This is a genomic window from Micromonospora sp. WMMD1219 (assembly GCF_049315215.1).
GTDB classification, from domain to species: domain Bacteria; phylum Actinomycetota; class Actinomycetes; order Mycobacteriales; family Micromonosporaceae; genus Micromonospora; species Micromonospora tulbaghiae.
Genome location: NZ_CP186057.1, coordinates 2,035,172 through 2,148,472, shown reverse-complemented (window position 1 = coordinate 2,148,472; position 113,301 = coordinate 2,035,172). Strand labels below are relative to the sequence as shown.

103 protein-coding genes and 1 tRNA gene (2 of these 104 only partly in view) are annotated in these 113,301 nt (G+C 73.7%); 48 read left to right on the top strand and 56 right to left on the bottom strand.

The window, feature by feature from the left end:
- Both ACN27C_RS10280 and ACN27C_RS10275 read right to left on the bottom strand, forming a co-directional pair.
- Positions 1-740: the 5' portion of an acyl-CoA dehydrogenase family protein gene (locus ACN27C_RS10280; protein WP_422751024.1), read on the bottom strand. The gene continues 427 nt to the left of window position 1, outside the view; only the first 740 of its 1,167 coding nucleotides appear in the window; the start codon lies at positions 738-740; its stop codon lies beyond the left edge, outside the window.
- Between the two features lie 40 nt (positions 741-780).
- Positions 781-1,539 (bottom strand): methyltransferase domain-containing protein, encoded by a 759-nt coding sequence (locus ACN27C_RS10275; RefSeq protein WP_421499105.1) that lies wholly within the window; start codon positions 1,537-1,539, stop codon positions 781-783.
- A gap of 45 nt (positions 1,540-1,584) precedes the next feature.
- Between ACN27C_RS10275 and ACN27C_RS10270 the strand changes: the two genes are divergently transcribed.
- The 4 genes from ACN27C_RS10270 to disA all read left to right on the top strand — a co-directional run bounded on the left by ACN27C_RS10270 (position 1,585) and on the right by disA (position 6,170).
- Complete coding sequence (locus ACN27C_RS10270; protein ID WP_422751023.1) at positions 1,585-2,415, top strand: UbiA family prenyltransferase; 831 nt, start codon at positions 1,585-1,587, stop codon at positions 2,413-2,415.
- Between the two features lie 141 nt (positions 2,416-2,556).
- Complete coding sequence (locus tag ACN27C_RS10265) at positions 2,557-3,297, top strand: hypothetical protein (RefSeq protein WP_422751022.1); 741 nt, start codon at positions 2,557-2,559, stop codon at positions 3,295-3,297.
- A 104-nt stretch (positions 3,298-3,401) separates the two neighbouring features.
- The gene (radA, locus tag ACN27C_RS10260) at positions 3,402-4,850 is read left to right on the top strand and encodes a DNA repair protein RadA (RefSeq protein ID WP_422751021.1); all 1,449 of its coding nucleotides are present in this window, start codon (positions 3,402-3,404) and stop codon (positions 4,848-4,850) included.
- Between the two features lie 129 nt (positions 4,851-4,979).
- Positions 4,980-6,170 (top strand): DNA integrity scanning diadenylate cyclase DisA, encoded by a 1,191-nt coding sequence (gene disA / locus ACN27C_RS10255; protein ID WP_013288946.1) that lies wholly within the window; start codon positions 4,980-4,982, stop codon positions 6,168-6,170.
- An 8-nt stretch (positions 6,171-6,178) separates the two neighbouring features.
- Here the strand turns inward: disA and ACN27C_RS10250 are convergent, their stop codons facing one another.
- The 3 genes from ACN27C_RS10250 to ACN27C_RS10240 form a co-directional block, all read right to left on the bottom strand.
- Positions 6,179-6,946 carry a hypothetical protein gene (locus ACN27C_RS10250; RefSeq protein ID WP_121686693.1) on the bottom strand — a complete coding sequence of 256 codons (768 nt, stop codon included), beginning with the start codon at positions 6,944-6,946 and terminating at the stop codon, positions 6,179-6,181.
- 105 nt (positions 6,947-7,051) lie between these two features.
- Positions 7,052-7,615 (bottom strand): peptide deformylase, encoded by a 564-nt coding sequence (locus tag ACN27C_RS10245; protein WP_091047297.1) that lies wholly within the window; start codon positions 7,613-7,615, stop codon positions 7,052-7,054.
- A complete protein-coding gene (locus ACN27C_RS10240) occupies positions 7,612-8,124 on the bottom strand; it encodes a glycine cleavage system protein R (protein ID WP_073829205.1) in 513 nt (170 codons plus the stop codon). The genes ACN27C_RS10245 and ACN27C_RS10240 overlap by 4 nt, the downstream gene beginning before the upstream one ends.
- Before the next feature lie 96 nt (positions 8,125-8,220).
- Here ACN27C_RS10240 and ACN27C_RS10235 point away from each other — a divergent pair, with 96 nt between their 5' ends.
- Positions 8,221-9,120, top strand: coding sequence for an A/G-specific adenine glycosylase (locus ACN27C_RS10235; RefSeq protein WP_422751020.1), 900 nt, complete (start codon positions 8,221-8,223; stop codon positions 9,118-9,120).
- Between the two features lie 222 nt (positions 9,121-9,342).
- Here ACN27C_RS10235 and ACN27C_RS10230 read toward each other — a convergent pair whose 3' ends face one another.
- The 3 genes from ACN27C_RS10230 to lysS form a co-directional block, all read right to left on the bottom strand.
- The gene (locus ACN27C_RS10230; RefSeq protein WP_120572812.1) at positions 9,343-11,880 is read right to left on the bottom strand and encodes an ATP-dependent Clp protease ATP-binding subunit; all 2,538 of its coding nucleotides are present in this window, start codon (positions 11,878-11,880) and stop codon (positions 9,343-9,345) included.
- 504 nt (positions 11,881-12,384) lie between these two features.
- The gene (locus tag ACN27C_RS10225; protein ID WP_013288952.1) at positions 12,385-12,735 is read right to left on the bottom strand and encodes a histone-like nucleoid-structuring protein Lsr2; all 351 of its coding nucleotides are present in this window, start codon (positions 12,733-12,735) and stop codon (positions 12,385-12,387) included.
- Positions 12,736-12,855: 120 nt separating this feature from the next.
- The gene (gene lysS, locus ACN27C_RS10220) at positions 12,856-14,364 is read right to left on the bottom strand and encodes a lysine--tRNA ligase (protein ID WP_422751019.1); all 1,509 of its coding nucleotides are present in this window, start codon (positions 14,362-14,364) and stop codon (positions 12,856-12,858) included.
- Positions 14,365-14,457: 93 nt separating this feature from the next.
- On the opposite strand from lysS, the gene ACN27C_RS10215 reads away from it, so the two are divergent.
- A complete protein-coding gene (locus ACN27C_RS10215; protein WP_422751018.1) occupies positions 14,458-15,204 on the top strand; it encodes a class I SAM-dependent methyltransferase in 747 nt (248 codons plus the stop codon).
- Positions 15,205-15,206: 2 nt separating this feature from the next.
- On the opposite strand, the gene ACN27C_RS10210 is transcribed toward ACN27C_RS10215, so the two are convergent.
- The 7 genes from ACN27C_RS10210 to ACN27C_RS10180 form a co-directional block, all read right to left on the bottom strand.
- Positions 15,207-15,965: a type III pantothenate kinase gene (locus tag ACN27C_RS10210; RefSeq protein WP_013288955.1), complete on the bottom strand. Its 759-nt coding sequence runs from the start codon at positions 15,963-15,965 to the stop codon at positions 15,207-15,209.
- Between the two features lie 9 nt (positions 15,966-15,974).
- Positions 15,975-16,871 (bottom strand): carboxylating nicotinate-nucleotide diphosphorylase, encoded by an 897-nt coding sequence (nadC, locus tag ACN27C_RS10205; RefSeq protein ID WP_422751017.1) that lies wholly within the window; start codon positions 16,869-16,871, stop codon positions 15,975-15,977.
- Positions 16,868-18,559: an L-aspartate oxidase gene (locus ACN27C_RS10200; protein WP_357794437.1), complete on the bottom strand. Its 1,692-nt coding sequence runs from the start codon at positions 18,557-18,559 to the stop codon at positions 16,868-16,870. The genes nadC and ACN27C_RS10200 overlap by 4 nt, the downstream gene beginning before the upstream one ends.
- Before the next feature lie 61 nt (positions 18,560-18,620).
- Complete coding sequence (locus tag ACN27C_RS10195; RefSeq protein ID WP_422751016.1) at positions 18,621-19,514, bottom strand: septum formation family protein; 894 nt, start codon at positions 19,512-19,514, stop codon at positions 18,621-18,623.
- Positions 19,515-19,711: 197 nt separating this feature from the next.
- On the bottom strand, positions 19,712-20,140 hold the full coding sequence (gene panD / locus ACN27C_RS10190) for an aspartate 1-decarboxylase (RefSeq protein WP_422751015.1): 429 nt from the start codon (positions 20,138-20,140) through the stop codon (positions 19,712-19,714).
- Positions 20,141-20,170: 30 nt separating this feature from the next.
- Positions 20,171-21,013, bottom strand: a complete 843-nt coding sequence (gene panC, locus ACN27C_RS10185; protein ID WP_422751014.1) for a pantoate--beta-alanine ligase — start codon at positions 21,011-21,013, stop codon at positions 20,171-20,173.
- Complete coding sequence (locus ACN27C_RS10180) at positions 21,013-21,942, bottom strand: Rossmann-like and DUF2520 domain-containing protein (RefSeq protein ID WP_422751013.1); 930 nt, start codon at positions 21,940-21,942, stop codon at positions 21,013-21,015. Before ACN27C_RS10180 ends, panC begins: the two co-directional genes overlap by 1 nt.
- Before the next feature lie 192 nt (positions 21,943-22,134).
- On the opposite strand from ACN27C_RS10180, the gene ACN27C_RS10175 reads away from it, so the two are divergent.
- Positions 22,135-23,214: an SAM-dependent methyltransferase gene (locus tag ACN27C_RS10175; RefSeq protein ID WP_422751609.1), complete on the top strand. Its 1,080-nt coding sequence runs from the start codon at positions 22,135-22,137 to the stop codon at positions 23,212-23,214.
- A complete protein-coding gene (locus tag ACN27C_RS10170) occupies positions 23,211-24,380 on the top strand; it encodes an NADH-quinone oxidoreductase subunit D (RefSeq protein ID WP_205775963.1) in 1,170 nt (389 codons plus the stop codon). The genes ACN27C_RS10175 and ACN27C_RS10170 overlap by 4 nt, the downstream gene beginning before the upstream one ends.
- Positions 24,381-24,390: 10 nt before the next feature.
- Here the strand turns inward: ACN27C_RS10170 and ACN27C_RS10165 are convergent, their stop codons facing one another.
- The 4 genes from ACN27C_RS10165 to ACN27C_RS10150 form a co-directional block, all read right to left on the bottom strand.
- Positions 24,391-26,358, bottom strand: coding sequence for a hypothetical protein (locus ACN27C_RS10165; RefSeq protein WP_422751012.1), 1,968 nt, complete (start codon positions 26,356-26,358; stop codon positions 24,391-24,393).
- Positions 26,359-26,482: 124 nt separating this feature from the next.
- Positions 26,483-27,487: a glycine betaine ABC transporter substrate-binding protein gene (locus ACN27C_RS10160; RefSeq protein ID WP_422751011.1), complete on the bottom strand. Its 1,005-nt coding sequence runs from the start codon at positions 27,485-27,487 to the stop codon at positions 26,483-26,485.
- A gap of 153 nt (positions 27,488-27,640) precedes the next feature.
- Positions 27,641-28,363, bottom strand: a complete 723-nt coding sequence (locus ACN27C_RS10155; RefSeq protein ID WP_120572799.1) for an ABC transporter permease — start codon at positions 28,361-28,363, stop codon at positions 27,641-27,643.
- Complete coding sequence (locus ACN27C_RS10150) at positions 28,360-29,049, bottom strand: ABC transporter permease (protein WP_120572798.1); 690 nt, start codon at positions 29,047-29,049, stop codon at positions 28,360-28,362. Before ACN27C_RS10150 ends, ACN27C_RS10155 begins: the two co-directional genes overlap by 4 nt.
- 2 nt (positions 29,050-29,051) lie before the next feature.
- Between ACN27C_RS10150 and ACN27C_RS10145 the strand changes: the two genes are divergently transcribed.
- Positions 29,052-30,044, top strand: a complete 993-nt coding sequence (locus tag ACN27C_RS10145) for an ABC transporter ATP-binding protein (protein ID WP_422751010.1) — start codon at positions 29,052-29,054, stop codon at positions 30,042-30,044.
- Between the two features lie 2 nt (positions 30,045-30,046).
- Here ACN27C_RS10145 and ACN27C_RS10140 read toward each other — a convergent pair whose 3' ends face one another.
- From ACN27C_RS10140 to folP, 7 genes are all read right to left on the bottom strand, one after another.
- Positions 30,047-30,538, bottom strand: coding sequence for a hypothetical protein (locus tag ACN27C_RS10140; protein WP_091425714.1), 492 nt, complete (start codon positions 30,536-30,538; stop codon positions 30,047-30,049).
- Between the two features lie 83 nt (positions 30,539-30,621).
- Entirely contained in the window at positions 30,622-30,924 is a 303-nt protein-coding gene (locus ACN27C_RS10135; RefSeq protein ID WP_120572796.1) for a hypothetical protein, read from the bottom strand.
- 59 nt (positions 30,925-30,983) lie between these two features.
- Entirely contained in the window at positions 30,984-32,210 is a 1,227-nt protein-coding gene (locus ACN27C_RS10130; RefSeq protein ID WP_422751009.1) for an ABC transporter permease, read from the bottom strand.
- 113 nt (positions 32,211-32,323) lie between these two features.
- Positions 32,324-32,812, bottom strand: coding sequence for a DUF3180 domain-containing protein (locus ACN27C_RS10125; RefSeq protein ID WP_120574102.1), 489 nt, complete (start codon positions 32,810-32,812; stop codon positions 32,324-32,326).
- A gap of 85 nt (positions 32,813-32,897) precedes the next feature.
- Entirely contained in the window at positions 32,898-33,425 is a 528-nt protein-coding gene (folK, locus tag ACN27C_RS10120; protein WP_422751008.1) for a 2-amino-4-hydroxy-6-hydroxymethyldihydropteridine diphosphokinase, read from the bottom strand.
- Positions 33,422-33,781, bottom strand: a complete 360-nt coding sequence (folB, locus tag ACN27C_RS10115) for a dihydroneopterin aldolase (protein ID WP_422751007.1) — start codon at positions 33,779-33,781, stop codon at positions 33,422-33,424. Before folB ends, folK begins: the two co-directional genes overlap by 4 nt.
- Positions 33,778-34,719, bottom strand: a complete 942-nt coding sequence (gene folP, locus ACN27C_RS10110; protein WP_422751006.1) for a dihydropteroate synthase — start codon at positions 34,717-34,719, stop codon at positions 33,778-33,780. The genes folB and folP overlap by 4 nt, the downstream gene beginning before the upstream one ends.
- A gap of 358 nt (positions 34,720-35,077) precedes the next feature.
- Between folP and ACN27C_RS10105 the strand changes: the two genes are divergently transcribed.
- The 7 genes from ACN27C_RS10105 to ACN27C_RS10075 are packed head-to-tail and all read left to right on the top strand — an operon-like array spanning position 35,078 to position 43,474.
- Positions 35,078-35,392 carry a hypothetical protein gene (locus ACN27C_RS10105; RefSeq protein ID WP_013288976.1) on the top strand — a complete coding sequence of 105 codons (315 nt, stop codon included), beginning with the start codon at positions 35,078-35,080 and terminating at the stop codon, positions 35,390-35,392.
- A 14-nt stretch (positions 35,393-35,406) separates the two neighbouring features.
- Positions 35,407-35,769 (top strand): hypothetical protein, encoded by a 363-nt coding sequence (locus ACN27C_RS10100; RefSeq protein ID WP_013288977.1) that lies wholly within the window; start codon positions 35,407-35,409, stop codon positions 35,767-35,769.
- A gap of 49 nt (positions 35,770-35,818) precedes the next feature.
- Positions 35,819-39,202, top strand: coding sequence for an ATP-binding protein (locus tag ACN27C_RS10095; RefSeq protein WP_422751005.1), 3,384 nt, complete (start codon positions 35,819-35,821; stop codon positions 39,200-39,202).
- Between the two features lies 1 nt (position 39,203).
- Positions 39,204-41,135 carry an MFS transporter gene (locus ACN27C_RS10090; protein WP_422751004.1) on the top strand — a complete coding sequence of 644 codons (1,932 nt, stop codon included), beginning with the start codon at positions 39,204-39,206 and terminating at the stop codon, positions 41,133-41,135.
- Positions 41,132-41,692 carry a hypothetical protein gene (locus tag ACN27C_RS10085; RefSeq protein WP_422751003.1) on the top strand — a complete coding sequence of 187 codons (561 nt, stop codon included), beginning with the start codon at positions 41,132-41,134 and terminating at the stop codon, positions 41,690-41,692. The genes ACN27C_RS10090 and ACN27C_RS10085 overlap by 4 nt, the downstream gene beginning before the upstream one ends.
- Positions 41,689-42,864: a M23 family metallopeptidase gene (locus ACN27C_RS10080; protein WP_422751002.1), complete on the top strand. Its 1,176-nt coding sequence runs from the start codon at positions 41,689-41,691 to the stop codon at positions 42,862-42,864. Before ACN27C_RS10085 ends, ACN27C_RS10080 begins: the two co-directional genes overlap by 4 nt.
- A gap of 10 nt (positions 42,865-42,874) precedes the next feature.
- Entirely contained in the window at positions 42,875-43,474 is a 600-nt protein-coding gene (locus ACN27C_RS10075) for a hypothetical protein (protein WP_422751001.1), read from the top strand.
- 8 nt (positions 43,475-43,482) lie between these two features.
- Here the strand turns inward: ACN27C_RS10075 and ACN27C_RS10070 are convergent, their stop codons facing one another.
- Positions 43,483-44,040, bottom strand: coding sequence for a hypothetical protein (locus ACN27C_RS10070; protein WP_422751608.1), 558 nt, complete (start codon positions 44,038-44,040; stop codon positions 43,483-43,485).
- A gap of 213 nt (positions 44,041-44,253) precedes the next feature.
- Between ACN27C_RS10070 and ACN27C_RS10065 the strand changes: the two genes are divergently transcribed.
- Positions 44,254-46,839 (top strand): FtsK/SpoIIIE domain-containing protein, encoded by a 2,586-nt coding sequence (locus ACN27C_RS10065; protein WP_422751607.1) that lies wholly within the window; start codon positions 44,254-44,256, stop codon positions 46,837-46,839.
- Positions 46,832-47,533 carry a hypothetical protein gene (locus ACN27C_RS10060; protein WP_422751000.1) on the top strand — a complete coding sequence of 234 codons (702 nt, stop codon included), beginning with the start codon at positions 46,832-46,834 and terminating at the stop codon, positions 47,531-47,533. Before ACN27C_RS10065 ends, ACN27C_RS10060 begins: the two co-directional genes overlap by 8 nt.
- A 54-nt stretch (positions 47,534-47,587) precedes the next feature.
- Here ACN27C_RS10060 and folE read toward each other — a convergent pair whose 3' ends face one another.
- The 4 genes from folE to ACN27C_RS10040 form a co-directional block, all read right to left on the bottom strand.
- Positions 47,588-48,205: a GTP cyclohydrolase I FolE gene (folE, locus tag ACN27C_RS10055; RefSeq protein ID WP_013288986.1), complete on the bottom strand. Its 618-nt coding sequence runs from the start codon at positions 48,203-48,205 to the stop codon at positions 47,588-47,590.
- Positions 48,206-48,291: 86 nt separating this feature from the next.
- The gene (ftsH, locus tag ACN27C_RS10050; protein ID WP_120572785.1) at positions 48,292-50,304 is read right to left on the bottom strand and encodes an ATP-dependent zinc metalloprotease FtsH; all 2,013 of its coding nucleotides are present in this window, start codon (positions 50,302-50,304) and stop codon (positions 48,292-48,294) included.
- Between the two features lie 379 nt (positions 50,305-50,683).
- Positions 50,684-51,259: a hypoxanthine phosphoribosyltransferase gene (hpt, locus tag ACN27C_RS10045; RefSeq protein WP_013288988.1), complete on the bottom strand. Its 576-nt coding sequence runs from the start codon at positions 51,257-51,259 to the stop codon at positions 50,684-50,686.
- A gap of 99 nt (positions 51,260-51,358) precedes the next feature.
- A complete protein-coding gene (locus ACN27C_RS10040; RefSeq protein WP_162959290.1) occupies positions 51,359-51,496 on the bottom strand; it encodes a hypothetical protein in 138 nt (45 codons plus the stop codon).
- Between the two features lie 150 nt (positions 51,497-51,646).
- Here ACN27C_RS10040 and ACN27C_RS10035 point away from each other — a divergent pair, with 150 nt between their 5' ends.
- Positions 51,647-52,606 (top strand): GlxA family transcriptional regulator, encoded by a 960-nt coding sequence (locus tag ACN27C_RS10035; protein WP_252448238.1) that lies wholly within the window; start codon positions 51,647-51,649, stop codon positions 52,604-52,606.
- 159 nt (positions 52,607-52,765) lie between these two features.
- On the opposite strand, the gene tilS is transcribed toward ACN27C_RS10035, so the two are convergent.
- From tilS to dacB, 3 genes are all read right to left on the bottom strand, one after another.
- The gene (gene tilS, locus ACN27C_RS10030; protein ID WP_422751606.1) at positions 52,766-53,695 is read right to left on the bottom strand and encodes a tRNA lysidine(34) synthetase TilS; all 930 of its coding nucleotides are present in this window, start codon (positions 53,693-53,695) and stop codon (positions 52,766-52,768) included.
- A 127-nt stretch (positions 53,696-53,822) separates the two neighbouring features.
- The gene (locus ACN27C_RS10025; protein ID WP_120574100.1) at positions 53,823-54,890 is read right to left on the bottom strand and encodes a zinc-dependent metalloprotease; all 1,068 of its coding nucleotides are present in this window, start codon (positions 54,888-54,890) and stop codon (positions 53,823-53,825) included.
- A 66-nt stretch (positions 54,891-54,956) separates the two neighbouring features.
- Positions 54,957-56,471 carry a D-alanyl-D-alanine carboxypeptidase/D-alanyl-D-alanine endopeptidase gene (dacB, locus tag ACN27C_RS10020; RefSeq protein WP_422751605.1) on the bottom strand — a complete coding sequence of 505 codons (1,515 nt, stop codon included), beginning with the start codon at positions 56,469-56,471 and terminating at the stop codon, positions 54,957-54,959.
- A 427-nt stretch (positions 56,472-56,898) separates the two neighbouring features.
- Between dacB and ACN27C_RS10015 the strand changes: the two genes are divergently transcribed.
- On the top strand, positions 56,899-57,405 hold the full coding sequence (locus ACN27C_RS10015; protein WP_013288994.1) for an inorganic diphosphatase: 507 nt from the start codon (positions 56,899-56,901) through the stop codon (positions 57,403-57,405).
- 55 nt (positions 57,406-57,460) lie between these two features.
- On the opposite strand, the gene eccD is transcribed toward ACN27C_RS10015, so the two are convergent.
- Positions 57,461-58,843, bottom strand: coding sequence for a type VII secretion integral membrane protein EccD (eccD, locus tag ACN27C_RS10010; protein WP_422750999.1), 1,383 nt, complete (start codon positions 58,841-58,843; stop codon positions 57,461-57,463).
- A 105-nt stretch (positions 58,844-58,948) separates the two neighbouring features.
- On the opposite strand from eccD, the gene eccCa reads away from it, so the two are divergent.
- From eccCa to ACN27C_RS09990, 4 genes are all read left to right on the top strand, one after another.
- Entirely contained in the window at positions 58,949-62,887 is a 3,939-nt protein-coding gene (eccCa, locus tag ACN27C_RS10005; RefSeq protein WP_422750998.1) for a type VII secretion protein EccCa, read from the top strand.
- 88 nt (positions 62,888-62,975) lie between these two features.
- On the top strand, positions 62,976-64,289 hold the full coding sequence (gene mycP, locus ACN27C_RS10000; protein ID WP_422750997.1) for a type VII secretion-associated serine protease mycosin: 1,314 nt from the start codon (positions 62,976-62,978) through the stop codon (positions 64,287-64,289).
- A 39-nt stretch (positions 64,290-64,328) separates the two neighbouring features.
- On the top strand, positions 64,329-65,120 hold the full coding sequence (locus ACN27C_RS09995) for a phosphatase PAP2 family protein (protein WP_422750996.1): 792 nt from the start codon (positions 64,329-64,331) through the stop codon (positions 65,118-65,120).
- A gap of 30 nt (positions 65,121-65,150) precedes the next feature.
- Positions 65,151-65,876 (top strand): phosphatase PAP2 family protein, encoded by a 726-nt coding sequence (locus ACN27C_RS09990; protein ID WP_121685130.1) that lies wholly within the window; start codon positions 65,151-65,153, stop codon positions 65,874-65,876.
- A 15-nt stretch (positions 65,877-65,891) separates the two neighbouring features.
- Here the strand turns inward: ACN27C_RS09990 and ACN27C_RS09985 are convergent, their stop codons facing one another.
- The 6 genes from ACN27C_RS09985 to ACN27C_RS09960 all read right to left on the bottom strand — a co-directional run bounded on the left by ACN27C_RS09985 (position 65,892) and on the right by ACN27C_RS09960 (position 71,347).
- The gene (locus ACN27C_RS09985) at positions 65,892-67,070 is read right to left on the bottom strand and encodes a MarP family serine protease (RefSeq protein WP_302908045.1); all 1,179 of its coding nucleotides are present in this window, start codon (positions 67,068-67,070) and stop codon (positions 65,892-65,894) included.
- 76 nt (positions 67,071-67,146) lie between these two features.
- Positions 67,147-67,842: an NUDIX hydrolase gene (locus tag ACN27C_RS09980; protein WP_120572774.1), complete on the bottom strand. Its 696-nt coding sequence runs from the start codon at positions 67,840-67,842 to the stop codon at positions 67,147-67,149.
- Positions 67,839-68,495: a TlpA family protein disulfide reductase gene (locus tag ACN27C_RS09975; RefSeq protein ID WP_422750995.1), complete on the bottom strand. Its 657-nt coding sequence runs from the start codon at positions 68,493-68,495 to the stop codon at positions 67,839-67,841. Before ACN27C_RS09975 ends, ACN27C_RS09980 begins: the two co-directional genes overlap by 4 nt.
- Positions 68,495-69,337, bottom strand: a complete 843-nt coding sequence (gene nth / locus ACN27C_RS09970) for an endonuclease III (protein ID WP_372443333.1) — start codon at positions 69,335-69,337, stop codon at positions 68,495-68,497. Before nth ends, ACN27C_RS09975 begins: the two co-directional genes overlap by 1 nt.
- On the bottom strand, positions 69,334-70,554 hold the full coding sequence (locus ACN27C_RS09965; protein ID WP_422750994.1) for a CapA family protein: 1,221 nt from the start codon (positions 70,552-70,554) through the stop codon (positions 69,334-69,336). The genes nth and ACN27C_RS09965 overlap by 4 nt, the downstream gene beginning before the upstream one ends.
- Positions 70,555-70,660: 106 nt before the next feature.
- Positions 70,661-71,347 (bottom strand): adenosylcobinamide amidohydrolase, encoded by a 687-nt coding sequence (locus ACN27C_RS09960; RefSeq protein ID WP_422750993.1) that lies wholly within the window; start codon positions 71,345-71,347, stop codon positions 70,661-70,663.
- 219 nt (positions 71,348-71,566) lie between these two features.
- Between ACN27C_RS09960 and ACN27C_RS09955 the strand changes: the two genes are divergently transcribed.
- The 7 genes from ACN27C_RS09955 (at position 71,567) to ACN27C_RS09925 (ending at position 76,769) form a co-directional block, all read left to right on the top strand.
- Positions 71,567-72,244 (top strand): Crp/Fnr family transcriptional regulator, encoded by a 678-nt coding sequence (locus ACN27C_RS09955; protein ID WP_007466162.1) that lies wholly within the window; start codon positions 71,567-71,569, stop codon positions 72,242-72,244.
- A gap of 113 nt (positions 72,245-72,357) precedes the next feature.
- Positions 72,358-73,101 (top strand): metallophosphoesterase family protein, encoded by a 744-nt coding sequence (locus ACN27C_RS09950; protein WP_358173941.1) that lies wholly within the window; start codon positions 72,358-72,360, stop codon positions 73,099-73,101.
- A 76-nt stretch (positions 73,102-73,177) separates the two neighbouring features.
- Positions 73,178-73,642 carry a hypothetical protein gene (locus tag ACN27C_RS09945; protein WP_422750992.1) on the top strand — a complete coding sequence of 155 codons (465 nt, stop codon included), beginning with the start codon at positions 73,178-73,180 and terminating at the stop codon, positions 73,640-73,642.
- 2 nt (positions 73,643-73,644) lie between these two features.
- Entirely contained in the window at positions 73,645-74,139 is a 495-nt protein-coding gene (locus ACN27C_RS09940) for a hypothetical protein (RefSeq protein WP_121685125.1), read from the top strand.
- Positions 74,136-74,924, top strand: coding sequence for a class I SAM-dependent methyltransferase (locus tag ACN27C_RS09935; protein WP_422750991.1), 789 nt, complete (start codon positions 74,136-74,138; stop codon positions 74,922-74,924). Before ACN27C_RS09940 ends, ACN27C_RS09935 begins: the two co-directional genes overlap by 4 nt.
- A complete protein-coding gene (locus ACN27C_RS09930) occupies positions 74,921-75,994 on the top strand; it encodes a radical SAM protein (protein WP_158614802.1) in 1,074 nt (357 codons plus the stop codon). Before ACN27C_RS09935 ends, ACN27C_RS09930 begins: the two co-directional genes overlap by 4 nt.
- A gap of 4 nt (positions 75,995-75,998) precedes the next feature.
- Entirely contained in the window at positions 75,999-76,769 is a 771-nt protein-coding gene (locus ACN27C_RS09925) for a class I SAM-dependent methyltransferase (RefSeq protein WP_422750990.1), read from the top strand.
- A 14-nt stretch (positions 76,770-76,783) separates the two neighbouring features.
- Here the strand turns inward: ACN27C_RS09925 and ACN27C_RS09920 are convergent, their stop codons facing one another.
- Entirely contained in the window at positions 76,784-78,823 is a 2,040-nt protein-coding gene (locus ACN27C_RS09920) for an aminotransferase class I/II-fold pyridoxal phosphate-dependent enzyme (protein WP_422750989.1), read from the bottom strand.
- A 139-nt stretch (positions 78,824-78,962) separates the two neighbouring features.
- Here ACN27C_RS09920 and ACN27C_RS09915 point away from each other — a divergent pair, with 139 nt between their 5' ends.
- From ACN27C_RS09915 to ACN27C_RS09885, 7 genes are read left to right on the top strand one after another with little or no spacing between them, the layout of a single operon-like run.
- On the top strand, positions 78,963-79,574 hold the full coding sequence (locus ACN27C_RS09915) for a TetR/AcrR family transcriptional regulator (RefSeq protein WP_422750988.1): 612 nt from the start codon (positions 78,963-78,965) through the stop codon (positions 79,572-79,574).
- A gap of 31 nt (positions 79,575-79,605) precedes the next feature.
- On the top strand, positions 79,606-80,397 hold the full coding sequence (locus ACN27C_RS09910; protein ID WP_422750987.1) for a TIGR03084 family metal-binding protein: 792 nt from the start codon (positions 79,606-79,608) through the stop codon (positions 80,395-80,397).
- Positions 80,394-82,064, top strand: coding sequence for an acyclic terpene utilization AtuA family protein (locus ACN27C_RS09905; RefSeq protein ID WP_422750986.1), 1,671 nt, complete (start codon positions 80,394-80,396; stop codon positions 82,062-82,064). Before ACN27C_RS09910 ends, ACN27C_RS09905 begins: the two co-directional genes overlap by 4 nt.
- A complete protein-coding gene (locus ACN27C_RS09900) occupies positions 82,061-83,200 on the top strand; it encodes an acyl-CoA dehydrogenase family protein (protein ID WP_422750985.1) in 1,140 nt (379 codons plus the stop codon). The genes ACN27C_RS09905 and ACN27C_RS09900 overlap by 4 nt, the downstream gene beginning before the upstream one ends.
- Positions 83,197-84,804 (top strand): acyl-CoA carboxylase subunit beta, encoded by a 1,608-nt coding sequence (locus ACN27C_RS09895; RefSeq protein WP_422750984.1) that lies wholly within the window; start codon positions 83,197-83,199, stop codon positions 84,802-84,804. Before ACN27C_RS09900 ends, ACN27C_RS09895 begins: the two co-directional genes overlap by 4 nt.
- A gap of 14 nt (positions 84,805-84,818) precedes the next feature.
- Positions 84,819-86,795 (top strand): biotin carboxylase N-terminal domain-containing protein, encoded by a 1,977-nt coding sequence (locus ACN27C_RS09890; protein ID WP_422750983.1) that lies wholly within the window; start codon positions 84,819-84,821, stop codon positions 86,793-86,795.
- Entirely contained in the window at positions 86,792-87,955 is a 1,164-nt protein-coding gene (locus ACN27C_RS09885) for an acyl-CoA dehydrogenase family protein (RefSeq protein ID WP_121685116.1), read from the top strand. Before ACN27C_RS09890 ends, ACN27C_RS09885 begins: the two co-directional genes overlap by 4 nt.
- Positions 87,956-88,057: 102 nt before the next feature.
- Here ACN27C_RS09885 and ACN27C_RS09880 read toward each other — a convergent pair whose 3' ends face one another.
- The gene (locus ACN27C_RS09880) at positions 88,058-89,836 is read right to left on the bottom strand and encodes an alpha/beta hydrolase (protein WP_422750982.1); all 1,779 of its coding nucleotides are present in this window, start codon (positions 89,834-89,836) and stop codon (positions 88,058-88,060) included.
- A 235-nt stretch (positions 89,837-90,071) separates the two neighbouring features.
- On the opposite strand from ACN27C_RS09880, the gene ACN27C_RS09875 reads away from it, so the two are divergent.
- Positions 90,072-90,536 (top strand): hypothetical protein, encoded by a 465-nt coding sequence (locus ACN27C_RS09875; protein ID WP_422750981.1) that lies wholly within the window; start codon positions 90,072-90,074, stop codon positions 90,534-90,536.
- Here the strand turns inward: ACN27C_RS09875 and ACN27C_RS09870 are convergent.
- From ACN27C_RS09870 to ACN27C_RS09840, 7 genes are all read right to left on the bottom strand, one after another.
- The gene (locus tag ACN27C_RS09870; RefSeq protein WP_422750980.1) at positions 90,523-91,998 is read right to left on the bottom strand and encodes a serine/threonine-protein kinase; all 1,476 of its coding nucleotides are present in this window, start codon (positions 91,996-91,998) and stop codon (positions 90,523-90,525) included. The two genes, ACN27C_RS09875 and ACN27C_RS09870, sit on opposite strands and share 14 nt — an antisense overlap.
- 30 nt (positions 91,999-92,028) lie before the next feature.
- Positions 92,029-92,487 carry a hypothetical protein gene (locus ACN27C_RS09865; protein WP_358173919.1) on the bottom strand — a complete coding sequence of 153 codons (459 nt, stop codon included), beginning with the start codon at positions 92,485-92,487 and terminating at the stop codon, positions 92,029-92,031.
- Between the two features lie 136 nt (positions 92,488-92,623).
- Positions 92,624-96,205 carry an adenylate/guanylate cyclase domain-containing protein gene (locus ACN27C_RS09860; RefSeq protein WP_422750979.1) on the bottom strand — a complete coding sequence of 1,194 codons (3,582 nt, stop codon included), beginning with the start codon at positions 96,203-96,205 and terminating at the stop codon, positions 92,624-92,626.
- A complete protein-coding gene (locus ACN27C_RS09855; protein ID WP_421499130.1) occupies positions 96,202-97,002 on the bottom strand; it encodes an MBL fold metallo-hydrolase in 801 nt (266 codons plus the stop codon). The genes ACN27C_RS09860 and ACN27C_RS09855 overlap by 4 nt, the downstream gene beginning before the upstream one ends.
- 128 nt (positions 97,003-97,130) lie before the next feature.
- Positions 97,131-97,592 (bottom strand): RidA family protein, encoded by a 462-nt coding sequence (locus ACN27C_RS09850; RefSeq protein ID WP_120572751.1) that lies wholly within the window; start codon positions 97,590-97,592, stop codon positions 97,131-97,133.
- Between the two features lie 5 nt (positions 97,593-97,597).
- On the bottom strand, positions 97,598-97,753 hold the full coding sequence (locus tag ACN27C_RS09845; RefSeq protein WP_013289021.1) for a DUF4177 domain-containing protein: 156 nt from the start codon (positions 97,751-97,753) through the stop codon (positions 97,598-97,600).
- A gap of 62 nt (positions 97,754-97,815) precedes the next feature.
- On the bottom strand, positions 97,816-98,256 hold the full coding sequence (locus ACN27C_RS09840) for a hypothetical protein (RefSeq protein ID WP_422750978.1): 441 nt from the start codon (positions 98,254-98,256) through the stop codon (positions 97,816-97,818).
- 336 nt (positions 98,257-98,592) lie between these two features.
- On the opposite strand from ACN27C_RS09840, the gene ACN27C_RS09835 reads away from it, so the two are divergent.
- From ACN27C_RS09835 to ACN27C_RS09825, 3 genes are read left to right on the top strand one after another with little or no spacing between them, the layout of a single operon-like run.
- Positions 98,593-99,183 carry a hypothetical protein gene (locus tag ACN27C_RS09835; protein WP_358173913.1) on the top strand — a complete coding sequence of 197 codons (591 nt, stop codon included), beginning with the start codon at positions 98,593-98,595 and terminating at the stop codon, positions 99,181-99,183.
- A gap of 49 nt (positions 99,184-99,232) precedes the next feature.
- The gene (locus ACN27C_RS09830) at positions 99,233-100,207 is read left to right on the top strand and encodes an ArsA-related P-loop ATPase (protein WP_121685110.1); all 975 of its coding nucleotides are present in this window, start codon (positions 99,233-99,235) and stop codon (positions 100,205-100,207) included.
- A gap of 54 nt (positions 100,208-100,261) precedes the next feature.
- Positions 100,262-101,410 (top strand): ArsA family ATPase, encoded by a 1,149-nt coding sequence (locus ACN27C_RS09825; RefSeq protein WP_422750977.1) that lies wholly within the window; start codon positions 100,262-100,264, stop codon positions 101,408-101,410.
- 9 nt (positions 101,411-101,419) lie between these two features.
- Here ACN27C_RS09825 and ACN27C_RS09820 read toward each other — a convergent pair whose 3' ends face one another.
- Positions 101,420-101,740: a WhiB family transcriptional regulator gene (locus ACN27C_RS09820; protein ID WP_013289026.1), complete on the bottom strand. Its 321-nt coding sequence runs from the start codon at positions 101,738-101,740 to the stop codon at positions 101,420-101,422.
- A gap of 403 nt (positions 101,741-102,143) precedes the next feature.
- On the opposite strand from ACN27C_RS09820, the gene ACN27C_RS09815 reads away from it, so the two are divergent.
- The gene (locus ACN27C_RS09815) at positions 102,144-104,588 is read left to right on the top strand and encodes a transglycosylase domain-containing protein (protein WP_422751604.1); all 2,445 of its coding nucleotides are present in this window, start codon (positions 102,144-102,146) and stop codon (positions 104,586-104,588) included.
- 76 nt (positions 104,589-104,664) lie between these two features.
- On the opposite strand, the gene ACN27C_RS09810 is transcribed toward ACN27C_RS09815, so the two are convergent.
- A complete protein-coding gene (locus tag ACN27C_RS09810; RefSeq protein ID WP_091330623.1) occupies positions 104,665-105,120 on the bottom strand; it encodes a GatB/YqeY domain-containing protein in 456 nt (151 codons plus the stop codon).
- A gap of 25 nt (positions 105,121-105,145) precedes the next feature.
- Between ACN27C_RS09810 and ACN27C_RS09805 the strand changes: the two genes are divergently transcribed.
- The 4 genes from ACN27C_RS09805 (at position 105,146) to ACN27C_RS09790 (ending at position 108,205) form a co-directional block, all read left to right on the top strand.
- Entirely contained in the window at positions 105,146-106,039 is an 894-nt protein-coding gene (locus tag ACN27C_RS09805; protein ID WP_184977668.1) for a metallophosphoesterase, read from the top strand.
- A gap of 154 nt (positions 106,040-106,193) precedes the next feature.
- Positions 106,194-106,270 (top strand) — tRNA-Pro (locus tag ACN27C_RS09800).
- A gap of 80 nt (positions 106,271-106,350) precedes the next feature.
- Positions 106,351-107,025 carry an HAD family hydrolase gene (locus tag ACN27C_RS09795; protein ID WP_422750976.1) on the top strand — a complete coding sequence of 225 codons (675 nt, stop codon included), beginning with the start codon at positions 106,351-106,353 and terminating at the stop codon, positions 107,023-107,025.
- Positions 107,026-107,092: 67 nt separating this feature from the next.
- Positions 107,093-108,205 carry a calcium:proton antiporter gene (locus ACN27C_RS09790; RefSeq protein ID WP_120574097.1) on the top strand — a complete coding sequence of 371 codons (1,113 nt, stop codon included), beginning with the start codon at positions 107,093-107,095 and terminating at the stop codon, positions 108,203-108,205.
- Between the two features lie 48 nt (positions 108,206-108,253).
- On the opposite strand, the gene ACN27C_RS09785 is transcribed toward ACN27C_RS09790, so the two are convergent.
- Complete coding sequence (locus ACN27C_RS09785) at positions 108,254-108,727, bottom strand: hypothetical protein (protein WP_233585927.1); 474 nt, start codon at positions 108,725-108,727, stop codon at positions 108,254-108,256.
- Between the two features lie 109 nt (positions 108,728-108,836).
- On the opposite strand from ACN27C_RS09785, the gene ACN27C_RS09780 reads away from it, so the two are divergent.
- A complete protein-coding gene (locus ACN27C_RS09780; RefSeq protein WP_120572742.1) occupies positions 108,837-110,126 on the top strand; it encodes an MFS transporter in 1,290 nt (429 codons plus the stop codon).
- Positions 110,127-110,219: 93 nt separating this feature from the next.
- Here the strand turns inward: ACN27C_RS09780 and ACN27C_RS09775 are convergent, their stop codons facing one another.
- The 3 genes from ACN27C_RS09775 to ACN27C_RS09765 all read right to left on the bottom strand — a co-directional run.
- Positions 110,220-111,962, bottom strand: a complete 1,743-nt coding sequence (locus ACN27C_RS09775; RefSeq protein WP_120572741.1) for a bifunctional metallophosphatase/5'-nucleotidase — start codon at positions 111,960-111,962, stop codon at positions 110,220-110,222.
- Between the two features lie 401 nt (positions 111,963-112,363).
- On the bottom strand, positions 112,364-113,056 hold the full coding sequence (locus tag ACN27C_RS09770) for a histone deacetylase (protein WP_252448198.1): 693 nt from the start codon (positions 113,054-113,056) through the stop codon (positions 112,364-112,366).
- Between the two features lie 12 nt (positions 113,057-113,068).
- Positions 113,069-113,301, bottom strand: partial view of a phosphodiesterase gene (locus ACN27C_RS09765; protein WP_422750975.1) — the end only. Its footprint extends 547 nt past the window's final position; the window shows 233 of its 780 coding nt (coding positions 548-780); the start codon falls outside the window, past its right edge — the gene reads right to left on this strand; its stop codon occupies positions 113,069-113,071.

The following is a 113,301-nucleotide window of genomic DNA, read 5'->3' as shown; positions in this document are numbered from 1 at the left end:
GCCGCGTAGCTCGCCACCAGCCAGTGCGGCATGAGCTGGGCGACGACCAGGGCCAGCCCCTCGACGCCGCCGAGCAGCCGGTCGGCCGGGACCGTCACGTCCAGGTGCACGTCGTGCGAGGAGGTGGCCCGCATGCCGAGCGAGTCCCAGGTCGACTCGACCGTGATCCCGTCCCCGGCCGGCACCAGGAACTGCGACACCACCGACTGGTCGGCGGCGCTGCGGGCGGCCACCAGGTAGCCGTCCGGGTGGCCGGCGCCGGAGCAGAACGTCTTGCTGCCCTTGATGTGCCAGCCGCCCTCGACCGGCTCGTAGACGGTGCTGAGCTGGGACAGCCGGGCGCCGGCGCCGCGTTCGCTCATCGCGACCGCGTACCAGGCGCCGTCGGCCGCCGCGCGCAGCAGCCGGTCGCGCGCCGCGAGCGCCTCGTCCGGTACGCCGAGCGCCTCGGCCAGTTCCTCGTTGACCGCGCCCAGCGCGCCGGTGACCGAGGCGTGCATGTTGAACACCAGCGCGGTCGCGCCGTTGCCCCGGGCCAGTTCGGTGGCGACCGCGGCGTACTCCGCGAAGCTCGCACCCGTACCGCCCAGCTCGGGCGGCACCATCAGGCCGAACAGCCCGGCCGCCCGCAGATCCGCGAAGTCGTCCACAGGGAACGAGCCGTCCCGGTCGTGCTCGGCCGCGCGGGCGGCCAGTCGCGGCGCCAACCGGCGGGCCGCCTCCAGCGCGTGCACAGTCATGTCGCCCCCTCCTCGCGTCCTTTACCCCGGGCGGCCCCGGCTACCCGCCCCGGCGCCCCCAGCCCTGGTACAGCACCGCAGTCGACCGGGTCGGCACGATGCGGGGTTCGGTCCGGTCCGGACGGTCGGCGCCGCCGCGCACGCGGCGCAGCAGCCAGGCCAGCGTGCCGCCCAGCTCCGGGCGGACCCCGCGCACCGTCAGCGACACGCCGTGCCGGGCGCACTCGGCGACCAGCGCGCGGGCGTCGACGAACAACCGCGGATCGTGGATGCCGCGCGGCACTGTGGGCAGCCGTTCGCCCAGCTCCACCGCGACCAGCCGGGCCAACAGCGTGTCGTTGAGCGTGTCCAGCACCAGCAGGCCGCCCGGGCGCAGCAGCCGGCACGCCTCGGCGACCGCCCGCCGCCAGTCCGGCACGTGTTCCAGCAGCTCACCGGCGGAGACCACCGCCGCGCAGCCGTCGGCCAGCGGCACCGCCGTCGCGTCGGCCTGGACCACAGTCACGCCGTGCGCGGCGGCCTGGTCGAGCGCGGAGCGGGTCAGATCCACCCCGACGTGGCGGTAGCCCTTGCCGGCCAGGTGCGGCGCCAGCAGACCGGCGCCGCAGCCCAGGTCGACGAGCAGATCGTCCGGCGTGGACGCCGCCGGCACCAGCGCCGCCCGGGCCCGGGCCAGCCAGTGCAGCATCGCGAACGCGCCGTCCGGCCGCCACCACTCACCGGCCAGGTCGTCGTACTGCCGCGGGTCGTTCGGCGGCAGCACCCGGTACGGAGTGGACACCGGCGACGCGTCGGGCATGCGTCGAGCGTGGCACGACTGCCCGGTAACGACCAGACTTCCCTTATGTCGACACGGGTGTTAGGGCTGGTCAGGGCGAGCCATCCGGAACCCGCGGCGGCGGTCACAGTCGTCGCCGCGCTGCTCGCCGCCGGCGTCGGGCACTCCGCGGCAGGCGTGGTGGCGGTGGCGCTGACGGTGCTGGCCAGCCAGCTCGCGGTCGGGTGGAGCAACGACCTGATCGACGCCGACCGGGACGCGGCGGTGGGGCGTACCGACAAACCGGCGACCACCGGCGAGGTCACCCGGCCGACGCTGGCCCGGGCCACCGCGGTGGCCGCCGTCGCCGTGCCGGTGCTGGCGCTGGCCGGCGGCCCGGCCGCGGCGGCCTGCGCCACGCTGGGCCTGGTCTCCGCGCTGCTCTACAACCGGCCGCTGAAGTCGACGCCGGTGTCGGTGCTGCCCTACGCGGTCTCGTTCGGCGCGCTGCCCGCGTTCGTGGTGCTCGCGCTGCCCGGCTCTCCGGTGCCCCCGGCCTGGCTGGTGGCCGCCGCCGCGCTGCTCGGTGCCGGGGCGCACTTCGCCAACGTGCTGCCGGACCTGGCCGACGACGCCCGGACCGGGGTGCGCGGCCTGCCGCACCGGTTCGGGCCGGTGGGCAGCCGGCTGGCCGCCGCCGGGCTGCTGCTCGCGGCCACCGTCGCGCTGGTCCTCGGCCCGCCCGGGCCGCCGTCGTGGACCGGCCTGTCGGCGGTCGCCGCCGCCGTCGCCGTGCCGGCGGTCGGCTGGTACGCGGGACGCGCGACCGCCGGACGCTCGGCGACCGCCTTCCGGGCGGTGCTGGTGGTGGCGCTCATCGATGTGGTGCTGCTGGTGACGAGCGGCCGGCTGGTCTGAGGAGTCCCCTCCGAGGTGGCATTGCCGGGTCCGCGTGCGGGCCTCGATCAGCTCCAACTACCCTGGAGCGCGGTCTGCGCGGGTATGGCCACCCCGTGCCCGGGGGTCGACCGGGCGGGGATCGTGACGAGGAGGACCGACGTGACGCGCTCGATCAGGGGTTCCCGGGGGCCGGCCCTGCTGCTGGCCGGCACGGCGGCGGCGAGCCTGCTGCTGTCCGGGTGCGGCGCCGGGCAGATTTCCGAGACCGCCAACAAGATCCCGTCGGTACAGGGCGTCAACGTCCAGACCTCCGACAACCTGTACAAGGTGCGCGGGCTCTACGTGCAGTTCCCGGGCCCGAAGGGCTACGAGGCCGGGTCGAACGCGCCGGTCAACGTGGTGATCTACAACGACAGCGAGAAGCCGGTGACCGTGACGGTCACCACCGACAGCGCCCGGGAGATCGTGCTCACCGGTTCCGGCGCGGGCGAGAGCGGCGCGGCCACCCCGACCGGTTCGCCCACCGAGCCGGCCACCGCCTCGCCGACCGCCACCGACCCGAGCGCGTCGCCGAGCCAGTCGCTGGAGACGTCCGAGTCGCCGTCGGCCAGCCCGTCGCCGAGCGAGTCCGCGCCCGCCGGCCAGCCGGCCCGGATCGAGATCCCGGCGCTCAGCTACGCGCAGCTCAACGCCGGTAACCCGAGGTTCCTGCAGCTCATCGGCCTGAACCAGAAGCTGCTCGTGGGCCAGCAGGTCAACCTGACCTTCGACTTCGGCAACGGCAAGGTCATCAAGACCCCGGCGCCGATCGGCATCCCGCTGACCCCGGAGGCCACGCCGTCGAAGATCGTGGAGCCGCGGCACGTTGGTGAGGACAGCGGCGTCGAGGGCGGCCACTGACCTCTCCCCTTCTTCCGTCGGCACCGCCGTCGTGGCCAGCGCCACGCCGGCGGTGTCGCCGTTCCGGGTGGGCTTTCGTCGTACGGGCCGGTTAGCGTCCGGTGGTGACCACGCCCCGATCGACCCCCTCCCGTGCCGGCGCCGGCCGCGGTCGCGCCTCCACCCGCGAACCCCGCCCGGCCTACGAGTGCGACGCCTGCGGCCACCAGCCCCCGAAGTGGGTGGGCCGGTGCCCCGAGTGCGGCGAGTGGGGTTCGGTGGTCGAGTGCACCGTCACCGGCCCGATGGTCTCCGGCCGGGTGGTCAGCTCACGGATGCCGGCCGAGCCGGCCCGGCCGATCGCCACGATCAGCGCCGCGCCCGCCCGGGCCCGTCCCACCGGTGTCAGCGAGCTCGACCGGGTGCTCGGCGGCGGGCTGGTCCCCGGCGCGGTGGTGCTGCTCGCCGGTGAGCCCGGCGTGGGCAAGTCGACGCTGCTGCTCGACGTGGCCCAGCAGTGGGCGGCCGGGGCCGGCAGCCCGTCGCTGGTGGTCAGCGGTGAGGAGTCGGTCAGCCAGGTGCGGTTGCGCGCCGAGCGGATGGGCGCCCTGCACGACCAGCTCTACCTGGCCGCCGAGAGCGACCTGTCGGCGGTGCTCGGCCACCTCGACGCGGTCAAGCCGGGGCTGCTGGTGCTCGACTCGGTGCAGACCATCTCGACCACCGGCACCGAGGGCGTGCCGGGCGGTGTCACCCAGGTCCGCGCGGTAACCGCCGCCCTGGTCGCGGTGGCCAAGGAGCGCGGCATCGCCACCGTGCTGGTCGGGCACGTCACCAAGGACGGCCAGGTGGCCGGCCCCCGGGTGCTGGAGCACCTGGTCGACGTGGTGCTGCACTTCGAGGGCGACAAGCACTCCTCGCTGCGCATGGTGCGCGGCGTGAAGAACCGCTTCGGCGCGGCCGACGAGGTGGGCTGCTTCGAGATGCACGAGGGCGGCATCAGCAGCCTGGCCGACCCGTCCGGCCTGTTCCTGACCCGCTACTCCGAGCCGGTGCCGGGCACGTGCGTGACGGTGGCGATGGAAGGGCGCCGGGCGCTGGTGACCGAGGTGCAGGCGCTGATCGGGGCGACGGTGGCCGGTTCCCCCCGGCGTACCGTCTCCGGCCTCGACAGCGCCCGGCTGGCCATGGTCCTCGCGGTGCTCCAGCGCCGCACCGAGCGGCTCACCCTGCACGACCGGGAGGTCTTCGCCGCCACCGTCGGCGGCATCCGGGTGGTCGAGCCGGCGGCCGACCTGGCCGTGGCGCTCGCTGTCGCCTCCGGCGGGCTCAACCTGGCGCTCAACCCGCATCTGGTTGCCATCGGCGAGGTCGGGCTCACCGGCGAGGTCCGCCGCGTCGGCGCGGTGCCCCGCCGGCTGGCCGAGGCCGCCCGGCTCGGCTTCCGGCTGGCCCTCGTGCCGCCCGGGTGCGGGCCGGAGAGCAGCGGCGCCGGGCCGGAGAACATGCGGGTGATCGAGGTCACTGACGTGCGATCCGCCCTCCAGGCGGCCGCGCGCGCGTCGGCGGAGTGACACGGTGGGATCCGCCGGGCGTTTCCCGGCAGGCCACGCAGCCCGCGACGACCCGCCCGAGCCGGGCATCGTGACACATCACAGTAACCACGAGAGCACCCACCGCATGGCAGTCCGTAGACTGTGCCCGTGCCGATCGACCGCGATGCCACCAAGCCCGCAACGGCGACGCCGCACGCCCGTACCGGCGCCGTGAGCGGCAACCCCGCTCGTGCCATCAGCGTGAGCGTCAACGGAAGCGTCGGCGGCGGGGCCGGCGCCGATCCGCTGCGCGCCAACCTCGCCCTGATGGCTCCCGGCACCGCCCTGCGGGACGGCCTGGAGCGGATCCTGCGCGGCCGCACCGGCGCGCTGATCGTGCTCGGCTACGACAAGGTGGTCGAGCAGATCTGCACCGGCGGCTTCCCGATGGACGTGGAGTTCTCCGCCACCCGGGTCCGTGAGCTGTGCAAGATGGACGGCGCCGTGGTGCTCTCCAGCGACGGCACCCGGATCGTGCAGGCCGGCGCGCACCTGATGCCCGACCCGTCCATCCCCACCGAGGAGTCCGGCACCCGGCACCGCACCGCCGAGCGGGTGGCCCGGCAGACCGGCTACCCGGTCATCTCGGTCAGCCAGTCGATGCGGATCATCAGCCTCTACGTCAACGGCCAGCGGCACGTGCTCGACGACTCGGCGGCCATCCTGTCCCGCGCCAACCAGGCGCTCGCCACGCTGGAGCGCTACAAGCTCCGGCTGGACGAGGTCTCCGGCACGCTCTCCGCGCTGGAGATCGAGGATCTGGTCACCGTCCGAGACGCGGTGGCGGTGGTGCAGCGGCTGGAGATGGTCCGGCGGATCGCCGACGAGATCGCCGGGTACGTGGTGGAGCTGGGCACCGACGGTCGCCTGCTGGCCCTTCAGCTCGACGAGCTGATGGCCGGCGTGGACGCCGACCGCACCCTGGTCATCCGCGACTACCTGCCGACCGGCCGCAAGTCGCGCACCCTCGACGAGGCGCTCGTCGAACTCGACCTGCTCAGCGCCACCGAACTCATCGACCTCGTGGCCGTGGCCAAGGCGATCGGCTACCCGTCCGCCTCCGACGCGCTCGACGCGGCGGTCAGCCCGCGCGGGTTCCGCCTGCTGGCGAAGGTGCCCCGGCTGCCGGTCGCCGTGGTCGACCGGCTGGTGGTGCACTTCGGCAGCCTCCAGCGGCTGCTCGGCGCGACAGTGGAAGACCTCCAGGCGGTCGAGGGGGTGGGCGACGCCCGCGCCCGTGGCGTCCGCGAGGGCCTGTCCCGGCTCGCCGAGGCGAGCATCCTCGAACGGTACGTCTGACCGACCGCTCAGCCGGTGACGGTCAGTTTCACCGGCTCGCTGATCTTGGTGCCGACGCGCGCGAACACCTGGTACGCGCCGATCGCCGCGAAGTCGCCGTTCGCCAGCCCGTTCGCGCACTTGTTGTCCAGCTTGCCGTTCCAGCCCAGCTCGTAGGAGCGCTCGAAGTTCGGCGTGAACGACTGCACGTCCGAGCCCTTGCCGGTGCCGCAGGTGTCAGACGACCAGATCTTCTCCGCGCCCGACTTGACGTACAGCTCCTGGAGGTCGGCGCCGACGTCCCGGCTGCACGTACGGTTCGACACGTTCTTGACCTTGAGGCGCAGCGTGACCACCGTGCCCCGCTGGGCGGTCGGAGGCACCGCCACCGGCGTCACCAGCAGCTCGGAGTCGGTGCAGGTGCCGTCGTCGGAAACCGGCTGACCGGTCGCGCCGCCGTTGCCGCCCCCGTTGTTCGCGCCCCCGCCGGTGTTCCCGCCGTCGCCGGTGGTGCCGCCACCGGTGTTCCCGCCGCCGTTGTTCGCGCCACCGCCGCCGGCGTCACCCGCTGTCGGTGACGGGCTGCCCGACTGCGGGGTCAGCACCGAACCGGACGGGTCGGGCTGAGCCCCGGCCGAGCCGGTCGGGGATGGGTCCGTACCCGGCGCGCCGGTGTTGCGGTCCGTACCGGTGCAGGAATACAACAGGACAATCAGGAAGAGCAGCCCTGCTCCGAGCACGACGGCACGACGCCGCCAGTACACGGCAGGGGGCAGAGGGCCGACCGTCAGACGCATGATGCGCCTACCGTAGCCGCGCGGCGCACGGCTCGGTGGTCCGACGCGCCGGGAACCCGCCGCCGTACGGCCGCACCCGTCCACACAGGATTCCGAGCGCCACCGTCAGAGGTAGACCTTGCGCTGGTAGATCGCGTGCGCGCCGGCCACCCGGTCGAGGAACAGCAGCCCGGCGCAGTGGTCGATCTCGTGCTGGAGCGCCCGCGCCTCGAAGCCGTCCGTCACCAGCCGCACCGGCTCGCCGCTGCCCGGAAGCGCGCCCTCGACCACCAGGCGGCTGGCCCGCTTCACGTCGCCGGTCAGGTCCGGCACCGACATGCAGCCCTCCCGCCCGGCCTTCCACCGGGACGCCTCCACCACGCGCGCGTTGCAGAGCACGAACGTGCCGTGCACGGTGACCGCCTTCGGATGCCCGGTCACGTCCACGGCGAACACCTGCGCGCTCACCCCGACCTGCGGCGCCGCCAAGCCCACGCAACCGGGCGAGACGCGCATCGTCGCCACCAGATCGGCGGCGAGGCGCACCACCTCCGCCGACGTCGGGTCGACCTCCGGGCCGGGTCGGCTCAGCACCGGCTCCGGCGCGGTGACCACCGGCCGTACCGCACCGGGAACGCCGAGCTTCTCCGGTGTCCAGCCGCCCAGGCCCGCGTACTCCGGCCCGGTCACAGCAGATCCGTGTCCGCCGGGCGGAGGCTGACCCCCACGCCCAGCTCCGCGGCCACGCGGGTGAGCCGGCCGGCCACCTCGTCCGACACACCGGGCGGCAACTCGACCTCGGCGACCACCACGTAGAGCGAACCGGTCAGCCGGGTGCTCAGGTCGGTCACGTTCCCGCCCGCGTCGGTCAGCACCCGGGTCATCGCCGCGACGATGCCCATCCGGTCGGCGCCGTGCACCGCCAGCACGTACGGCTCCCCGGTGGGCTCGCTGCCGGCGTCCGGCGTGACCGCGCGTACGGTCGCCAGCAGGTGCCCGTCGGCGGCGAGCGGGGCCAGCGCGGCCTCGACGTCGGCGGCGGCCGGGCCCACGCAGATCAGCGTCATCGCGAAGTGTCCACGCAGCCGGGTCATCGTCGAGTCGGTGAGGTTCGCGCCGAGCCGGGCGAGGACCTCCGCGACGTCGGCCACGATGCCCGGCCGGTCCCGGCCGATGACGGTGATCGCGAGCTCGTTCATTCGGACATTCTGCCCCGTCGTCCATGATCGATCGCGCCCGGCCACCCCGCCCGCCCAACCTGCGGGAAAGACCGCCGTGACATGATCGGCGGCGCGATGTCCGATCCCACATTCGCCACCCAGGTCAGCCGGTGGTACGAGCGCAACGCCCGCGACCTGCCCTGGCGCAAGCCCGGCATCGGTGCCTGGGCGATCCTGGTCTCCGAGGTCATGCTCCAGCAGACCCCCGTGGTCCGGGTGGTGCCTTCCTGGGAGGCGTGGCTGGCCCGCTGGCCCGAGCCGCGCGCGCTCGCCGAGGACACCCCGGCCGAGGCGATCCGGATGTGGGGGCGGCTCGGCTACCCCCGCCGGGCGGTACGCCTGCGCGAGTGCGCGGTGGCGATCGTGGAGCGGCACGGCGGCGTGGTGCCGGACCGGCTCGACCAGTTGCTGGCGCTGCCGGGTGTCGGCACGTACACGGCCCGCGCGGTCGCCGCGTTCGCGTACGGGCAGCGGCACCCGGTGGTGGACACGAACGTCCGGCGCGTGGTGTGCCGGGCGATCGCCGGTGAGCCCGACGCCGGTCCCACCACCCGCCCGGCCGACCTGGTCGCCACCGAGGAACTGCTGCCTGTCGAACCGGCCGCCGCCGCGCTGGCCAGCGCCGCGTTCATGGAACTCGGCGCTGTCGTCTGCACCGCCCGCGCCCCGCGCTGCGCGATCTGCCCGGTCGAGTCGAGCTGCGCCTGGCGGGCCTCCGGGCAGGCCGCACCCACGGGACCGACCCGCCGCCCGCAGCGCTACGCCGGCACCGACCGGCAGGTACGCGGACTGCTGCTCGCGGTGCTGCGGGAGTCCACCGGCCCGGTGCCGCACCAGCGGCTGGACCAGGTGTGGCACGACGACGTCCAGCGGGCCCGTGCGCTGGCCGGCCTGGTCACCGACGGCCTGGTCGAACCGGTGGGCGAGGAGTCGTTCCGCCTGGCCGGCGACGGCCCAGCCGTCCCCCTCCCCTAACCCTCTCCCCCTCCCACCCGCACCCACCCCCGCCCACCCCGTTGATCATGAAGTTAGCGGGGACAAATGGGGCGCCGAGTGCGGTCAACTTCATGATCGACGGGGTCGGGCGAGACCGGGCAGCGGGGTGGGTGGGGCGGGCGGGCGGGCGGGGGGATGGAAAGGGGACGGCCCCGGTGGCTTTCGCCTACCGGGGCCGTCGCCCTCGAACTGTGCGGAACCTTATGCGGCGTCGTCCGCGCCGGTGGCGGCGGTGCCGCCGAGGTCCGCCGGGACCGCGTCCGGCACGGCGTCCGGCCGGTCCGCGCCCCGGAAGACGAGCTTGGACTTGTCGATGTCCTCCGGGTCGCCCTCGCAGTCCACGACCACGATCTGACCCGGGGTCAGCTCGTTGAACAGGATCCGCTCGGACAGGTTGTCCTCGATGTCGCGCTGGATCGTGCGACGCAGCGGCCGCGCGCCCAGCACCGGGTCGAAGCCCTTCTTCGCGAGGTACTTCTTCGCGTTGTCGGTCAGCTCCAGACCCATGTCCTTGTTCCGCAGCTGGGACTCGATCCGGGCGATCATGATGTCGACGATCGACAGGATCTCGTTCTGACGCAGCTGGTGGAAGACGATGGTGTCGTCGATCCGGTTCAGGAACTCGGGCCGGAAGTGCTGCTTGAGCTCGTCGTTGACCTTCTGCTTCATCCGGTCGTAGTTCGACTCGGAGTCCTCAGAGGCCTGGAAGCCCAGCGACACCGCCTTGGCGACGTCACGCGTACCGAGGTTGGTGGTCAGGATGATGACCGTGTTCTTGAAGTCCACGATCCGGCCCTGGCCGTCGGTGAGGCGCCCGTCCTCCAGGATCTGGAGGAGCGTGTTGAACACGTCCGGGTGGGCCTTCTCGATCTCGTCGAAGAGGACCACCGAGAACGGCCGGCGACGCACCTTCTCGGTCAGCTGCCCGCCCTCGTCGTAGCCGACGTAGCCGGGAGGGGCACCGACGAGCCGGGACACCGTGTACCGGTCGTGGAACTCCGACATGTCGAGCTGGATGAGGGCGTCCTCGCTGCCGAACAGGAACTCGGCGAGCGCCTTGGACAGCTCGGTCTTACCGACGCCGGACGGGCCGGCGAAGATGAACGAGCCGGAGGGGCGCTTCGGGTCCTTCAGGCCGGCCCGGGTACGCCGGATCGCCTTCGAGACCGCCTTGACCGCGTCCTCCTGGCCGATGACGCGCTTGTGCAGCTCGTCCTCCATGCGCAGCAGGCGCGAGGTCTCCTCCTCGGTCAGCTTGTAGACCGGGATGCCGGTCCAGTTGCCGAGCACCTCGGCGATCTGCTCGTCGTCGACCTCGCTGACGACGTCCAGGTCACCGGCCTTCCACTCCTTCTCCCGCTGCGCCTTCTGACCCAGCAGCTGCTTCTCGGTGTCGCGCAGCTGGGCGGCCCGCTCGAAGTCCTGCGCGTCGATCGCGGACTCCTTGTCGCGGCGCACCTGGGCGATGCGCTCGTCGAAGTCGCGCAGGTCCGGCGGCGCGGTCATCCGGCGGATCCGCATCCGGGCGCCGGCCTCGTCGATCAGGTCGATCGCCTTGTCCGGCAGGAACCGGTCGGAGATGTACCGGTCGGCCAGCGTCGCGGCGGCGACCAGCGCGGCGTCGGTGATGGAGACGCGGTGGTGGGCCTCGTAGCGGTCCCGCAGGCCCTTGAGGATCTCGATGGTGTGGGCCAGCGACGGCTCACCCACCTGGATCGGCTGGAAACGACGCTCCAGAGCGGCGTCCTTCTCCAGGTGCTTGCGGTACTCGTCGAGCGTGGTGGCGCCGATGGTCTGCAGCTCACCACGGGCCAGCATCGGCTTGAGGATGCTGGCGGCGTCGATCGCGCCCTCGGCCGCGCCCGCGCCGACGAGGGTGTGGATCTCGTCGATGAACAGGATGATGTCGCCGCGGGTGCGGATCTCCTTGAGCACCTTCTTCAGGCGCTCCTCGAAGTCACCGCGGTAGCGAGAACCGGCGACCAGGGCACCGAGGTCGAGCGTGTAGAGCTGCTTGTCCTTCAGCGTCTCGGGCACCTCGCCCTTGATGATCTTCTGGGACAGGCCCTCCACCACGGCGGTCTTGCCGACGCCGGGCTCGCCGATCAGCACCGGGTTGTTCTTGGTGCGGCGGGACAGCACCTGCATGACCCGCTCGATCTCCTTCTCGCGCCCGATGACCGGGTCGAGCTTGCCCTCGCGGGCGGCCTGGGTCAGGTTGCGGCCGAACTGGTCCAGCACGAGGCTGGTCGACGGCGCGGCCTCACCCGGGGCGGCACCGGCGGCGGCCGGCTCCTTGCCCTGGTAGCCGGAGAGCAGCTGGATGACCTGCTGGCGCACCCGGTTCAGGTCCGCGCCCAGCTTCACCAGGACCTGGGCGGCGACGCCCTCGCCCTCGCGGATCAGGCCGAGCAGGATGTGCTCGGTGCCGATGTAGTTGTGGCCGAGCTGCAGCGCCTCGCGCAGCGACAGCTCCAGCACCTTCTTGGCCCGCGGCGTGAACGGGATGTGCCCGCTCGGCGCCTGCTGGCCCTGGCCGATGATCTCCTCGACCTGCTGACGCACGCCCTCCAGGGAGATGCCGAGGCTCTCCAGGGCCTTTGCCGCGACACCCTCACCCTCGTGGATCAGGCCCAGCAGGATGTGTTCCGTACCGATGTAGTTGTGGTTGAGCATCCGGGCCTCTTCTTGGGCCAGGACGACAACCCGTCGCGCTCGGTCGGTGAACCGCTCGAACATGCCCTCGTGCTCCTCACGTGCCGTGCGCCTTGATGGTCAGATCTCGGCGGGGCCGGTGCGCGGACGTCCGGGACGGGCGTCCGTGCCTCCTTACTCTATCGCCGCGGACCGTCTCCGCTGAGGTCGTGTGCCCCCGCGAATGACCGTTCCGACGTCGTTTCTGACAACCGTCCACGCTCAGGAGGTGTTCCGGGGCCCCTGCCTGTACGCGCAGAGCGAAATTCGACCGGCACCCGAACGGCCGGTCGAGTGGACCGGAGGCGGCACCGAGGCGTCCGCCGGGTCGTCCACAGCCTGTGGATGAACTCTCCACCGCCTGTGGACAACCACCCCGGGCGGGGATTTCTTCCCGGCGGCGCCGCCACCCGCGCCGGGTGGGCCGGACCGGACATCCGGCACCGTCGGGGACTCGGGGCGCAACGGTGACCCCGGTACGGAAACGGCGACGCCGGCCCGGAGTCGTACTCCGGTCCGGCGTCGGCGTCGCCCGTGACGAGGGTGGGGTCAGTGCCCCGCCTTCGCGTGGTACTCGTCCACGATCTCCTGCGGGATACGGCCCCGGTCGGAGATGTCCTTGCCGGCCTTCTTGGCCCACTCGCGGATGGCCCGGTTCTGCTCGCGGTCGGCGGTCGCGCCGCCCCGGCCTCGAGCGGCCCGGCCACCCACGACCACGCCCCCGCGACCGACCTTCGTTCCGTTCGCGATGTACGGCGCGAATACGTCGCGCAATTTCCCGGCGTTGGAAGCGGAGAGGTCGATCTCGTACTGCACGCCGTCGAGCGCGAACTTGACGGTCTCGTCAGCGTCCCCGCCGTCCAGGTCATCGACCAGCTTGTGAATGATCTGCTTGGCCACGTCCCACATTCCTTTCGAGCAGGGTTGTACTCCTGCAATACACCGAGCACAATAACCCGTCCGGCGCTTGTTCCGTCAATAGGACGGGGTAACGAGCCGGAGAAGGCTTGCGGGGAGCGCCTACTCGGGCCGGACCAACGGGAACAGGATCGTTTCCCGAATTCCGAGTCCCGTCAGCGCCATCAGCAGCCGGTCGATTCCCATTCCCATGCCGCCGGACGGCGGCATTCCATACTCCATCGCTCGGAGAAAGTCCTCGTCCAGCCGCATCGCCTCGTCGTCGCCGCGCGCCGCGAGCTGCGCCTGGGCCACCAGGCGCTCCCGCTGCACGACCGGGTCGACCAGCTCCGAGTACGCGGTGCCCAGCTCGAATCCGAGCACGTAGAGGTCCCACTTCTCGGCCAGGCCCGGCTCGCTGCGGTGGGCCCGGGTCAGCGGGCTGGTCTCCTCCGGGTAGTCCATGACGAACGTCGGCGCCTGAAGGGACGGCACGACCAGTTCCTCGAACAACTCCTCGGCCAGCTTGCCCGGTCCCCACTTCGGGTCGACGGAGAGACCGACCTTGTCCGCGTACTCGACCAGGCGCGCCCTTTCGGTGCGGACGGTGACCTCCTCACCGAGCGCTTCGGAAAGAACACCGAACAGCGTCACCGACCGCCACTCGCCGCCCAGATCGAACTCGCGGCCGTCGGCGTGGGTCACCACCGTCGAGCCGGCGACCGCCACCGCGGCCTGCTGTACGAGATTTCGGGTCAGCTCGGCCATCGTGTGGTAGTCGCCGTACGCCTGGTACGCCTCGAGCATCGCGAACTCCGGCGAGTGCGAAGAGTCGATGCCCTCATTACGGAAGTTGCGGTTGATCTCGAAGACGCGGTCCACGCCACCGACGACCGCACGCTTGAGAAACAGTTCCGGCGCGATTCGCAGATACAGATCCGTGTCGAGCGCATTGCTGTGGGTCACGAATGGGCGTGCCGCCGCCCCGCCGTGCAGCAGTTGCAGCATCGGGGTCTCGACCTCGACGAAGTCCTGCCCGTGCAGGGTTTCGCGCAGACTGCGGACGGCGGTGGCCCGGGTGCGGACCATCTGCCGGGCCTGCGGGCGGACCACCAGGTCCACGTAGCGCTGGCGGACCCGGGACTCCTCGCTCAGCGGCTTGTGCGCCACCGGCAGCGGGCGCAGCGCCTTGGCGGTGACCGCCCACTCCTCGGCGAGAACGGACAGCTCGCCACGGCGGCTGGTGATCACCTCGCCGGTCACGCCGACGTGGTCACCCAGATCGACCAGGCGCTTCCAGTCGGCCAGCCGCTCGGCGCCGACCCGGTCCAGCGAGAGCATCGCCTGGACCTCGGTGCCGTCACCGTCCCGGAGCGTCGCGAAGCAGAGCTTGCCGGTGTTGCGAATGAAGATCACCCGGCCGGTGACCGAGACCCGGTCGCCGGTGGCGGTGTCGGTGGGCAGGTCGGCGTAGCGCTCCCGCAGCCGCGCGAGCGTGGTGGTCCGCGGGAAACCGACCGGGTACGGCTCGACGCCCTCGGCGAGCATCCGGTCCCGCTTCTCCCGGCGGACCTTCATCTGCTCGGGAAGGTCGTCGGCGGGGTCTGTTGGCAGGGCGTTCTGCTCGGTCACGGCACGCTTCCTCAAGCCTTGGGAACATCGGCGGGGTCAGCACATGAGCGTACTCAAGCGCCGTGGCGGCCGTTACGGGATAACCTGCCCGCCATGACCGACCCCACTGCGGCGCTCTCGTTCGGCGCGGCCGCGGCCGACTACGACCGGTTCCGTCCCCGCTATCCGGAGGCGGCGCTGCGCTGGGCGCTGGACGGGCTGCACGACGCCCGGGTGGTCGATCTCGGCGCGGGCACCGGCATCCTCACCCGCGGGCTCCTGGCGCTGACCGGGCCGGTGGCGCAGGTCGTACCCGTGGAACCGGATCCGGGGATGCGGGCGCAACTGGCCGCCGCCACGCCCGGTACGACGGCGCTCGCCGGCAGCGCCGAGGCGGTGCCGCTGCCGGACGGGTCGGCGGACGCGGTGCTGGTCGGGCAGGCCTACCACTGGTTCGACCGGGAGCCGGCGCACGCCGAGGTGGCCCGCGTGCTGCGCCCGGGCGGCACGTTCGCGCCGGTCTGGAACATCCGCGACGAGCGGGTGGGCTGGGTCGCGGAGCTGAGCCGGATCGCCCACCTCGGCGACAACGCGGGCGACGTGACGCAGCGGTACGCGGACTTCGGCCCCGCCTTCACCGACGTCGAGGTCGGCGAGTTCCCGCACGCCACCACACTCACGCCGGACGAGGTGGTGGGCATGCTGCACACCCGCTCGTACTGGCTGACGGCCGACGCGGACGAGCGGCGGCGGGTCGACACGGAGCTGACGGAGCTGTTCGCCTCCCACCCGGACCTGACCGGCCGGGAGACGGTCGAGCTGCCATACCGGACGTTCGTGCTGCGGGCCCGCCGCCGCTGACCTCAGACGTTGCGGTCGTAGACCATCCGCAGGCCGATCAGCGTGATCATCGGCTCGTGGTGGGTGATGGTGTGGCACTCGCCGAGCACCAGCGACGCCAGGCCGCCGGTGGCGATGACCGCCTTCACGCCGCCCAGCTCCTCGGACATCCGCTCGACGATCCGGTCCACCTGGCCGGCGAAGCCGAAGTAGAGCCCGGCCTGGAGGCACTCGACGGTGTTCTTGCCGATCACCGACCGCGGGCGGGTCGCCTCCACCTTGCGCAGCTGGGCGGCGCGGGCGGCCAGCGCGTCGAAGGAGATCTCGATGCCGGGGGCGAACGCACCGCCGAGGAACTCGCCCCGGCTGCTGACCAGGTCGAAGTTGGTGGTGGTGCCGAAGTCCACGACGATCGACGGCCCGCCGTAGAGCGTGTACGCGGCCAGCGTGTTGACCACCCGGTCCGCGCCCACCTCCTTCGGGTTGTCGATGGCGAGCTGCACGCCGGTCCGGACACCCGGCTCGACGATCACACTGGGCAGGTCGGCGTAGTACCGGTCGAGCATGGTGCGCAGCGAGCGCAGCGCGGCCGGCACGGTCGAGCAGGCGGCCACGCCGGTGATCTCCACGGCGTCCCCGGCGAGCAGTCCGCGGAACATCAGGCCCAGCTCGTCCGCCGTGGAACGGGCGTCGGTCTTGATCCGCCACGAATGCACCAGCTTGTCGCCGTCGAAGGTCGCCAGCACGGTGTTCGTGTTTCCGATGTCGATGCAGAGCAGCACAGCGGCAGCCTAGACGTCACGCAGGTCGAGGGCGATGTCCAGGATCGGCGAGGAGTGTGTGAGCGCGCCGACGGAGAGGAAGTCGACGCCGGTCGCGCCGTACTCGGCCGCCATCGGCAGCGTCAGCCCGCCGGTGGCCTCCAGTTCCGCCCGGTCGCCCACCGACGCCACCACCTCGCGCAGCTGCGCCGGGGTCATGTTGTCCAGCAGCAGGAAGCGGGCGCCCGCCTCGACCGCCTCCACCGCCTCGGCCGGCGTGTCCACCTCGACCTGCACCGCGACGTCGGGGAACGCCTCCCGCACCCGGCGGAAGGCGGCAGCGATCCCGCCCGCCGCGACCTTGTGGTTGTCCTTGATCATGGCGACGTCGTACAGGCCCATCCGCTTGTTGGTGCCGCCACCGGCCCGGACCGCGTACTTCTCCAGCGCCCGCAGGCCCGGCGTGGTCTTGCGGGTGTCCAGCACCGTCGCCTTCGTTCCGGCCAGCGCGTCGGCCCAGGCCCGGGTGTGCGTCGCCACCCCGGACATGCGGGACAGCAGGTTCAGCGCCGTCCGCTCGGCGGTCAGCAGCAGCCGGGTCGGGCCGGACACGGTGGCCAGCACGTCGCCGCGCGCCACCCGCTGCCCGTCGTGCGCCACAAGCGAGACCTCGACCGTACGGCCCGCGCCGGTCACCTCGCCGACCAGCTCGAACACGGCGGCGGCGACGGGCAGCCCGGCCACCACGCCGTCGGCGCGCGCCACCAGATCGGCCGTGTCGTGCTGCTCGTCCGGGATGGTGGCCACGCTCGTGACGTCGAGGAATTCGGGTCCGAGGTCCTCGTGCAGCGTGTCGACGATGACGTGCCGGACCCGCTCCGGGTCCAGGCCGCCGTCCCGCAGCGCCCACTCCGTCGACTCCCTCATCGGTTGATCTCCTCCCAGCGCTCGGCCACCCGGCCGTCCGTGCCCACCTCGGCCACCAGGTGACCCAGCCACCGCTCGTCGGCGGTCGGGAAGTCCTCCCGCCAGTGGCAGCCCCGCGTCTCCTGGCGCGCGTACGCGGCCGCGACCAGCGTCGACGCCACCGTGAGCAGGTTCGTCGCCTCCCAGTCGGCGGTACGCGGCACGCCCCGGCCCGCGCCCAGCTCCGTGAGCGTGGCGGCGGTGGCTTCCAGCGTCCGCGCCGACCGGAGCACGCCCGCGCCCCGGGTCATCGCCCGTTGCAGCTCCGCCGTGCCGGCCGCCGGCACCAGCGCGCCCGGCCCGCCCACCCAGGCGCCGGTCTCCGCCGGGCGGGCCTGCTCGGGCAGCCCGGCGGCGATGTCCTCGGCGATCCGGCGGGAGAAGACCAGCCCTTCCAGCAGCGAGTTGCTGGCGAGCCGGTTGGCGCCGTGCACGCCGGTGCAGGCGACCTCGCCGCAGGCGTACAGGCCGGGGATGGAGGTGCGGCCGCGCAGGTCGGTCCGGACGCCGCCGGAGGCGTAGTGCGCGGCCGGCGCGACCGGGATCAGGTCGGTCGCCGGGTCCACGCCGATGGCCAGGCAGGACGCCACGATGGTGGGGAACCGCCGGGCCAGGAAGTCGCCGCCGAGGTGCCGGGCGTCCAGGAACACGTGGTCGGCGCCGGACGCGAGCAGCACCCGGTGGATGCCCTTGGCGACCACGTCCCGGGGAGCCAGCTCGGCCAGCTCGTGCTGGCCGACCATGAAGCGCTTGCCGTCGCCGTCGACCAGGTGGGCGCCCTCGCCGCGCAGCGCCTCGGAGACCAGCGGCTGCTGGGCCAGCCCCGCGCCCGGCCCGCCGGCCGGCACGATCAGCGCGGTCGGGTGGAACTGGACGAACTCCACGTCGGTGACCGCCGCGCCCGCCCGCAACGCCAGCGCCACCCCGTCCCCGGTGGAGACCGCCGGGTTGGTGGTGGCGGCGAAGATCTGCCCCATCCCGCCGGTGGCCAGCACCACGGCGCGGCCGAGGATCGCGCCGACGCCGTCCTCGCTGCCCTCGCCGAGTACGTGCAGCGTGATGCCGCAGGCCGGGCCGAGCCCGCCCGGCCCGTCGCCGGGAGCGCGCAGCAGGTCCAGCACCAGGGCGTGCTCCACCAGCCGGATCCACGGGTCGCGGCGGACCGCGTCGTGCAGCGCCCGCTGCACCTCCGCGCCGGTGGCGTCGCCGCCGGCGTGCACGATCCGGTCGGCCCGGTGGCCGCCCTCCCGGGTCAGCATCAGCGAGCCGTCCGGGTTGCGGTCGAACTCCGCCCCGATCCGCATCAGCTCACGCAGCCGGGTCGGGCCCTCGGCCACGAGCGCGCGGACCGCCGCCGGGTCGCAGAGGCCGACCCCGGCCACCTCCGTGTCGTACGCGTGCGCGTCCGGCGTGTCCGCCGGATCCAGTACGGCGGCGATCCCGCCCTGCGCCCAGCGGGTCGAGCCCTCGTCCATGTCGACCTTGGTGACCACCGTGACGTGCAGCCCGGCCTCGCGCAGGTGCAGCGCGGCGGTCAGCCCGGCCACGCCGGAGCCGACCACGATCACGTCTGTCGTCTCCACCCAGCCGGGGGCGGGCGCGGCGAGCAGCCGGGGCAGCGCCGGCAGGTCGACGGTGGGTACGTCCATGAGCACAGTCAACCCGAAGCGAACTCGGCTCGGGCGCCGGGGGCGTGACGAGTGCGCTCGGCTACCTCGTCCGGCGCGGGAGTGCGGCCGGTCCGGCGCCCTTCAGGGAGGTGGTCACCGTACGGTCGCTGAGCCACAGGTAGCAGCGCACGCCCCGGTCCCCGACCGCCCAGCGCCCGGCTGCGGGCGGACGGACCACCACGTCGCTGCGGTAGCGCAGGAACGCGTCGGCGGGCACCCCGGTGTAGCGGGCGATCACGCCGAAGCAGCCGTCGTAGAGCGGGACCCAATCCTCCGGCTTCTTCGGGTACGGGCGGTCCGGCGCGGCCCACACGCCGACGAACTCGGCGTCGTGCGCGACGGCGCAGTCGACCGGGGTGAGCCGCTGCACCCGGCCCGTCTCCCGGATGGTGCGCTGGCAGCCCAGCCGCAGCGGGGAGGGCGTCTTGAGCGCGTCGCGCAGGCTGCCGGTACGGGTGACCACGGTGGCCGCCGCCTCGACCGTGGTCAGCTCGGTCAGGTCGCACCGGTACCAGCGGGAGCCCGCCGTCCAGCCAATGCCCGTCGGCACCGCCACCGCCAGCCGGAGCCGCCCGGCACGCCAGTCGTCACCCACGTACCCGGCGGCCCGCTTGTCGCAGTCGGCGAACGCGGTACGCAGCTCGGGTGAGGTGAGCGGCGGCGGGTCGGGCCGGTCGGCGGTGAACGCACCGACGTGCACCGTCTCCACCCGGTGCGGCAGCTCGCAGCCGACCGGCGCGTACGCGGCCAGGCCGACGCTCGCTGTGAAGTCGGCGACCTGGCAGACCCCCGCGGCCGGGGTGAACGGTCCGGGGGCGGCCATCGGGGCCCAGTCGTCGGTGAGGTCGGCGTCCAGCCCGCCCGCGCCCGCGCAGCCGGTCAGGGCGGCGCTCGCGACCATCGCGGCGACCAGGAAGCTCATCGCACGGCGCATCGCGGCCTCCCCCAGCCGACGACCGTCGATCCCCGACGGTCCGCCCAGGGTAGCCGAAAATGACCTTCCGGTGACAGACCGCGTTTCCCGCCCGTCCGCCCCGTCGATCTTGCACTAGCCGCCCCGGCAAAGCGCCCAAAAAAGGGTGACAGAGGGGCCTCAACTTCAAGATCAACGGCGCGAGGCGGCGAAGGGGGTCAGCGCGCGGCGGCGGCGAGAGGGTTGGGGATGGGGGCTCCGGCGGTGCCGGGGGCTGCCGTCGTCGGGTCCGTCGAGAGGTCGACGACCTTGTTGTCGGCGTCCACGTGGACCACCTTCGGGCGGTACGTGCGGGCCTCGGCGTCGTCCATCTGCCCGTACGAGATCAGGATGACCAGGTCACCGGGGTGCACCAGGTGCGCGGCGGCGCCGTTGATGCCGATCACGCCGCTGCCCCGCCGGCCCGGGATCACGTACGTCTCCAGCCGGGCGCCGTTGGTGATGTCCACGATCGCGACCTGCTCGCCGGGTAGCAGGTCCGCCGCGTCGAGCAGATCCTCGTCCACGGTGACCGAGCCGACGTAGTGCAGGTCGGCCTGGGTCACGGTGGCGCGGTGGATCTTCGACTTGAGCATGGTCCGGAACATCGGGGTGCCTTTCCGCATTCGTGGTGGGGTTCAGGGACGCGGCGCGAGGTGGATCGCCGTGTTGTCGATCAGGCGGGTGGCGCCGACCCAGGCCGCGATCAGCAGCCGGGCCGGACCGCTGACCGGGCCGGGTTCCAGCTCGGTGTCGGTGAGCACCAGGTAGTCCAGGCGGGCGTCCGGCGCGTCGAAGGCCCGGTGTGCGGCGGCCAGCACCGCACCCGCGTCCTCGCCCCGCTCGGCCGCCGCCGCACCGGCCCGCAACGCGGCGGACAGGCTCAGCGCGGTCTGCCGCTCCTCCGCCGACAGGTACCGGTTGCGGCTCGACATGGCCAGCCCGTCCGGCTCCCGTACGGTCGGCACGCCGACGATCTCGGCCGGCACGTCGAGGTCGCGGACCATCCGGCGGACCAGGGTGAGCTGCTGGTAGTCCTTCTCGCCGAAGAACGCCAGGTCGGGGCGGGTGAGCTGGAGCAGCTTCATGACCACGGTGAGCACGCCGTGGAAGAAGCCGGGACGGCTCAGGCCCTCCAGGTCCTCGCCGAGCGGACCCGGGTCGAGCCGCACGGTGGGCCGGCCCTCCGGGTACATCTCGGTCACCGAGGGCGCGAACACCATGTCCACGCCGGCCCGGCGGCAGATCTCCAGGTCCGAGTCGAGCGTGCGCGGGTAGCGGTCGAAGTCCTCGTTCGGGCCGAACTGCAGCGGGTTCACGAAGATCGTGACGATCACGTGGCCGGCGCGCTCGCGGGCGGCCCGCAGCAGCGCCTCGTGCCCGGCGTGCAGCGCGCCCATGGTCATCACCACGCCGACCGGGCCGGCCATCGCCTCACGGGCCGCCGCCAGTTCCTTGCGCGTGTGCAGCACCTCGGCCATCAGGCCGCCACCTCGATTCCGTCGAGCACGTTCCGCAGCGCGGCCGCGTCCGCCGGGCGGAGGCGGCCGACCGCGACGGCACGGTCCGCCGTCCGTCGTGCCAACGCCAGATACGCGGGTACGGATTCCGGCGCGGTCCGCGCCAGCCGGTCCAGATGCCGGCGTACGGTGCCCGCGTCGCCCCGCGACACCGGGCCGGTCAGCGCGTCGTCGCCCAGCCGCAGCGCGTTCTCCAGCGCGGCCCGCAGCAGCGGGGCGAGCACCTTCTCCGGCCGCTCCACCCCGGCGTCGCGCAGCCGGTCGGCGGCCTCGTTGACGAGCGTCACCAGGTGGTTCGCGCCGTGTGCGAGCGCCGCGTGGTAGAGCGGGCGGTCGTGCTCACCGACCCACTCCGGCACGCCGCCCAGGTCGGCCACCAGCCGGGCCGCGAACGGGCGCAGCTCGGCCGGGGCGGTCACCCCGTAGGAGATGCCCGGCAGCCGGGACAGGTCGTCCGGCGTACCGGTGAAGGTCATCGCCGGATGCAGCGCGAGCGGCCGGGCGCCCGCCTCGACGGCCGGGGCCAGCGCGGCGAGCCCGTGCGCGCCGGACGTGTGCGCCACCACCTGGCCGGGGCGCAGCGCGCCGCTCGCGGCCAGGTCCGCGACCACGCCCGCGAGCGCGTCGTCCGGAACGGCGACGATCAGCAGGTCGGTGGCGGCGCGCGCCACCTCGGACGCGGCGCGGTGCGGGGTCTGCGGCAGCAGCAGCGCCAGCCGGGCCCCTGTCGCGCCCGAGGCGCCGGACGCGGCGGCCACCCGGTGGCCGGCGGCGGTGAGGGCCGCGCCCAGCACGGCGCCGACCCGGCCGGCGCCGAGGACGCCGACGGTGAGGGTACGCGGGAAGACGAGCGGGGCAGCGGTGGCCCGGGGGCGCAGCGGTGCGCTCATGGCAGCGATCCAGTCCTCGAAGGGGGTACCGGTCGATGGCAAGTATGCGCCCGGGTGACAGACCCGAAACAAGAAGGTGTGAAAACCTTCACCGACCGCCCGAAGCGGCCGCTCCGGTGGCGGGCAAACCGCCCGTTCGGGTACGTCCCGTAGGGTCGGCACGTGACCTCCCCGCTGCGCTGGCGCGACGCGATGGAGCGGGCGCTGTACGGGCCGGACGGCTTCTTCGTCTCCGGCGCCGGGCCCGCCGCGCACTTCCGCACGAGCGTGCACGCCTCGCCCGTCTTCGCCGCCTGCCTGGTGCGGCAGCTCGAGATGGTGGACGCGGCGCTGGGGCACCCGGCCCGGCTGGACGTGGTGGACGTGGGTGCGGGCCGGGGCGAACTGCTCCGGGCGCTGCTGGCCCAGGCCGCACCCGAGCTGGCCGCCCGGATCAGGCCGGTAGCCGTGGAACGAGCCACCCGCCCGCCGGACCTGCCCTCGGAGATCGACTGGCGGCCCGACATCCCCGACGGCATCACCGGCCTGCTCCTGGCCACGGAATGGCTGGACAACGTCCCCGTGGACGTGGCGGTCCACACCCCCGCAGGCTGGCGCGTCCTCCTGGTGGACCCGAAAACCGGCCAGGAGACGGTGGGCCCGCCCCCCTCCCCCACCGACACCACCTGGCTCACCCACTGGTGGCCCCCCACCCCCACCCCGGCCCCCACCCCGGTGATCAAGGAGTTTGTGGCGGCGGAGGGCCCGGATCAGGACACAAACTCCTTGATCAACGCCGTCGGCGAGGTCGGGGGCGCGGGCGCGGCCGGTGGGCGGGCGGAGATCGGGGTGGGACGGGATCTGGCCTGGGCGGAGGCCGTCGGGCGGGTGGCGCGCGGGCTGGCGCTCGCGGTGGACTACGGGCATCTGCGGGAGTCGCGGCCCCTCGACGGGACGCTCACCGGGTACCGGGGTGGGCGGCAGGTGCCGCCGGTTCCGGACGGGTCCTGCGACGTGACGGCGCACGTCGCCATGGACGCGGTCGCCTCCGCCGGTGAGCGGGTCGCGCGGTGCGCGTACTCCCTGATCTCGCAGCGGGAGGCGCTGCGGGCGCTCGGGGCCGACGGCGGGCGACCGCCGCTGAGCCTGGCCTCCCGCGACCCGGCCGGCTACCTGCGGGCGCTGGCCACGGCGTCCGCGGCGGCCGAGCTGACCGACCCGGCCGGGCTCGGCGGGCACCTGTGGCTGCGCCAGCCGGTCGGCGTCGCGCTCGACGCGGTCGTGGCACGATGACGGGCATGACCACGGACGCCGCCGACCTCCGCGAGCTCACAGTCGGCACCGGCGCCGGCGGTGAGCAGCTCGGCACCGACATGGTGCTCAACATCGGGCCGCAGCACCCCTCGACGCACGGCGTGCTGCGGCTGAAGCTGGTGCTCGACGGGGAGCGGGTGGTCGCCGCCGAGCCGATCGTCGGCTACATGCACCGGGGCGCGGAGAAACTCTTCGAGGTACGCGACTACCGGCAGATCATCGTGCTGGCGAACCGGCACGACTGGTTGTCGGCGTTCTCCAACGAGCTGGGCGTGGTGCTCGCCGTCGAACGGCTGATGGGCATGGAGGTGCCGGAGCGCGCCACCTGGCTGCGGATGGCGCTGGCCGAGCTGAACCGGGTGCTCAACCACCTGATGTTCCTCGGCTCGTACCCGCTGGAGATCGGCGCGATCACGCCGATGTTCTACGCGTTCCGGGAACGGGAGACCATCCAGGCGGTGATGGAGGAGGTCTCCGGTGGCCGGATCCACTACATGTTCAACCGGGTCGGCGGCCTGAAGGAGGAGGTGCCTGCGGGCTGGACCGGGCGCGCCCGCGCCGCCATCGCCGAGGTACGCCGCCGCATGCCCGACCTGGACAACCTGATCCGGCGCAACGAGATCTTCCTGGCCCGTACCGTCGGGGTCGGTGTGCTGTCCGCCGCCGACGCCGCCGCGTTCGGCGCGTCCGGGCCGGTCGCCCGGGCGTCCGGGCTCGACCTCGACCTGCGCCGCGACGAGCCGTACCTGGCCTACGACCAGCTCGACGTGCCGGTGGTGACGAAGACCGCCGGTGACTGCCACGCCCGCTTCGAGGTGCTGCTCGACCAGGTGTACGTCTCACTCGACCTCGCCGAGCAGTGCCTGGACCGGGTGGACCGGATCAGCGGGCCGGTGAACACGCGGCTGCCCAAGGTGCTGAAGGCACCCGAGGGGCACACGTACGCCTGGACCGAGAACCCGCTCGGCATCAACGGCTACTACCTGGTGTCCCGGGGCGAGAAGACGCCGTGGCGGATGAAGTTGCGCACCGCCTCGTACGCGAACGTGCAGGCGCTGTCGTCGCTGCTGCCCGGCTGCCTGGTGCCGGACCTGATCGCCATCCTCGGCTCGATGTTCTTCGTGGTGGGCGACATCGACAAGTGATCGCCTGCGGTCAGCGCCAGCGGTCGGCGTCGTCCCGGTGCGGCCGGCCGTGCCCACCGTGCTCCGGGCTGCGCCACTCCGGTTCCGCCGGCCGCCATTCCGGCTCGGGCCGACGCCACTGCTCCGGTTCGGGCTGACGCCGTTCCGGCTCGGGCCGGCGCCACTGCTCCGGTTCCGGCTGGCGCCATTCCGGTTCGGGCTGACGCCACTCCGGGGGTGGCTGGCGCCATTCCGGCTGGCCGCTGCGCTGCGTCGGCGGCCGCCACTCGTCCGGCACCGGCACCCCGCCGGCCGGCAGCGCCGGGTGGCTCTCCCCGGACCATCGGGCGTCCGGTGCATCCGGCGCGCTCGCGTCCGGTCCGCTGCCGCGTACCGACGCCCACCGGTCCTCGACCCGGTACTCCGTGCCGCCACCGTCGGCGTGCACGGCGGCCCGCCGTTCCCCGAGCCGGATCTCCCGGCCCGCACCGTCGTCGCGGACCGCGGCCCACCGGTTGCCGGCACGCATCTCGGACCACTGGTCCCCGGCCTGGGCCTCCGGTACGTCTGCCGCGCCCGTCGGCCAGGCGCTCGCCGCTCGCCCGGCCCGGTCGTCACCGCCGCCGGACCAGGGTCGCTGCTCGTCGGCCGCCGTCCGGCCCTGGTCGCCCGACCAGCCGCCCCCGGAGGTACGCCCCGACCAGCCCTGTTCCCCTGCGGTACGCCCGGACCAGCCCTGTTCCGCGGCGGCGGCTCGGCCGACACCCGCCCACGGATGCTCGGCAGCAGGACGCCCGGGGTCGGTCCACGAGTGCCCGTCGTCGCCGGCCCCGCCGCCCCAGCCGCCGTCGTCCGGCCCGGCGCGGCGGCCACCGTCGTCGGACCCGGCGCGGTGGCCTGACCGGTCGCCCGGGTCGCGCTGTCCCGCGCGCCAGTGGTCGGCCGGGTCCGTGCCCCGGGACCGTTCCTCGTCCGGCCAGCCGCCGGGGAATCCGCCGTACCGGGTGCCGGACGACTCACCACCGCCGACGATCGTGTGCCGCGTGGTGACGTGCACCGTCTCGGTGTGGTGGACCACGCCGACCGGGCGGGTCTCCGGGCGGACGACCGGGTCGGACACCCGCGCCGCGCCGTACACCCCGCTCGCCGGCTGGTCGGGACGCGCTGAGGCCCGCGACGGTCCGGCGTCGTGCCGACCGGCCCGCGCCGGTTCGGAGTCGTAGCGGCCGGCCCGGGGGTGCTCGGTCTCGTAGTGGCCCGCACGCGACGGCGGCTCGGCGTCATAGCGGCCGGTCCGGGGCGGCTCGGCGTCGTAGCGGCCTGCCCGAGGCGGTTCGACGTCGTAACGGCCGCCCCCAGGCGAGTCGGCGTCGTAGCGGGAAACCGCAGGCGGGTCGGCGTCGTGGTGGCCGGTCCGAGGCGGGTCCGCGTCGTGGTCGGTTCCGTAGCGGCCGCCGGAGTACGCCGACCGGGCCGGTTCGTCGTCGTCCCGGCCGGCCGGATGCGCCCGGCCGACGTCGGGCGTGCCGGTGACCGGCACCCGGGCCGCGCCGCTCGGGCGCTCCGGCGCCGACGCGGAGGGGGCCACGGAGACGGAGGCGGACGCGGGTGCGGAGGCCAGTCCGGCGGCGGCCGCGTCGAGCCGGTGCCGTACCGCGCCGGCCACCTCCTCGGCCCGGCGTGCCTGGTCGAGCGCCTGGTTGCCGCGCTGGGCGGCCGCCACGATCTCGGCCCGCAGCTCCCGCCGGAGCTGCGCCAACTCCTCGCGCATCTCCTCGGCGGCCGCGCCCCCGGAACCGCCCTCCGGTCGCAGCGCGATGGACAGACCGATCAGCACGACGGCGAGGATCGCCAGGACGGCGCCGAACCGGAGGGAGCCGTTGCCGTCGGCGATCAGCAGGATGAGCGCGGCCAGGGGCGCCAGCCCCACACCGACCCAGAACAGGACGGTGAGCAGGGTGGGCGTGCTCTTGTCGGCGGGCGCGACCGAGGCGGGCATGGCTGAGCAGACTACCGAGAGTTCCACCGGAGGGGAACGGGTCGGCACCACTCGATGGGCGGCCCGTCGAACAGGGCCGCCGTGCCGCCGGCCGGCACGCGTGGCGCCGGCCGGCGGTGGTGCGTCAGCTCGCGGCCAGCGCCGCGTCGGAGGAGAAGACCAGGCCGACGCTCGCCGAGCCGGTCTTCAGCGCGTTCTTGGTCTGCGGGCCGCCCGCGTCCAGCGAGCTGAACGAGCCGGCCTTGAAGTCGTAGACCTCGACCAGACCGGCCTGGCACTTGGGCCGCTGCGGGCACTCCGGCGGCCCGGCCAGCACGGTGGCCTGCCCGGAGCACTTGGCGGCCAGCTCGGAGAGCGTGGAGACGCCGTACTTGTCGGCGAACGCCTTGGTGACCGCGAACGCGTTCTGGTCCTGCGCCTGGGACGGCTGACCGAAGGCCAGGCCCGCCTTTTCGCCCTCGGTCGTCAGCGCCGCGACCGTCTTGTCCAGCTCCGGCGAGGAGACGGGCTGGGCGTCCTTGCCGTTGGCCTTGGTGTTGAGGAACTCCGCCATGGTGGCGGCGTACTCCGGGACGACCTGGATCTGCCCCTTCTCCAGGGCCGGCTCGTAGAGCTCCCGGTTGCCGATGGTCTGCACCTTGACCTGGTAGCCGGCCGCGGTGAGCGCGATCTTGTAGAGCTCGGCGATGGTCTGGCTCTCGCTGAAGTTGCCGGCGCCGACGGTGATCTGGCCGCCCGGGCCCTTCTCGATCCCGTCGGTCACGCCGTTGGCGGAGGCGAACTCCTGCGCCGCGACCTGGGGCGTCTTGCGGTCGACGTCGACCGCCCGGTTGAGCTGGATCAGCTTCGGGGTGTCGAGCTTCGCGGAGACCTTGTCCAGCGCGGCGACGAGCTGCGGCGTGGCCGCCTTCGCGTTGATCGCGGGGATGACGTTGTCGGTGTTCTGGAGCTTCTTGTCGTCGGTCAGGACGACGAGCTGGTCACCCGCCACCGGCGCACAGCCCGCCCCCGAGGCGCCCTGCTCGGGCGCGTCGGTGCCGGACGAGCCGGCGTCGCCGCAGCCGGTGAGGAGAACAGCCGCGGTGAGTGCGCCGAGCGCCCCCGCGGCCAGTGTCGTACGCGCGCGCATCAGTGCCCGCCTTCCGTGTCCCGGCGCGACCCTGCCGGGCCGGCCGCGTGTCCGACGGGCGATCCGGACGGCCACCCGCGACTCCAGCCAATATCTTCCGGACCCGACCGACAAACTCGGAGCGGTTTTCGTCACCTGATCGTCACCGACGGCTCAGCCGCCGGCCGTCGCCGCCGTCGCGCGGCGGCTCGCCCGCCGGCGTACGCGGCGCAGCGGGCGGGGCGTGACCAACCGCTCCACCAGCGCGAGCACCCCCTCGACGAGCAGGGCCAACCCGGCCACCAGCACCCCGCCGGCGATGATCTGCCCGCCGCCGGCGGCGATGTCGAGCCCGAACCCGGCCCGGATGATCTGGCCCAGCCCACCGCCGTTGACGAAGGAGGCGAGCGCGGCCGTGGCCACCACCTGCACCGCCGCGGTACGGAAGCCGGCCGCCAGGTAGGGCACCGCGAGCGGCAGCTCCACCCGGCGCAGCACCTGCCCGCCGGACAGGCCCATCCCCCGGGCCGCGTCCCGGGCCTCCGGGTCGGCCTGCCGCACCCCGGTGTACGCGTTGGCCAGCAGCGGCGGCACCGCGAAGACCGCGAGCGCCACCACCACGGCCGGGCGGCCGAAACCGAGGAACGTCAGCGGCAGGATGGTCAGCAGCGCCAGCGTCGGAATCGCCAGCGTGACGTTGGAGACCAGCAGGACCAGCCCGCCGCCCCGGCCGCTGTGCCCGAGCCAGAGCCCGATCGGCCAGGCCACCAGGCAGCCCAGCAGCACCGCCAGCGCGGACATGCTCAGGTGCTCACCGAGGCGGTCCAGCACGCCGCCGGGGTTGGTCCAGTTCAGCGGGTCGTTCAGCCAGACCACTGCCTGCTCGACGGGGTTCACCGGGCGGACCTCCCGCGCAGCCAGGGGGTGAGCAGGCGGCCCACGCCCGCGAGCACCAGGTCGAGCACCAGCGCCAGCAGCACGCACAGCACCGTGCCGGTCATGATCTGCGCCTTGTAGAAGTTGTTCTGGAAGCCCGCGAAGATGAGCTGGCCGAGCCCACCCCGGCCGACCACCACCCCGACTGTGACGAGCGCGACGGTGGACACGGTCGCCAGCCGCACGCCGGTGAGGATGCCGGGTAACGCCAGCGGCAGCTCGATCCGGAACAACCGGCCCCACCTGCCGTACCCCATGCCCTCGGCGGCCTCGCGCACCTCCGGTGGCACCTGGGTCAGCCCGGCCAGCGCGTTGCGGACGATGACCAGCAACGCGTACAGCGCGACCACGGTGAGCACGGTGATCGCGCCGATGCCCAGGTACGGCGCCAGGAACGCGAACAGCGCCAGCGACGGGACGGTGTAGAGCACCCCGGTCACCGCCAGGATGGGGGCCGACAGCGACCGGAACCAGTACGCGAGCACCGCGAGCGGCAGCGCCACCAGCGCGGCGATCACCACGGCCCGGGCGGTCAGCGAGGTGTGCTCCCGCAGCGCGGCGAGGATCGTGTCAGAGTTGTCCCGCACGTACTGCCAGGAGAACCACGGATTACCCGGGTCGGCCCGGTAGCTCAGGTGGAGGGACACACGTGGACGGTACCCCGGGAGGCACCGCCGGAGGCGGCGCGGCGTCGATCACGCTGGAGCGCATCCGCAAGCGGTACCCGGACGGCACCGAGGCGGTACGCGAGCTGAGCCTGGAGGTCGCGGCCGGCGAACTGGTGGTGCTGATCGGCCCGTCCGGCTGCGGCAAGTCGACGGTACTGCGGATGATCAACCGGCTGATCGAGCCGACCGACGGGCGGATCCTGCTCGGCGACGACGACGTCACCCGGGTCGACCCGGTGGCGTTGCGCCGCCGCATCGGCTACGTCATCCAGAACGTCGGCCTGTTCCCGCACCAGACCGTCGCCGCGAACGTGGCGACCGTGCCGGGGCTGCTGGGCTGGCCGAAGCAGCGGACCCGGGACCGGGTCGGTGAGCTGCTGGAACTCGTCGGTCTGGACCCGGCGCAGTTCGGCCGGCGGTACCCGCACGAACTGTCCGGCGGGCAGCGGCAGCGGGTGGGCGTGGCCCGGGCGCTGGCCGCCGATCCGGTGGTGCTGCTGATGGACGAGCCGTTCTCGGCCGTGGACCCGATCGTCCGGACCCGCCTTCAGGAGGAGTTCCTGCGCTTGCAGGCCGAGGTACGCAAGACGATCGTGCTGGTCACCCACGACCTCGACGAGGCGGTCCGGCTGGGCGACCGGATCGCGGTGCTGTCCGAGGGCGGCCGGCTGGAGCAGTACGACACACCCGCAGTGCTGCTCGGCTCGCCCGCCTCGGACTTCGTCCGCGAGTTCGTCGGCGCCGACCGGGGCATCCGGCGGCTCGCTGTCACCCCGGTGACCCGCGCGGTGCTCGACCCGCTCCCGGCCGACGGCGGCACCGGCCTGCCCACTGTGGCGCTCGGCGACTCGGCGTACGACGCGCTCGGCGCGCTGCTCACCGCCGGCGCCGAGCACGCGGTGGTCACCGAGGAGGGCCGGGCGGTGGGGCTGCTCGCCCGGACCCGGCTGCTGACGCTGGGCGCCGTGGACTGAGCTCAGGCCCGGCCGCCGAGGCTGGCCAGTCCGACGATCCAGCCCGCGAAGAAGCCGTACGTGACGCCCGTGCTGGCCGCCTGGAACGCGGCGAACAGCGAGCCGTGCGGCCCGAGGAGCGTGGCGAGCAGGGCACTGAGCCCGCCCGCGAGCGCGTACGCGCCCCAGCCGGAGAGGAACTGGCTGCCCGAGGACGTGACCCGGTCGGTCTGCGGGCCGGGCAGCAGGTACAGCAGCGCCGCGGCCAGCACGATCAGCAGGATCGCCCGCAGGTTGGTGGCGAACACGCCCTCGTCGGCGTGCCACCGCCAGGACGGCCAGGCGAGCAGCCGCAGGAACCAGCCACCGGCCCCGGTCGGGTCGGTGCCGCGCTGCGCCCAGTCCACGTACATCGGGCTGCCGCCGACGGCGACGAGCAGGAACGCGGCGAGCGTGCCGGTGCCGGCGGCCGAGCCGTACCGGGAGACGGTGCGGGGGCGGTTGCTCAGAGCCATGCGGCGGTCAGTTCCCGTCCGGTCCCGCCGGGCAAACCTGCGTAACCGGTCGGCCGCCGTCGGCCGGCGTGCCGTCATCGACCTCAGTGCTTCATCAGGTAGTCGATGAAGGCGGCGCGCAGCAGCGGCGCGGACTCCTCGTAGCCGTGCCCGGTCAGCTCACGCCAGAGCGCGTTCGCCTCGTCGATGGTCGGGCCGACCGAGTTCGGCGCGCCGTCCAGCGCGGCGGCCTCGTCCGCGTTCGGCAGGTGCCGCAGGACCGACCAGAAGAACCCCACGTCGCGGCGCTCGCGCGCCAGGTGGAACGCCTGCTCGCGCAGCTCCTCGGTGGAGAGCTTGTCGAGCTCGTCGAAGGTGCGGCCGCCGGGGGCGGGAGTTTCGGTCATGCCGCCGAGCCTAACCGGAGAGATCAGTCCGGGCGCGCCGGACGCACGGCGGCCTCCGGTCAGCGGTCGTCGGCGTCCCAGCGCCGGGGCTCGTTGTCCCAGCGCGGCGCCTCCCATGCCTCCACCGGGGTGTCGTGCTGGCGTACCGGAAGCACCGACGGCCAGGTGTCGGCCGGCTCGGGCGCCGGGGTCATCGTCCAGCCGCCGCTCAACGCGCCGTCCCGGGGCGGGCGGACCGGGCCGGTCCCGACCGTCGCCGCCGGGCGCGGCCGGCCGAACGTCTCGACCAGCCGGGTGACGAGCAGGCCCACGCCGAGCACGGCGGCGCCGAGCGCCCACCGGCTGACCGTCCAGCCGTACGGCACGGTCCAGGCGAGGAACACCACCACCAGGCAGACCGCGAACAGCGTGCCGAAGATGCCGCCGCGGCGCCCGTACGCGCTCGTGCCGGCGAGCATCACCGTGCCGACCGCCAGCACGGTCCAGTCCAGTCCGGTGCCGGGCGCGACCTGACCGTCCCCGTTCGCCGCGATCAGCACGCCGCCGAGCATCGCCAGCACCGTGGACCCGACGAGCGCCAGTGCGGTCACCGTGGCGGCCACCGCGCCGCGCCGCCGGGCCGGGTCGGCGACCGGACGGAACCGGCCGATGAGACGGCGTACGGGTTTCATCGCGGCGAACAGGCCACCGAGGACGGCCACGGCGGCGAAGCCGACGAAGAAGTAGAGCGCGCTGCGGCGGGGGTCGTAGTCACCCTGCACCGCCACCGGGCCGGTCCGCCGTTCCAGGTAGACGATCACGCCGGCCGCCCCGGCCAGGCTCGCCGCCCATCCGGGCACGTGCAGCACCACCACGGCCAGGGCGAGCGCCAGTCCGGCCGCCGCCGCGATCGCCAGCGCCGGCAGCAGCGCCTCCCGCATGCCCCGGTCGCTCTGCTCGGCGAAGTGCAGCGCGGCGGCCAGCGCGACCGGGCCGATCGCCAGGTTCACCGCGCCGGCCCGCAGGCTCAGGCCGGCGGCGAGGGTGAGCAGGCCGAGCGCCGCGACGTCGACGAGCAGCGTCTTCAGGGCGCCGCCGCGCAGCGCGTCCGCGTCCTCCCGCCAGAGCAGCCAGGCCATCGCGACCAGGCCGGCGAGCAGCACGAACTCCCAGAGCACGTGCACCGCGATCCGGTCCCGGCCCGGTTCGCCGTGCGCCGGGTCGTCGAAGACGTTCTCCAGTACGGCAGCGGGCACACCGGACGACGTCTCCGGCGGCGCTGTCCGGCCCGCATCGTCGTACGCCATTGGCTCGCGCCTCCCCAGGTGGCCGCGTCCGGCCCACGGGCGGGCGGACCGGTGGCGGCCGTCGCTCTCCGGTCGCCAGGGACGGTACCGCCGGGCCGGGGTGTGGGGAACCCTCAGAGACGCCCGCGGGGCGTCTCCCGGTCACCCGGCTCGCGGTCCTCGTCGTCCTCCTGCTCCGGGACGCGGCAGGAGCGTTCCAGCCAGAGCGCGGCCGCGACCAGCGCCAGCGCGGCGATCAGGCCGCCGAGCGCGGCGGGGCGATCGCCCACCGCCGCGTTCGTGCGTTCCACGAAGAGCCAGCCGGTCAGCCCGGCGTAGAAACCGGCGAAGATGGCCCCGGCCAGCGCGGACGCCTTGGCCAGCACCACGAACCGGGCGACCAGCAGCGGGTTCACCGGTTCCCGGCCGGGCCGCCGCTCGATCCGGCCCCTGGTGTTGACCGCCGCGTAGCCCTCCAGCACGGCCAGCCCGGCCAGCGTGATCACCGGCAGCCAGGGCAGGTCGGGCGCGAAGTCGTAGTAGAAGCCGCTGATCAGCAGCCAGGCCACCGCAGCGGCGGCCAGGCCGGCCACCACCAGCGTGGAGGCCCGGGTCGGACCCATCCGGAAGCGGTCGGGCCCCTGCGGGGAGCGGTCGGTGCTCACCGCACCTCCTCAGCTCGCCACTGCCGGGCCACGATCCACCGGGTCATGTGTCCGACTCTAGCGTCAGATCGGGTCGCGGGCTCAGTTCCAGGGCGTCCCCGGCCAGCGGCTCGGCGTTGAGCAGGTCGGTCAGCCAGCCGTGCCCGGGCAGCCGGCCGTGCGGCTCGATGTCGATCCACGGGCGCAGCACGAAGGCGCGCAGGTGGGCCCGCGGGTGCGGCAGGATCAGCTCGGGATCGTCGCGGAGCACCGGCTCACCGGCGTCGTCCCAGACCGCGATCACGTCCACGTCCAGCGTGCGCGGCCCGTACCGCCGCCCCGGGTCGCGGGCGCGCCCGGCGGCCGCCTCCGCGGCCCGGGCGCGGGCCAGCCAGTCCTCCGGCGCCGCCGCCGGGTCCGCGACCATCACCGCCGCGTTCAGGTACGCGGGCTGGTCGGCGTCCCCCCACGGTGGAGTCTCGTAGACACCGGAGACCACCAGCACCCGGTCGCCGAACGCGGCCACCGCGCCGCGCAGGTGGCCGAGGCGGTCGCCGAGGTTGCTGCCGATCGACAGCACGGCCCGGGTCATCGGGTACGCCGCATCGTGACCGCGACGTCCCGGAAGGCGTGCGGGATCGGGGCCTCCGGCTTGTGCACGGTCACCGTCGCGGCGGCCACCAGCCGCTCGGCCAGGCAGACCGCGAGCAGCCGGTCGGCGAGCGTCTCGATCAGGTTCACCGGCTCGCCGGTGATCACCGCGACCAGGCGTTCGGCCAGCTCGCCGTAGTGCACGGTGTCGGTCACCTCGTCCGAGCGCGCGGCCGGGCCCAGGTCCAGTTCGAGCACCGCGTCGACCACGAACTCCTGCCCCTGTGCGCGCTCGAAGTCGTAGACCCCGTGGCGGCCGTGCGCACGCAGGCCGGTCAGCTCGATCCGGTCGGTCATCGGTCGCCTCCGCTCGTGCCGGTGGCCGCTTGCGCCGGCCGGGTGCCGCCGGTGGCCGGTTCCGCCGACGACGTGCGCGTACGCCGTGCGCCGGTCGCGCCGGCCAGCCGAGGGCTGCCGGTGGCGCGCCAGACGGCGAGCGCGTCGGCGGTGCCGCGGACGTCGTGCACGCGTACCCCCCAGGCGCCGGCCGCGACGGCGAGCACGCTCGTCGCGACGGTCGCGGCCTCCCGGCCCGCGGTGGGCCGGGGTTCGCCGGCCGGGTCGGCGAGAAGCCGTCCGAGGTAGGACTTGCGGCTGGCCCCGAACAGCACCGGGAAGCCCAGGTCGACCAGCTCGGGCAGGCGGGCGCTCAGCGCCCAGTTGTGCGCGGCGGTCTTCGCGAAACCCAGGCCCGGGTCGACGATGATCCGGTCGGCGGCCACCCCGGCGGCGAGCGCGGCGTCGACGCGCCGGCTCAGCTCGTCCCGGACCTCGGCCACCACGTCGGTGTACGTGGCCAGCTCGCGCATCCCCCGGGAGTGCCCCCGCCAGTGCATGAGCACCCAGGGGCAGCCGGCGTCGCGGACCACCCGGGCCATGTCCGGGTCGGCGAGGCCGCCGGAGACGTCGTTGACCACGTACGCGCCAGCGGCGAGGACTGCCTCGGCGACCCGGGCGCGGCTGGTGTCGATGCTGACCCGGATGCCGGCGGCGCTCAGCTCGCGGACCACCGGCAGCACCCGGGCGGTCTCCGTCTCCGCGTCGACCCGGTCGGCGCCGGGCCGGGTGGACTCGCCACCCACGTCGATCAGGTCGGCGCCGTCGGAGCGCAGTCGCACCCCGTGTGCGACGGCCGCGTCCAGATCGGCGTATCTGCCGCCGTCGGAGAAGGAGTCGGGCGTGACGTTGAGGACGCCCATCACCACCGGGGTCTCCGCCCGTACCAGATCGGTCACGGACCCGACAGTACCGTTCGCCGGCAGGGCTTCCGGCCACCGGGCGAGCGCCCGACGCGGCACCCCTGACGTGCGCATTGGAACAGGTGTACGATCGGTCATCCGGGCCGTCGGAGGTCGACTCTTCACGGCTTGTCGCAAAGGTGGCCGGGCCGTACGCTTTGGAATTGCCCAGCATCGAGATGGCGAAGCCTGGAGGGAGGGCCGAAGCGGGAAGAATCCCCCCAAAACTCACCACTCTGCGTGGTGGGTGACGGACTCAGCGTTGACGGCGCTGTCTCTGACGAGCACCATCCCGCCAGGCTTGCCTACTTGCACCAACGCGGCGCCGCCGGCCGCGACCTTGGGGAGGTTTCCAGTGATCGCCATCGAGCTCATGGCAACGGCGTCCAGTGCCGTGGACCACGCGCTCCACACCCTGGCGTCGACTCCACTCGCCGAGCCGGCCCCGAAGGGCATCGACACCGACAACGTCGTCACCTTCTTCGCCAGCAAGATCGCGCCGATCCTGCTCGCGGTCCTCGGGGTGATCTTCATCGGCCGGGCCAGCCGGGGTGAGATCTCGAAGGTGCTGACCAGCTCGGCCATCGCCATCATCGGCCTGGCCTTCATCGCCGGAGCGGCCACACTCTTCTTCGTCGGCGACTACCTGATCAACCTGATCTTCGAGTAGGGCGCTGGGCGACGATGCGGCTGCGCACCGACGACGACATCTACCGGGCACGCCTCGTCTACCTGGGGCCGCCCGGGTACACCCTTCCCGTCCACCTGCCGTACGCCCAGTACGGCCTGTTCATGCTGCTCGTACCCCTCTACATGTTCATCCACTGGTTGTTCACGCTCCAGGTCGAGCTGTTCCCCGCCTGGGAGATCTCGCTGGCGATCGTGACGACCTCGTTCATCTTCCGGTACGTCGACCCGGACCGGCCCGCGCGCATGGTCATCCGGACCGCGCTGACCGACTGGCGACGCACCCGGGAACCGGCCACCGAGCAGCGGGATCCGCGGCTCGTCGCGAGCCGGATCAGGATCCGGGAGGAACTGGCATGACCGGGCGTACGACAACCGTGCAGACGAACGACGCGGGTGAGGCGGTCGCATGAGTCGCTCTTCCACGCCGGGTTCCCCGGCCGGGCGCCCGGCCAGGCCCAACGGTAACCGTGCGCGATCGTTCGACTACCCGCCGGACGAGGATCTGGACGAGGTCGTCCTCGACAGCGCGCTCGTCACCAGCCCCGGGCACGGCCGCGTCGGCGTCTTCCAGCCGCCGCGACCGCTCACCCCGCGCGAGCCGGTACGCCCCGACGGCGACATCGACTCCCCGTTCCTCGACCTGTTCGGCGGCGCGCAGCCCCGGCGGCGGCCCGCCGCGTCCACGCCGCCCGCACCGGTCGAGCCGGTGGTGGCGCCGCCCCGCCGCGGCGTCGGCCGCGAGCCCCTGCCGATCCCGCACCAGCCCGCCGTGCCGATCGAGCCGGCGCCCCGGGCCGAACCGGAGCCACCGGCCCGCGAGCAGACCCCTGGGGTACGCGCGGTCGGGCGCCCCCGGCCCGAACCCGCACACGCCGCACCGCCGCCGGTCGAGCCCTCCCTGCCCGACCCGCCGGCCGCGCTCGCCCCGCCGCCGCCGTCGCGTAGCCGGGTGCCGCAGCAGGCCGGTGACCGGCTGCCCGCGCTCCGGCCCCCGGCCGAGCCCGAGCCGGCGCTCCCGCCGCCCCCGCAGATCCACGCCCCCGCACCCGCGCCCGTCCCCGCCGACTACCGGGAGCCGGATCTCACTCCGGCCGACCCGCTCACCGCCGCTGCGGCACCCTCGCGGGAGGTCGGCCGCCCGGCGCACCGCGAGGTGGCGCCACCCCGGCAGCGCACGCCGGAACGCCGGAACCGGCCGACGAAGCCGGTCCGGGTCCGCGCCCCGAAGATCAAGTTCGGCGACCGGGACCCGTCCGTCGAGCTGGCCATCACCGAGATCGCCGGCCACCTCACCTTCACCCCCAACACGGTCACCGCCTGGTACTGGCTGCCCGAGGTGCGGTGGGCGTTCCGGCCGGACGCCGAACGCGAGGCCCTGCTCTCCGCGATCTCCGAGCAGTACGCCGGACTCGCCGGGTTCCGGCTGCACCTGCGCCGCACCACCCGGCCCTTCCCGGCTGACGAGTGGGCCCGCACCATCGACGCGCACACCGCCGCGCCGCTGCCCGACGTACCGGGCACCACCGGCTGGGCCGACCACCTGGTCGCCGCCCAGCGGCACCTGATGGCGGTCAACCACGCCGAGGGCCAGACCTACCTCGGTGTCACGTTCGCCCGCCGGTCACTCGGCGACTCGCTCACCGAACGCCTGCTGCGCACGTTCGGGCGGGGCACCGCCGACGGCGAGCGGCGCCGGCTGAGCCGTACCGTCGAGCAGTTCGACGAGGTCCTCGGCGCGTTCGGCATGCGCGGGCGCCGGGTCACCGCGCCCGAACTGGAGTGGCTGCTCTACCGGTCGGTTGCGCTGTGCATGGCGCCGCCCGGCGTCCTGTCCCCGATCACCAACGGCCGGTGGGAACGCGGCGACCTGCTGGCCCTCACCGAGCAGGTCGAGCGCTACCGCACCCCGTACGGCTCGACGGTGAAGCTGGTCAACCGGATGACCGGCGAGGAACGCCACGTCGCCGTGCTCGCGGTCGGCCGGATGGAGCCGCTGGAGATCCCCGAGCGTCACGAGCCCTGGCTGCACTTCCACGAGCGGCTGCCGTGGCCCATGGAGCTGTCCACCCGGGTCGACATCCTCGGCCCCAACGACTCCTTCCGGAACCTCGAACACCGGCTCCGGATGATCCGCTCCCAGCAGCTCGACTACGCCGAGCACGGCATCGATGCGCCGCCGGAGCTGGAACGGCTGGCCAAGCGGGCGCTGGTGATCGGTGACGAGATGACCACCGGCCTTCCCGTCGACTCGGCCCGGGCACACGGCTGGCACCGGATCGCGGTCGGCGGCCGTACCCGGGAGGAGTGCCTGGAGCGGGCCCGGCGGCTCATCCAGCTCTACTCCCGGGAGCTGCGCATCTCGCTCCAGCACCCGAAGAACCAGGACTGGCTGGCCCGCGAGTTCATCCCCGGCGAGCCGATCGCCAACACCGGCTACGTCCGGCGGATGCCGGTCAACCTGCTCGCCGCCGCGCTGCCCCAGGCCGCGTCCACGGTCGGCGACCGGCGCGGCGACCTGATCGGGCGGACCGCCGGCACCTGCCGCCGGCCGGTCTTCCTCGACCTGCACTTCCCGATGGAGGTACGCGAGCGCTCCGGCCTCGCCGTCTTCGTCGCCGAGCCCGGCGGTGGCAAGTCGACGCTGCTCGGCGCGCTCGGCTACCTGGCCGCCCGCCGCGGCGTGCAGGTGACGCTGCTCGACCCGTCCGGCCCGCTGGCCCGGCTCTGCGCCATGCCCGAACTCGCCCCGTACTCCCGGGTGCTCAACCTGACCGGCTCCGAGCAGGGCACGCTCGCGCCGTACGCGCTGATCCCGACGCCGCTGCGCAGCGAGTTCGGCGCCGGGGCGGCGGGCGACCGCGAGTTCGAGATCGCCGTGTCCAACGCCCGCGCCGAGCGCCGGATGCTGGTGCAGGACATCTGCATGATGCTGGTGCCGCCGCAGGTGGCCCGCGAGGCGTCCACCGCCACGCTGTTCCGGCACGCGGTACGCCAGGTGCCCGCCGAGGAGACCTCCACGCTCGACGACGTGGTCACCTGCCTCCAGGGGCTCGACGACGACGCCGGCCGCGAGCTGGCCCACCTGCTGCTCGACACCGCCGAGATGCCGCTGGCCATGCTCTTCTTCGGCCGGCCGCCGGAAGGGCTGCTCGGCGCCGACGCCGCGCTCACCGTCATCACCATGGCCGGTCTGCGGCTCCCCGACCTCAAGATCGAGCGGGAGTACTGGTCGGCCGAGGAGGCGCTCGCGCTGCCGATGCTGCACACCGCGCACCGGCTCGCCGTACGCCGCTGCTACGGCGGGTCGATGTCCTCCCGGAAACTGGTCGGCCTCGACGAGGCGCACTTCATGGAGGGCTGGCGGTCCGGGCGGTCGTTCCTGGTCCGGCTCGCCCGCGACTCCCGCAAGTGGAACCTCGCCGCGCTCGTCGCCTCGCAGAACCCGAAGGACATCCTCGGCCTCGACGTGCAGAACCTCGTCTCCACCGTCTTCGTCGGCCGGATCGCCGAGGACAGCGAGATCGCCTCCGAGGCACTGCGCCTGCTGCGGGTGCCTGTCGACGACGGGTACGAGGCGACACTCGCCTCGCTCTCCCAGGCCGACAGCGGATCGGCCAACCGGCTCGGCTTCCGCGAGTTCGTCATGCGCGACGTCGACGGGCGCGTGCAGAAGGTCCGGGTCGACGTGTCGTACGTCGACGGGCTGCTGGAGCACCTGGACACCACCCCCGCCGCGGTCGCCCAGGCCGCCGGGATACTGCCGACCGTCCTGGCTGACCTGGAGGCGTGACATGGTGAGGGCCCGGGCACGGATCGCGGCGCTCCTCCTCGCGCTCGGCGTACTCGCCGGGGCCACGATCTCCTGGCCGGTGATCGGGGCGGCCACACCCGCGTACGCGGCCGCGCCGGTCACCCAGGCGCGCGCCGAGCTGTGCAGCACCAAGGAGTGGCAGGCCGACTTCCGGTCCTGCGTCGGCAAGCTCAAGGCCGTCAGCGAGGACCAGGTCGAGTGCCGCAACGCGCCGGTGCCCGCCGCGCCGGACTCGGGCCTGGCCGGCTGGTTCGCGTCCCGGCCCCACTCGGCGAAGGAGCCCGGCCCGAAGGGCCTCTACAGCGACTACGGGTACGCCGGGTACAGCTACAACACGTACGACATCGACGGCGGCTGCGCCTCGTCGGTGCTGCACCCGGACTACCGGTTCACCACGATGGTCGCCAACGGCGAGTTCATGTTCGCCAACGCCGTGATCGGTGCCTCGAACGCGCTGCGCGAGCGGGCCTGGGATCCGCGGACGATGTGGAGCTGGGCCGACCCGCTGGTGGAGCAGGCCACGAAGGCCGTCTACCAGAAGGTGTTCAGCGTCTTCGGCATCATCACCGTCTGCGTGGTCGGCCTCTACCTGCTCTGGCGGTCCCGCCAGTCGGACATGAGCAACGCGATGACCACTGCCGGCTGGGCGCTGCTGGTGATGGTGGCGGTGACCGCGCTGGCCGCCTGGCCGGTCAAGTCCGCGAACATCGCCGACAACACGCTGATCAGCACGCTGGGCGTGGTGCACGACGCGGTCGGTCCCTCCTCCAAGACCGTCCCGCCGGACAAGTGCGCGCTGCCGAACCCGAGCGCCTGCGTCGACAAGCGGCCACCCGCCGTGCGCGCGAGCGACACGGCGACCGAGACGATGCTCTACCGGAACTGGCTGCGCGGCGTGCTCGGTTCGGCGGACAGCGAGACAGCGAAGAAGTACGGCGAGGCGCTCTACGACGCGAAGTCCTTGACCTGGGAGGAGTCGGAGAAACTCCGACAGAACCCGGCTACGCGCGAGGGCACGATCAAGGCCAAGCAACAGCAGTGGGCGCGCGTCGCCCAGCAGATCGAGACTGAGGATCCGGAGGCGTACGAGTACCTCAAGGGCACCAAGGACATGGACCGGATCGGTGCCGGGTTCATCGCGGTGCTGGCCTCGGTGCTGTTCGCCATGTTCGACCTCACGGCGTCGCTGCTGGTGCTGCTCGGCTTCCTGATCTTCCGCTGGGCGGTGATCGCCGCGCCGATCCTCGGCACCGTCGGCCTGATGCGCCCGGCCAGCGCCGGCCTCCGGCGGCTGGCGAACGCGGTGGTCGCCGCGGTCTTCAACATCGCCATCTTCGGCACCGGCGCGGCCATCTACCTCTTCGCCGTCGACCTGATCATGAACACCGCCACGCTGCCCGGCTGGCTCCAGGTGGTGCTGGTCTGGCTCTGCGGGGTGGTCGGCTGGTTGCTGCTGCGGCCGTACCGCCGGATCACCCAGCTCGGCGGCAAGGACAGCAGCGAGGCGGTCAGCTCGGCCGGCTCCTGGCACCGGCGGTTCTTCCGGGACATGCGGATCGCGGCCCGGCTGGACGTGACGGAGCCCGGCGGCACCAACGAGCCGGCGATCGGCAAGCGTCGCGCTGTCACGGCCGACCAGCGCAGCCTCCGGCCGGAGGCCCGGCACGAGGATCCGGCGCACGGCGCCAAACCCGCCGAACGGGAGCGGCCGGACGGGCGGCAAGGGCCCGAGGAGGCACCAGCCGGCGGCCGGCCGGCCGCCACACCCCGGCCCCGGCGCGCGCCGTCGACCTGGACCGAGCCGGACGTGCCGGAGGAGGCACCCTCCTACGCCGTCTACCGGCCGGACTCGGCGGGCCGCGGCACCGCCCCGGCCCGGCCCGCACCGCGCATCCGCTCCGAGGCCCGGTGAGTCCGGTGCGGCGCGCGCTGGAATTCCTCTTCACCCGGATCCTCCGGTCCCGGATCGGCGTCGCCCTGGTGATCGCCGTGCTGGTCTTCGGTGTCATCGGCGCGGCCCGCCTGGTCGGCGGGCCCGGTGACTCGGGCCTCGGCCTGACCGGCCGGCCCAGCCAGCCGATCAGCACCGCGGACCCGGAGGCCGGTGACGACGGTGTGCTGGCCAGCCCGCCGACCGCTGTCGCACCGAAGACCCGGCCGGGCGAGGCCACGCCGGAGCAGGTCGCCGGGCGATTCACCACCGCGTGGCTGAGCGGTCCGGGCAGCACCGGCGACGCCTGGCAGGCCCGGCTCCGACCGCTCTCCACCCCCGCGCTGGCGGAGAAGATGACTGGTGCCGACCCGGAGACCGTGCCCGCCCGGAGGACGACTGGTGCACCGACGCTCCGGCCCCGCACCGAGTCCTTCGTGGAGGCGCTGGTTCCGCTGGACAACGGCACACTCCGGCTCGAACTCGTCGCACCGGACGGACCCTGGCTGGTGGACGCGATCGACTGGGAGCGGTCGTGACCGCCGGCCCGGCCGTCGCCGGACAGGTCCGCCGGAAGCTACGCCTGGGCGTGGTCGCCACCGCCGTCACGAGCGTGCTCGCCCTGCTCTGCTGCGTCGGCGGCGCGGGCGCCTTCCTCCTCACCGAACTGGGCGGCGACGAGGACGACCCGAAGCTCGCGGCTCTGAACTGCGACCCGGCCTACCAGGTGAACCTGACCGGGGACATGCCGCGCTTCGCCGAGTACGGCGAGGGCCAGCTGCGCAACGCCGCGGTCATCATCAAGGTCGGCCAGGACATGAAGCTCCCCGCCCGCGGGTGGGTGATCGCGCTGGCCACCGCGATGCAGGAATCAGCGCTGCGCAACCTCGCCAACAGCACCGTCCCGGCGTCGCTCGCGCTGCCGCACGAGGGAGTGGGCGCCGACCACGACTCGCTCGGTCTGTTCCAGCAGCGGCCCGGGTGGGGCAGCGTCGAGCAGCGGATGACGCCCTCGTACGCGGCTCGCAAGTTCTACCAGAAGATGGAGAAGGTGCCGAACTGGCAGCAGCGCCCGCTCACCGTCGTGGCCCAGCGGGTCCAGGTCAGCGCCTACCCCGACGCCTACGCCAAGCACGAGGAACTGGCCGGACGCATCGTCGACGCGCTCGCCGGCGGTGCCGCCCGGACCGTGGAGATCGCCGGCAAGGCCGTGTGCGACGCCGCCGCCGGAGACCGGATCGCCGCCTCCGGCTGGACCGCGCCGCTGCCCGGCGGTGTGGTCTCCGGCTTCCGCACCACGGCCCGTCCCAGCCACCACGGTGTGGACCTGGCCGCCTCGAAGGGCACGCCGATCCACGCCGCCTCGGCGGGCCGGGTGCTGGTGGCCCGCTGCGATCCCGACCGCTCCGGACGGCGGGACTGCGACCGGGACGGCTGGCCGAACAAGGGTGGCTGCGGATGGTTCGTGGACATCCTGCACGCCGGCGGGTTCATCACCCGTTACTGCCACATGGTCGAGCGACCGAGGGTGGTGCCGGGTCAGTCGGTCGCGGCGGGGGAGGTCATCGGGCTCTCCGGCAGCAGCGGAAACTCGTCCGGCCCGCACCTGCACTTCGAGGTGCACCGCAACGGCGACCGGTCCAGCAACGGCGCGGACAACCCGGTGCCCTTCATGCGCAAGCGGGGCGCGCCCCTCGGCGAGACCGGGTGAGGCCGGGCGGATGAGCAATCCCCTGCCCGACCCGTTCGCCGACCGGCCGGACTGGGCGCCGCTGCCACCCCGGCCGGTGGAGACCGTCCCCGCCACCGGCGGGGCCGAGCTGCGCGGCCGCCGCGTGCTCGTCGGCCTGCCCGGTCTCGGCTGGCGCGGCGACCTGCGGGCCGACGAGCGGGTCGTCCAGGGCAGCCGCACCTACGTGCCGGTGATCCCGGAACACGAGTGGTACCGGGCCGAGGCCGAGCAGGTGGAGGTGTTCGCCCCGCTGGTGCCTGTGGAACGGGTCTGGGTGGAGACCATCGGCGAACGGCACACGGCCACCGGGGCGACCGCCCCGGGACTCCGGCTCGTCTCGCTGGACGTGCCCGAACGCCGGCCGCCGACGCCGGTGTTCGAGGCCGACGCGGTGACCGGGCGGCGCGTGGTGCACGTGGACAACGGCGTGGAACGGCGCGACCTGCGTGCCGTCACCGAGACCTACTCCGGCGCGGACGGGGACATCTGCGTACGGGTGGCCCTGGAGCTGGAGTGGTACCGGTGGGCCTGGCGCGGGCAGGCACCGACCACGTTGGAGGTGCCGGTTCACCTGCTCTGGCTGGAGTAGCCCCGCAGTCAGTCGGCGCGCTGCGCCGAGCAGACGCCCCACCCGTCCTCGCGTCTCGTCTCGAAACGCCACCTCTGTCGGTCGCTCTGCGAGATGCCCTCGACGGAGGCGGAGATGATGAGTTCGACCTCGACCACTGCGGACTCGCCGGACTGCTGGACGGCCAGCGGTCCCCAGCTCACCGAGATCGTCGTGCTGAAACGCTGCTCCCGGGCTACGAGGTCGTCGCGAAGCGCTCGCAATGCGTCCGCGTCCGTCCTTCCATCGCAGTCGAATTCCTCGGCTTTCGTGTCGTTGCGGTCCGCGAGGAACGCTCGGAGATAGTTGTCCACCACGACGTCGGGGGCGCTTCGGTCCGGGGCGGTGGCGCGGTCGTACAGCACGAACCCGACCACCCCGCCGACAGTGCACAGCACCGCCACCACCCCTGCGACGACCGCGAGCACGGTGCGCACCGGGCGCTTGGGGCGTACCGGGGCGGGAGCGGGCGCGGGGGGCGCCAACTGCTCCGGCGGGGTCCGCTGCGCCGGTACTCGGGACACCTGGGAACCGGCGGGGGGCTGCACTGATTCCACCTCCTGAGGCTATCGGCTGCGCCTCGCGTACCCAATGGCTGGAACGGGCGGATCGTGGCGAACCGCCGGGCGGACCCTGCCCGGGGGCGGGGTGAGGCTGCTCACCGCCGACCAGCTCACCGCGCCGACCGACATCCCGGTGGACGGCCCCCGACTGGGTTACCGTCACACCTCGGGGAGGACATGTCGGCCTCGGAAAGAGAGGTGGACGCGGTGGCGACTCCGAAGGCGCGCGCCGGCCGGGCCGCCGCGCTGCACCGCCGGGCCGAGGCCGCCGCGACGGCGGCGGCGGGCATCCTCGACGAGATCCGGCCCGCACCGGCCGACCACCACCGGCAGTACGAGCTGGCCGAGCGCCTGCGCGCGGCGGCCGAGCTGGCGGCGCCCGGTTGGGCCGGCGGTCCGCTGGAGACGCTGACCGCGGCGACCCCTCCCGGTGACGGCCTGCCGCCGCTGGTCCGGGTGGGCACCGCGGCGCCGCTCGACGACGCCCGCTTCCCCGCGCTGGTGCCGTTGCTCGGCAGCGGGCACCTGAGCCTCGACGCCGACGCCTCGGACGCCCGGGTGGCCGGGCTGCTCCGCGCGCTGCTGCTGCGCGTGTTCGCCGCCACTCCGGCGGGTGCGCTGCTGGCACGTGCGGTCGACGGCGGGTCCGGTGAGACATTCGCCGGGTACGCGCCGCTCGCCGATGCCGGTCTGCTGCCGCCGCCCGCCACCGACCTCGCCGGGATGCGCGCGGTGCTGGCCGAGGCGGAGCAGTGGGTGGCGGCCGGGACGGCCCGGCAGCGCGGGCACGACCGGACGCTGCTGCTCGTGGTCGCGGCGCTGCCCGACGGTACGACAACCGCCGACCTGGACCGGCTCGCCGGGCTGGCCGAGGGCGGGCCGCGCGCCGGGCTGCATCTGGTGCTCGCCGGCTGGCCGGACGGCAGCCCGCTGCCGCGCGCCACAGCGGTCACTGTTCGCACCGCGTACGCGCTGGTCGGTGACCCGCCCGGCGCCGGCCTCAGCAGTCCCGGCGCCGAGCCGCCGGGCGGGTTGAACTCGCCCGTGTTCCTCGACGACGATCCGCCCGCCGACCTGGTCGCCGCCATGTGCGCGCGGCTGGCCCGGCAGATCGAGGACGGCTCCCGGCTTTCCCTGCGGGACCTGCTGCCGGCGGACGGTCTCTGGACGGCCGGCTCGGCCGACGGGCTGAGCACCACAGTCGGTGACGCCGCCGGGCGCCCGGTCAGTCTCGGTTTCACCGAGCTGACCCCGCACTGGCTGGTCAGCGGCCGAGGTCAGGCGGGCCGGTCGGCGTTCCTGACCGACGCGTTGTTCGGCCTCGCCGCCCGGTACGGCCCGGACGAGCTGGCGCTCTACCTGGCCGACCTGGCCGACGGCGAGTCCTTCGTGGAGTTCCTCCAGACCGAACGGGACCGCTCCTGGGTGCCGCAGGTGCGTGCCGCCGGGATGGCGGCCGACCGGGAGTACCTGGCCGACCTGTTCGGCGAGCTGGAGGCGGAGCTGCGCCGCCGCGAGGAGGCGTCCCGGCGGGCCGGTGGGCAGCGTTACGCCGAGCTGCGGGAGCACCAGCCGCTGCCCCGGATCGTCTGCGTGGTCGACAACTTCCCGCTGGCGCTGCGCGAGCGGGACCGGCTCGCCGCCGACCTGCTGGCCCGGCTGGACGCGCTCGCCCGCGCCGGCCGGTCGTACGGGATCCACCTGGTGCTGGCCGGCGAGGGCGACCTGGGCATCGGCGGTCCGCGCGACCCGCTGCTCGGCCAGTTCCCGGTGCGGGTGGCGCTGCCCGGCGGCTCAGCGGTGCTGGAGCCGGCGAACGACTCGGCGGCCGGGCTGCCGGTGGGCAGCGCGGTGGTGAACACGGCGGGTGGTCTGGGCGGTCCGCGCGGCGCGACCCGGGGACACGAGCGGATGATCCGCTTCCCTGACCCGTACGAGGATCCCGAGGTTCTGAGCGGCCTGCGGCGGCGGCTCTGGGAGGGGCGGGGCGAGTCCGCGACGCCGCCGGTGGTCTTCGCCGGGTTCGCCCGTCCGCTGCTCGCCAACGATCCGCGGCACCGGGCCGCGCTCGCCGGCCGGGCCCACGCGCCCGCCGCGTTGCTCGGCCGGGCGGTCGACGTGCGGCGGTCCACCGTCACGGTGCCGCTGGGGCCGGGCGCGGGGCGGAACCTGGCCGTCCTGGGGCGGGACGAGGAGGCCGAGCGCCTGCTGGTCACGGCGGTACGCAGCGCCGCGGCGGCGCATCCGGGCGCGGCCCGGTTCGTGCTGGCGCCGCTGGCGAACGGGTCCGCCGAGCCGGCCGGGGTGCTCGCCGCCGAACTGGCCGGACGCCACCGGGTGGAGACCGTCGACGTGGCCGGGCTGCGGACCGCCATGGAGTCGGACGAGCCGGGCTACCTGGTGGTGTTCGGGCTGGACGTGCCGGACGCCGGCGAGCTGCCGCCCGACCTGCTGCGGACGCTGCTGCTGGAGGGACCGCCGGCCGGCCGGCACCTGCTCGGGTGGTGGCGGACACCGGCTCCGCTGGCCGGGCTGCTCGGCCCGGAGGGCGAGGTGGACAAGCTCACCGCCGTGGCGGTCACCGACGTGCCGGGCGGCCGGCTGGAGCAGCTCTTCGACCGCCCGGTCTGGTGGCGGCCCCGGCCGGGTCGCGCGGTGCTCTGGGACGGCCCGGACGAGCAGGGCACCGTCTTCGTGCCGTTCGGCACGGCCGAGGTGGCGACCGCGCGGGTCGAGCCGGGCCCGCAGGTGACGGACCGCGCCAGGGAGGGGCGGCATGAGTGAGATCGGCACGGCCGTACCGGGGCCCCGCTCGGGTGGGCCGACCACTGTGGCGGACCCCGCCGAGTCGGCCTGGGCGGAGTACGTCGCGGCCGCGCGGGCGCTCGACGGCGTACGCCGGGCGGCGGCCACCGCCGCCGGGGAGCAGGCGCGGTCCGTGGCCGCGGCCCGCGAGGAGCTGACCGCGGTACGCGAACGGCTGGCGCCGCAGCAGTCCCGGCTGCGTGATCTGGGCGTACCGGCGATGTCGCTGGTCCCGACGCCACCGGAGGTGACCGAGGCGGCCCGGTCGATGGCGGGCGGGCCGTCGGCGGTGCTGGCGGCGCTGCGCGCGGCCGGGGACTGGGCGGACGCCGCGGACGACACGCTGAGCGCGCGTGGCCTGCCGCGGCTGGCCCGATGGCCGTCCCGGCCCCGCAACCTGCTGGTGTACGGGCCGCTGGCGCTCGTGGTGCCGCTGCTCCAGCTCGTGCTGTACGCGGTCGCCGGTCCGGGGCCGGTGACGGTGCTGGCGCTGCTCGTGGGGCTGCCGCTGCCGGCTGTGGCGTTCATGCTGGGCTGGCTCGCGGTGGGGCGCGTCTTCCGCCCGCGGCCCACCGACCGGGTGGACCGGACGCCCCGCTTCGGCGCCCTGGTCTGCCTGGTCCCGGCGGTGCTCACCGCCGCCGGTCTGCTGCTGGCCATGCTGCCCGACTGACGACGGCCGCGCCCTCCCGGGCGGGAGTACGCGGCCGTCGGTGCCGGTCGAGGGTCAGCGGGCCATGATCAGCGCCATCGCCTCGGCCCGCGACTTCGCGTCGTTCTGGAGGCCGCCGCGCACGGCCGACGTGATGGTCTTCGCGCCCGACTTCTGGATGCCGCGCATCGCCATGCACATGTGCTCGCACTCCAGCACCACGATCACCCCGCGCGGCGCGAGGCTGGACATCAGCAGGTCGGCGATCTGCGAGGTGAGCCGCTCCTGCACCTGCGGCCGGCGGGCGAACACCTCGACCAGGCGGGCCAGCTTGGACAGGCCGGTGATCCGGCCGTCCGGGCCGGGGATGTAGCCGATGTGCGCGCTGCCCCGGAACGGCAGCAGGTGGTGCTCGCAGAGGCTCATCACGTCGATGTCCCGGACGAGCACCAGTTCCTCGTGGTTGGCCTCGAACGTGGTGCGGAGCACCTGCGCCGGGTCGACGCGCAGGCCGGCGAAGAGTTCGGCGTACGCGCGGGCGACCCGGGCCGGCGTCTGCTGGAGGCCGTCGCGGTCCGGGTCCTCGCCGACCGCGATGAGGATCTCGCGGACCGCCTTCTCGATCCGGGCGAGGTCGACGCTGTCCTCCACCGGGCCACCGGTGAGCTTGCCGCTGATCAGGCGCGCGGCCACGTAGTCGAGCGCGTCGTCGCCGTCGGGCTCGGTTGCGGAGACGGCCGACTCCCTGTGCGGGGAGCCGGCCGTCGTCGGATCGCTGTTCAGTGCGTACCGTCCGAGTTGTTGCTGGAACCACCGATCGAGGCAGCGGCGTCGGCGCGGGACTGCGCCGCCAGCGCCTCCTTCTCGGCCGGCGTGAGCACCGGCGGCTCGGTGGAGGGCTGACGCTTGCCGAAGCCGTGGTACGGCGCCATCGGCGGGCGCTTGACCACGCGCGCGCAGATCCGGGCCATGTCGGCGGTGGAGAGCGTCTCCTTCTCCATCAGCTCCAGGACCATGTTGTCCAGGACGTCCCGGTATTCCACCAGGATCTCCCAGGCCTCGTCGTGGGCCAGCTCGATCAGCGCGCGCATCTCGCCGTCGATCTCGGCGGCCACCGCGTCGGAGTAGTCCCGCTCGTGGCCCATGTTGCGGCCGAGGAACGGCTCGTCGCCGCTGGTGCCGTACTTGATCGCACCGAGCTTGGAGCTCATGCCGTACTGCGTGATCATCGCGCGGGCCAGCTGGGTGGCCTTCTCGATGTCGTTGCCGGCGCCGGTGGTCGGCTCGTGGAAGACGAGTTCCTCGGCCGCCCGGCCACCCAGCGCGTACGCCAGGGTGTCGATCATCTCGGCCCGGGTCTGGGTGTACTTGTCCTCCGTCGGGAGGACGAGCGTGTGACCCAGCGAGCGACCCCGGGACAGGATGGTCACCTTGTGCACCGGCGCGGCGTGCGGCAGCGCCCAGGCGACCAGCGCGTGCCCACCCTCGTGGTACGCGGTGATCTTCTTCTCCTGGTCGCTCATCACCCGGGTCCGGCGCTGCGGGCCGGCGATCACCCGGTCGATCGACTCCTCCAGGGAGTCGTTGGTGATCGCCCGCTGCTCCTTGCGAGCGGTGAGCAGCGCGGCCTCGTTGATCACGTTGGCCAGGTCGGCGCCGCTGAAGCCCGGGGTACGCCGGGCGACCGCGTCGAGGTCGACGTCGGGCGTGAACGGCTTGCCCTTGGCGTGCACCCGCAGGATGGCCTTGCGGCCCTCCATGTCGGGGGCGTCGACCGGGATCTGCCTGTCGAACCGGCCCGGGCGCAGCAGCGCCGGGTCGAGGATGTCCGGCCGGTTGGTGGCGGCGATCAGGATGACGCCGCCCTTGGTGTCGAAGCCGTCCATCTCGACCAGCAGCTGGTTGAGCGTCTGCTCCCGCTCGTCGTGACCGCCGCCCATGCCGGCGCCACGGTGCCGGCCGACCGCGTCGATCTCGTCGACGAAGACGATCGCCGGGGCGTTCGACTTGGCCTGCTCGAACAGGTCGCGGACACGGCTGGCGCCGACACCGACGAACATCTCGACGAAGTCGGAGCCGGAGATGGAGTAGAAGGGCACCCCGGCCTCGCCGGCGACCGCGCGGGCCAGCAGCGTCTTACCGGTACCGGGCGGGCCGAACAGCAGCACGCCCTTCGGGATCTTGGCGCCCAGGGCCTGGTATTTCGCCGGGTTCTGCAGGAAGTCCTTGATCTCGTGCAGTTCCTCGACGGCCTCGTCCGCACCCGCGACGTCAGCGAAGGTGGTCTTCGGCGTGTCCTTGGTGATCATCTTCGCCTTGGACTTGCCGAAGTTGAGCACCCGGGAGCCGCCGCCCTGCATCTGCGACATGAAGAACAGCAGCAGGAGCACGAGCAGCGCGATGGGAAGCAGGTTGACCAGCAGGCTGACCCAGATGCTGTCCGACGACACCTTCGTGTCGACCGGGCCGGTGATCCGGTCCGCCGCCTCGGCCTCGCGTACCTGGTTCCAGACCTGGCCGCCGACCTCGTACGGGAACTGCGCCTCGATCTTGTCAGTGGTGGTGTCGCCGTCGAACTTGGCCTTGTCCTTCAGGTCGAGCTGGAGCGTCTGCTCCTTGTCCTGGAAGACGACCTTCTCGATGCCGCCCTTGTTGAGCTGGTCGAGCGCGACGGACGTGTCCACCCGGTGGTAGCTGGGACCAGCGGTGAACAGTTGACTGAGCACAACGGCGCCGAGGATGACCAGGATGATCCAGACCACCGGTCGGCGGAAGAAACGCGTACGTTCCATGCTGTAGTCGGGTGCCGAGGCGCCCGCATCCTCCTGATCGACGTCCTGACCGTCTGAATGGTGTCGCCGCCCTGAGCGGCGGCCGGGGCCGCCGTGCGGGCCGGCCCGACCCCCGAGGCACGCAAACTGCCGCACCACGGTCATTCGACGGTACACCGTTCGGGCGACGCGTGAGCTTGCGAGCCCGGCACTTACGCGTAGGGCGAACCCGGGTTTGGAGCCGGCGTGGCGGGGAGCTCCCACCCAGCCCGCCCACACCGCACGGTCACGCGGTTCGAGGGGCCGGGCGTGGAGAGTGCCTCCACGTCACCGGTCCCTACCGTAGACCGGAAGACTGAGAGCCCGCTGAATGTCAGCTGACGAAGGGCTCGGCGAATCCTCAGGCCCGCGCGTACACCTCGGGCTTGAGCACCCCGACGTAGGGCACCTCGCGGTACCGCTCGCCGAAGTCGAGCCCGTAGCCGACGACGAACTCGGTGGGGATGTCGAACCCGACGTACTTGACCGGGACCTGCACCTTGACCGCGTCCGGCTTGCGGAACAGCGCGACCACCTCGACGCTCGCCGCGGAGCGCGACTCCAGGTAGCGCAGCAGCCAGGACAGCGTCAGGCCGGAGTCGACGATGTCCTCGACGACCACCACGTGACGGCCGGCGATGTCCCGGTCCAGGTCCTTGAGGATGCGGACCACGCCGGACGAGGTGGTGCCCTGGCCGTAGGACGAGACGGCCATGAACTCCAGCTCGGCGGGCGGGCCCTGGCGGCCCAGCGCGCGGGCGAAGTCGGCCATGAACATGACCGCTCCCTTGAGCACGCACACGAGCAGCAGGCCGTCCTCGACGTGGGCGTAGTCCGCCGAGACCTGCTTGGCCAGCTCCGCGGTCTTGTCGCGGATCTGCGCCTCCGAGATGATCACGTGGTCGATGTCGGCGTCGTACCAGGAGCCGTCAGCCATGCTCCTAGCCTGCCGTACGCCCCGGCGCCGCCGTCGGCGGGGCCGCCCCTTTTGGCGCGGTCCCGCCGAGGATTTTCGGCGCGAACTGAATAAATCACCTCAGCAGGTACGGGAGTGCCAGCGCTGCCCGTCGTCGCTCGGCTTCCAGTCGGCCGAGTCGCGGGTGTCGGCGGTGAACCCGAAGGCGCTGGCGCCGACGAGGAGGAGCAGGAAGAGCAGGAGCAGCAGAACGGTCATGGCGGCGCTCACTTTCAGGTGGTTGAGACTGTTTTCGCCGCCGGTGCGCACCGGACACCATTGATTCTGCGGGCCACCGACCGATCCGGACAGTGGCAGGAATGTCATTGGGCATCGATTTACTGCCACCTGTCGGGTTACCCTCGTCACATGCTCCGCTCGGTCGCCGTCATCGCCATGGACCAGGTCGCCGCGTTCGAACTCGGCGTGCTCGCCGAGGTCTTCGGCACCGACCGCACCGCCGACGGCTTCCCCGGCTACCGGTTCGACGTCTGCACCGCCGACGGCGGCCCGGTCCGCAGCCGCTCCGGGTTCCTGCTCACCCCCACCGCCGACCTGGGCCCGGTCGAGGACGCCGACCTGGTGGCGGTGCCCGCGCACGCCGACGGCACCCCGCTCCCCGAGCCGGTGCTCGCCGCGCTGCGCCGCGCCGCCGACCGGGGCGCCTGGCTGCTGAGCGTCTGCGCCGGCGCCTTCGTCCTCGGTGAGGCGGGCGTGCTCGACGGGCGCGACTGCACCACCCACTGGCGGTACACCGACGAACTCCAGCAGCGCTTCCCGGCCGCCCGGGTCCAGTGCGACTCGCTCTACGTCCAGGACGACCGGCTGCTCACCAGCGCCGGCACCGCCGCCGGCATCGACGCCTGCCTGCATCTGGTACGCCAGGAGCACGGCTCGGCGGTGGCGACCCGGCTGGCCCGCCGGATGGTCGTGCCGCCGCACCGCGACGGCGGCCAGTCGCAGTACGTCGAGGCGCCGATCCCCAAGGCGCCGGAGGCGCCCACCCTGGAACCGGTGCTGGAATGGCTGATGGGACACCTGCGCCGACAGGTGACAGTGGACGAGCTGGCGGCACGCGCCGGGATGGCGCCGCGCACGTTCGCGCGCCGGTTCCGCGCGGAGACCGGAACGACCCCGCACGACTGGGTGACCAACCAGCGGGTGCTGCTGGCCCGGCACCTGCTGGAGGACACCTCACTGAGCGTGGAGAGCGTCGCCGAGCAGGCCGGCTTCGGTGACTCGGCGGCCTTGCGGCACCACTTCACCCGCCGGGTCGGCACCACCCCCCTGGCCTACCGCACCACTTTCCGAGACCGCCAATCCACCTGACACCCCCGCCCCTGCTCCAGTCCCGCCCCGCCCCCACCCCCGCCCCGCCCCACCCCGCCCTCACGGCGGTGATCAAGGAGTTTGAGGGCTGGGGAGGGCCGGAACGTGACCCGAAGTCCTTGATCACCGGGCGAGGGCGGGGGGCCAGCCCCCACCGGGTCAGGGCAGGAGGTGGCCGGCTTGGCGGCGTACCTGGTGGTTGCCGGGCAGGTGCACCGGGCCCTGTCCGTGCCAACCCGTGACCAGGGCGTCCAGTGCCGCCACGTGACTGTGGGACAGCGCGCCCGGCGTCGCGCCCAGCTCGCGGGCCCAGGTGTGCAGCACCCGGGTACGGACGGCGGCCGGCAACTCGGCGAGCCCGGCGACACAGAGCCCGCCGTCAGCGGTGCGGACGTCGGCGAGCGCGGCGTCGGCGAGCGCGTCGAGCGCGGCGTTGTCGGCCGCGAGCAGCCCGGCGGTACGGGCGAGGTTCGCCACCACCCCCGGCCCCAGCGCGTCGACGAGCGCCGGCAGCGCGTCGGCCCGGACCCGCGCCCGGGCGTACGCGGGGTCGGCGTTGTGCGGGTCCGCCCACGGGTCGAGTCCGAGCGCGGCGCAGGCGGCCCGGGTGTCGGCGCGCGGAATGTCGAGCAGTGGCCGCAACAGGGGCACCCCGCCGACGTCGCGCCGCTCCGGCATCCCGGACAGCCCGCGCGGTCCGGCGCCCCGGGCCAGCGCCAGCAGGACGGTCTCGGCCTGGTCGTCGCGCGTGTGCCCGAGCAGCACCCCGGCTGCCTCGCAGCGGTGGGCGGCGGCGCTCAGCGCCTCGTACCGGGCCTCGCGGGCGGCCGCCTCCGGGCCGCCGGGCCGGCCGTCCACGCGTACCGGAAGCACCTCGACCGGGTCGAGCCCTTCGGCGCGGGCCCAGCCGGCGACCGCCTCGGCCCGTTCGGCGGATCCGGCCTGCAGGCCGTGGTCGACCGTCACCAGCCCGGCCGGGCGCCCGAGCCGGGGGGCCACGAACGCGGTGGCGGCGGCGAGCGCGAGCGAGTCGGCCCCACCGGAGCAGGCCACCAGCACCGGGCCGGCGCCGGGCAGGCCGGTCAGCATCCGGCGGACGGCGAGCCGCACGGCGGCGACGGCGGGAGCGGGCGACGGAGAGCGACGCGACCGAGCCCCCGAACCAGCCGAGCCGCCGGAACCAGCCGGGCCGCCGGAACCAGCCGGGCCGGGCGGATCAGCCGACGGGCGGGGTGGCACCGGCGGGCCCGTGTACGCGGGACACCCAGGCGTCCGGGTCGCCCAGCTCGTCCAGGCGGGGCAGCGTCAGCGGGGACGAGAAGATCTTGTTGAAGCCCTGCATCCCCACCCGGTCGACCACGCCGTGCACGAACTTGCGGCCCTCGGCGTACTGGCGCATCTTGACCTCGATGCCGAGCAGCCGCCGGATCGCCTTCTCCAGCGGGTTGCCGGACTCGCGGCGCCGGTTGAACGCCGCCCGGATCGACTCGACGCTGGGGATGACCTGCGGACCCACGCCGTCCATCACGAACTCGGCGTGGCCCTCCAGCAGCGTCATCAGCGCGGTCAGCCGGTCCAGCACGGCGCGCTGGGCCGGGGTCTGCACGATGTCCAGCACGCTGGCCCGGCTCTCCGGGTCCTTCACCGCGTCGGAGAGCGTGGCGACGCCGCGGCGCAGCCGTTCCAGCAGGTGCTCGCCGCCCTGGGAGGCGTCCACGAACGCCTGCACCTCGCCGAGGAAGTACGCGCGCATCCACGGCACGGCGGTGAACTGGGTGCGGTGGGTGACCTCGTGCAGGCACACCCAGAGCCGGAAGTCGCGCGAGTCGGCGCCGAGCTTCCGTTCGACCTCGAGGATGTTCGGCGCCACCAGCAGCAGCTGGCCGGGGTCGCCGGCGAAGACCTCGTACTGGCCGAGCACACGGCCGGAGAGGTACGCCAGCACGGTGCCGGCCTGCACACCTGTGACCCGGGAGCCGATCGCCTCGGTGAGCGCGCCGGGCCGCTTGTCGCCGGAGAGGCGTTCGACCAGCGGGGAGACCACCTCACGCAGCCCGGCGATGTTCGCCGCCGCCCAGTCCCGGCGGTCGACCACGCGCACCGGCGGGTGCGCGACCTGCGCCCGCAGGCCGGTGTAGTCGGCGACGTGACCGGCCGCCTCGTCGGTCAGCCGGCGCAGGTCGCCGACCACGTCGGTGGCCTCGGCGTACGACACCCGAGGGCCCGACTTGCTCAGCGCCCCCGCGGTAGCGGCGGCCAGATCCCAGTCCACGAACTGCGCCATGAACCCACCGTACCCGCGCCGGAACACCCCCACCCGGGCTCGCGCCGGCCGATCGACGCCCGTCGGTCAGCGGCAGCCGCACCCGGCCAGCGCGGAGCTGATCCGGTCCAGCGCCGCCCGGGTCTCGTCCAGCGAGCCCTGTGTGCGGTCGGTGAGCACGGCGAACGTGAGCAGCCGGCCGTCGGCTGTGGTCACCGTGCCGGCGATCGCGTTGACGCCGCTCAGCGTGCCGGTCTTGGCTCGGACGACGCCCGCTCCGGCGCGGGTCGCCGCCGCCCGGTAGCGCTCGTCGAGCGTGCCGGACCAGCCACCGACGGGCAGACCGCCGAAGATCGCCGCCAGTTCGGGGTGGCTGCCGTTGCCGGCGAGCGTGATCAGGTCGGTGAGCAGCGAGGGGCTGATCCGGTTGGTGCGGGACAGCCCGCTGCCGTCGGCCAGGCTGATCTCGCCGGCGGGCAGGCCCAGCTCACCGAGCACCTGGTCGGTGGCCGCCGCACCGCCGACGAACGAGCCGGGCTTGCCCTTGGCGAGCGCCACCTGGCGGGCCATCGCCTCGGCGATCACGTTGTCGCTGTCGCTGATCATGATGTCGACCAGCCGGATCATCGGCAGGGACTCGACAGTGCCGAGTTCGGCGCCGGCGGCGGTGCCCGTGGCCCCGGCCGCGGCCGGCGCGGTGCCCCGGGTGACCTGGGCGGCGCCGCCGGTCAGGCCGAGCAGCTTGGCGAACTGCCGGCCGGCGGTCAGGTCGGGCTGCGGCACCCGCTCGGCGGCGTGGTTGGTCTGCTCGGCGGTGCGCCGCGCCTCCGCCGGGTTCTTCCGGGCGCCGTCGGTCATCAACGCGGTGATCGCCGCGCCGAAGCCGCCGGTGGGGATGTCGGCGTCCCAGCCGGGCTCGAAGACCGGGCCGCTGAACAGCGACGAGTCGACGATCACCTTGGTCGGGGCGGTGCCGCCGAGCGCGTCGCGCACCTGGGCGGCGAGGTCGTCCAGCCGGGCCGCGCCCGGGTAGAAGCCGTTCTTGTCCACGGCGAGCGTGGGGTCACCGCCGCCCACCAGGACCACCTCGCCCGGGTTCGCCCCGGCCACCGCGCGGGTCGGGATCCGGTAGGCCGGGCCACGCGCGGCGAGCACCGCCACGCCGGTCGCCAGCTTGGTCACCGAGGCGGGCACGGTGGGCGTGTCCTGGCCGCTGCCGTAGAGCGCCTGGCCCGTGCTCACGTCGGCCACCGACACGTGCACCCGGTCGCCGAGCGCGGCGGCGCGGACCAGCGGGTCCAGGGCGGAGCGGATGCCGGCCTCGGTGGGCAGCGGGGCGTTGCCGTCCGGCCCGGCCAGCACGGCCTGCGGGGAGGGCTCGGGCGGCGCGGCGACCGCCGTACCCGTGCTGTCGTCGTCGCCCAGCCACCCGGCGACCGGGCCGGGGCGCAGCACGGCGAGCCCGGCCACCGCCAGGGCCAGCACCAGCACGCAGGCGAGCGCCGCGACGAGCCGCAGGCGGCGTCGCGGTCGAGCCGGGGGCGGCCCGGAGGGTACGGGCGGCGCGGCGCCGACCGGCGGGACCGGCGGGCTGACCGGGATCGATGCCGGCGCGCCGGGCCAGTTCAGCGGCGCCGCCGGGTCGTGCGGCGGCCCGACGCGGGCCGAGCCGCTCGCCGGGCCGGAACCGTGGTGCGCCGGGCCGGAACCGGGGTACGGCGGGCCGACGCGGGCGGACCCGGTGGCCGGAGAGGGACGATGAGGGACGTTCGCCCCCGGGACGGACACCCGTCCGGTGGCGCCGCCGGAACCGGAACCGGCGGACCCGCGCCCGTCAACCCTCTCGGGGCGGTAGTGTGAATCTTCCCTCCCCACGGCCCCCTCCTCCCCGCTCGAAATCGCCTTGGGCGACACTACTTCGGTCCGAACACTATGCGGCGGCCGGAGCCGACGGGGGGCGTTCACCCCGCGCCGGGGGTGAGCCGCTGGTTTCCGTTAGCCAGCGTGGGCAAACGAGGGAGCGTGGAAGATGGATTTCGACGTCACGGTTGAGATCCCCAAGGGTCACCGCAACAAGTACGAGGTAGACCACGCGACCGGCCGCATCCGGCTGGACCGCACCCTCTTCACCTCCACGCAGTACCCGGCCGACTACGGGTTCATCGAGGGCACCCTGGGCGAGGACGGCGACCCGCTGGACGCGCTGGTGCTGGTGCCCGAGCCCACGTTCCCGGGCTGCCTGATCCGCTGCCGCACCATCGGCATGTTCCGGATGACGGACGAGAAGGGCGGCGACGACAAGGTCCTCTGCGTGCCCTACGAGGACCCGCGTCAGGAGCACCTGCGCGACATCCACCACCTGGGCGAGTTCGACCGGCTGGAGATCCAGCACTTCTTCGAGGTCTACAAGGACCTGGAGCCGGGCAAGTCGGTCGAGGGCGCGACCTGGGTGGGCCGGGTCGAGGCCGAGGCGGAGATCGCCGCCTCGTACCGGCGCGCCAAGGAGGCCGAGGAGCGCGGCGAGACGCTGCACTGACGATCACGCCTGCCGGGGGCCCGGGTCGCGCTTCGCGACCCGGGCCTCCGCGTGTTCAGGCGAGCAGGTCGCGGGCCCGGTCGTAGAGGCCGAGCACCGCACAGGCCACCGGCACGACAGCGACCACGAGCGCGGTGTCGGTCAGGTCGGCCAGCCGGCCGAGGTACGGGGAGACCGGGCGCCGGGCGTACGTGGCCCCGGCGGTGACCGCCGTCAGGGCCAGGGCCAGCCCGCCCACAGTCAGCGCGAGCCGGCCACCCGGACCGGCCCGGTCGGCCAGCACCACGCCGAGCAGGGCGAACCCGGCCAGCCCGGCGACGATCGCGGGCACCCGGTGCCGTACCGCCACGAACAGGCGGGAGCGCAGCAGCAGCACCCCGCAGGCCACGGCGGCGAGCAGCAGCCCGGCGGTCCGGCCGACGGAGACGAGCACCGCGACCGCGCCGACGGCCAGCACCGCATGGCCGAGCAGCATCCCGGTGAGCACCTCCTCGGCGCGGGCCACCGCCGCGTGCACCCGGCCCCGGTCCGGCAGGTCGCGGGTGCCGGCCGGGCTGGGCAGGGTGAGCGGCGGCAGCGGCAGCTTGCCGACCCGGATGGCCAGCAGCGGCAGCCCGCCGAGCGCGAACACCAGCACGGCGAGCAGGACCGCGGCGGTGCCGTCCGGGTCGAGCAGCAGCCCACCGAGCGCTGCCGCCACGCCGGCCACGCCGACAGTCACCCCGGCCACGAAGACGCGGGACCGGCTGGCCACGCCGAGCAGGCCGAGCACCGCCACCAGCAGCAGCGCCACCGAGCCCACCAGCAGTTCGGGGGCGCCCACCCAGCGCAGGCCGGGGATCGGGCCGACCGGATCGCCCGAGGCGACGGCCAGCGCACCGGCCACCGCGGCCCAGGGCAGCGCGTACCCGCCGAGCGTGGCGCCGACCGGGCCGTCCCCGTACGCCCGGGACGCGGCGGTGGCGGTGAGCACCAGGATCAGGGCGACCGCCGCGGCGACCGGCCAGCCGCGCGCGCCCGGACCGGCGGCGACCACGGCGACCAGCCCGACCGCGAGGGGTACGGCGGCACCGGCGAGCGCGGCGGCCCGGGTGGCCCGGCCCGACCAGGCGGCGCCCTGGCGCCGGGCGCCGTCCACGATCGCCTCGACCACGTCGTCGTACTCCAACTCTGGCCACTGGACGCGGGCCGGCACCAGGTGCAGCACCTCACCGTCGCGGACGCCCTGCGGCAGCAACGCCTGGGCGGTGGCCAGCACCGCGCCGTCGGTGCGGCGCAGCACCCATCCGCCGTGCCGTTCCCCGTCGTCGGCCAGTCCCTCACCGGCGTGCCGGAGCACCTCGGGCAGCAGCTCGGCCAGGGGCACCTGCTCCGGTAGGGCCACGTCGACCCGCCGCCTGGGCGCGCTGATCGTGACCCGGGCGAGCCCGCTTGTCATCGAGGCATCTCCATATCGGGCGGAGGGGGTGGGCTGACGGACGAGAGGACTTTACCTACGATGAGCCAGGCTCGGGTTACCCAGAGCCACTTTCGGGGAGGGTGAGTGTCCACTGTCGTCATCAAGCGGCCACCACGCCGCCCGGCCCCGGAGATCCCGGTCGGTGAGCTGCCCGTCGAGGCCCCGCCGGAGATCCCCGCCGCTGCGGGCGGGCGCTGGCAGCAGGCGCTGATGGTGCTGCCGATGCTCGGCGGGACGGTGGCCATGGCGATGATGTTCGGCCGCGGCGGCGGGGCCTACTCGTACGTGGTGGGCGGCATGTTCGGCCTCTCCTCGCTGGCGATGCTGGTGACCACCTGGGGCAGCGCCGGGCCGAAGAAGTCCGAGCTGATGGCCGCCCGCCGGGAGTACCTGCGCCACCTGGCCACGCTCCGGCGCCGGGTGCGGGAGACCGCGGGGGCCCAGCGGGCCGGGCTGTCCTACCGCCATCCCGAACCGGGGCGACTCTGGTCGACTGTCGACAGTCACCGGGTCTGGGAACGCCGTCCGGGTGACCCGGACTTCGCCGTGGTCCGGGTCGGTGTGGGGCCGCAGACGCTGGCCACCCCGCTGGTCCCGCCGGTCACCCGCCCGCTGGAGGAGCTGGAACCGATGACGGCCGGGGCGCTGCGGCGCTTCCTGGACGCGTACTCGGTGGTGCCGGACCTGCCGGTGGCGCTGTCGCTGCGCAGCTTCGCCCGGGTCTTCGTACGCGGCCCGGCCGGCCCGGTACGCGGCGCCGGATCGCCCGCCGCGCAGGCGCTGGCCCGGGCGGTGCTCACCCAGCTCGCCGTCTTCCACGCGCCGGACGAGCTGCTGATCGCGGTCTGCGCCGGGCCGGAACGCCGAAGTGCCTGGGAGTGGGTGAAGTGGCTGCCGCACGCGCACCATCCGGCGCGTGCCGACGCGCTGGGCCCGGTGCGGCTGGTCACCAGTTCCGCCGCCGACCTGGAGCGGCTGCTCGACGACGTGCTCGGCGCCCGGTCCCGGTTCAGCCCGCACGGCACCGCGACCGACGGGCCGCACGTCGTGGTGGTGCTCGACGGCGGCGACCTGACCGGCGCGACCGACCTGGCCGGTGACGGCGGCATCGACGCGGTCACCGTGCTCGACCTGGACACCCCGCCGCCCCGGCTGCTCGACCGGTACGCGCTCCTGCTCGACCTGGTCGACGGCCGGCTGCACTCGCACTCCGTCCAGGGGCACGCCGAGGTGGGCGCCGCCGACGCGCTGGCGCCCGCCGACGCCGAGGCGGTGGCCCGGCGGCTCGCGCCGCTGCGGCTGGCCGGCACGGTACGCGGACCGGACGCGCCGCCCGGCGCCGAGCTGGGCCTGCCCGAGCTGCTGGGTCTCGGCGACCCGGAGGGCTTCACCGCCGAGCAGGGCTGGGCGCCCCGGGCCGCGCGGGACCGGCTGCGGGTGCCGATCGGGGTGGGCGCCGACGGCGGGGCGATCGACCTCGACCTGAAGGAGTCGGCGCAGGACGGCATGGGCCCGCACGGCCTGCTGATCGGCGCGACCGGCTCCGGCAAGTCGGAGCTGCTGCGCACGCTGGTGCTCGGGCTGGCCGCCACGCACAGCTCGGAGCAGCTCAACTTCGTGCTCGTCGACTTCAAGGGCGGCGCCACGTTCGCGCCGTTCGAGCGGCTGCCGCACACCGCCGCCGTGATCACCAACCTGGCCGACGCGCTGCCGCTGGTGGACCGGATGGTGGACGCGATAAACGGTGAGCTGATGCGCCGGCAGGAGCTGCTGCGCCGGGCCGGCAACTTCGCGAGCGTGCGCGACTACGAGCGGGCCCGGGCGGCCGGCTCGCCGCTGGCCCCGCTGCCGTCGCTGCTGCTGATCTGCGACGAGTTCTCCGAGCTGCTGTCGGCCAAGCCCGACTTCATCGACCTGTTCGTGCAGATCGGGCGGCTGGGCCGGTCGCTCGGGGTGCACCTGCTGCTGGCGAGCCAGCGGCTGGAGGAGGGGCGGCTGCGCGGGCTGGACACGCACCTGTCGTACCGGATCGGGTTGCGGACGTTCTCGGCACTGGAGTCCCGGACGGTGCTGGGCGTGCCGGACGCGCACGAGTTGCCGCGCAGCCCGGGGCACGGTTACCTGCGCTCGGGCACCGACCCGCTGGTCCGGTTCCGGGCCGCGTACGTCTCCGGCGCGGTCCGCCGCCGCGGCGGTGCGGCGGGCGCGTCCGGCGCCGGTGAGGCGCGCGTGCTCGCGTTCTCCACCCACCTGGTCCCCGTGCCTGAGCCGCCCGCGCCCGTCGCCCTGCCCGCCGAGGACGACGGCGGCGAGACGCTCCTCGACCTGCTCGTGGACCGGCTGGCCGGGCAGGGCCCGCCGGCGCACCAGGTGTGGCTGCCGCCGCTGGATGCCTCCCCCGACCTGGACGAGCTGCTCGGCCCGGTCGGCACCGACCCAGTACGCGGGCTGACGGTCGCCAATCCGGAGCTGCACGGGTCGCTGCAGGTGCCGGTGGCGGTGGTGGACAAGCCGTTCGAGCAGCGGCGTGACCTGCTCTGGCTGGCGCTGGACGGCGCGGCCGGGCACCTCGCGGTGGTCGGCACCACCCGCAGCGGCCGGTCCGGCCTGCTGCGCACGCTGGTCTGCGCGCTCGCGCTCACCCACACCCCGGCCGAGGTGCAGGTCTACTGCCTCGACTTCGGCAGCGGGACGCTCGGCACGCTGCGCGACCTGCCCCATGTGGGCGGCGTCAGCGGGCGGACCGACGGCACCGCCGTGCGCCGTACCGTGGGCGAGGTCGCCGGCCTGCTGGCCGAGCGGGAACGGCGTTTCGCCGAGACCGGTGTGGAGTCGATGGCCGCGTGGCGACGGCGGCGGGCGGCGGGCGCGCCGGACCCGTTCGGGGACGTGTTCCTGGTGGTGGACGGGTGGAACACGTTGCGCGGCGAGTACGAGGACCTGGAACCGCTGGTCACCGAACTTGCCACGCGGGGCCTGGCGTACGGGGTGCACGTGGTGGCGAGCGCCCTGCGCTGGTCGGACTTCCGCCCGGCGATCCGCGACCTGTTCGGCTCCCGGCTGGAGTTGCGTCTCGGCGACCCGGCCGACTCGGTGGTGGTCAAGCGGGCGCTGGCGGCCACCGTGCCGGAGGAGCGTCCGGGTCGCGGCATCACGGCGGGCGGGCTGCACTTCCTCACCGCCGAGCCCCGTGTCGAGGCGCTCGGCGCGGAGACCGCCGACCTGGTCAAGGCGGTGGCCGGCGCGTGGACCGGTCCGTCCGCGCCCCGGGTGCGGTTGCTTCCACCGGTGCTGCCGTACGCCGAGCTGGACCAGAGCGCGACGAGCGGGCTGGCGTTCCCGATCGGCGTGGCCGAGGCGGACCTGTCCCAGGTGGTGCTGGACTTCGCCACCGAGCCGAACTTCGTGGTCTTCGGCGACGCCGAGTGCGGCAAGTCGTCGTTCCTGCGCGCGCTCGCCACCTCGATCGTCAACCGGTTCACCCCGGAGCAGGCCCGGGTGATGCTTGTGGACTACCGGCGCAGCCTGATGGGCGTGATCGAGACCCCGCACCTGATCGGGTACGGCACTGCCGCGCCGCACACCGCCGAGCTGATCGAGTCGGCCGCCGGCTATCTCCAGGGGCGGCAGCCGGGGCCGGAGGTGACCCCGGCGCAGCTGCGCAGCCGGTCGTGGTGGAAGGGGCCGGAGCTGTTCGTGCTCGTGGACGACTACGACCTGGTGGCCGGCGGGCCGACGAACCCGCTGCGGGCGCTGGAGGACCACCTGCCGCACGCCCGGGACGTCGGGCTGCACCTGGTGCTGGCGCGGCGTACCGGCGGTGCCGGGCGGACCGCGTACGAGCCGATCGTGCAGCGGCTGCGCGAGCTGTCCACGGCCGGGCTGGTGATGTCGGGCGGCCCGGAGGAGGGTGCGCTCGTCGGTCAGGTGAAGGCCGGTCCGCTGCCCCCGGGCCGGGCGCGTCTGGTCACCCGTCGGGAGGGGGTGCGCCTGGTGCAGCTGGCGCATCTCCCGCCCGGGTGATCGGGCTGGCCGAGTTGCCCCGTCACGGTCGGGACAACCGGTAATCTCCGTGCAGCATGTGTCTGAGGCGACCGAACGGCTGGGGAATGTGACAGGGGATCGGCAGGGACCGCCCGGTGGGCTGCCCCGGCGTCGCGCCGGACGCGCGCTGCTCGCCGCCGTGTCGGCGCTGGTCACCGTGGCCGGTCCGCTGGCGCCGCCGGCCCATGCCGCACCCGCCGCCCCGGCCACTGTGGTGCGCCCCTGGGTGAGCCCCGACCTCCTGCTGCGCACCGACCAGGTACGCGACGAGCAGTGGCAGCTGGAGGAGTTGCGGGCGAGGACCGCGTGGCGCACCTCGACCGGGCGCGGCGTGGTGGTCGCGGTGATCGACTCCGGTGTGGACGGCACCCATCCCGACCTGGCCGGTCAGGTGCTGCCCGGCTTGGACCTGGTGACGCCGGACGGCTCGGACGGCCCGGACCCGGTGGGGCACGGCACCACTGTCGCCGGGCTGATCGCCGGGCGGGCCGACGACGACCGGGGCGTGCTGGGGCTGGCGCCGGACGCCAAGATCCTTCCGGTCCGGGTCCTCGACGCCGAGAACCGCTACGACGACGCGCTGATCATCGCCAAGGCGGTGCGCTGGGCGGTCGACAACGGCGCCCAGGTGGTCAACCTGTCGCTCGGCGGCAGCAGCGACAACCCGGCCCTGGCCGCGGCGCTCGACTACGCGTTCGCCCGGAACGTGGTGGTGGTCGCCTGCACCGGCAACCTGGCCACCTCGACGACCACCGAGGTCTGGTACCCGGCCCGGGAGCCGGGTGTGCTCGCCGTCGCCGGGCTGGAGCGGACCAGCGAGAACCTCTGGTCCGGCTCGATCACGGGTCACGAGACGGTGCTCAGTGCCCCGGCCACCGGGCTCTACGGCGCCCGGCCGGAGGGCTACTGGCGGGTGCAGGGGACGAGCTTCGCCGCGCCGCTCGTCGCCGCGACGGCTGCCCTGGTCCGCGCACGCTATCCGAAGATGTCGGCCGGGGACGTGGTCAACCGGCTGATCGCCACCGCCCGGGATCTCGGTCCGACCGGCCGGGACGACCGGTTCGGCTACGGCCTGGTCGACCCGGTGGCCGCGCTCACCGCCGACGTGCCGCCGGTGGGTCACAACCCGCTCGACGACAACGACTCCCCCGGCGTGGTGGGCTTCGGGCCGGCGCCCGGCGACGAGCGGGACACCCGGGCCGCCGCGGCGGGCCGGGGCGGCGACCCGCTCGGGCGTACGGCGGAGAGCTGGAACGCGCGGCCGGCGGGCCAGACGGACGTCTCCGCGCCGGAGCGGCTCTGGACCGGCCTGGCCCTGTTCGTCGCGCTCGTCACCGGCACCGCGTTGATGGTTCGCCGGTTCCGGCAGACCCGTCGCTGAACCGGTCTGATCCCGTCCCCGGGTGGGTAGGGGAAGCCCATGGAGACCACCGGGGCGACGGTCACGCACCGGTCGTGGCGGAGCCGCCGCCTCGACCCCGAGCACTCGCTGGGCCTGCGGCTCACCCTGACCGTGGCCGCGGCGTTCCTGGTGCTGGTGCCGTTCGCCCTGCTCGCATTGCTGGTGCTCGGCGCCTGGCCGCCCCTGCTGCGGCTGGACGCCTCGATCACCGACGCGTTCCACGGGTACGCGCAGGCCCATCCCGCCTGGGCCGGTGTGATGACGGTCTGGACGCACGTGTTCGGGCCCGGCCCGCTGCGGGTGGCAGCGGTCGTGGTGGTGGTGTGGCTGGTCCGGCGCGGCGCGCCCCGCCTCGCGGTCTGGGTGGTGGTCACCATGGTCGCGGGCGGGCTGCTCGGCGCGCTGCTCAAGCTGCTCGTGGGCCGGGACCGGCCGGATCTGCTGGACCCGGTGGCCCGGGCCGCCGGCTACTCCTTCCCGTCCGGTCACGCGCTCAACGCCACGCTGGCGGCGGGTGTGCTGCTGCTGGTGTTCCTGCCGTTCGTGCGCGACAGCCGCCGGGGCCGGGTCGCGTTGTGGACCGCCGCCCTGCTGGTCATGGTGGTGACCGGGCTCAGCCGGATCACGCTCGGCGTGCACTGGACCAGTGACGTGGTGGGCGGCTGGGTGCTCGGGGTGGCGGTGGTGGCCGCGACCTCGGCCGCGTTCGCCACCTGGCGCGGCGGATCCGGGCGGCCGTCCGCCCGTCCGCTGCGCGAGGGGGTCGAGCCGGAACTGGCCGACCGGCGGCCGGAGGGCGGCCGGGCGTAGCCGGACCCCCGCCGGGGTACAGGCGAGCCCATGTCCGACGTCGTGATCCGAGTCACCCGGCGTGTCCTGCTGCCGCTGGCCCTGCTGTTCGCGCTGATGGTGGGCCTGGGCCTGCTGGTGACCCGGGTGCTGGCCCGCACCTGGCCGTTCACCGTGGAGGACACCGTCAACCGTGAGCTGGCCGGCGACCGGACGCCGGGGTGGAACGACGTCTCGCTGGTGTTCAGCACGCTCGCCAGCACCCAGATGATCGTCGTGGTGACGGTGCTGGCGGCGCTGGTGCTGCGGCTGGCGCTGCACCGCTGGCGGGAGCCGCTGTTCCTGTGCGCGGCGGTGACCGCGCAGGCGCTGATCTTCCTGTTCACCACGATGGCCATCGACCGGAACCGCCCGGCCGTCGCGCACATGGACGCCTCCCCGCCCACGTCCAGCTTCCCGTCCGGGCACACCTCGGCGGCGACCGCGCTCTACGTCGGTCTCGCGGTGCTGCTGGCGCTGCGGGCACGCAGCACCCCGGCCAAGGTCGGCTGGTGGACGCTGCTGGTGCTGGTGCCGATCGGCGTGGCGCTCACCCGGATGTACCGGGGCATGCACCACCCCAGCGACGTGGTCGCCTCGTTCCTCAACGGCGGCGCCTGCGTGGCGATCATGGCGCGGGCGGTACTCGACCGCACGCTCACCTGGGGCCGCGCCCGGCTGCCGCTGTCCCGCTCCGGCGACGAGTCGACACCGGCGGGAGCACCGGCGGGTGGCTGAGCGCCGCCGGCCGGCTCAGGTGCAGTCGCCGGTGGCCACTCCCCGGGTACGCTCCGCGCCCGCCAGCGCCACCGGTCGCGCCTCGGCGGCGGTCACCGCGAAGCCGGTGTTCGGGTCGTCCGCAGCCGCCGCGAAGATCACGCCGAGCACCAGGCCGTTCGAGGAGACCAGCGGGCCGCCGGAGTTGCCGCTGCGCACCAGCGCCCGGATCGTGTAGATCTCCCGGTTGACGTCACCGGCCGAGTAGATGTCCGGGCCGGTGATCCGGTCGACGTCCCGGATCCGGGCCGGGCGGGCGTCGTACGGGCCGTCGAGCGGGAAGCCGAGCACGATCGCGTCGGCGCCGGTGGCGGCCGGGCCGGCGGCGAAGCGCAGCGACGGCCCGGGCAGCCCCGGTACGTAGAGCACGGCCAGGTCCCGGTCCGGGTCGTAGACGACGACCTCGCCGTCGTACCGCTCGCCGCGCAGTTCCACAGCCACCGAGCGGGTGCCGGCGACCACGTGCGCGTTGGTCATCACCCGGTCGTCGGCGTACACGAAGCCGGAGCCCTCGATGCGGCGCGAGCAGCTCGGCGCGGAGCCGAGCACCTTCACCACCGACCGCCTGCTGTTCTGCACCACCTGGGAGTTGGCAAGCGCCGGGTCGGGCGGGGCGACCTGTCGGGCCCGGGTCGGCGCGAGGTCGCCGAACACGTCCGGGAAGCCGTTGGTGTCGACCGTGTCGCGCAGCGCGGTGGACAGGTCCTGCGCCTTGTCCGGCAGCACCTGGTCGACGACGGTGAGCAGCGCGCTGTTGCGCACCGAGGAGGCCAGCCACGGCACCGAGGAGGAGCCGAGCGGCACGGCGACCAGCCACGCCACGAGCATGACCGCGATGACCGAGATGAACGCGCCGCCGACGTCGTCGATCTTCCGCCCGGCCGGCCCGGTGATGGCGGCCCGCAGGTTGGAGCCGAGCCAGCCGGCCAGCGCCTGCCCCAGCACCGCGAGCCCGAAGATCGCCACCAGGGAGATCAGCACGCGTGTGCCGCTCGTCGCGAACTGCTGCGCGATCAGCGGCCCCACCTGGAGGCCGAGCAGCGCGCCCAGGAAGAAGCCGGAGAACGACAGGGCCCCGATGACGAAGCCCTGACGGTATCCGCTGATCGCGAACACGAGCATGAGCAGAAGGAGGACGAGATCCACGGCGGACACGCCCCAAGGGTACGGGCACCTGGCCCGCGCTCGGCTCAGCGCTCGCGGAACGTGACCCGGGGATGCGTACGGGTGATCACCGCACCGGGCTCTCGTCGGCCGGCTCGGTGCCCGCCGACGGAGCGGGCGTGGCGTCGACGGGCGGCAGCTCCACCACGCGCGAGTGCGGCCAGGGCCGGGACCAGCCGCCCATCTCCAGCAGCCGGTCGATCACGCCTGCGGTGAAGCCCCAGACGAGCATGCCGCGCACCGAGAAGGCGGGACCGATCCAGCCGCTCGGGTGGCGTACCCGCATGCGGTTGTCCGGGTCGACCAGCTCGGTGACCGGCAGCCGGGCGACGTGCGCGACCTCGGCCGGCTCGCGCGGGTGCACCGGGTGCGGGTCGTGCCACCAGGCGAGCACCGGGGTGACCACGAAGTCGCTGACCGGGATCCAGAGCCGGGGCAGCTCGGCCAGCACCGTGACGCTGCCCGGGTCGAGGCCGACCTCCTCGTTCGCCTCGCGCAGCGCGGTGGCGCGGGCGTCGGCGTCCTCCGGGTCGGCCGCACCACCCGGGAAAGCCGGCTGCCCGGCGTGGTTGCGCAGCGTCGCGGCGCGCTGGAGGACCAGCACGTCCGGCCCGGCGCCGGGCTCCTCGCCGAGCAGCACCAGCACGGCGCTCTCCCGGCCGCCGCTTTCCGGCGTGACGATGCGGGTGAAGTCCTCCGCCCGTGCGGTGCCGAGTCGGCCCAGCAGCGGGTCGAACCACCCTGGGGGCGGCCGTCGGGTCATACCCGCACCCCGAGATGACGCTGGAGCAGCGCGGCGAGGCGGGCGTCGTCGAGCGCGCCGGTCGCGTCGGTGTGCCGGATCCGCCCGTCGGCGTCGACGAGCACCGTCAGCGGGAACGCGTTGCGTCCGAGCGCGCGCTGGAACGCGTCGCCCTGGTCGAGCAGCATCGGGAAGTCGACGCCGTAGTCCTCGCCGATGGACTGCGCGCCGCCGCGGCTGTCCCGGCTGTTCACGCCGATGACCTGGAACCGGCCGTCGGCCCGCTCGCTGAGCCGCTGGAACGCGGGCAGCTCCTTGCGGCACGGCGGGCACCAGGACGCCCACACGTTGATCACCGCCGGACCCTTGACGTCACGCAGGCTCACCGGCGTGCCGCCGGTGAAGCAGTTGAGCGTCAGGTCGGGGAGCTGGTCCCCGGCCTTCCCTGCAAGCGTCGGGGACACGGCCTTTCCGGGGGACGTCGGGGACACGGCCTTTCCGGGGGACGTCGGGGACGCGGCGGCGGGCGCGACGGTCAGCGGGGTGCAGTCGGCGAACGGCGAGGGACGCTCGGCCCGGGTCGCCGGTGCGGGACGTTCCGGCTGCTCGGTCGTGGCGGTGCAGCCCGCGGCCGCGAGCAGCAGCGGGGCGAGAAGGTAGGCGATCCGGCGCATCACGGCACGTCCGCCGCGGCGGCCTGCTGCGGCACCAGGTCGGGGTCGAGGCCGACGGCCACCGCCAGGTCACGGGCCCGGGGGCCCTTGAGCAGCTTCGCCGCGGCGGCCGGCTCGGTCGGCCCGGTGCCGTACGCGGGGCACAGCTTCGCCAACGTGCACGCGCCGCAGGCGGGCTTGCGGGCGTGGCAGACCCGGCGGCCGTGGAAGATCACCCGGTGCGACAGCATCGTCCAGTCGCGCTTGGGGTAGAGCGCGCCGATCGCGTGCTCGATCTTGACCGGGTCGGTCTCGGTGGTGAGCTGCCACCGCTGCACCAGCCGCTGGAAATGCGTGTCGACGGTGATGCCGGGGACGCCGAACGCGTTGCCGAGGATGACGTTGGCGGTCTTGCGGCCGATGCCCGGCAGGGTCACCAGGTCGGCCAGCCGGCCGGGCACCTCGCCGTCGTACCGCTCGCAGAGCGCGCGCCCGAGGTTGATCAGGGAGCTGGTCTTGTTGCGGTAGAACCCGGTGGGCCGGATCATCTCCTCCAGCTCGGCGCGGTCCGCCCCGGCGTAGTCGGCGGCGGTGCGGTAGCGGGCGAACAGCTTCGGCGTGACCTCGTTGACCTTCTTGTCGGTGCACTGGGCGGACAGGATCGTCGCCACTGCCAGCTCCAGCGCGTTGGAGTGGTCGAGTTCACAGTGCGCGTCGGGGTGCGTCTCGGTCAGCACGCGGCCGATGCGCCGGGCGCGGCGCGTACGGCCGAGGTCGGTCTCGGGGGAGCGCGTGGTCACGTCGGCCAGCCTACGTCGCGGGGCCGACGCTCCGGCGGCTCGGCGCGGCCGGGGTGCGCTCAGCCACCCGCCGGTGCGGTGATCTTGCCGGTCCCGTCGAGCTTCGCGCCGGTGTCCGGGAAGTCGGCCCGGTTCAGCTCGCGGACCAGTCCGAGGCCGCGGTCCTGCCGGTCCACCGACGGACGGCCCACGCCGTTCATCACGGTCGAGGTGAACGTGCCGCCGGCGAACTTCCCCTCGGCGGTGAGCGACACCTTGAGCACGCCGCCCCAGCCGAGCCGGCCCGAGCTGTTCAGCGACTTGCCGCCACCGGCGAAGTTGCCGAGGCTGTACGCGATCAGCCGGCCCTTGTAGAACTCCATCCCGCGCAGCACGTGCGGGCCGTGCCCGATGACCAGGTCGGCGCCGGCGTCGATGACGGTCCGGGAGAAGCGGATCGGGTCGCCGCGGTTCTCGCCGAAGAACATCTCGGTACCGGGCTTCACCCGGGTCTTGTCCGCTCCCTCGGCGCCCATGTGCACCTGCACCACCACGATCTGGGCCTGCTCCTTGGCCATCTCGATCACCTGCTTGGCGGCGTTCAGGTCGACCAGGCTGTTGGACCAGGGGTACGACGAGAAGCCCACCACGGCGACCTTGATGCCCTTGACGTCCACCACGGTGATCTCGCCCGGCGCGCCGGTGTGCTTGAGGCCGTGCGCCTCCAGCGCCGACTGGGTGTTCTCGTAGCCCTGGCGGCCGTAGTCGTAGCCGTGGTTGTTGGCCTGGTTGAGCAGTTGGAACCCGGCCGACCGCAGGTGCGCGGCGTAGCCGGGCGGCGCGCGGAACTGGTAGCAGTTCTTCGGCTCCGGGCCGCACTTGCCGGCGCCGGTGTCGTCGGTGAGCGGTTCCTCCAGGTTGCCCATCACGAGGTCGCCCTTGAGCGCCGACTTCACGTCGTCGAAGAAGCCCTTGCCGCCGTTGGGCGGCAGCCGGTCCGGCGCGTTGCCCATGATCACGTCACCGGTGGCGGTGAGCGAGATCGACGGCTCCTTGGACGCGTCGGGCGCCGCCGGCTGGTCACCCGTCTGGGGCCCGGCCGAGCCGGTCGATCCGCCGCCCTGCCCCGCCTGCCACCGTGGGTCGCCGCCGGACCCGCCGGCGTCGCCGCCGCAGCCGGCGACGAAGAGGACGGCGACGAGCGCGGCGAACGCGGCCAGGCACCGGCCGGGCACGGCGCGACGCGGTGCGGGAACGGCGGCCGGCGACCCGGCGACGGCGGCGCGGAGGGTACGGGGCACAGAGCGGGCGGAAGCGTACATCGTCGGCGACGCTACCGTCCCCGGAACGCCGCGACGAGGGCCGATCGGTCGGAAAACCCGGCGTGTCGCATGTGACGGGCGCACGTCAGCCCGCCCGCCGGTCGGACCAGGGCACGACGGTCCCGGCGCCGCCGGAGCGGACGGCTGCGTGCACGGCCCGGGCCAGCGGCGCGCCCCAGGCCGACCGCGGACCGCCGTACGGGGCCGGGTCGCCCTCGGCCGGGCAGAGGACCGTCACCGCGTCGGTGGGGGTGCCGGTGGCGGGCAGTCCCAGTTCCCAGATCGCCTGCGCCTTCGCCTCGGTGGCGGTGGCCACGGCGTTGACCAGGGCGGCGTCGCCGAGCCGCACCGGCACGTACGCGACGATGTTGACCGTGCCGACGCGCTGCGCGGGCCGGACCGGCTCGCTCGCGGCGGGCGACGCCGGATCGGGCGCGGCGGCCCAGACCGGCGTGCCCAGGCCCACAGTCGCCCAGACCCGGACGCCGCCGTCGGTGCGGCGGACCACCTCGGTCACGTCCACGCCGGTCAGCAGCCCGACCCCGGGGCCGTCGAGGTCGAGGCCGTGGGCCAGCTCGGCCAGGTGCGCGGCGGGGTCGTCCCGGTCGTACGACATCGGCACCGTCGCGTTCAGCACCCACCCGCGGACGCCGATCCCCCCGCCGAGCGGCGCGGAGCCGACCGCCAGCAGCGGCGCCTCGGCCCGCCAGGCCAGCACGGGGATGTCCGACCCGGATTCGGACCGGCTGGTCAGGAACGGCTCACACAGCACGCCGGTCACCCTACGATCACAGGAGGGAACGGGTGGCGCCGGCCCGGACCGGAGGCGGGATCTTAGCTGCTCACCGGGTCGGGCGGGTTACGCCCAACGATCAAGATTCCAGGGGTGCACCTCTGATTCCTACTCATGTGCGCCTAGACTGGCGGCGCGCGAGGGATCAGCGGACGGCGGACCCGGCCGACGGACGGCACGCGCAGGCGGAGGTGCGCGATGGACGAGGTACTGGCCCGCAGCGGGATCTTCCAGGGTGTCGACCCGGAGGCTGCCGAGGCGCTCGCCAAGGAGATGGAGACGATCGAGGTCCGCAAGGGCGAGATCGTGTTCAACGAGGGCGAACCCGGTGACAGTCTCTACATCCTCCTGTCCGGCAAGATCAAGGTGGGTCGCCGCGCGGCGGACGGCCGGCAGAACCTGATCGCCGTGATGGGCCCGTCGGACATGGTCGGTGAGCTGTCGCTCTTCGACCCGGGTCCGCGTACGGCGACCGCGACGGCGGTCACCGACACCCGGCTGGTCCGGCTGCGCAAGCAGGCGCTGCGGCCGTGGCTGAACAACCGGCCCGAGATCGCCGAGCAGCTGCTGCGGGTGCTGGCCCGCCGGCTGCGCCGGACCAACGACTCGCTCGCCGACCTGATCTTCACGGACGTGCCGGGCCGGGTCGCCAAGAACCTGCTCCAGATGGCCGGCCGCTTCGGCACCCGCGACGGCGGCGTGCTGCGCGTGACGCACGACCTCACCCAGGAGGAGATCGCCCAGCTCGTCGGCGCCTCCCGGGAGACCGTCAACAAGGCGCTGGCCGACTTCGCCTCGCGCGGCTGGCTGCGGCTGGACGGCAAGAGCATCATCATCCTCGACCCGGAGCGCCTGGCCCGCCGCGCGCGGGTCTGACCTCCGTACCGGCTTCCCGGCCCGGCCCGCCTCCGTGCGAGCCGGGCCGGCGCCGTCTCTGCCCGCCGCAGAATCGCTTGGTCCTCCCGGTCCGGTGTCGCCAGGCTGGGACGATGCCTGATCGTGTCGCCGTCCTCTCCGACATCCACGGTGTGCTGCCCGCGCTGGAGGCCGTCCTGGCCGAGCCGGACGTGGCCGCCGCCGACCTGATCGTCCTCACCGGTGACCTGGCGGCCGGTCCGCAGCCGGTCGAGGTGCTGGACCGGTTGGCCGAACTCGGTGACCGGGCCTGCTGGGTCGGCGGGAACGCCGACCGGGAGCTGGTGCAGGCGCGGGCCGGGGTGGCTTCCCCGATCGAGGTCTCGAACTGGGCCGCCGGGCAGCTCCGCGACGACCAGGTGGCCCGGCTGGCCGCGCTGCCGCCGTCCGTCACGCTGCCGGTCACCGGCCTGGGCGAGGTGCTGTTCTGCCACGCGACCCCACGCGACGACGAGGAGGTCGTGCTCGTCGACTCGCGGCTCGACCGCTGGGCCGAGGTCTTCGCCGGCCTGCCGGCCGGGGTCGGCACCGTGGTCTGCGGGCACACGCACATGCCGTTCACCCGGCTGGTCGACCGCCGCCTGGTGGTGAACCCGGGCAGCGTCGGCATGCCGTACGGGGGCGCGGGTTCCTGGTGGGCGCTGCTCGGCCCGGGTGTGCAGTTGCGCCGGACCCGCTTCGACGTGGACGCCGCCTGCGCCCGGGTCGCCGCCGAGTCGGCGTTTCCGGACGCGGCGGCCTGGGCCGACGAGTACGTCCGCTCCCGCCACTCCGACGCCGACGCCCTCACGGTCTTCGCCCCGCGGGACGGCCGCTGACCCGAGCCCTCCGGGAGGCGTCCGTCCAGCCTGGAGCGGGGCATCGCGATCCGCGACGCTGGGCTAGCGTGAAGTAGTGACGGACCGGCGGTATCGGATCCTCCTCGTCTCCAGCAGCGGCGGCGTCCTGCTCGACCTGCTCGCGCTCCGACCGTGGTGGGAGCGGCACGACCCGGTGTGGGTGGCGGTCCGCGCCCCCGACACCGAGGTGGCGCTGACCGGGCAGCGGGTGCACTGGCAGCCCGAGCTGTCGACGCGCACCCGGTGGCGGGTGCTGCCGGCGGCCTGGCGGGCCCTGCTGCTGCTGCGCCGGGAGCGACCCGACGTGGTGGTCTCGGCCGGCACCGGCGTGGCCGTGGGCGTCTTCCTCGCCGCCCGCCTGCTCCGGGTGCCGTCGCTGTGGCTGGAGACGTTCAACATGACCGGGCCCGCCGGAGCCGCCGCCCGGCTCTGCTCCCGCCTCGCCGCCGCCGTGCTGGTGCAGCGACCCGCCCTGCTGGCGTCCCGCCCTCGCGCGGTCCTCATCGGAGAGCTCTACTAGCCATGGCCCGCCTCCTGGTCACCGTCGGTATGGGCCCGTGGCCGTTCGACCGCCTGATCGAGGGTGTCGCGCCGCTGTGTGCCGCGCACGAGGTGTTCGTGCAGACCGGCACGTCGGCGGTGACCCCGCCGTGCCCGCACGCCCCGTTCCTGCCCCTGGACGACCTGCGAAGGCGGCTGGCCGCCGCCGACGTGGTGATCACCCACGCCGGGAACACGGTGCGGCTGGTCCAGCGGCTCGGCCGGGTGCCGGTCGCGGTGGCCCGGGAGGCGGCACGGGGCGAGATGGGCAACGACCACCAGGTCGAATACCTGCGCGAGGAGGAACGCTCGGGCCGGGTGGTCGCGGTGTGGGACGTGGCCGAGCTGCCGGCCGTGGTGGCCGCGCACCCGCAGCGGCAACACCGGCTGCTCGCGGAACGCCCGTTGCCCGGCCCGGTCGACGGCGAACGCCTCGCCGCCACAATGGACGCGCTCTGCGCCCGGCTGGTCCGATGAGCCGGGCCGACGAGGCGGCACCCCGGGCGGATGTGCAGCCCTTCGCCACCCACCCGCTACGCCGGTACGCGTTCGCCTGGGCCGCACTGTCCGGCCGCACCGGCCGGCACCTCGACCTGGGCTGCGGCACTGGAGACTTCCTCGCCGTGCTGCACGAACACGGCACCGTGGCCTGCGAGGGCGCCGACCCGCACCCGGGCTACCTCGCCGAGCTGGCGGCCCGCCACCCGGATCTGCCGCTGCACCGGCTCGGGGTCGGCGAGCCGCTGCCGTTCGCCGACCGCCACTTCGACTCGGTGAGCCTGCTCGACGTGCTGGAACACGTACCCGACGAGATCGCGCTGCTGACCGAGACGCACCGGGTGCTCGCCCCCGGCGGGCTGCTGGTGCTCACCGTGCCCCGGCGGCACGTCTTCACCTTCCTCGATCCGGACAATGCCAAGTTCGACTTCCCCCGGCTGCACCGCCGGATCTACTCGTGGCGGTTCGGGTCGCAGGTGTGGCACAGCCGGTTCGCCGACCTCTCCGACAACCTGCGGGGCGACATGTCGGTCGGCCGGGACCGGCACACCAACTACCGCACCGAAGACCTGCTCCGGCTGCTGCGCACGGCGGGCTTCACCCCGGCCACGGTGACCGGCGCCAACCTCTTCTGGCGGTGGTTGCAGATCCCGGCGCTGCTCACCGGCGGCCCGGTGCGCCGCCTGCTGGAGCGCGGCATCCATCTCGACGGCCGGCTGTTCCGCTCGGCCAACCTCTTCGTCACCGCCCGGAGACTGCCGTGACCGTCGCCGACACCGCCCGCCTCGCCTGGTTCTTCGGCCGGCTCGCCGTCAAGGAACGCATCGCGCCCCGGCTGCACGTACGGCCGCTGGTCGCCGAGCTGTTCCTCACCGACAACTGCAACCTGCGCTGCACGAGCTGCGGCTGCTGGACCACGAACACCAAGGGTGAACTCTCCACCGACGAGTGGCGCGACGTCCTGCGTCAGCTCGTCGCGCTGCGCATCCACAAGGTGAACTTCACCGGCGGCGAGCCGCTGATCCGGCCGGACGCGCTGGCCCTGATGTCGTACGCCCGCGAGGTGGGGGTACGCCACCTGCACCTGAACACCAACGGCATCCGCCTCACCCCGCCCGTTCTGGACGAGGTGCTCGCCGCGGGCGTACGCAGCTTCAACGTCTCCGTCGACGGCCCGACGGCGCTGGTGCACGACCGGATCCGCGGGCGACTCGGGGCCTTCGAGACGACGACCCGGCACCTGCGGAACCTGATCGCCGCCCGGGACCGGCTCGGTCTGAAGGTACGGATGAACTTCACCGTCATGCGGGACAACGTGGACAGCCTGCCCGGCATCGCGGCGCTGGCCCAGGAGCTGGGCGTGGCGCTCTATCTCAACCTGGTCACCGACCGGACGTTCCTGTTCCGCACCGACGCGGTCACCGACCAGACCGACGTGGCCGGCGACCGGCTCGACGCGGCGCTGGCCGAGCTGGAGACGATGGCCCGGGCCGACCGGCGGTGGTTGCCGCGTTACTCGGAGCTGCGTTACCTGCGTGGGCACTTCGACGATCTCGTCCAGCGCGACCTGCCGTGCGCCGAGTCACAGCTCAAGTTGATGGTGCACTCCCGGGGGGAGATCGGCGGCTGCTGGGCGCACGACCCGACCGCCTCGGTCCGGCAGCGCCCGATCGCCGAGATCGTCGACGCGCCGGAATACCGGGACGAGCACGCGCGGCTGTTCCGCAAGGAGTGTGTCGGCTGCGGCAGCAACTACAGCCTCAACCTGCGCTGGCGGCCGGGCACCTACCTGGCCGACCGGCAGTGGCTGCGGGGGCGGCGCCGTCTTGTCTGAGCCGATGCGCCCGAGCCAGCCGCTGTACGACGCGCTGGCGTCCGGCTACGAGGAGCATTTCGCGGTGCCGCACCGGCGTGCCTACGACGACCTGGCGTGGGAGCGGGTCGAGGCGTTCTTGCCGCCGGGCGCCCCGGTGGTGGACGCCGGTTGCGGCGTGGGCCGGTGGGCCCGGCGGCTGCTCGACCTCGGCCATCCGGTGACCGGCGTCGAGCAGGCGCCGGGCATGGTCGCCGAACTGCGCCGTCATCCGCCCGGTCCCGGCTTCACGCTGGTCGAGGGCTCGATGACGGAGGTGACACTGCCGGCTACGGCCGGCGCGGTGCTGGCGATGGGTTCCCTGCAGTACACAGCCGATCCCGAGCAGGCGGTCCGGCACCTGGCCGGGTGGTTGCGCCCGGGTGGCGTGCTGGCCGTGCTGGTCGACTCACTGGTGGGCCTGGTCCTCGAACTGGTCGGTGCGGGCCGGGACGACGAGGCGGTGGACCGGCTGACCCGCCGTCGGGGTGTCTGGCGTGCCGAGGGGCACGCCGCCGACCTGCACCTGCTGGACCGGGCCCGGTTGGAGGCCGCGTTCCGCGCCGCCGGCCTGGTCGAGATCCGCAGCGCCGGGCTGCTGGTCAGCGCCGCCGCGGTGGGGCGGGCCGGGCTGGCCGGGCGGCTGTCCGCCGACCGGGACGCGCTGCTGGCGCTGGAGCGACGGCTGGGCGACGACCCGGTCCTCGCCGACGCCGGCAAGCAACTGCTGGTGACCGGCCGCCGCCCTCCGGGTTGACCGCCCGGCCCGGTTCAGTCCAGGCAGCGGCGGAGCGCCGCGACGACCCGTTCCGCCTGTTCCACTGTGATCTCCGAGGACATCGGCAGGGCCAGCGCCTCGGCGTCCAGCCGTTCGGTCACCGGTAGGCGTCCACCGCCGCCGAGCGGGCCGGTGTGGATCGCCGCGAAGTAGGGCTTGGTCTGTACGCCGAGGGCGGCCAGCCGCGTCGCCACGCGGTCGCGCCGGGCGAAGCGCGCCACCCAGTGCACCCAGCAGTGCCGGTCCCCGGGACGGACCTGCTGGACCTCCACCGGCAGAGCGGACGCGGCGGCGGCGTAGACCTCGGCCACCTCTGCCCGGCACCGGACCAGCGTGTCCAGCTCCGCGAGCTGGTCGACCGCGACGACGGCGTGCAGTTCGTTCATCAGCTCGGAGCGGGTCCAGCCGGCGGGTGCGGCGAGGACCGCCTCGGCGGCGTCGGCGGGCAGCACCAGCGCGCCGCCGGCGCCACCGGCCGACACGACCTTGGCGAAGCTCATCGAGTACGAGTGCGACAACGCCTGCTGTGCCACCGGACGCCCCTGGTGCAGGCTGCCGAGGGCGGCGGCGGAGTCGGCCAGCAGGGCCACCCCGGCGGGGTCGCAGACCGCCCGCAGGGCCGGATAGTCGCACGGGTTGCCGAAGGTGTCGACGCAGAGCACCAGTCGTACGCCGCCCCGCTCGATCGCGGCGGCGACAGCCACGGGGTCGATCGTCCAGGTCGCGGCGTCCACGTCGACGAAACGCAGCGTGTACCCGAGTTGGACCAGGATCTCGGCGGTCGCGGGGAACGTGTAGGACGGCAGCACCGCCACGTCGCCGGGGCGGGCCGGCCCGACGGTGGCGGCCACCATGATCCGCAGGGCGGCGGTCCCCGAGGCGGTGACCAGCACCCGGTGGTCGTCGTCGAGTTGCAACTCCTTGCCGAGGCGTTCGGTCAGCTCGCGCGTCCACCGGTTGCCGTGCTTGACCTCCCCGCTGACGAGCGCCTCCTGCTGGCGGGCGACGACCGTCTCGGGGCGGGCCGGCGGGGGCGGCACGACGACCGGCAGCGGCGGCCGGAACAGGGGAGCCCTGTCGTCGCCGACCTCGGCCACCAGCTTCGCCAGGGCCGGGCGGAGCGGCTCGACCCGGTGACCGGCGGCGGTCAGCTTGTCGGTGACCACCAGGCCGGAGCTGTCCGATGCCGGGCGCGGCATGGTGAGCAGCGGCGCCGACGAGCCGCACAGGTCGCGGATCCAGGTCGCGAGGTCGGTCAGCGGCACCGGTTCCCCGCCCACGTTCCACACGCCGGGGCCGATTCCGCGCAGGAGGATCCGTGCGAGGGTGTCCGCGGGCAGGAAGCTGCGTACGGTGTCCGCGGTGACCGGCAGTGGCAGTCCCTGGCGGGCCCGGCGGACCAGCCGGGTGGCCACGCGGTGCTGACCCGCGCCGAAGACGTTCGCGAGCCGGAGCACGGTCAGCCGGTCGGGCGGGATCGCGTCCGCGACGAGTCGTTCCTGTGCGAGCTTCGCCATCGCGTACGTCCACCGGTGGGTGGGGTCGGCGTCGGCCATCGCCCGGGCGAGTGGGGCGGCCCGCCACGGCGGGCAGGGTTCCCGGGCGAGGTCGCGCACGAGTGCGCACCAGCTGTCGAGTTCTCCGGCGGACCACGGCAGGTCGGGCGTGGTGTCCTCGGTGAGCGGGCCGGGCGCGGCGCCGTAGACCTCGACGGATGAGGTGAGCACCACCTGGCGTCCGGCCAGGCGGGGCAGGAGCCGGGCAGTGCTGACGGCGTTGTCCAGCGGCAGCGTCCACGGGTGGCGGGGCCGGGGGTGGCTCGCGCCGAGCAGCACCACGACGATGCCGGGCGGCAGCTCGGGTGGGTCGGCGGTGAGCAGGTCCGCCCTGATCCAGTCGAGGCCGGCGGCGGTGTTCGCCTCGGCGGGCGGATGACGGTCCACTGCGGTGACCCGCGCGCCGGCGGCCAGCAGCGCCCCGGCGGTCGCCGTGCCCAGAAAGCCTGCCCCTCCGACGAGCACAAAGTCATTCATGTTGTGCCTCCCCGTGAGCCCGCACGATATCGCGGAAAACGGCCGCGTGGAGGTGTCGGATAGCGGTCGGGGCCGCGTCGGCGACACCCCAAAAAAAGTCAGGCTTGACTGTTTGTTTTGGGCGGGGCACGCTGTCTGCGTGTCGAGCCGAGTCCCGCAGCAGGAGCGCAGCCGCGCCACCCAGGCCCGGCTGCTGGAAGCGACAGTCGAGTGCCTGGTGGAGCACGGCTGGTCCGGCACCACGACGACCGTGGTGGCCGCCCACGCGGGTGTCTCCCGGGGCGCCCAGCTGCACCACTACCCCACCCGGACCGCGCTGGTGACCGCCGCCGTCACGCACCTGACCGAGCGCCGGGCGGCCGAGCTGCGCGCCGAGGCCGCAGCCCTGCCGTCCGGGCCGCAGCGGCTCGACGGGGTGGTCGACCTGCTCGCCGCCTCCTTCACCGGCCCCCTGTTCGTGGCCGCGCTGGAGCTGTGGGTGGCCGCCCGGACCGACGCCGAGCTGCGCGCCGCGCTGGTGCCGCTGGAGGCGCGGATCGGCCGCGAGATGCACCGGCTCACCGTCGAGCTGCTCGGCGTGGACGAGCGCAAGCCGGGCGTACGCGAGTCGGTGCAGGCCACCCTCGACCTCCTCCGCGGTCTCGGCGTGGCCAACCTGCTCAGCGACGACTCGCCCCGCCGCGCCGCCCTGCTGCACACCTGGAAACGCCAGCTCGCCACGCTGCTCACCCCCGAGAGCGGGCGGCACTGATCCCCTGACGCCCATCCCCGCCGGAGGCACAATGGTCGACCTGACAGCCCTGCTCGCGGATCTGGCCGCCGAGTCCGAACAGCTCGACGCGCTCGTCGCGGAACTGCCGCCGGAGGGATGGGAGCAGCCGACACCGGCCCCGGGCTGGACCGTCGCGCACCAGGTCGCGCACCTGGCCTGGACCGACCACGTCGCCTACCTGGCGGCCACCGACGAGTCGGCGTTCTTCGCCTCGGTCATGGCCGCGCCGGACCCGTCGCGCCTGGTCGAGGACGGCGCCGAGTCGTTCCTCGCGCCACCGCCCGCGCTGCTGGCCCGCTGGCGCGCCGGCCGGTCGGCGCTCGCCGGGGCGCTCACCGCCGTCCCGGCCGGGCAGAAGATCCCCTGGTACGGCACCAGCATGTCACCCACGTCGATGGTGACCGCCCGGCTGATGGAGACGTGGGCGCACGGCGAGGACGTGGCCGACGCACTGGGCGTCAGCCGCACCCCGACCGAGCGTCTGCGGCACATCGCGCACCTCGGCTTCCGTACCCTCGGGCACGGCTTCGCAGCCCACGGCCGCGAGGTGCCCACGGCGCCGGTGCGGGTCGAGCTGACCGCGCCCGCGGGCGGCGACGTGTGGGAGTTCGGGCCGGCCGACGCGGCCGACCGGGTGACCGGCCCGGCGCTCGACTTCTGCCTGCTCGTCACGCAGCGACGGCACCGCTCGGACCTGGCCCTGACCGCCACCGGACCGGTCGCCGACGAGTGGCTGGACGTGGCCCAGGCGTTCGCCGGCCCGCCCGGCGGCAAGCGTGAGCCGGACGGAGCCTCCTCGTGAGCGTGCTGCGGGTCGGGAACGCGTCCGGCTTCTACGGCGACCGCTTCACCGCCTGGCGGGAGATGCTCGACGGCGGCGAGCTGGACGTGCTGACCGGCGACTACCTGGCCGAGCTGACCATGCTCATCCTCGGCCGCGACCGGATGCGCGACCCGTCGCTCGGCTACGCCAAGACGTTCCTGCGCCAGGCGGAGGGCGTGCTCGGCACCGCGCTGGACCGCGGCGTCACGCTGGTCACCAACGCGGGCGGCCTCAACCCGGCCGGGCTGGCCGACGCGATCCGGTCGCTCGGCGACCGGCTCGGCCTCCAGGTGCGGGTCGGGTACGTCGAGGGCGACGCGCTCCAGCGGCCGGACGCGCTGACCGCGAACGCCTACCTGGGCGCGTTCGGGATCGCGGCCTGCCTCGACGCGGGCGCGGACGTGGTGGTCACCGGGCGGGTCACCGACGCCTCGCTGGCGGTCGGCCCGGCCGTCGCCCGCTTCGGGTGGACCCGCGACGACCTCGACGCGCTGGCCGGGGCGACTGTGGCCGGGCACCTGATCGAGTGCGGCGCGCAGGTCACCGGCGGCAACTTCAGCTTCTTCACCGAGCTGCCGGACGGCGGGCACCGGCCCGGCTTCCCGATCGCCGAGCTGCACCCGGACGGCTCGTCGGTGCTCACCAAGCATTCCGGCACCGGCGGCGCGGTCACCGTCGAGACGGTCACCGCCCAACTGCTGTACGAGGTGGGCGGGCCGGACTACCTCGGGCCGGACGTGGTGACCCGGCTGGACACCGTGCGGCTGGAGCAGGAGGGCCCGGACCGGGTACGCGTGTCCGGGGTGCGGGGCACACCACCGCCGGACACGCTCAAGGTGGGCGTCAACAACCTGGGCGGCTTCCGCAACGCGATGACGTTCGTGCTGTGCGGGCTGGACATCCCGGCCAAGGCGGCACTGGTCCGCGCCCAGATCGAGGAGTCGGTCGGCACGGAGGGGCTGGAGTTCACGCTGGCCCGTACCGACCACCCGGACACCGGCGACACCGAGGCGGCGAGCGCGCTGCTGCACGTACACCTGCGCGACGGCGACAAGTCGCGGGCCGGGCGGGCGTTCTCGGCGGCGGCGGTGGAGCTGGCGCTGGCCTCGTACCCGGGCTGCACGCTCACCACGCTGCCCGGTGACGCCACGCCGTACGGGGTGTTCACCGCCGACACGATCGCGCAGGACGAGGTCGAACACGTCGCGGTGCTGCCGTCCGGCGAGCGGGTACCGATCCCGGCGCCGGTCGTCACGGCGACACCGGCCGGAGCACCGGCACGGGAGGTCACCGCCGTACCGGCTCCGGCCGCCACCCGGCGCGGGCCGCTCGGTGAGCTGGTCGGCGCGCGGTCCGGCGACAAGGGCGGCGACGCCAACCTGGGCGTCTGGGCCCGCACCGACGCGACCTGGCCCTGGCTGCGCGACTGGCTGACGGTGGAGCGGCTGGCCGAGCTGCTGCCGGAGACCGCGGCGCTCACAGTCGAGCGGTACGAGCTGCCGAACCTGCGCGCGGTCAACTTCGTGATCCGAGGGCTGCTCGGGCAGGGCGTGGCCGCGTCCACCCGGTTCGACCCACAGGCCAAGGCGCTCGGCGAGCTGCTGCGCTCGCGAGTGGTCGACCTACCGACGGAGGTTCCGGCATGACCATCGTGGACACGCCGGAACGCCGGCAACTGCGCGAGCTGACCCGCTCGTTCGTCACCCGGGAGGTGATGCCGCACCTGTCCGACTGGGAACGGGCGGGCGAGGTGCCCCGCTCGCTGCACGAGACCGCCGCGAAGATCGGCCTGCTCGGCATCGGCTTCCCGGAGTCGGTCGGCGGCAGCGGCGGCGACCTGCTCGACTCGATGGTCGTCACCGAGGAGATCATCCGCTCGGGCGGGTCGTCCGGCCTGGTCGCCGCGTTGTTCACGCACGGGATCGCGCTGCCGCACATGGTCGAGACCCAGGACGAAGGGCTGATCGAGAGGTACGTCCGGCCGGCGCTGGCCGGGACGATGATCGGCGCGTTGGCGATCACCGAGCCGGACGGCGGCTCGGACGTGGCGGGCATCCGCACCTGCGCGGTACGCGACGGCGACCACTACGTCGTCAACGGCTCCAAGACGTACATCACCAGCGGGGCCCGCGCCGACTTCGTCACCACCGCGGTCTGCACCGACTTCCCCGGTTCGGGCTCGGTCAGCCTGCTCGTGATCGACAAGGGCTCGCCCGGGTTCACGGTGGGGCGGCGGCTGGAGAAGCTGGGCTGGCACTGCTCGGACACCGCCGAACTGTCCTTCGTCGACGTCCGGGTGCCGGTGACGAACCGGGTCGGCCCGGAGGACACCGGTTTCCTCGCCATCATGCAGCAGTTCGCCAACGAGCGGCTGTCACTCGCCACGCAGGCGTACGCGACCGCGCAGCGCTGCGTGGACCTGGCGGTGCAGTGGTGCCGGGACCGCCGGACGTTCGGCCGGCCGCTCGTCGGGCGCCAGGTCGTCCGGCACAAGCTGGCCGAGATGCACAGCCGCACCGACGCGGCGCGGGCGTACGTGCACGACGTCGCCGAGCGGGTGGCCGCCGGGCAGCCGGTGGTGACCGAGGTGGCGATCGCGAAGAACGTGGCGGTGTCCGCGTGCGACTTCGTGGTCGACGCGGCGCTGCAACTGCACGGTGGCTTCGGCTACATGCGTGACGCCGAGGTGGAGCGGCACTACCGCGACGCCCGTCTGCTCGGCATCGGCGGCGGCACCACCGAGATCATGAACGAGATCATCGCGAAGGGCATGGGCCTGTGAGTACGACAGTCCTGCAGAGCACGATCGACCCGTCCGCACCCGCCTTCACCGCCAACCGGGAGGCGCTGCTGGAGCGCCTGGCCGAGCTGGAGGAGGCGCTCGACCAGGCCCGGGGCGGTGGCGGCGAGAAGTACGTGACCCGCCACCACGGTCGCGGCAAGCTGCTCCCCCGGGAACGCATCGAGCTGCTGCTCGACCCGGACAGCCCGTTCCTGGAGCTGTCGTCGGTGGCCGCGTACGGCACGGACTTCCCGGTCGGCGCCAGCACCGTGACCGGCATCGGCGTGGTCGAGGGCGTCGAGTGCCTGATCGTGGCGAACGACCCGACGGTACGCGGCGGCGCGATCAACCCGTGGTCGCTGGCGAAGACCCGGCGGGCGGGTGAGATCGCGGCGGCCAACCGGCTGCCGATGGTGAACCTGGTCGAGTCGGCCGGCGCGGACCTGCCCACCCAGGCGGAGATCTTCATTCCCGGCGGCCGGGTGTTCCGCGACCTGACGCGCCTGTCCGCGCAGCGGATCCCGACCGTGAGCGTGGTCTTCGGCAACGCCACAGCCGGCGGCGCGTACGTGCCCGGCATGTCGGACTTCACCATCATGATCCGCGACCGGTCGCAGGTCTACCTGGCCGGGCCGCCGCTGGTGAAGATGGCCACCGGCGAGGTCACCGACGACGAGTCACTGGGCGGCGCGTCGATGCACGCCACCACGTCCGGCCTGGCCGACTTCCTCGCCGAGGACGAGCGCGACGGCATCCGGCTGGCCCGGCAGTGCGTCCGCCGGCTCAACTGGCGCAAGCACGGCCCGCCGCCGCGCAACCCGCACCCGCTGCCACCCCGGTACGACCCGGAGGAGCTGCTCGGCATCGCCAGCGCCGACCTGAAGGTGCCGTTCGACCCGCGCGAGGTGCTGGCCCGGGTGCTCGACGACAGCGCGTTCGACGAGTTCAAGCCCGGCTACGGCACCGCGCTGGTCACCGGCTGGGGTGAGCTGCACGGCTACCCGGTCGGCGTGCTGGCGAATGCCCGGGGCGTGCTGTTCAGCGAGGAGGCGCAGAAGGCGGCCCAGTTCATCCAGCTCGCCAACGCGGCGGACACGCCGCTGGTCTTCCTCCAGAACACCACCGGCTACATGGTCGGCACCGAGTACGAGCAGCGCGGCATCATCAAGCACGGCGCCTTCATGATCAACGCGGTGTCGAACTCGAAGGTGCCGCATCTGACCGTCAACCTGGGCGCCTCCTACGGCGCCGGCAACTACGGCATGTGCGGCCGGGCGTACGAGCCGCGGTTCCTGTTCACCTGGCCGAACGCGAAGTCGGCGGTGATGGGCCCGGCGCAGCTCGCCGGGGTGCTGTCCATCGTGGCCCGGCAGGCCGCCGCCGCCCGGGGCCGCGAGTACGACGAGGACACCGACGCCGCCATGCGGATGATGGTCGAGCAGCAGATCGAGTCGCAGTCCGGCGCGCTGTTCCTGTCCGGGCGGCTCTACGACGACGGGGTGATCGACCCCCGGGACACCCGTACCGTCCTCGGGCTCTGCCTGTCGGCGATCCACAACGGACCGGTGAAGGGCGCCGACGGTTTCGGCGTCTTCCGGATGTAGGGGGCGTACGCAAATTGATTACGAAGCTTCTGGTCGCCAACCGGGGCGAGATCGCCCGCCGGGTCTTCGCCACCTGCCGCGCCCTCGGTGTGGCCACCGTCGCCGTGCACTCCGACGCGGACGCCGACGCGCCGTTCGTCGCCGACGCCGACCAGGCCGTACGGCTACCAGGTAACACGCCGGCCGAGACGTACCTGCGCATCGACGCCGTCCTGGACGCGGCCCGGCGCTCCGGCGCGGACGCCGTCCACCCCGGCTACGGGTTCCTGGCCGAGAACGCCGAGTTCGCGGCGGCGGTGACCGACGCCGGCCTGACCTGGGTCGGGCCGTCGGCCAAGGCCATCGCCGCAATGGGCGACAAGATGGCCGCCAAGGCGCTGCTCGCCGACGCGGGCGTGCCGATGCTGCCCACCTGGACCGACCCGGCCGAGGTCACCGCCTTCCCGGTGCTGGTCAAGGCATCGGCGGGCGGCGGTGGCCGGGGCATGCGGATCGTCCACGACGCCGCCGGGCTGGCCGAGGCCGTCGCGGGCGCGCGCCGCGAGGCGGCTGCGGCGTTCGGCGACGGCACCGTCTTCATCGAGCGGTACGTGGAACGCGGCCGCCACGTCGAGGTGCAGATCTTCGGCGACACCCACGGCACCGTCGTGGCCCTCGGGGTACGCGACTGCTCGATCCAGCGCCGCCACCAGAAGATCGTCGAGGAGGCGCCCGGTGTGCTGCCCGACGACGTGCGCGCGGCGCTGCACGAGGCGGCGGTGGCGGCCGGGCGGGCCGTCGACTACGTCGGCGCGGGAACCGTGGAGTTCCTGCTCGCGCCGGACGGGCAGGTGCACTTCCTGGAGATGAACACCCGCCTCCAGGTGGAACATCCGGTCACCGAGCTGACCACCGGGCTGGACCTGGTCCGGCTGCAACTGCTCGTCGCCGAGGGCGAGCCGCTGCCGGTCACCGCCACGCCGCCCGCCGACGGTCACGCCATCGAGGTACGGCTGTGCGCCGAGGACCCGGCTCAGGGTTTCCGCCCGGCCACCGGCACGCTGCACCGGTTCGCGATTCCCGGGGTGGCCGCCGAGTTCGGTCCGGCCCGTGGGCTGCGCCTGGACTCCGGTGTGGTGGACGGCTCGGCGGTGAGCGTGCACTACGACTCGATGCTGGCGAAGCTGGTCGCCTGGGCGCCCACCCGCACCGAGGCGGCCCGCGCGCTCGCAGGTGCGCTCGCCCGCGCCGAACTGCACGGCGTGGCGACCAACCGGGATCTGCTGGTCCGCGTGCTGCGCAGCCCGGAGTTCGCGGCCGTGGACGTGGACACCGGCTTCCTGGACCGGCACCCGGAGGTGTTCGAGCCGCTGCTGCCGGCCGAGCAGCTTCCGGTGGCGGCACTGGCGGCGGCGCTGTCGGGGGCCGCCGCGCGCCGGGCCGCCGCACCGGTACTGGCCGGGTTGCCGTCGGGCTGGCGCAACGTGCCCGCCTTCCCGCAGGTCACCCGGTTCACCGGGCCGGGCGACGAGGAGATCGAGGTCCGGTACCGGCTCGACCGCACCGGCGGGCTCGCCGAATGGTCGGTGTCCCCGTCCGACGCCACGCCGGCCGTGACGGTCGTGGACACCGCCCCGGACCGGGTGCTGCTCGACGTGGACGGGGTGCGGCGGGCTTTCCGCGTACACCGGGTGGGGTCGTCGGTCTTCGTGGACGGCCCGGACGGGGCGGCGAGCCTCACCGAGCTGCCCCGCCTCCCACTGCCCACCGCGGAGCTGGCGGCCGGGTCGCTGCTCGCGCCGCTGCCCGGCGCGGTGACCCGGGTGCACGTGGAGGTCGGCCAGCGGGTCGCCGCCGGTGACCTGCTGCTGACGCTGGAAGCGATGAAGCTCGAACATCCCGTGCTCGCCCCCGCCGACGGCGTGGTGACCGAGCTGCCGGTGCCGGCCGGCGGCCAGGTCGAGACGGGTGCCGTACTTGCCGTGGTGGACCCCGAGGAGGACCCGCAGTGAACTTCGACCTGACCCCCGAGCAGGACCAGCTCCGCGACGCCGTACGGGCGTTGGGCCGCAAGTACGGCCACTCCTACTTCGTCGAGAAGGCCAAGTCCGGTGAGCACACCACCGAGCTGTGGCACGAGGCCGGCCGGCTGGGCTACCTGGGCGTGAACATCCCCACCGAGTACGGCGGCGGGGGCGGCGGCATCACCGAGCTGGCGCTGGTGTGCGAGGAACTGGCCGCGACGGGCTGCCCGCTGCTGCTGCTCGTGGTCTCCCCCGCCATCGCCGCCACGATCATCAACAAGCACGGCACCGAGGAGCAGCGCAAGAAGCACCTCCCCGGCCTCGCCGACGGCTCCCAGAAGATCGTCTTCGCGATCACCGAGCCGGACGCCGGATCGAACTTCCACCGCCTCGCCACTGTGGCCCGGCGCGACGGCGACGACTGGCTGCTCAGCGGCCGGAAGATCTACATCTCCGGGGTGGACGAGGCCGGCCACGTGCTCGTGGTCGCCCGCACCGAGGACGCGTCCACCGGGAAGCTGAAGCCGGCGTTGTTCATCGTGCCGACCGACGCGCCCGGCCTGGAGAAATCCAAGCTGGACATGGAGATCCTGTCGCCGGAGAACCAGTTCCTGCTGTTCCTCGACGACGTCCGGCTCCCCGCCGACGCGCTCGTCGGCGAGTCGCTCGACGCCGGGTTGCCCGCGCTGTTCGCCGGGCTCAACCCGGAGCGCATCACCGTGGCCGCGATGGGTGCCGGCACCGGCCGGTACGCGATCGAGAAGGCAAGCGACTACACGTCCACCCGCAAGGTGTGGGGCGGGCGCTCGATCGGCTCGCACCAGGGTGTGGCGCACCCGCTGGCGCACGCGGCAGTGCAGGTCGAGCTGGCCCGTCTGATGATCCACAAGGCGGCGACGCTCTACGACGCGGGCCGCGACCTGGAAGCCGGCATCTCCGGCAACATGGCCAAGTACGCGGCGGGCGAGGCCGCCGCGCTCGCCGTCGACACCGCCGTCCAGGCGCTCGGCGGGGCCGGCATGACCACCGAGTACGGCGTGGCCACGCTGCTCGGCGCGGTACGCGCGGGCCGGATCGCCCCGGTCAGCCGGGAGATGATCCTCAACTTCGTCGCCCAGCACGTCCTCGGCCAGGACAAGTCCTACTGACCCGCGGTTTCCACCCGGGCGGCTAACGCCCGCCTCGCCCGAGCGCGGGGTGGGCCCGGGGTACGGCGGATGCCCGATCACCCGCCGTACCCCGGGGGTCCGTCAGCGGACGGTCAGCGTGCCGACCGCCGGGCGCGGCGTCGCCACCGGCGGCAGCCGCTTCGGCTCGCCCCGGCCGGGCTCGCCCGCCCGGGCCAGCGCGCTCTTCGACGCGTCCGCCCGGCTTGCCGCCGCGTCCTCCTGGAACGGCTGCGCGTCACCGACGCAGAGCGTGCCCTTGGCCGGCAGCTTGCCGGTCAGCAGGTACGCGTCGATCCGGCCGGTCGCGCACGCCGAGGTGCCGTACGCGGTGTGACCCCAGCTGTCGCTGCTCAGCAGGCGGCTGTTCGGCAGCAGCTTCGCCGAGCTGACCGCGCCCTGGTAGTTGGTCGCCGGGTCCCAGTAGTTGCCGACCACGAGCACCGGGGCTGCGGTGACCCGGTTGAACGGCCCGGTCCAGGCGTCCTCGTCCCGCACCGTCCAGGTGTTGCGGGCACAGGGCGCGGTGCCCCAGGCCCACGCCCGCCCGAAGTAGGGCGCCCGCTTGTCCTCCTTCGCCGACAGCGCCGGCCAGGCGTCGGCGCTCTTCGGGTGGTACGCGTCGGTGCAGTCGACGGTCAGGAACGTCTCCAGCCCGTTGTCGTACGGGAAGTCGTACCCGCGCTGCTGGCGCGCCTGCGCGGCGCGGGCGGCGAGCGCCTTCCGGGCCGACGCGGTGGCGGCCCTGCCGGCGGCGGGGTCGGTCGCGGCCAGAAGCTGCACGGTGATGTCGACGACCGACTGCCAGCCGTACGGGTCGTAGAGCGCGCTGAGCGTGGCGCCGACGAAGTCGGCGTAGCTGACCGTGAAGGAGCCGAAGTCCGGGTCCTCGATCACCACCGGCTTCTTGCGCAGCCGCTTGGCCACCGTGTCGTACGCGGCGAGCGGATCGCCGGTGGCGGCCAGCGCGCACTGCTCGGCGCCGGTCCTGCCGCACCGGGTCAGGATCTCCCGCAGTGCCCGGTACGCCCCGTCGGCGCTGCGCAGCCGCGTCTCCTGGAGCTGGTTGCGGGCACTGCCCTGGCCGACCCAGGCGTTCGGGTCGAGCACACCGTCGACGACGAGCGCGCGGAAGCGGTCCGGGAACATGTTGGCGTAGTACTGGCCCAGCGCGGTGCCGTAGCTGAACCCGAGGTAGCTGAGCAACTTGTCGCCGACGGCCCGGCGCAGCACGTCCATGTCGCGGGCCACCTCGGCGGTGGACGCCGCGCCGGTCAGCGGCTTGCCGGTGGTGGAGCACGCCTTCCCGACCGCCTTCGACGCGGCGACGTACGCCTTCTCCTCCGCCCTGGTCCACGGGAACGCGACGTTCAGCCCGGCGTACGCCCGGGTCTGGTCCTTCACCGAGCGGAAGCACTTGATGTTCTCGCTGGCCTCGACGCCGCGCGGGTCGACGCCGACGATGTCGAAGCGGTCGAGCAGGTCGTCGCCGAGGAAGTAGGGCGCGGCGAGCGCGATGCTCGTGCCGGAGCCACCTGGGCCACCCGGGTTGAGGAACAGGCTGCCGACCTTGCGCTGCTGGTCGCGGGCCTTGACCCGCAGCAACGCGACCTCGGTGGTGGCGCCCTTCGGGTTGTCGTAGTCCAGCGGCAGCCGGACCGTGGCGCACTCGGCGTAGTCGTAGCAGGCGTACCAGTCGAGCTTCGGCGTCGGCACGCGGTCCACCCGGCGCGCCTCGGCGGCGCTGGTGCGGTCGTGCGCGGGTGGTTGCGGAGTCGCCGCCGCGGCGGGCGCGACGGCCGGTCCGGCGAGGAGGACGCCGGCGATCCCGGTTGCGGCCAGGGATCGGATTGAACGGGGCATGGAGCTGCCTTCCGTCGGGGAACGAATCCGTCGAGGAGACCTCGACCCCCGTCACTTTAGGGATCGACGCCCACGTTGGTGGCCCCCAAACCTGGATCGATACGGCAAACAACCAGATGATGTAACGATTTTTTCTCGATCGTCGCTACCTGCGACTCCGAAGTGGAGCCTGGGTGACGGGAAGCCGTCTCATCCCGCCGGTTGACAGGTGGACGCGCTGGGCCATGCTTGTCGGGTGAGATCGTTCCCGAAGCCCGATGCGCGGGCGAAGGCCGTCGTCGCGTCCATGGCGACGGTGACGGCGGTGGTGACCCTCGCCGTGTGGCGTCCGCCCGGCATCCTGTCGGTCGTGCTGGCCCTGGTCTGCGTCCTGCTCGCCATGATCACGGGAGTGACGATCACCGCCGCGCGCCAGCCCGGCGGCACCGGCGGGCCCGCCCCGCAGGCCGAGAACTGGCCGGTCCCCCACCAGGGGTACGGAGTGGACGCCGACACGCTGGAGGCCATCGATCCGCGCGCGGTGCGGAACCTGCGCACCCCGGCGGGCCAGCCGATCGACGCGGACACGCTGGAGACGCTGGACCCGCGGGTGGTACGCGGCATGCGGGCGCCGACGGCGGTGGACGCCGACACGCTGGAGACGCTCGACCCGCGGTCGGTGCGGCAGAGCCGGACCGTGAACGGCCTCAGCGACCGGTGAGCGTGGGGCCGGCGAGCGCGTTGACGCCCCGGCCGGCCAGACAGCGGTAGGTGCGGTCCGCCGCGGCCTCCGGCGGCAGCACCTCCAGGTTCCACCCGCTCGCCGACTTGCCGCCGCTGACCAGCCGGAACGTGGCGGCGTTGCACACCTTGCCGACAACCGGGTCGGCCGCGACCGTCTCGTGCCGGGCCCCGGCGAGACCAGCCGGCAGGTCACCGGCGGCGTAGGTCTCCCAGGTGTGCTGGCCGTCGCACGGCACCCGGCTCGCCTCGGCCCGATCACGGCGCAGCCGTACCGGACCGAAGCACTCCAGCTCCGTCGCGCAGCGTGCCCCCGCGGGCAGCCGCACGTCGGCGGACGCGCAGCCGGGCACCGGCGCGGCACCGGCCACGCCGCTGGGCGCCGGCGTCGGCGCGACGGGCGGCGCGTGGCCGCCCGCGACCCAGCCGCCGCCGGCCGAGGCGGCCAGCGCCAGCACCCCGGCGCCGCCGAGGAACCAGCGCTTGGGCCAGCGCCGGGCGCGCGAGGCCACCGTCGGGTGGTCGTCGTCGGCCGGCGGTCGCGGATTCGGCCCGCCGGTGCGGTGGAACCGGTCGCCGGTGGCGCCGTCGTACAGACCGCCGGTCGCCGGGGCGCCGTCCAGCGGCAGCGAGGCGAGCAGGCCACGCAGCTCGACCGCGGAGGGCCGCGCGCCCGGGTCGTTCGACATGCCCAACCGGAGTACGTCGATCAGCTCGCCGGGCACGCCGGGCAGGCCCGGGATCGGCTGCTGGAACATCTCCAGCACGGTGACCAGGCTCGGGTTGCGTTCGGAGTGCCAGCGCGGCGGACGGCCGTGCATCACCGCATAGAGCGTGGCGCACAGCGAGTAGACGTCGACGGCGGGCGTGGGCGGGCTGTGGTTGAACGTCTCCGGTGGCGCGTACGCCGGGGTGAGCGCCTCCAGCATCACCGAGGAGTCGCGGAACTCGGCGAGCACCGCCAAGCCGAAGTCGGCCAGGACGGCCGAGTTGAACTCGGAGTGCAGGATGTTCGCCGGCTTGACGTCGCGGTGCAGGACGCCCGCCGCGTGCGAGTGGGCCAGCGCGTCGGCGATCTTCACGCCGAGGTCGCGGGTCTCCGCCGGGCCCAGCGGCGAGGTGCGCATCCGTTCGGCGTACGAGCCGTCGCACAGCTCCATGATGAGGTAGGGGTGCTGGTCGACTGTGACACCCACGTCGAACAGGTCCACCACGTGCGGGTGCGACGACATCCGCCCGGCGGCACGGGCCTCGCGCAGGAAGCGGGCCTGGTCGCGCTCGCTGTCCAGTGTGCGGTTCTCGATCTTGACCGCGACCTCGCGGCCCACGGAGATCTGCGTGGCCCGGTAGATGGTGGCGTAGCCGCCCCGGGCGAACACCTGCAGATCGGTCAGACCGGGCACGATGGGCAGCCGCAGGGCGCCGGGCGGGGTCTCGGTCACGGCTCGAAAATACCCAACGATCCGGACCCGTCAGCGCGCCGCGTCGGTGGCCGGCGCCGGCTCCGGCGCGGACACGGCAGTGGCGGGAGCCGCCCGGCGGGCGTCCCACCACAGGCCGGCCGCCGTGGCGAGCGCGCCCAGGCCCTCCCACGCGGCGACCGCGAAGAAGCGGTCCGGCGCCACGTCGGAGAGCACCGCGATGGTGAACACGGTGAAGGTGACCAGGCGGAACCACACGGTGAACCGGTAGAACGGCCGCCACTCGGTGGCGACGGCGAGCAGGTAGTAGACCCCCATGTTGAACGAGGCCATCGAGGACGCGGTGAGGAACGTGCCGGTGTAGTCGCCCGGAGCGCGCTCGGCCGGCACCTCGAAGCCGAGCAGGCGTAGCTGCGTCTCCGGCCAGATCAGACCGAGCGCACCGAGCAGCAGCGCGAGGAGCCCGAAGACCGCGATCGTCCAGCCGGCGACCGAGCGCGGCAGCCTCATCGTTCCTCCCCAGCATGGTCTGCCGGTGACGCAGGCGCGCGCACCGGGAGGCGACAGCCGATCCACGGCTGTCGCCGCCCCACGCTAACCGGCCCCACCGACGAGCACATCCCCGGAACCGTCAGAACAAGGACGATCAGCCGCCGGAGAGGCGGACCCGCAACGCGTCCGCGACCATCCGCTCACTGCGCTGCTCGGTGGCGTACGCGAGGCGTACCGCCTCCTCCGCGTTCGTCAGCGCCTCGGCCCGGCGACCGCAGGCGTCGAGCGCCTCGGCCAGCACCAGCAGCGCCACCACCTGGCTGCGCACGTCCTCGGCCGGAGCGGTGATCGACCGCTGCGCCCAGTCGAGCGCCTGCTCGCGCTGGCCGTGGGCGAGCAGCGCGGCGGCGTACCGGGCCATCGTCTGCCGCCGCGAGAACAGCAGCGAGGGCGCGTTCGCCGCGCCGGTGGCCACCGGGGCGAGCAGCCCCACCGCGGTGCCCGGATCACCCGCCGCGAGGCGGGCCATGGCGAGCAGCACCCGCGGCGCGACCTGGGCCGGCGCCTGCGGGTTGTGCGGCTCCACCCGGGTCAGCACCGACCGCGCCTCCCGCTCGGCGGTCTCGTGGTCGCCCATGTCCAGCGCCACGAAGCCGCGCAGCGTCCCGGCCATGCCGGTGAGCAGCGGGTGGGTGGTGCGGTCGGCGTACTCCAGCGCGTCGGTGAACAGGTCGGCCGCGTGTTCCGGCTCGCCCAGCCCGCGCGCCACCACCCCGCGCACCACCAGCGCGAAGCCCTGCCCCCAGTCGTCGCCCACCTCGGCGAAGTCCCGGTACGCGCGCCGCGCCGCCCGGTCCGCCTCGGCCAGGTCGCCCAGTTCGGCGGTGGCGTACGCCTCGACCGCGCGCAGCGTCCCCACCGCCCACGCCTCGCCGACCCGCTCCCCGAACGGCAGGAACACCCGGGCCATCCGGCACGCCTCCCGCAGCCGTCCGGCCAGCAGCCGGGCGAACGCGGTGGTGCCGCGCAGCCAGGCCCGCCCGTACGGGTCCTTCAGCTCGGCGAAGAGCCGGGCGGCCCGGCCGAGCACCGCGTCGGTGCCGGCGAAGTCGCCCCGGGTGGTGGTCACCCAGGCCAGGTTCTGCAACGACCAGGCCTGCCCGCGGGGATCCCGTGCGGCGAGGCTGACCTGGTAGGACGCGGCCAGCCGGCTGCTCGCCTGTCCGAGCCGGCCGGCGATGAAGTCGGCCATGCCGAGCCGCCGCATCGCCGAGGCCCGCAGGGTGGGCAGGTCGGCGTCGGTGGCCACCTGCAACGCCTCCTGCCAGTTGCACTCGGCCCGCCCGGCGTCGCCGAGGGTCTGCTGGGCCTGACCGGCGAGCAGCAGCGCGGCGGTACGGGTGGCCGGGTCGCCGGTGTTCGCGGCGATCTTCTCGGCGAACGCGAGCGCGTCGGCCGGGCGGCCGACCTGGAGCAGCGCCCGGGCGTGCACCACCCGGTCGGCCGGTGGCACCCCGTCGCGGGCCAGTTCGGCCGCGCGCTCGGCGTACTCGACCGCGAGCGCCGGCTCCCCCGAGCGCAGCGACCGGCGGGCGGCCCGGCCCAGCGCGGCCACGCCCAGCGGGGTGACCGCCCGGGCCGGCGCGTCCGGGCGCAGCTTGACCGCGTCGGCGAGCGCTGTGGCCCGCTCGACGTGCTCCGCGACGAAGTCGTCCCGGGCGGACTCGGTGAACGCGCCGCCCGGTGCGGCGCCGGTCTCGTCGACGCTCTCCGGCGCGGCCCAGCGGGCCAGCGCCGCGTGCCGCTCGGCCAGCTCGGCCTTGCTCACCCCGGCGTACGCGGCCTCCCGCATCAGCGGGGTGGCGAAGGCGAACCCGCTGCGGGTCCGGTGCAGCATGCGCCGTTGCAGCAGTTCCTCAACGGCCCGGTCCAGCTCGACGGCGGCCACCGCGGCGGGCCGCCCGTCCCGTCCGACCCGCTGCTCCCGAAGCGCCTCCAGCGCGCCCGCCGGTACGGTGTCGCCCACCACAGCGGCGTCGCGCAGCGCCGAGCGGGCGTTGGGCGGCAGCGCGTCGATACGCGCCGCGAGCACCGCGGCCAGGTCCCGGGAGAGCAGCCGGCTGCCCAGCGAGCCGGGGGCGAGCCGCCAGCCGACGTCGGCGCCCCGGCCCGGGCCGGCGGTGAGCGCTCCGCGCTCCATCAGCAGCGTGACCAGCTCGGCCAGGTAGAACGGGTTGCCCTGCGCGGTGGCGAGCAGCCGGTCCGCGTCGGCCTGGGGCATGCGGCCGCCGGACAGGTAGCTGGTGAGCAGCCGGGACGCGTCCGCGCCGCGCAGCGGCGGCAGCGCGTGCACCTCGGCGTCCGCGACGCGGGTCAGCGCACCGGCGGTGCGTACCAGCTCGGGACGGCCGAGCAGCATCACCAGCACCGGCCCGCTGAGCCGGTTGAGGGTCAGCGCCAGCGCCTTGAGCGTCTCGGCGGTCGCGTCGTGCAGGTCGTCCACCACGATCACCAGCGGCGCCTCCACGGCGAGCGCGCTGAGCAGGTCCGCGACAGCCGTCGGCACCGCCTCGTCGTCCGGCGGCGGCCCGGCCGCGTTCCACTCGCCGTTCTCCGTGGCGGGCGGGAGTTCGGCGTACCCGAGCAGGGCCAGGAGCTGGTCCACGGCGATCGGCGGCGGGTCGCCGGGCAGCCGGGACAGGCGCTGGCCGAGGCGGCGCAGCCGCTCCTCGACGGCGGGCCGGGTGACGGCGGTGGCCGCGTCGCCGGGCAGGCCGACGGCAGCCCGGACCAGGTCGGCCAGCGGCGCCAGCCGGCGACGCTCGCCGAACGCCGCGCACCGCACCGAGAGCACCCGGGCGCCGGTGTGCGCCGCGTACCGCCCGGCGCCGACGTCGTAGCCGGCCGCGAGGCGTTCCACCTCGGCCGCGAACCGGGACTTGCCGATCCCCGCCTCGGCGGTCATCAGCAGCACCCGGGGCTCACCCCGGTCGATCACCTCGGCGAGTCGGCCGGCCACCCGGCCGATCTCGGTCTCCCGGCCCACGAACGGCGCCTCGTCGCCCAGGCCGGACCGGGTGCCGGGCGCGTCGAGCAGGCCCAGCAGCTCGTACGCCTCGACCGGCTCCCGCTTGCCCTTGAGCCGCAGCGGGCGCAGGGCACGCCAGGAGGCGACGTGCCGGGTCGCGGCGGAGGTGCGCGCCCCGGCGTAGACCGCGCCGACCGCTGCGGCGTCGGCCAGCCGGGCGGCGGTGTTCACCGTGTCGCCGATGACCGTGTACTCGATCGCCGCCTGGATGCCGGCGATCACGTCGCCGGTGTTGAGGCCGACGCGCAGGCCCAGCGGCGCGCCACCGCCGCGCTCGTCGTCGAGCACCCGCCGCACCGCGCGCTGCATGGACAGCGCCGCGCGGACGGCCCGCTCGGCGTCGTCCTCGTGCGCGACCGGCGCGCCGAAGACCGCCATGATCCCGTCGCCGGTGAGCTTGTCGACGTGCCCGCCGAACGTCTTGACCGCGCCCGCGAGGGCGGCGAGCACCCGGTCGGTGACCGCGCCGACCCGTTCCGGGTCCAGGTCCTCCGACCAGGAGGTGAAGTCCGACAGGTCGCCGAAGAGCACGGTCACCACGCGGCGCTCGGCGGCGGGCAGCGTGGCGGCAGCCGGCAGCGCCGCCCCGCAGTTGTGGCAGAACCGCGCCCCGGGCACGGCTACGGTTCCGCACACCGGGCAGGTCACGGCTGCTCCACCCCGAGGTGTTCGAGCTGGGCCCGGACCGACCACTCGGCGGCCCACCACAGCGACCTGTCGACGTCGGCGTAGACCACGGCGACCACCTCGGCGGCGGTGGTGGCGCCCGCGGCGACGGCGGCGCGCACCTGGTCCAGCCGGGCCCGCCGGTGGGCCAGGTAGAAGTCGGCCGCCACACCGCAGTCGGCCAGCGCCGGGCCGTGGCCCGGCAGCGCCGGGATCCCCCGGTACGCGGAGAGCAGTTCCAGGCTCGACAGGTAGTCGCCGAGGTGCCCGTCCGGGTGGGCGACCACTGTGGTGCCCCGGCCGAGGATGGTGTCACCGGTCAGCACGACGCGCTCGCCGTCGTGCGCGGCGACGAGGCAGACCGAGTCGGCGGTGTGCCCGGGGGTGGGCAGTAGCCGGATCTCCAGGCCGAACCCGCCGAAGTCCTCGCCCGGCTCGGTCAGCGGCTCACCGCCGATGGTGTGCGCCGGGTCGGCGGCGAGCACGTGCACGCCGCCGAGCAGCTCGCTGAGCCGGGGCGCGCCCTCGGTGTGGTCCGCGTGTCCGTGCGTGATCAGCACGAGCCCGACCGGCCCGTGCGCCGCGATGGCGGCCAGGTGCCCCTCGTCGGCCGGCCCCGGGTCGACCACGACGGCGGGCGCGTCCGGCCCGGCTCGCAGCACCCACGTGTTCGTCCCGTCGAGCGTCATCGGCCCCGGGTTCGGCGCACGCAGCAACGTCACCCACCCCGGCAGCCCGTCCGCAAGCGCCCCCGCCGCACCGGCCATACGCCCACCCATGGGTGCGATCGTACGACTCCGCCCGCCACTCCCCGCGATCTTGCAGTTCCGGCCCGAGCTTTGTCCCCGTGTGGGGCTTCTGCCGGGGCCACAACCGCAAGATCGCGGGCTTCAGTGGCGGGCGAGGGTCACGCGACCTCGACGATGACCTCAACCTCTACCGGGGCGTCCAGGGGAAGCTCCGCCACGCCTACGGCGCTGCGGGCGTGGCGGCCGGCCTCGCCGAACACGGCGCCGAACAGGTCGGAGGCGCCGTTGATCACGCCGGGCTGGCCGGTGAAGCCGGGTGCGCTGGCCACGAAGCCGGTCAGCTTCACGACCTTGACCACGTTCTCCAGCCCGACCAGCGCGTCGATCGCGGCGAGCGCGTTCAGCGCGCACCGCTCCGCCAGGTCCTTCGCCTGCTCGGCCGAGACGCCGTTGCCGACCTTCCCGGTGGCGAGCAGCTTGCCCTCGGCCATCGGGAGCTGGCCGGACACGTAGACGTGCTGCCCGGACTGGACGGCCGGCACGTAGCTGGCCACCGGCGGCACCACCTCGGGCAGCGCGAGGCCGAGCTCGGCGAGCTTCGCGTGAGGTCCGTTGCTCATGGAGGTCAGCCCTTCGGACGCTTCAGGTACGCGACGAGCTGCTCCGGGTTCGGGCCGGGGACCACGGAGACCAGTTCCCAGCCGTCCTCGCCCCAGTTGTCGAGGATCTGCTTGGTCGCGTGGACCAGCAGCGGCACCGTGGCGTATTCCCACTTCTGCATCGGAGGAGGGCTCCCTTGCCTGACTTGGACTTCGGTCAGGCACAGCCTACGGTCCGCCGCGGTCACCAGGACGCGGGACGCGGCTCCGGCGCCGGCGGCGGCTCGCCGCACGGGCCCTCGTGCTCGAAGCGCTGCGGGCACCGGCTGCGGTCGGGCAGCAGCAGGTCGCAGAAGACCCGGTGCCTGTTGTTCTGGTCGTCGGCGGTGGAGACGGTGGTCTCGCCCGCGTCCAGCTCCACCAGGAAGCCCAGCGAGGTGGCCACCGTGCCGGCGAGCGCGGTGGCCGCCGCCAGGTCGGGCACCCGGACCTGGAGGTGGATGACGTAGCCGGGCTCGTCCTCGTCCCGCCCCTTCCCGCCGGAACGGGGAAGCGTCCGGATCCCGTCGGCTGCCGAGCCGTAGGAGCGCTCGTTGAACGGCGCGGCCGGCCCCTCGGCATCGCCCGGCCGTCCGGCCCGGTCACCCGGGAACTGACCTCGGGGACTGTTCTCCGCTTCGCGCATCCTTCGCCTCCGGGCGTCGTACCTGTTCAACCAACACCGCCATCCGGCTCGGAGCCGTCCCCGGCCCGGCTCTCCGCGTCGGGGACGAACGTAGATCCTGCGACAAGTCCCGGCAACGGGACGCGCACGCCTCGTCACCTCCAGTCACATTTGCGACACAAGGCTGGTCGGGAACGCGGTAGCCGACTCCGTCCGGCGGGGCGCGTACGCGGGGCTGGCAAGCGCCCCGCCGACCGATACCCTTCCGGACTGGACGCGCGCCGACGCGCGCCCGCACACCTCGACCCGTGCCCGTCGCCTGGGGCGGCGACGGGAGCCGCAACCCGGGGGAGACAGATGACCCAACCGCCCGCCGGTGGCGACACCGGCACGCCCGGCGACCCGAATCCGCAACCGCCGCCCACCGGCGGCGCACCGCCGGGATCCGCACCCACAGCCGGCCCGCCGGCCTACCCGTCCGGCACACCGCCGTATCCGCAGCCGCGCAAGCGACCGGCGGTGCTGATCGTCTCGCTGGTGCTGGCCGCCGCGGTCCTGCTCTGCGGCGGCGGGGGCACTGCCGCGTTCCTCGCGCTGCGCGACAGCGAGGACGGCCAGGGCGCAAAGGAGCCGCAGGTCGCGGTGGACGGCTTCCTCAAGGCCGTCTACCAGGAACGCGACGCCGACAAGGCGGCCACGTTCGTCTGCTCCGCGGCCCGCGACGACGAGAAGATCGCCACCAAGGTCGCCGAGGTGCAGAAGTACGTCGCGCAGTACCAGAACCCCCGGTTCCGCTGGCCCACCCCGACCGTCGACAACCAGACCGGGGACCGGGCCACCGTCTCCGCCCGGGTGACCATGACCACCGCCGACGAGAAGGTCGCCGAGCAGGCGCTGCGTTTCACTGTGGTGCGGAAGACGGGTTGGTGGGTCTGCGAGGTCGGCTGATCCCACCGGCCGGACAGAGCTGGTCCCAACGGCTGGTTAGGCTCGACGGATGGCAGCGAGTGAGCAGCCGGCCGAGCCCGCCGGCAGATGGCCGGCCCGCCTGCACGTGGTGACCGGCAAGGGCGGCACGGGAAAAACGAGCGTGGCCGCCGCGCTGGCCCTCGGCCTGGCCGCCGAGGGCCGGCGCACCCTGCTGGTCGAGGTGGAGGGCCGGCAGGGCATCGCCCAGCTCTTCGGCACCGATCCGCTGCCGTACGAGGAGCGGCACCTCGCCGACGCGCCCGGCGGCGGTGAGGTGCGGGCGCTGGCGGTCGACGCCGAGGAGGCGCTCCTCGAATACCTGGACATGTTCTACAAGCTCGGCGCCGCCGGCCGGGCGCTGCGCAAGCTCGGCGCGATCGACTTCGCCACCACGATCGCGCCGGGCCTGCGCGACGTGCTGCTCACCGGCAAGGTCAAGGAGGCGACCACCCGGACGAACGGGTCACGCCGGACGTACGACGCGGTGGTGCTGGACGCGCCGCCGACCGGGCGGATCGGCCGCTTCCTGAACGTGACGGCGGAGACGGCCCGGCTGGCGAAGGTCGGCCCGATCAAGACCCAGAGCGAGGGCGTCTCCGCGCTGCTCCGGTCGCCGATGACCGCTGTGCACGTGGTCACGCTGCTGGAGGAGATGCCGGTCCAGGAGACGCTCGACGCGGTCGCGGAGCTGACCCAGCTCGGTTTCCCGGTCGGCCGCGTGATCGTCAACGGCGTCCGCCCGCCGGTGCCGGCCGGGCGGGCGGTCACCGCGGCCGAACTGAAGCGCGGGCTGGCCGCCGCCGGCCTGCCGACCGACGGCCCGACCGTGGCCGGGCTCGTCGAGGAGGCCCGTGACCAGCAGGTACGCCGTGAGCTGGAGGACTCCCTCCGGGGTGACCTGGTGGATCTCGGCCTGCCCCTGGTCGAGTTGCCGCTGCTGCCCGAGGGGGTCGACCGGGCCGGGCTGGAGACGCTCGCCGAGGCCCTCGTCCGGGCGGATTGACTCACACCTGCGGCCGGCACGGAGCAGAGTGCCCCTCGGGACCGATACGCTCGATTGGTGCCTTCCGAAGACGCGGCGCCTCCGCTTGACGTCGACCAGATCCTCGCCGACGACGGCGTACGGATCGTGGTCTGCTGCGGGGCGGGCGGCGTGGGCAAGACGACCACGGCGGCGGCGCTGGCGCTGCGCGCGGCCGAGCGGCACGGCCGGCGGACGGTGGTGCTCACCATCGACCCGGCGCGCCGGCTGGCCCAGTCGCTCGGCCTGACCGAGCTGGACAACACACCCCGGCAGGTCAAGGGCATCGACGTCGAGGCCGGCGGCGGTGAACTGCACGCCATGATGCTCGACATGAAGCGCACGTTCGACGACGTGGTGCTCCAGCACACCGACCCGGCGAAGGCGGCGGAGATCTTCGCCAACCCCTTCTACCAGGCCATGAGTTCCACCTTCGCCGGCACGCAGGAATACATGGCGATGGAGAAGCTGGGCCAGTTGCACGCCCGGGGCGAGTGGGACCTGATCGTGGTGGACACGCCGCCGTCGCGCTCCGCGCTCGACTTCCTGGACGCGCCGGCCCGGCTGTCCCGGTTCCTCGACGGCCGGATGCTGCGGCTGCTGCTGGCCCCGGCGCGCAGCGGCGGGCGGAGCATGTTCAGCCTGGTCACGGCGAGCTTCGGGATGTTCTCGAAGGTGGTGCAGAAGGTGATCGGCGCCCAGCTGCTCACCGACCTGTCCGGCTTCGTGGCCGCCCTCGACTCGATGTTCGGCGGGTTCCGGCAGCGCGCCGAACAGACGTACCGGATCCTCCAGGCCCGGGAGACGGCGTTCCTGCTGGTCGCAGCACCGGAGCCGGACGCGGTCCGGGAGGCCGCCTACTTCGCCGGGCGTCTGCGGGAGGAGCGGATGCCGTTGGCCGGGCTGGTGCTCAACCGGGTGCACCGGCCGGCGGCGGACCTGTCCGCCGCGGAGAGCCTGGCCGCCGCGGAGCGGCTGGCCGGCGTGGTTGGGCACGAGGGCACCGTCGAGGTGTTGCGCGCGCACGCCGCGCTGGCCCAGCAGGCGGTACGCGAGGAGCAGGTGGCGGCCCGGTTCACCGAGGCGTTCCCGGCGGTGCCGGCGGTGTCGGTGACGGCGCAGCCCGCCGACGTGCACGACGTCGACGGGCTGCGGACGATCGGCGAGGCGATCAGCCGGAGCTGACCGGTCCGGTCAGTTGGCCGTGGTGACCAGGATCTTGTCCTTGCCGGCCTTCTCCTTGGCGTTCTTCTTCATGGCCGCCTCGAACATCTTGCGCCAGCTGGTGACCTGCGGGTGGCGGCGCAGCAACGCCCGGCGTTCGCGCTCGGTCATGCCACCCCACACCCCGAACTCGATCCGGTTGTCGAGCGCGTCGGCCAGGCACTCGTACCGAACTGGGCAGCTCCGGCAGATCCTCTTCGCCACGTTCTGTTCGGCGCCCTGTACGAACAACGCGTCCGGGTCTCCGTTCTGACACGCCGCCAGTGACGGCCAGTCAGTGATCATGCCCATCTGTACACGTCCCCCCTTGCAGTACCTACCGACTTCGCGCGAGCAGCCCTCGTACTCCCCCCGGTCGTTCGCGCCGGCCTCCCCAGGGCGGCACAAACGACTCATGGCTGCGGTCGCCGCCACCATCATGCTGTGTAGTCGCCCGATTACGCAACGTTGTCGGCGAAATCCATCATTCCGGACACTCCCGGCTTCCCGGGCTTTCGCCCCGCGACTACCCCGCCCGAGTACGTGAAAACGCTGCGCCACTGCCGGACTTCGGCAGAGACTTCCGCCGGATCTCACGCAACCCCGGACCAGGGCTCGTGCGTTTAGCACAACGAGGCCGGCGCATGCAGGAAATGGGGAAACTTCCCCACGCGCCCGCCGATTCCTACTCGCGTACCCTGTCGAGGTGACCTGGATGCGGAAACGTGACCACAACGTGCTGACCAACGCCGCATCGCTGCTGATCTGCGGCCTCTTGGCCGGAGTGGTGGTCGCCGCGGCGGCCTTCCCCGTGGCAGCGATGTCCGGACTGGCCGCCAAGGCCGGAGCGGAGACGTTCGAGGCGCTGCCCAAGGAGCTGACAGTCGCCCGGGCACCCCAGATCACCAAGCTGCTCGCGGCCGACGGCAAGACCGTGCTGGCCACGATGTACGACGAGAACCGCAAGGACGTCCAGCTCAAGGACATCTCGCCGTACATGCAGAAGGCCATCATCGCGGCCGAGGACCACGACTTCTACAAGCACAACGGCGTGGACATCAACGGTGTGGCGCGGGCCTTCGTCAACAACCAGGCCGCCGGCTCCTCCCGGCAGGGCGCGTCGACGCTCACCATGCAGTACGTCCGGCTGGCCATCTCCTACTCGGCCACCCACCCGGCCGACGTCGTCGCCGCGACCGAGGACACCAGCGGTCGCAAGCTGCGCGAGATGAGCCTGGCGCTCCAGGTCGACAAGGAACTCTCCAAGGACGAGATCCTCCGGCGCTACCTGAACATCGCCGCGTTCGGCAACGGCGCGTACGGCATCTGGGCGGCCAGCCAGGTCTACTTCAACAAGCCGCCGAGCAAGCTCGACATCCAGGAGTCGGCGATGCTCGCCGGCATGGTGAAGGCCCCCACCTCGTTCGACCCGACCACCAAGTCGGGCTACCCCGAGGCGGTCGGCCGGCGCGACTACGTCATCCAGAACATGGTGCAGATCGGCGCGATCAACCAGCAGGAGGCGGACGCCGCCAAGAAGATCAAGCTCGAGGTCAGGGGCAAGCGCACCCCGAACGGCTGCACCCAGACCACCACCCGCTCCTGGGGCTTCTTCTGCGACTACCTCTACCGCTGGTGGCTCCAGCAGGAGACGTTCGGCGCCACCTCGTACGACCGGGAGCGGCGGCTCAAGAGCGGCGGCTACACGATCATCTCCACGCTGGACGTCCAGGCGCAGAAGGGCGCCGACAAGGCCGTCCGCAACAAGCTCGGCGAGAGCAGCAAGGCGGCCCGGATGGTGGCCGCCGTCGAACCGGGCACCGGCCGGGTCCGTGCCGTGGCGGTGAACCGGAACTTCAAGCTCGACGACCCGGCCGACCCGCAGAACAAGATTTCCAGCGACCCGAAGAAGGCCAAGAAGAAGATCCGGGGCAACTACCCCAACACGGTGAACCCGCTGGTCACCGGTGGTCCCGGCATCGCCGGCTACCAGGCCGGCTCGACCTTCAAGATCTTCACGCTGGTGGCCGCGCTGGAGAAGGGCTACCCGCTCAGCTACCCCATCAACGCGCAGCCGGTGTTCAAGTCGGACTACCCGGTCGAGTTCAACTCCCCCGCCGCCTGCCCGGGCACCAGCAAGTACTGCCCGAAGAACGCCAACCCCGCGATGGCCGGCATGCACAACATGTGGAGCGGCTTCGGCTTCTCGGTGAACACGTTCTTCATCGACCTGCAGCAGCGGGTCGGCGCGGAGAACGTGGTGAAGGCCGCGCAGAAGCTCGGCATCACGTTCCGCTCGTCGAGCGACGCGCAGCTCGCCGCCAACCCGCACCAGTGGGGCGCGTTCAGCCTCGGCGTCTCCCAGACCACGCCGCTGGAGCTGGCGAACGCGTACGCCACGCTCGCCGCCGACGGCAAGTACTGCGAGCCGATCCCGGTGCAGGAGATCCGCGGTCCGGACGGCGAGAAGCTGGACGTCGCCAACCCCCGCTGCGAGCAGCGGGTCAGCACCGAGGTGGCCCGCGCCGCCGTCGACGCCGCGCGCTGCCCGGTCGGTGACCGCTCCTCCACCACCAAGTGCGGCCCCGCCACCGCCGGCAACGTCCGCAACATCGTCGACGCGCCGGTGGCCGGCAAGTCCGGCACCACCGACTCCGACCGCACCTCGGCCCTGGTCGCGATGACCAAGCAGTACGCGGTGGCCGGCATCATGGCCGACCCGGACTGGCCGCAGACCAACCAGAAGATGGGCCACGACGAGACGCCACAGGGCATCAACCCGGCGGTCTACCAGACGCTGCGTGACGCCATGAAGGGCAAGGAGCGGAAGAACTTCACCCCGCCCAGCGGCAAGATCGTCCTGGGCGACCAGCGCTCCATCCCGGGCGTGAAGTGCGAGTCGATCGAGACCGCGAAGTCCCGGCTGAAGGGTGCCGGCTTCGAGCCGGTGGTCTCCAGCAACAAGGTGCCGTCGGAGTGCCCGGCCGGCACCGCGGCCGGCACCAGCCCCGACGGGCGCACCATCAAGGGCGGCGTGGTGATGATCGAGGTCAGCTCCGGCCAGGGCGGCACCCCGGAGCAGGGCGGCACCGCGACACCGGACCGGCCGGGTGGCCCGGGCGGACCGGGTAACGGCAGACCGGGACGACCCGGGAACTGATCCCGGACAGCAGACAGCGACGGCCACCTCCTCCGGGAGGTGGCCGTCGTCGTTTCCGCGCTACGGAAGCGCCGGGTCAGAGACCGAGCTGGCGGCGTACCTCGGCGGCCACCCGACCACCCTCGGCCCGGCCGGCCACCGCGGCCTGGGCCGCCTTCATGGCCGGGCCCATCTGCGCCTTACCGGTGAAGCCGCCCGCGGCGAGCGCCCCCGAGACCAGCTCGGCCAGCTCCTCGTCGGAGAGCTGCTTGGGCAGGTAGCGCTCCAGCACCTCGCCCTCGGCGGTCTCCTTGCCGGCCTGCTCGGCGCGCCCCGCGTCGGCGAACGCCACCGCCGCCTCGCGGCGCTTCTTCGCCTCCTTGGTCAGCACGGCGAGCACCTCGTCGTCGCTGAGCTCGCGCTTTTCCCGGCCGGCGACCTCGGCGTTGCCCACGGCGGCCAGGGCCATCCGCAGCGTGGAGGTGGTCAGCTCGTCGCGCGCCTTGAGAGCGGCGCGCATGTCGGCGGTGAGACGGTCCTTCAGCGTGCTCATGGACGGTGAAACTACCCTGAACGCCATGCGAAAGCGCACACTATTCCGGCTCGCGGCCGGAACCGTCGCCGCCGGCGCGGCCACCCTGGCGTACGCGTCGCTCGTCGAGCGCAACATGTTCACCCTCCGCCGGTACGACGTGCCGGTGCTCCCGACCGACGCCGAACCGCTGCGGGTGCTGCACCTCTCCGACCTGCACATGATGCCCGGCCAGCGACGCAAGCAGGACTGGGTGGCCTCCCTGGCCGCACTCGACCCGGACCTGGTCGTGGTCACCGGCGACAACATGGCGCACCCCGAGTCGGTGCCGGGCGTGCTGCGCGCCCTGCAACCGCTGCTCGACCTGCCCGGCGCGTTCGTCTTCGGCTCCAACGACTACACCGGGCCGGTCCTGAAGAACCCCTTCACCTACTTCCTGCCCGACCGGGAGTACACCGAGGGTGTGCCGCTGCCGTACGAGGAACTGCGCGACATCCTCACCGGCGCCGGCTGGGCCGACCTGAACAACGCCCGCACCACGCTCAAGGCCGGCGGGCGGGAGATCGAGCTGGCAGGCGTCGACGACCCCCACATCGAACGGGACGACTACGACGCCGTGGCCGGCCCGGTCAGCCGCGACGCGGCGCTGTCCATCGCGCTGTCGCACTCCCCGGAGCCGGTCCTGCTGGACCGGATGGCGGCCGACGGCTTCGGCCTGCTGCTGGCCGGGCACACCCACGGCGGCCAGGTCTGCGTGCCCGGGTACGGCGCGCTGGTGACCAACTGCGGACTGCCCCGCTCGATGGCGCGCGGGCTGCACCGCTGGCCCGGCTCCGACTCCTGGCTGCACGTCTCCGCCGGCCTCGGCACCCACCCCACCGCCCCGATCCGCTTCGCCTGCCCACCCGAGGCCAGCATCCTGACGCTGATCTCCCGCTGACCACCCCGCTTCCCGGCCTGCCCGGCAGATCTTGGTACGCGCCCGCCCCTCGGAGGGCTGATCCGTACCAAGATCTGCCGGGGGCGCGGGGCGGGGGGCGGGGGTACCGAGTTTGACCGTGGGGGCGGGTGGGCTACTATTTGTCGGCACGCCTCGGGGTGTGGCGCAGCTTGGTAGCGCGCTTCGTTCGGGACGAAGAGGTCGTCGGTTCGAATCCGGCCACCCCGACCAGAGGTAAGAGGGCACATCCGAGATCGGATGTGCCCTCTGCGTTTCCCCGGCCCCGCTCACCGTCGCAGTAGGATCCCGCCATGCCACGGCCGGTCGTCTTCGACCTCTTCCACACCCTGGTCCACGGCGCCGACGACGAGCGGGACCGCGTGGTAGGCGAGATGGCGCTCATGGTCGGGGTCGATCCGGCGGCGCTCGTCGACGCGTACCACGCCACCTGGCGGGACCGGCTCGTCCGGTGGAACGCGGAGGAGACCGTCCGCATCCTCGCCACCCGACTCGGCGGCTCGCCGACCGATGAGCAGGCGGCCCGCGCCGCCGCGCACCGGCTGACCCTCGCCCACCGGGTGCTGGGTCGCGTCTCGCCCGCCACGCTGGACGTGCTCGACGCGCTGCGCGAACGCGGGCACCGGCTGGCTCTGATCAGCAACGCCACCTCCGAGACGGCCGAGGCGTGGGCGGGCGGGCCGCTCGCCCGGCGCTTCGACGTCACGGTGTTCTCCTGCGAGGTCGGGCTGGCCAAGCCGGACCCGGCGATCTACCGCGCGGCCGCGCAGCGGCTGGGCGTCACGCCGGGCGACTGCGTATACGTGGGCGACGGCGCGGACGGTGAGCTGGCCGGTGCGGCGGCGGTCGGCATGACGGTGCTCCGGACGACCGAACACCAGGACACCGATCCGGGCTGGATCGGAATCGTGATCGGGAACCTCCGCGAGGTGCTCACCCACGTGGAGCAACCGGCCTCGATCGAATAGATCGACAGGACTGCCCGGAGCCACCCCGCCACGCGCGGTCAACTCTGCCCCCTGGCAAAGTATGCGCATGCCGCCGACGATCCGATCCCGTCTGACCGATTGGACCACCGTCGCGCCCCTGGTCGCTGTGCTCGTGCTCGTGATGACCTGGGGACGGGAGTTGCCCGGCCCGCTCATCTTCGTGGTGGCGGCCCTGCTCGCGGTGGCCGTACTGGCAGCGGTGCACCACGCCGAGGTGGTCGCGCACAAGGTCGGCGAACCGTACGGGTCACTCGTGCTCGCGGTGGCGGTCACCGTGATCGAAGTCGGTCTGATCGTCACGCTGATGATCAGCGGTGGCGACAAGACGCAGGCGCTGGCCCGGGACACGGTCTTCGCCGCCGTCATGATCACCTGCAACGGCATCCTCGGCCTGTCGCTGCTGCTCGGCGCACTGCGCCGGCAGGTGGCGGTGTTCAATCCGGAGGGCACCGGCGGGGCGCTCGCCACGGTGGCCACGCTCGCCACGCTCAGCATGGTGGTGCCGACGTTCACCACGAGCCGGCCGGGGCCGGAGTTCTCCCCCGCGCAGCTCGCCTTCGCGGCCGTCGCCTCGCTGGCGCTCTACCTGCTGTTCGTCATGGTGCAGACCGGCCGGCACCGCGACTACTTCCTCCCGGTCACGCAGGAGGGCAGCATCCTCGCCGAGGACAAGAACGGTGACGGGCACGCCGAGCCGCCGTCCACGCGTACCGCGTTGGCCAGCCTGGCCCTGCTCGTGGTGGCGCTCGTCGCGGTGGTGGGCGACGCGAAGACGATCTCCCCGGCGATCGAGACGGCGGTCGGCGCCGCCAACCTGCCGCAGGCCTTCGTCGGTGTGGTCATCGCGCTGCTGGTGCTGCTGCCGGAGACGCTCGCCGCCGCCCGGGCGGCACGGCGGGACCGCGTGCAGATCAGCCTCAATCTCGCGCTCGGCTCGGCAATGGCCAGCATCGGCCTGACCATCCCGGCCATCGCGATCGCCTCGATCTGGCTGGACGGGCCGCTGGTGCTGGGTCTGGGCGGCACCCAGATGACGCTGCTGGCGCTGACCGCGGTGACGGCTGTGCTCACCGTGGTGCCGGGCCGGGCGACTGTGCTCCAGGGCGGCGTGCACCTGGTGCTGCTCGCCGCGTTCGTCTTCCTGGCCGCCAGCCCCTGAGCAGGCACGCCCGCAGCCGGGCCGTAGGCCGCCGGACAACAAGACCCGTCAGTCGTGCATCTCCGTCCGCGCCACCTCGGCGAACGCGGCGGTCAGGTACTCGGCGAACGGGCGCCCCGTGACCGCCAGCAGGTCGGCCACCAGCAGCGGCGCGTGCCGGGCGATCGCCGCCGGATCGGGCGGATTCTCGTCGTCGCCCGGGTCGTAGACGCCGAGCGCGCCGGCCAGCAGCACCAGCAGCACGTGCGGGTCGACGTCGGGCCACCAGGGCGCCGCCGACCGCACGCACCGTTCCAGCACCTGCCGTACGTCGTCGCCGTCCAGCCCGTCCGGGTGCCCCTCCTCCAGCAGCAGCCGGACCACGCCGCCGAGCACCAGCCCGGCCCGGTCGGCGGCGGCCAGCCGCTCGACGGCCGGGGCGTACGCCTCTGCGTCGCGCTCACGCGCGGCGGTCACCGCGTCGGTGGCCGTCTCGGCGATCTCGCGGGCCGGTGCGGGCAGGTGCCGCCAGGTCGTCGTCACCGGGTCAGCATGGCAGAGCACGTGTGATCGCTCACCTTCCGGCCCGGCGACCGCGTGTGTAAGGGGTAAACGGGTCGCGGTCGTCGTACCCGCCGAACAGAATCCCAGCATGCTGCGCCGCGCCCTGCCCGCCCGTCCCGAAGCCCGCCGGATCCTCCTGGGCACGCTGTTCTCCGCCGTCGGGCGCGGCCTCACCCTGCCGTTCCTGTTCATCTACCTCACCGACGTGCGCGGTCTGACCGACACCCGGGCCGGGCTGGTGATCGGCTGGTTCGGCGCGGTCACGCTGGCTCTGTCGCCGCTGGCCGGCACGTTCATCGACCGGTTCGGCGCGCGCCGGGTGGTGTTGCCCTGCCTGGTGATCGAGGCGATCGGCACCGGCTCGCTGGCGCTGGTCGACTCGACGGCCTCGGCGTTCGGCGTGATGACGCTCGTCGCCGTCGGCAGTTCGGCGATCTGGGCCGGGCAGAACACGATCCTCGCGTCGCTGACCGGCGACGGCGAGCGGCAGCGCGTCTTCGGGCTCAACTTCGCGCTGCTCAATCTCGGTATCGGCACCGGCGGCCTGATCTCCGGCGCGGTGGTCGACGTGGCTCGTCCGATCACCTTCGAGGTGATCTACCTGCTGGACGCGGTGAGCTACCTGACGCCGGCCCTGATCCTGCTGAGCCTGCCGCACGTCGGGCGCCGGCCGGCCGTGGCCACGGGCGCGAAGGCCGACGGCCGGAGCACCGGCGGCTACCTCACGGTGCTGCGGGACCGGCCGTTCCGCCGCCTGGTCGTCTTCGGCCTGGTGCTCACCACCTGCGGGTACGCGCAGATCGAGGTGGGCTTCGCGGCGTACTCGGTGCGGGTGGTCGAGGTGACGCCCCGGGTGGTGGCGTGGGCGCTGGCCGCGAACACCGTGATGATCGTGCTCTCGCAGCTGCTGGTGATCCGGCGGCTGGAGGGGCGCAGCCGTACCCGTGCACTCGCCACCGTAGGCGCGGTCTTCGCCGGCGCCTGGCTGGTGCTCGGCGCGGCCGGCGTGGTGGGCAGCGGCAACGCGGTGCTCGCGGCGCTCGGCGTGGTGGCCTGCTCGGCGATCTTCGGGTTCGGCGAGACGATGCTGTCGCCGGTCATGCCCGCCCTGACCAACGCGCTCGCCACCGACGAGCTGCGCGGCCGGTACAACGCGATGAGCTCGATGATCTTCGGGATCAGCGGGGTGGTCGGCCCGGTCACCGCCGGCCCGCTGATCGCCGCGGCGAACGGCCGGGTGTGGGTCGCCGTCGTGGTGGGCGGCTGCCTGGCCGCCTCGGTGCTCGCGCTGTCGCTGCGTCCGCTGCTCACCGCCGCGCAGGACGGCCGTCCGACGGCGGCCGCGACGCCGGAGCCCGAGCCCGCGCGGGCGACCTGACACGAAGCCGGCGGCCTGCGGCGAAGCGTGCAGCCGGACACGAACGGGCCCCGGAGCGTCGCTCCGGGGCCCGTTCGGTGGTGCGGTCGGCCGTCAGCCGGCGGCGACCTCGGTGGTCGTGCGGATCCGGTCCAGCGCCGGCGGGGAGACCGGCGACTTCTCGGTCAGGTACGCGGTGAAGGCGTCCAGGTCGATCTGGCCGGTCACCGCGTTGGTGCCACCGGTCAGGACGCTGAAGCCGTCGCCGCCACCGGCGAGGAAGTTGTTCACGGTGACCCGGTAGGTGGCGGTGTCGGTCACCGGGGTGCCGTTGATGGTCAGGCTGCCGCGGACCACCCGGGTGCCGGCGCACGGCGTGCCGGCCGGTGCGGTGGTGCCGTTGACGTCCACGACGTAGTTGACCGTCGAGGACGCGTAGAGCACGCGCGCCACTGTGAACTGCTGCTCCAGCATGCAGTAGAGCTGCGCACCGGTCAGGTCCAGCGTCACCAGGTTGTTGGCGAACGGCTGCACGGTGAACGCCTCGGCGTAGGTGACCGGGCCGGCGTCGAGGTCGGCGCGGACGCCACCGGGGTTCATGAACGCGGCGACCGCGTTCTGCTCGGTGTCCGTCGCGGCGAGCTGCGCGTCGGCGATCACGTTGCCCAGCGGCGACTCACCGGTCTGGTACGTCGGCTTGCCGTTGACGTCGACCCCGGTCTGGTACAGGTTCTCCTGGGTCTTGGTGATCGCGGCGGTGGTCTCGCCGACCACGCGGTCGGCCACCGGGCCGAGCGCGGTCTTGTACCGGTTGATCAGGTCGGTCGAGGGCTGGTCCGGCTTCACGTCCCGGGTGACCACCACGTTGTTCGCGGACGCGCTCACCACGTCGCGGGTACGCGGGTCGATCTTCAGGTCGATCTGGGTGACCAGGCGGCCGAACGAGCTGGCGCTGGTGACCAGCTTGCCGTTGATGTTGCAGTTGTACGCGGCGTGGGTGTGCCCGCTGACGATCACGTCGATGGACGGGTCCATCCGGTTGGCGATGTCGACGATCGGGCCGCTGAACCCGGTGCAGTCGTTGATGCCGCCGCCGTTCTGCACGCCGCCCTCGTGCAGCAGCACGACGATGCTCTTGACTCCGAGCAGGCGCAGGATCTTGGCGTACTTGTTGGCGGTGTCGGCCTCGTCGGTGAACCGCAGGCCGGCGACGCCCTGCTGGCTGACGATGTTCGGGGTGCCCTCCAGGGTCATCCCGATGAAGCCGATCGGGACGCCCTTGACGATCTTGATGCCGAACGGCTGCATCAGCGGCAGGCCGGTGGAGGTCTTGAAGGCGTTCGCCGAGAGGTAGGTGAACTTGGCGCCACCGAACGGGGTGCCGTCGGCGCAGCCGTCCACCGGGTGGCAGCCGCCGCGCTGCATGCGCAGCAGCTCGGCCGCGCCCTCGTCGAACTCGTGGTTGCCGACGCTCGCGAACTCCAGCCCGGCGAGGTTCATCTCCTCGATGGTCGGCTCGTCGTGGAACGCGGCGGAGAGCAGCGGCGAGGCGCCGATCAGGTCGCCGGCGGCGACCGTGACGGTGCCCTTGCCCTGCTGCTTCGCGGCGGCGCGCATCGACTTCAGGTGGCTGGCCAGGTATTCCGCGCCACCGGCGGGCTGGCCGTCGATGCTGCCGCTGGAACCGGTCGGCGGCTCCAGGTTGCCGTGGAAGTCGTTGATCGCGAGCAACTGGACGTCGACCGGCTTCGGGCGGGCCTCGGCCTGGTCGGGGGTGACGGCGACCGCGGTGAACGCGGTCGCGGCGAGTGCGGCCAGGCCGACGGCGGCCCGGCGTCGCATCCCGGTGACGGACATGGAACTCCTCGTGAGGTGCCGGTATGTGGCGTCCGGGCGATGGTTCGCCCGGCGACCCTGATCCGTGCCGTGACAGGTGTCGATCGCGGAGGGCGGTACTCGGGGGAACGCCGCCCCGCCGGGGTAGCTTCTCATCCACCGGCCGCCAGGTCGAACGGGGCGGCATCAGGAATGGTCGTTGCCTCGCGCGGCCCGTACCGGTCTGCCGGACGAGTCGGACATGACGGTCAGGTGAAATTCCGCGCGGCGCACGCTGTCGATGCCGCCCGTCGTCGAAGGCGCCGGCTCCCAGGGACAGGGAGCCGGCGCCGACGCTCATGTCACGCGGAATTCCTTGCGCTGGCAACCGTCCTTGCCGGAATCACCTCCTGCCGGACACCCATCGCGAACCGAACGGTCGTTCATGTCCGCCGGCCCGGCATTTCGAGCAAACTGTCCGAACTCGACTGACGCTCCGGAGGGCCGGTCGGAGGTCCGCTGTGGGCGGTGCCGACGAGCCTGCGCAACGCCGGCCGCGTCCACCGCCCGGCGACCCCCGGGCGGCCCGCCAGGTAGCCGACGGTCCGCGCGGCGTCCCAGCCGTGCGCCTCGCGCAGCCCGCGCGCCAGCATCCCGAGATAGACCGGGGCGGGCCGGGTCCACCGCACCTCCACCGCCCGGTGCGGCGCGGTGAACGTGAGCATCGGCAGACCCTCGTGGACGCCGACGCGCAGCAGCGTCTCGTAGCGGCCCGGCCCGAGCCTCGCCCGTCCGGTCTCGACCGCCGCGCGGATCCCGGCCAGGTCGGCGCCGGGCGGCCGGTACATCTCCTGCGCCGCGATGTCCGCGAACTGCTCGACCGTCACCAGGTAGCCGCGCGCCGCCGCCAGGCCGGGCAGCAGCGGGTCGTAGAACGCCATGCCGCCGGTCCAGGCCCGCGACTCCCCGGCGAAGTAGACGCCGCCGTCGATCAGCACCGGAACCGTCCGGCGCGGTGGCCGGCGGTCCCGGCAGCCGGGGTACGTGCGCAGCCCGCCGGGTGGACACCCGCCACGCAGGTACCAGTCGAGCCGTGCGGCGTGCAGATTCGAGCCGTACGCGACGTACCAGAGCATCGGCGGCGCGGCTCAGAACCAGCAGGTGCGACCGGCGGCGTGACTGACCTGGACGGTGTGCGTCACACAGCCGCCGTCGGCGACGCGGTGCAGCAGAAAGGCGGTCGGCTCGGCGACGAAACCCGGCTCCTCCTCGTCGGTCATGGTCAGGCTCACCTGGATCCAGGTGCTCGGCGCGGTGGTCAGCACCGTACCGGCGAACGCGCTCGTCACCTGGCGGTGCAGGTGACCCGCGGCGACGCGTA

Excerpts from the sequence above, each read along its gene's own strand:
- ACN27C_RS09995 (WP_422750996.1), top strand. The coding sequence starts at position 64,329 with ATGGAGACCACCGGGGCGACGGTCACGCACCGGTCGTGGCGGAGCCGC.
- ACN27C_RS10170 (WP_205775963.1), top strand. The coding sequence starts at position 23,211 with ATGACGGGCATGACCACGGACGCCGCCGACCTCCGCGAGCTCACAGTC.
- ACN27C_RS10160 (WP_422751011.1), bottom strand. The coding sequence starts at position 27,487 with ATGCGCGCGCGTACGACACTGGCCGCGGGGGCGCTCGGCGCACTCACC.
- folB (WP_422751007.1), bottom strand. The coding sequence starts at position 33,781 with ATGACCGACCGGATCGAGCTGACCGGCCTGCGTGCGCACGGCCGCCAC.
- folK (WP_422751008.1), bottom strand. The coding sequence starts at position 33,425 with ATGACCCGGGCCGTGCTGTCGATCGGCAGCAACCTCGGCGACCGCCTC.
- ACN27C_RS10075 (WP_422751001.1), top strand. The coding sequence starts at position 42,875 with ATGAGCAATCCCCTGCCCGACCCGTTCGCCGACCGGCCGGACTGGGCG.
- ftsH (WP_120572785.1), bottom strand. The coding sequence starts at position 50,304 with ATGGAACGTACGCGTTTCTTCCGCCGACCGGTGGTCTGGATCATCCTG.
- ACN27C_RS09980 (WP_120572774.1), bottom strand. The coding sequence starts at position 67,842 with ATGACCCGACGGCCGCCCCCAGGGTGGTTCGACCCGCTGCTGGGCCGA.
- ACN27C_RS09935 (WP_422750991.1), top strand. The coding sequence starts at position 74,136 with ATGAGCCGGGCCGACGAGGCGGCACCCCGGGCGGATGTGCAGCCCTTC.
- ACN27C_RS09770 (WP_252448198.1), bottom strand. The coding sequence starts at position 113,056 with ATGCTCTGGTACGTCGCGTACGGCTCGAATCTGCACGCCGCACGGCTC.
- ACN27C_RS10270 (WP_422751023.1), top strand. The coding sequence starts at position 1,585 with ATGTCGACACGGGTGTTAGGGCTGGTCAGGGCGAGCCATCCGGAACCC.
- ACN27C_RS10015 (WP_013288994.1), top strand. The coding sequence starts at position 56,899 with ATGGATTTCGACGTCACGGTTGAGATCCCCAAGGGTCACCGCAACAAG.
- ACN27C_RS09865 (WP_358173919.1), bottom strand. The coding sequence starts at position 92,487 with ATGAGGCTGCCGCGCTCGGTCGCCGGCTGGACGATCGCGGTCTTCGGG.
- ACN27C_RS09780 (WP_120572742.1), top strand. The coding sequence starts at position 108,837 with ATGCTGCGCCGCGCCCTGCCCGCCCGTCCCGAAGCCCGCCGGATCCTC.
- ACN27C_RS09805 (WP_184977668.1), top strand. The coding sequence starts at position 105,146 with ATGCGAAAGCGCACACTATTCCGGCTCGCGGCCGGAACCGTCGCCGCC.
- ACN27C_RS10275 (WP_421499105.1), bottom strand. The coding sequence starts at position 1,539 with ATGCCCGACGCGTCGCCGGTGTCCACTCCGTACCGGGTGCTGCCGCCG.
- nadC (WP_422751017.1), bottom strand. The coding sequence starts at position 16,871 with ATGAGGGAGTCGACGGAGTGGGCGCTGCGGGACGGCGGCCTGGACCCG.
- ACN27C_RS10195 (WP_422751016.1), bottom strand. The coding sequence starts at position 19,514 with ATGCGCCGTGCGATGAGCTTCCTGGTCGCCGCGATGGTCGCGAGCGCC.
- tilS (WP_422751606.1), bottom strand. The coding sequence starts at position 53,695 with ATGCTGACCGGCCTGCCCGGCGCCGGCCCGGTGCTGGTGGCCTGCTCC.
- ACN27C_RS10175 (WP_422751609.1), top strand. The coding sequence starts at position 22,135 with ATGGAGCGGGCGCTGTACGGGCCGGACGGCTTCTTCGTCTCCGGCGCC.
- ACN27C_RS09835 (WP_358173913.1), top strand. The coding sequence starts at position 98,593 with ATGACCCAACCGCCCGCCGGTGGCGACACCGGCACGCCCGGCGACCCG.
- ACN27C_RS09840 (WP_422750978.1), bottom strand. The coding sequence starts at position 98,256 with ATGCGCGAAGCGGAGAACAGTCCCCGAGGTCAGTTCCCGGGTGACCGG.
- eccD (WP_422750999.1), bottom strand. The coding sequence starts at position 58,843 with ATGACAAGCGGGCTCGCCCGGGTCACGATCAGCGCGCCCAGGCGGCGG.
- ACN27C_RS09815 (WP_422751604.1), top strand. The coding sequence starts at position 102,144 with ATGCGGAAACGTGACCACAACGTGCTGACCAACGCCGCATCGCTGCTG.
- ACN27C_RS10035 (WP_252448238.1), top strand. The coding sequence starts at position 51,647 with ATGCTCCGCTCGGTCGCCGTCATCGCCATGGACCAGGTCGCCGCGTTC.
- ACN27C_RS10240 (WP_073829205.1), bottom strand. The coding sequence starts at position 8,124 with ATGAACGAGCTCGCGATCACCGTCATCGGCCGGGACCGGCCGGGCATC.
- hpt (WP_013288988.1), bottom strand. The coding sequence starts at position 51,259 with ATGGCTGACGGCTCCTGGTACGACGCCGACATCGACCACGTGATCATC.
- ACN27C_RS10040 (WP_162959290.1), bottom strand. The coding sequence starts at position 51,496 with ATGACCGTTCTGCTGCTCCTGCTCTTCCTGCTCCTCCTCGTCGGCGCC.
- ACN27C_RS09790 (WP_120574097.1), top strand. The coding sequence starts at position 107,093 with ATGCCGCCGACGATCCGATCCCGTCTGACCGATTGGACCACCGTCGCG.
- ACN27C_RS09855 (WP_421499130.1), bottom strand. The coding sequence starts at position 97,002 with ATGGGTGGGCGTATGGCCGGTGCGGCGGGGGCGCTTGCGGACGGGCTG.
- ACN27C_RS09950 (WP_358173941.1), top strand. The coding sequence starts at position 72,358 with ATGCCTGATCGTGTCGCCGTCCTCTCCGACATCCACGGTGTGCTGCCC.
- ACN27C_RS09975 (WP_422750995.1), bottom strand. The coding sequence starts at position 68,495 with ATGCGCCGGATCGCCTACCTTCTCGCCCCGCTGCTGCTCGCGGCCGCG.
- ACN27C_RS10130 (WP_422751009.1), bottom strand. The coding sequence starts at position 32,210 with ATGGCGTACGACGATGCGGGCCGGACAGCGCCGCCGGAGACGTCGTCC.
- ACN27C_RS10125 (WP_120574102.1), bottom strand. The coding sequence starts at position 32,812 with ATGGGTCCGACCCGGGCCTCCACGCTGGTGGTGGCCGGCCTGGCCGCC.
- ACN27C_RS10165 (WP_422751012.1), bottom strand. The coding sequence starts at position 26,358 with ATGCCCGCCTCGGTCGCGCCCGCCGACAAGAGCACGCCCACCCTGCTC.
- ACN27C_RS10180 (WP_422751013.1), bottom strand. The coding sequence starts at position 21,942 with ATGAGCGCACCGCTGCGCCCCCGGGCCACCGCTGCCCCGCTCGTCTTC.
- ACN27C_RS10100 (WP_013288977.1), top strand. The coding sequence starts at position 35,407 with ATGCGGCTGCGCACCGACGACGACATCTACCGGGCACGCCTCGTCTAC.
- ACN27C_RS10235 (WP_422751020.1), top strand. The coding sequence starts at position 8,221 with ATGTCCGATCCCACATTCGCCACCCAGGTCAGCCGGTGGTACGAGCGC.
- ACN27C_RS09820 (WP_013289026.1), bottom strand. The coding sequence starts at position 101,740 with ATGGGCATGATCACTGACTGGCCGTCACTGGCGGCGTGTCAGAACGGA.
- ACN27C_RS09900 (WP_422750985.1), top strand. The coding sequence starts at position 82,061 with ATGACCATCGTGGACACGCCGGAACGCCGGCAACTGCGCGAGCTGACC.
- ACN27C_RS09845 (WP_013289021.1), bottom strand. The coding sequence starts at position 97,753 with ATGCAGAAGTGGGAATACGCCACGGTGCCGCTGCTGGTCCACGCGACC.
- ACN27C_RS10140 (WP_091425714.1), bottom strand. The coding sequence starts at position 30,538 with ATGGCTCTGAGCAACCGCCCCCGCACCGTCTCCCGGTACGGCTCGGCC.
- ACN27C_RS09990 (WP_121685130.1), top strand. The coding sequence starts at position 65,151 with ATGTCCGACGTCGTGATCCGAGTCACCCGGCGTGTCCTGCTGCCGCTG.
- ACN27C_RS10025 (WP_120574100.1), bottom strand. The coding sequence starts at position 54,890 with ATGGCGCAGTTCGTGGACTGGGATCTGGCCGCCGCTACCGCGGGGGCG.
- ACN27C_RS10135 (WP_120572796.1), bottom strand. The coding sequence starts at position 30,924 with ATGACCGAAACTCCCGCCCCCGGCGGCCGCACCTTCGACGAGCTCGAC.
- ACN27C_RS10230 (WP_120572812.1), bottom strand. The coding sequence starts at position 11,880 with ATGTTCGAGCGGTTCACCGACCGAGCGCGACGGGTTGTCGTCCTGGCC.
- ACN27C_RS09880 (WP_422750982.1), bottom strand. The coding sequence starts at position 89,836 with ATGCCCCGTTCAATCCGATCCCTGGCCGCAACCGGGATCGCCGGCGTC.
- ACN27C_RS09955 (WP_007466162.1), top strand. The coding sequence starts at position 71,567 with ATGGACGAGGTACTGGCCCGCAGCGGGATCTTCCAGGGTGTCGACCCG.
- ACN27C_RS09775 (WP_120572741.1), bottom strand. The coding sequence starts at position 111,962 with ATGTCCGTCACCGGGATGCGACGCCGGGCCGCCGTCGGCCTGGCCGCA.
- ACN27C_RS10250 (WP_121686693.1), bottom strand. The coding sequence starts at position 6,946 with ATGCGTCTGACGGTCGGCCCTCTGCCCCCTGCCGTGTACTGGCGGCGT.
- ACN27C_RS09830 (WP_121685110.1), top strand. The coding sequence starts at position 99,233 with ATGGCAGCGAGTGAGCAGCCGGCCGAGCCCGCCGGCAGATGGCCGGCC.
- ACN27C_RS09925 (WP_422750990.1), top strand. The coding sequence starts at position 75,999 with ATGCGCCCGAGCCAGCCGCTGTACGACGCGCTGGCGTCCGGCTACGAG.
- panC (WP_422751014.1), bottom strand. The coding sequence starts at position 21,013 with ATGGCCGAGGTGCTGCACACGCGCAAGGAACTGGCGGCGGCCCGTGAG.
- ACN27C_RS09850 (WP_120572751.1), bottom strand. The coding sequence starts at position 97,592 with ATGAGCAACGGACCTCACGCGAAGCTCGCCGAGCTCGGCCTCGCGCTG.
- ACN27C_RS09910 (WP_422750987.1), top strand. The coding sequence starts at position 79,606 with ATGGTCGACCTGACAGCCCTGCTCGCGGATCTGGCCGCCGAGTCCGAA.
- ACN27C_RS10200 (WP_357794437.1), bottom strand. The coding sequence starts at position 18,559 with ATGGACGTACCCACCGTCGACCTGCCGGCGCTGCCCCGGCTGCTCGCC.
- ACN27C_RS10095 (WP_422751005.1), top strand. The coding sequence starts at position 35,819 with ATGAGTCGCTCTTCCACGCCGGGTTCCCCGGCCGGGCGCCCGGCCAGG.
- ACN27C_RS09810 (WP_091330623.1), bottom strand. The coding sequence starts at position 105,120 with ATGAGCACGCTGAAGGACCGTCTCACCGCCGACATGCGCGCCGCTCTC.
- ACN27C_RS09920 (WP_422750989.1), bottom strand. The coding sequence starts at position 78,823 with ATGAATGACTTTGTGCTCGTCGGAGGGGCAGGCTTTCTGGGCACGGCG.
- ACN27C_RS09795 (WP_422750976.1), top strand. The coding sequence starts at position 106,351 with ATGCCACGGCCGGTCGTCTTCGACCTCTTCCACACCCTGGTCCACGGC.
- ACN27C_RS10215 (WP_422751018.1), top strand. The coding sequence starts at position 14,458 with ATGACCGACCCCACTGCGGCGCTCTCGTTCGGCGCGGCCGCGGCCGAC.
- ACN27C_RS09940 (WP_121685125.1), top strand. The coding sequence starts at position 73,645 with ATGGCCCGCCTCCTGGTCACCGTCGGTATGGGCCCGTGGCCGTTCGAC.
- panD (WP_422751015.1), bottom strand. The coding sequence starts at position 20,140 with ATGTTCCGGACCATGCTCAAGTCGAAGATCCACCGCGCCACCGTGACC.
- ACN27C_RS10060 (WP_422751000.1), top strand. The coding sequence starts at position 46,832 with ATGAGTGAGATCGGCACGGCCGTACCGGGGCCCCGCTCGGGTGGGCCG.
- ACN27C_RS10090 (WP_422751004.1), top strand. The coding sequence starts at position 39,204 with ATGGTGAGGGCCCGGGCACGGATCGCGGCGCTCCTCCTCGCGCTCGGC.